Source organism: Pedococcus sp. P2_E2 (genome assembly GCF_056403955.1).
This window is the reverse complement of sequence record NZ_JBFUEM010000002.1, coordinates 57,672-172,123: the sequence shown is the minus strand read 5'-3', so window position 1 is coordinate 172,123 and position 114,452 is coordinate 57,672. Positions and strand designations below refer to the sequence as shown.

Annotated in this window: 102 protein-coding genes, 1 tRNA gene and 4 pseudogenes (2 of these 107 cut by a window edge); 40 read left to right on the top strand and 67 right to left on the bottom strand. The window is 66.4% G+C overall.

The window, feature by feature from the left end; translation table 11 throughout:
• Positions 1-366, top strand: partial view of a respiratory nitrate reductase subunit gamma gene (narI, locus tag AC1DWR_RS06340; protein ID WP_477623943.1) — the 3' portion only. Its footprint begins 363 nt before the window's first position; the window shows 366 of its 729 coding nt (coding positions 364-729); its start codon lies beyond the left edge, outside the window; the stop codon is at positions 364-366.
• Between the two features lie 40 nt (positions 367-406).
• Complete coding sequence (locus AC1DWR_RS06335; protein WP_477613617.1) at positions 407-751, top strand: cupin domain-containing protein; 345 nt, start codon at positions 407-409, stop codon at positions 749-751.
• Between the two features lie 59 nt (positions 752-810).
• Here AC1DWR_RS06335 and AC1DWR_RS06330 read toward each other — a convergent pair whose 3' ends face one another.
• The 3 genes from AC1DWR_RS06330 to AC1DWR_RS06320 form a co-directional block, all read right to left on the bottom strand.
• On the bottom strand, positions 811-1,254 hold the full coding sequence (locus AC1DWR_RS06330; RefSeq protein ID WP_477613618.1) for a hemerythrin domain-containing protein: 444 nt from the start codon (positions 1,252-1,254) through the stop codon (positions 811-813).
• Between the two features lie 401 nt (positions 1,255-1,655).
• Positions 1,656-2,006 carry a J domain-containing protein gene (locus tag AC1DWR_RS06325; protein WP_477623942.1) on the bottom strand — a complete coding sequence of 117 codons (351 nt, stop codon included), beginning with the start codon at positions 2,004-2,006 and terminating at the stop codon, positions 1,656-1,658.
• 604 nt (positions 2,007-2,610) lie between these two features.
• Positions 2,611-3,033: an Hsp20/alpha crystallin family protein gene (locus tag AC1DWR_RS06320; RefSeq protein WP_477613905.1), complete on the bottom strand. Its 423-nt coding sequence runs from the start codon at positions 3,031-3,033 to the stop codon at positions 2,611-2,613.
• A gap of 183 nt (positions 3,034-3,216) precedes the next feature.
• Between AC1DWR_RS06320 and AC1DWR_RS06315 the strand changes: the two genes are divergently transcribed.
• Complete coding sequence (locus AC1DWR_RS06315; RefSeq protein ID WP_477623941.1) at positions 3,217-3,738, top strand: MerR family transcriptional regulator; 522 nt, start codon at positions 3,217-3,219, stop codon at positions 3,736-3,738.
• Here AC1DWR_RS06315 and AC1DWR_RS06310 read toward each other — a convergent pair.
• The 6 genes from AC1DWR_RS06310 to AC1DWR_RS06285 form a co-directional block, all read right to left on the bottom strand.
• Positions 3,638-4,612 carry a glycosyl hydrolase family 32 gene (locus AC1DWR_RS06310; protein WP_477624231.1) on the bottom strand — a complete coding sequence of 325 codons (975 nt, stop codon included), beginning with the start codon at positions 4,610-4,612 and terminating at the stop codon, positions 3,638-3,640. The two genes, AC1DWR_RS06315 and AC1DWR_RS06310, sit on opposite strands and share 101 nt — an antisense overlap.
• 104 nt (positions 4,613-4,716) lie before the next feature.
• A complete protein-coding gene (locus AC1DWR_RS06305; protein ID WP_477623940.1) occupies positions 4,717-4,878 on the bottom strand; it encodes a LacI family DNA-binding transcriptional regulator in 162 nt (53 codons plus the stop codon).
• 122 nt (positions 4,879-5,000) lie between these two features.
• Positions 5,001-6,230, bottom strand: coding sequence for a glycoside hydrolase family 32 protein (locus AC1DWR_RS06300; protein ID WP_477623939.1), 1,230 nt, complete (start codon positions 6,228-6,230; stop codon positions 5,001-5,003).
• A gap of 159 nt (positions 6,231-6,389) precedes the next feature.
• Positions 6,390-7,310, bottom strand: a complete 921-nt coding sequence (locus AC1DWR_RS06295) for a carbohydrate ABC transporter permease (RefSeq protein WP_477623938.1) — start codon at positions 7,308-7,310, stop codon at positions 6,390-6,392.
• Positions 7,311-7,312: 2 nt separating this feature from the next.
• On the bottom strand, positions 7,313-8,269 hold the full coding sequence (locus AC1DWR_RS06290; RefSeq protein WP_477623937.1) for a carbohydrate ABC transporter permease: 957 nt from the start codon (positions 8,267-8,269) through the stop codon (positions 7,313-7,315).
• A gap of 136 nt (positions 8,270-8,405) precedes the next feature.
• Positions 8,406-9,695: an ABC transporter substrate-binding protein gene (locus AC1DWR_RS06285; RefSeq protein ID WP_477623936.1), complete on the bottom strand. Its 1,290-nt coding sequence runs from the start codon at positions 9,693-9,695 to the stop codon at positions 8,406-8,408.
• Between the two features lie 391 nt (positions 9,696-10,086).
• Between AC1DWR_RS06285 and AC1DWR_RS06280 the strand changes: the two genes are divergently transcribed.
• Positions 10,087-11,112, top strand: coding sequence for a LacI family DNA-binding transcriptional regulator (locus tag AC1DWR_RS06280; RefSeq protein WP_477613627.1), 1,026 nt, complete (start codon positions 10,087-10,089; stop codon positions 11,110-11,112).
• A 773-nt stretch (positions 11,113-11,885) separates the two neighbouring features.
• On the opposite strand, the gene AC1DWR_RS06275 is transcribed toward AC1DWR_RS06280, so the two are convergent.
• Together AC1DWR_RS06275 and AC1DWR_RS06270 are read right to left on the bottom strand one after the other, a co-directional pair.
• Positions 11,886-12,854: a zinc-binding alcohol dehydrogenase family protein gene (locus AC1DWR_RS06275; protein WP_477624230.1), complete on the bottom strand. Its 969-nt coding sequence runs from the start codon at positions 12,852-12,854 to the stop codon at positions 11,886-11,888.
• A gap of 17 nt (positions 12,855-12,871) precedes the next feature.
• Positions 12,872-13,315: a MarR family winged helix-turn-helix transcriptional regulator gene (locus tag AC1DWR_RS06270; protein WP_477623935.1), complete on the bottom strand. Its 444-nt coding sequence runs from the start codon at positions 13,313-13,315 to the stop codon at positions 12,872-12,874.
• Positions 13,316-13,588: 273 nt separating this feature from the next.
• Between AC1DWR_RS06270 and AC1DWR_RS06265 the strand changes: the two genes are divergently transcribed.
• From AC1DWR_RS06265 to AC1DWR_RS06240, 6 genes and pseudogenes are all read left to right on the top strand, one after another.
• On the top strand, positions 13,589-14,857 hold the full coding sequence (locus AC1DWR_RS06265; RefSeq protein WP_477623934.1) for an MFS transporter: 1,269 nt from the start codon (positions 13,589-13,591) through the stop codon (positions 14,855-14,857).
• A gap of 39 nt (positions 14,858-14,896) precedes the next feature.
• Complete coding sequence (gene mhpA, locus AC1DWR_RS06260; protein WP_477623933.1) at positions 14,897-16,444, top strand: bifunctional 3-(3-hydroxy-phenyl)propionate/3-hydroxycinnamic acid hydroxylase MhpA; 1,548 nt, start codon at positions 14,897-14,899, stop codon at positions 16,442-16,444.
• A 25-nt stretch (positions 16,445-16,469) separates the two neighbouring features.
• Complete coding sequence (gene tsdA / locus AC1DWR_RS06255; protein ID WP_477623932.1) at positions 16,470-17,459, top strand: gamma-resorcylate decarboxylase; 990 nt, start codon at positions 16,470-16,472, stop codon at positions 17,457-17,459.
• Positions 17,456-18,568, top strand: coding sequence for a maleylacetate reductase (locus AC1DWR_RS06250; RefSeq protein WP_477623931.1), 1,113 nt, complete (start codon positions 17,456-17,458; stop codon positions 18,566-18,568). The genes tsdA and AC1DWR_RS06250 overlap by 4 nt, the downstream gene beginning before the upstream one ends.
• Positions 18,565-19,436 (top strand): annotated as a pseudogene (locus AC1DWR_RS06245) (dioxygenase family protein). Before AC1DWR_RS06250 ends, AC1DWR_RS06245 begins: the two are co-directional and overlap by 4 nt.
• 11 nt (positions 19,437-19,447) lie before the next feature.
• Entirely contained in the window at positions 19,448-20,257 is an 810-nt protein-coding gene (locus AC1DWR_RS06240; protein WP_477623930.1) for an IclR family transcriptional regulator, read from the top strand.
• A gap of 95 nt (positions 20,258-20,352) precedes the next feature.
• Here the strand turns inward: AC1DWR_RS06240 and AC1DWR_RS06235 are convergent, their stop codons facing one another.
• On the bottom strand, positions 20,353-21,249 hold the full coding sequence (locus AC1DWR_RS06235) for a LysR substrate-binding domain-containing protein (RefSeq protein WP_477623929.1): 897 nt from the start codon (positions 21,247-21,249) through the stop codon (positions 20,353-20,355).
• A 78-nt stretch (positions 21,250-21,327) separates the two neighbouring features.
• Here AC1DWR_RS06235 and AC1DWR_RS06230 point away from each other — a divergent pair, with 78 nt between their 5' ends.
• From AC1DWR_RS06230 to AC1DWR_RS06220, 3 genes are read left to right on the top strand one after another with little or no spacing between them, the layout of a single operon-like run.
• Positions 21,328-22,545: an acetyl-CoA C-acetyltransferase gene (locus AC1DWR_RS06230; protein ID WP_477623928.1), complete on the top strand. Its 1,218-nt coding sequence runs from the start codon at positions 21,328-21,330 to the stop codon at positions 22,543-22,545.
• 2 nt (positions 22,546-22,547) lie between these two features.
• Positions 22,548-23,330 (top strand): CoA transferase subunit A, encoded by a 783-nt coding sequence (locus tag AC1DWR_RS06225; protein WP_477613907.1) that lies wholly within the window; start codon positions 22,548-22,550, stop codon positions 23,328-23,330.
• A 1-nt stretch (position 23,331) separates the two neighbouring features.
• A complete protein-coding gene (locus AC1DWR_RS06220) occupies positions 23,332-24,009 on the top strand; it encodes a 3-oxoacid CoA-transferase subunit B (RefSeq protein WP_477623927.1) in 678 nt (225 codons plus the stop codon).
• A 111-nt stretch (positions 24,010-24,120) separates the two neighbouring features.
• Here the strand turns inward: AC1DWR_RS06220 and AC1DWR_RS06215 are convergent, their stop codons facing one another.
• From AC1DWR_RS06215 to AC1DWR_RS06190, 6 genes are all read right to left on the bottom strand, one after another.
• Positions 24,121-24,855, bottom strand: coding sequence for a beta-phosphoglucomutase family hydrolase (locus AC1DWR_RS06215; RefSeq protein WP_477623926.1), 735 nt, complete (start codon positions 24,853-24,855; stop codon positions 24,121-24,123).
• 17 nt (positions 24,856-24,872) lie between these two features.
• The gene (locus tag AC1DWR_RS06210) at positions 24,873-26,567 is read right to left on the bottom strand and encodes a glycoside hydrolase family 3 protein (protein ID WP_477623925.1); all 1,695 of its coding nucleotides are present in this window, start codon (positions 26,565-26,567) and stop codon (positions 24,873-24,875) included.
• A 168-nt stretch (positions 26,568-26,735) separates the two neighbouring features.
• Entirely contained in the window at positions 26,736-27,374 is a 639-nt protein-coding gene (locus AC1DWR_RS06205) for a cyclase family protein (protein WP_477623924.1), read from the bottom strand.
• Between the two features lie 340 nt (positions 27,375-27,714).
• The gene (locus tag AC1DWR_RS06200) at positions 27,715-28,725 is read right to left on the bottom strand and encodes a sugar ABC transporter substrate-binding protein (RefSeq protein ID WP_477623923.1); all 1,011 of its coding nucleotides are present in this window, start codon (positions 28,723-28,725) and stop codon (positions 27,715-27,717) included.
• 36 nt (positions 28,726-28,761) lie between these two features.
• Positions 28,762-29,826, bottom strand: a complete 1,065-nt coding sequence (locus AC1DWR_RS06195; RefSeq protein WP_477623922.1) for an ABC transporter permease — start codon at positions 29,824-29,826, stop codon at positions 28,762-28,764.
• Positions 29,823-30,578 carry an ATP-binding cassette domain-containing protein gene (locus AC1DWR_RS06190; protein WP_477623921.1) on the bottom strand — a complete coding sequence of 252 codons (756 nt, stop codon included), beginning with the start codon at positions 30,576-30,578 and terminating at the stop codon, positions 29,823-29,825. Before AC1DWR_RS06190 ends, AC1DWR_RS06195 begins: the two co-directional genes overlap by 4 nt.
• Positions 30,579-30,777: 199 nt before the next feature.
• Here AC1DWR_RS06190 and AC1DWR_RS06185 point away from each other — a divergent pair, with 199 nt between their 5' ends.
• Positions 30,778-31,413, top strand: coding sequence for a TetR/AcrR family transcriptional regulator (locus tag AC1DWR_RS06185; protein WP_477623920.1), 636 nt, complete (start codon positions 30,778-30,780; stop codon positions 31,411-31,413).
• 887 nt (positions 31,414-32,300) lie between these two features.
• Here the strand turns inward: AC1DWR_RS06185 and AC1DWR_RS06180 are convergent.
• Positions 32,301-32,768, bottom strand: coding sequence for an ester cyclase (locus tag AC1DWR_RS06180; protein WP_477623919.1), 468 nt, complete (start codon positions 32,766-32,768; stop codon positions 32,301-32,303).
• A 1,226-nt stretch (positions 32,769-33,994) separates the two neighbouring features.
• Here AC1DWR_RS06180 and AC1DWR_RS06175 point away from each other — a divergent pair.
• Positions 33,995-34,201, top strand: a complete 207-nt coding sequence (locus AC1DWR_RS06175; RefSeq protein ID WP_477623918.1) for a hypothetical protein — start codon at positions 33,995-33,997, stop codon at positions 34,199-34,201.
• Positions 34,202-34,872: 671 nt separating this feature from the next.
• Here AC1DWR_RS06175 and AC1DWR_RS06170 read toward each other — a convergent pair.
• The 8 genes from AC1DWR_RS06170 to AC1DWR_RS06135 all read right to left on the bottom strand — a co-directional run bounded on the left by AC1DWR_RS06170 (position 34,873) and on the right by AC1DWR_RS06135 (position 45,966).
• Entirely contained in the window at positions 34,873-35,943 is a 1,071-nt protein-coding gene (locus AC1DWR_RS06170) for a response regulator transcription factor (RefSeq protein ID WP_477623917.1), read from the bottom strand.
• A 139-nt stretch (positions 35,944-36,082) separates the two neighbouring features.
• On the bottom strand, positions 36,083-37,231 hold the full coding sequence (locus tag AC1DWR_RS06165) for a serine hydrolase domain-containing protein (RefSeq protein WP_477623916.1): 1,149 nt from the start codon (positions 37,229-37,231) through the stop codon (positions 36,083-36,085).
• Between the two features lie 100 nt (positions 37,232-37,331).
• The gene (locus AC1DWR_RS06160; protein ID WP_477623915.1) at positions 37,332-39,014 is read right to left on the bottom strand and encodes a biotin carboxylase; all 1,683 of its coding nucleotides are present in this window, start codon (positions 39,012-39,014) and stop codon (positions 37,332-37,334) included.
• Between the two features lie 14 nt (positions 39,015-39,028).
• Positions 39,029-40,381: an NAD-dependent succinate-semialdehyde dehydrogenase gene (locus tag AC1DWR_RS06155; protein WP_477624229.1), complete on the bottom strand. Its 1,353-nt coding sequence runs from the start codon at positions 40,379-40,381 to the stop codon at positions 39,029-39,031.
• A 210-nt stretch (positions 40,382-40,591) separates the two neighbouring features.
• Positions 40,592-42,892, bottom strand: a complete 2,301-nt coding sequence (locus AC1DWR_RS06150; RefSeq protein ID WP_477623914.1) for a N,N-dimethylformamidase beta subunit family domain-containing protein — start codon at positions 42,890-42,892, stop codon at positions 40,592-40,594.
• Positions 42,889-43,281 (bottom strand): N,N-dimethylformamidase alpha subunit family protein, encoded by a 393-nt coding sequence (locus AC1DWR_RS06145; protein ID WP_057378300.1) that lies wholly within the window; start codon positions 43,279-43,281, stop codon positions 42,889-42,891. The genes AC1DWR_RS06150 and AC1DWR_RS06145 overlap by 4 nt, the downstream gene beginning before the upstream one ends.
• A gap of 193 nt (positions 43,282-43,474) precedes the next feature.
• On the bottom strand, positions 43,475-44,830 hold the full coding sequence (locus tag AC1DWR_RS06140) for an APC family permease (protein ID WP_477623913.1): 1,356 nt from the start codon (positions 44,828-44,830) through the stop codon (positions 43,475-43,477).
• A gap of 212 nt (positions 44,831-45,042) precedes the next feature.
• The gene (locus tag AC1DWR_RS06135; RefSeq protein WP_477623912.1) at positions 45,043-45,966 is read right to left on the bottom strand and encodes a LysR family transcriptional regulator; all 924 of its coding nucleotides are present in this window, start codon (positions 45,964-45,966) and stop codon (positions 45,043-45,045) included.
• A gap of 124 nt (positions 45,967-46,090) precedes the next feature.
• Between AC1DWR_RS06135 and gabT the strand changes: the two genes are divergently transcribed.
• The 4 genes from gabT (at position 46,091) to acs (ending at position 51,727) form a co-directional block, all read left to right on the top strand.
• A complete protein-coding gene (gabT, locus tag AC1DWR_RS06130) occupies positions 46,091-47,431 on the top strand; it encodes a 4-aminobutyrate--2-oxoglutarate transaminase (RefSeq protein WP_477623911.1) in 1,341 nt (446 codons plus the stop codon).
• Positions 47,432-47,461: 30 nt separating this feature from the next.
• Positions 47,462-48,925, top strand: a complete 1,464-nt coding sequence (locus AC1DWR_RS06125; RefSeq protein WP_477623910.1) for an NAD-dependent succinate-semialdehyde dehydrogenase — start codon at positions 47,462-47,464, stop codon at positions 48,923-48,925.
• 148 nt (positions 48,926-49,073) lie between these two features.
• On the top strand, positions 49,074-49,661 hold the full coding sequence (locus AC1DWR_RS06120; protein WP_477623909.1) for an adenylate kinase: 588 nt from the start codon (positions 49,074-49,076) through the stop codon (positions 49,659-49,661).
• 95 nt (positions 49,662-49,756) lie between these two features.
• Positions 49,757-51,727, top strand: coding sequence for an acetate--CoA ligase (gene acs / locus AC1DWR_RS06115; protein WP_477623908.1), 1,971 nt, complete (start codon positions 49,757-49,759; stop codon positions 51,725-51,727).
• Positions 51,728-51,779: 52 nt separating this feature from the next.
• Here the strand turns inward: acs and AC1DWR_RS06110 are convergent, their stop codons facing one another.
• The 13 genes and pseudogenes from AC1DWR_RS06110 to AC1DWR_RS06050 all read right to left on the bottom strand — a co-directional run bounded on the left by AC1DWR_RS06110 (position 51,780) and on the right by AC1DWR_RS06050 (position 66,771).
• Entirely contained in the window at positions 51,780-52,046 is a 267-nt protein-coding gene (locus tag AC1DWR_RS06110) for an aldehyde dehydrogenase family protein (RefSeq protein ID WP_477623907.1), read from the bottom strand.
• A 47-nt stretch (positions 52,047-52,093) separates the two neighbouring features.
• Positions 52,094-53,359 (bottom strand): MFS transporter, encoded by a 1,266-nt coding sequence (locus AC1DWR_RS06105; protein ID WP_477623906.1) that lies wholly within the window; start codon positions 53,357-53,359, stop codon positions 52,094-52,096.
• A gap of 400 nt (positions 53,360-53,759) precedes the next feature.
• Entirely contained in the window at positions 53,760-54,518 is a 759-nt protein-coding gene (locus AC1DWR_RS06100; RefSeq protein WP_477623905.1) for an SDR family NAD(P)-dependent oxidoreductase, read from the bottom strand.
• A gap of 13 nt (positions 54,519-54,531) precedes the next feature.
• Positions 54,532-55,707, bottom strand: coding sequence for an acyl-CoA dehydrogenase family protein (locus AC1DWR_RS06095; protein ID WP_477623904.1), 1,176 nt, complete (start codon positions 55,705-55,707; stop codon positions 54,532-54,534).
• A 126-nt stretch (positions 55,708-55,833) separates the two neighbouring features.
• A pseudogene (locus AC1DWR_RS06090) lies at positions 55,834-56,289 on the bottom strand (FAD-dependent oxidoreductase); the annotation flags it as partial.
• Positions 56,289-57,668, bottom strand: coding sequence for a dihydrolipoamide acetyltransferase family protein (locus AC1DWR_RS06085; RefSeq protein ID WP_477623903.1), 1,380 nt, complete (start codon positions 57,666-57,668; stop codon positions 56,289-56,291). The gene AC1DWR_RS06085 and the pseudogene AC1DWR_RS06090, both read right to left, overlap by 1 nt.
• A 40-nt stretch (positions 57,669-57,708) precedes the next feature.
• Positions 57,709-58,668, bottom strand: coding sequence for an alpha-ketoacid dehydrogenase subunit beta (locus AC1DWR_RS06080; protein WP_477623902.1), 960 nt, complete (start codon positions 58,666-58,668; stop codon positions 57,709-57,711).
• A gap of 8 nt (positions 58,669-58,676) precedes the next feature.
• Positions 58,677-59,792, bottom strand: coding sequence for a thiamine pyrophosphate-dependent enzyme (locus tag AC1DWR_RS06075; RefSeq protein ID WP_477623901.1), 1,116 nt, complete (start codon positions 59,790-59,792; stop codon positions 58,677-58,679).
• An 83-nt stretch (positions 59,793-59,875) separates the two neighbouring features.
• On the bottom strand, positions 59,876-60,229 hold the full coding sequence (locus tag AC1DWR_RS06070; RefSeq protein ID WP_477623900.1) for a nuclear transport factor 2 family protein: 354 nt from the start codon (positions 60,227-60,229) through the stop codon (positions 59,876-59,878).
• A complete protein-coding gene (locus tag AC1DWR_RS06065; RefSeq protein WP_477623899.1) occupies positions 60,226-61,290 on the bottom strand; it encodes a Leu/Phe/Val dehydrogenase in 1,065 nt (354 codons plus the stop codon). The genes AC1DWR_RS06070 and AC1DWR_RS06065 overlap by 4 nt, the downstream gene beginning before the upstream one ends.
• A gap of 65 nt (positions 61,291-61,355) precedes the next feature.
• Complete coding sequence (locus tag AC1DWR_RS06060; protein WP_477623898.1) at positions 61,356-63,113, bottom strand: hydantoinase B/oxoprolinase family protein; 1,758 nt, start codon at positions 63,111-63,113, stop codon at positions 61,356-61,358.
• Complete coding sequence (locus AC1DWR_RS06055; protein ID WP_477623897.1) at positions 63,110-65,173, bottom strand: hydantoinase/oxoprolinase family protein; 2,064 nt, start codon at positions 65,171-65,173, stop codon at positions 63,110-63,112. Before AC1DWR_RS06055 ends, AC1DWR_RS06060 begins: the two co-directional genes overlap by 4 nt.
• A gap of 608 nt (positions 65,174-65,781) precedes the next feature.
• On the bottom strand, positions 65,782-66,771 hold the full coding sequence (locus AC1DWR_RS06050; protein ID WP_477624228.1) for a LacI family DNA-binding transcriptional regulator: 990 nt from the start codon (positions 66,769-66,771) through the stop codon (positions 65,782-65,784).
• A gap of 88 nt (positions 66,772-66,859) precedes the next feature.
• Here AC1DWR_RS06050 and hisD point away from each other — a divergent pair, with 88 nt between their 5' ends.
• From hisD to AC1DWR_RS06035, 3 genes are all read left to right on the top strand, one after another.
• Entirely contained in the window at positions 66,860-68,161 is a 1,302-nt protein-coding gene (gene hisD / locus AC1DWR_RS06045; protein ID WP_477623896.1) for a histidinol dehydrogenase, read from the top strand.
• 14 nt (positions 68,162-68,175) lie between these two features.
• Complete coding sequence (locus AC1DWR_RS06040) at positions 68,176-68,937, top strand: SDR family NAD(P)-dependent oxidoreductase (RefSeq protein WP_477623895.1); 762 nt, start codon at positions 68,176-68,178, stop codon at positions 68,935-68,937.
• Between the two features lie 95 nt (positions 68,938-69,032).
• Complete coding sequence (locus tag AC1DWR_RS06035) at positions 69,033-69,764, top strand: GntR family transcriptional regulator (protein WP_477623894.1); 732 nt, start codon at positions 69,033-69,035, stop codon at positions 69,762-69,764.
• A 95-nt stretch (positions 69,765-69,859) separates the two neighbouring features.
• Here the strand turns inward: AC1DWR_RS06035 and AC1DWR_RS06030 are convergent, their stop codons facing one another.
• The 8 genes and pseudogenes from AC1DWR_RS06030 to mobF form a co-directional block, all read right to left on the bottom strand.
• Positions 69,860-70,771 carry an ABC transporter ATP-binding protein gene (locus AC1DWR_RS06030; protein WP_477623893.1) on the bottom strand — a complete coding sequence of 304 codons (912 nt, stop codon included), beginning with the start codon at positions 70,769-70,771 and terminating at the stop codon, positions 69,860-69,862.
• Positions 70,768-72,540 carry a dipeptide/oligopeptide/nickel ABC transporter permease/ATP-binding protein gene (locus tag AC1DWR_RS06025; protein ID WP_477623892.1) on the bottom strand — a complete coding sequence of 591 codons (1,773 nt, stop codon included), beginning with the start codon at positions 72,538-72,540 and terminating at the stop codon, positions 70,768-70,770. Before AC1DWR_RS06025 ends, AC1DWR_RS06030 begins: the two co-directional genes overlap by 4 nt.
• A gap of 32 nt (positions 72,541-72,572) precedes the next feature.
• Entirely contained in the window at positions 72,573-73,250 is a 678-nt protein-coding gene (locus tag AC1DWR_RS06020) for an ABC transporter permease (RefSeq protein ID WP_477624227.1), read from the bottom strand.
• 39 nt (positions 73,251-73,289) lie between these two features.
• Positions 73,290-73,505: pseudogene (locus AC1DWR_RS06015) on the bottom strand (ABC transporter permease); the annotation flags it as partial.
• A gap of 24 nt (positions 73,506-73,529) precedes the next feature.
• Positions 73,530-75,089 carry an ABC transporter substrate-binding protein gene (locus AC1DWR_RS06010; protein WP_477623891.1) on the bottom strand — a complete coding sequence of 520 codons (1,560 nt, stop codon included), beginning with the start codon at positions 75,087-75,089 and terminating at the stop codon, positions 73,530-73,532.
• A 304-nt stretch (positions 75,090-75,393) separates the two neighbouring features.
• On the bottom strand, positions 75,394-76,521 hold the full coding sequence (locus AC1DWR_RS06005) for an alanine racemase (RefSeq protein WP_477623890.1): 1,128 nt from the start codon (positions 76,519-76,521) through the stop codon (positions 75,394-75,396).
• Between the two features lie 79 nt (positions 76,522-76,600).
• Positions 76,601-77,560, bottom strand: coding sequence for a carbon-nitrogen hydrolase family protein (locus AC1DWR_RS06000; protein WP_477623889.1), 960 nt, complete (start codon positions 77,558-77,560; stop codon positions 76,601-76,603).
• 380 nt (positions 77,561-77,940) lie between these two features.
• On the bottom strand, positions 77,941-81,153 hold the full coding sequence (gene mobF, locus AC1DWR_RS05995) for a MobF family relaxase (RefSeq protein WP_477624226.1): 3,213 nt from the start codon (positions 81,151-81,153) through the stop codon (positions 77,941-77,943).
• Between the two features lie 526 nt (positions 81,154-81,679).
• Here mobF and AC1DWR_RS05990 point away from each other — a divergent pair.
• The 5 genes from AC1DWR_RS05990 to AC1DWR_RS05970 all read left to right on the top strand — a co-directional run bounded on the left by AC1DWR_RS05990 (position 81,680) and on the right by AC1DWR_RS05970 (position 85,156).
• Positions 81,680-82,444, top strand: coding sequence for a helix-turn-helix domain-containing protein (locus AC1DWR_RS05990; protein WP_477623888.1), 765 nt, complete (start codon positions 81,680-81,682; stop codon positions 82,442-82,444).
• Positions 82,437-83,039: a hypothetical protein gene (locus AC1DWR_RS05985; RefSeq protein WP_477623887.1), complete on the top strand. Its 603-nt coding sequence runs from the start codon at positions 82,437-82,439 to the stop codon at positions 83,037-83,039. The genes AC1DWR_RS05990 and AC1DWR_RS05985 overlap by 8 nt, the downstream gene beginning before the upstream one ends.
• Positions 83,040-83,043: 4 nt before the next feature.
• Positions 83,044-83,172, top strand: a complete 129-nt coding sequence (locus AC1DWR_RS05980) for a hypothetical protein (protein ID WP_477623886.1) — start codon at positions 83,044-83,046, stop codon at positions 83,170-83,172.
• A gap of 307 nt (positions 83,173-83,479) precedes the next feature.
• Positions 83,480-83,680, top strand: coding sequence for a helix-turn-helix transcriptional regulator (locus tag AC1DWR_RS05975; protein WP_477623885.1), 201 nt, complete (start codon positions 83,480-83,482; stop codon positions 83,678-83,680).
• Between the two features lie 3 nt (positions 83,681-83,683).
• The gene (locus tag AC1DWR_RS05970; protein ID WP_477623884.1) at positions 83,684-85,156 is read left to right on the top strand and encodes a tyrosine-type recombinase/integrase; all 1,473 of its coding nucleotides are present in this window, start codon (positions 83,684-83,686) and stop codon (positions 85,154-85,156) included.
• Between the two features lie 106 nt (positions 85,157-85,262).
• Here the strand turns inward: AC1DWR_RS05970 and AC1DWR_RS05965 are convergent.
• Positions 85,263-85,346: transfer RNA gene (locus tag AC1DWR_RS05965), tRNA-Tyr, on the bottom strand.
• Positions 85,347-85,447: 101 nt separating this feature from the next.
• Here AC1DWR_RS05965 and AC1DWR_RS05960 point away from each other — a divergent pair.
• Positions 85,448-85,948 (top strand): YajQ family cyclic di-GMP-binding protein, encoded by a 501-nt coding sequence (locus AC1DWR_RS05960; RefSeq protein ID WP_477613910.1) that lies wholly within the window; start codon positions 85,448-85,450, stop codon positions 85,946-85,948.
• 108 nt (positions 85,949-86,056) lie between these two features.
• On the opposite strand, the gene AC1DWR_RS05955 is transcribed toward AC1DWR_RS05960, so the two are convergent.
• From AC1DWR_RS05955 to pepN, 3 genes are all read right to left on the bottom strand, one after another.
• Positions 86,057-87,019 (bottom strand): serine/threonine-protein kinase, encoded by a 963-nt coding sequence (locus AC1DWR_RS05955; protein WP_477613663.1) that lies wholly within the window; start codon positions 87,017-87,019, stop codon positions 86,057-86,059.
• Positions 87,020-87,293: 274 nt separating this feature from the next.
• Positions 87,294-89,459 carry an MSCRAMM family protein gene (locus AC1DWR_RS05950; RefSeq protein WP_477623883.1) on the bottom strand — a complete coding sequence of 722 codons (2,166 nt, stop codon included), beginning with the start codon at positions 89,457-89,459 and terminating at the stop codon, positions 87,294-87,296.
• Between the two features lie 218 nt (positions 89,460-89,677).
• Entirely contained in the window at positions 89,678-92,146 is a 2,469-nt protein-coding gene (pepN, locus tag AC1DWR_RS05945; protein ID WP_477623882.1) for an aminopeptidase N, read from the bottom strand.
• Positions 92,147-92,248: 102 nt separating this feature from the next.
• Between pepN and AC1DWR_RS05940 the strand changes: the two genes are divergently transcribed.
• Positions 92,249-93,121 (top strand): SGNH/GDSL hydrolase family protein, encoded by an 873-nt coding sequence (locus AC1DWR_RS05940; RefSeq protein WP_477623881.1) that lies wholly within the window; start codon positions 92,249-92,251, stop codon positions 93,119-93,121.
• Between the two features lie 68 nt (positions 93,122-93,189).
• Here the strand turns inward: AC1DWR_RS05940 and AC1DWR_RS05935 are convergent, their stop codons facing one another.
• From AC1DWR_RS05935 to AC1DWR_RS05880, 12 genes are all read right to left on the bottom strand, one after another.
• Positions 93,190-93,393, bottom strand: a complete 204-nt coding sequence (locus AC1DWR_RS05935; protein ID WP_056924211.1) for a cold-shock protein — start codon at positions 93,391-93,393, stop codon at positions 93,190-93,192.
• A 241-nt stretch (positions 93,394-93,634) separates the two neighbouring features.
• Entirely contained in the window at positions 93,635-94,522 is an 888-nt protein-coding gene (gene htpX / locus AC1DWR_RS05930) for a zinc metalloprotease HtpX (protein ID WP_477613667.1), read from the bottom strand.
• A gap of 117 nt (positions 94,523-94,639) precedes the next feature.
• Complete coding sequence (locus tag AC1DWR_RS05925; RefSeq protein WP_477623880.1) at positions 94,640-96,208, bottom strand: proton-conducting transporter transmembrane domain-containing protein; 1,569 nt, start codon at positions 96,206-96,208, stop codon at positions 94,640-94,642.
• Complete coding sequence (locus AC1DWR_RS05920) at positions 96,205-97,677, bottom strand: complex I subunit 4 family protein (protein ID WP_477613669.1); 1,473 nt, start codon at positions 97,675-97,677, stop codon at positions 96,205-96,207. Before AC1DWR_RS05920 ends, AC1DWR_RS05925 begins: the two co-directional genes overlap by 4 nt.
• A gap of 46 nt (positions 97,678-97,723) precedes the next feature.
• On the bottom strand, positions 97,724-99,598 hold the full coding sequence (locus AC1DWR_RS05915; protein ID WP_477623879.1) for an NADH-quinone oxidoreductase subunit 5 family protein: 1,875 nt from the start codon (positions 99,596-99,598) through the stop codon (positions 97,724-97,726).
• Complete coding sequence (nuoK, locus tag AC1DWR_RS05910; RefSeq protein ID WP_477623878.1) at positions 99,595-99,939, bottom strand: NADH-quinone oxidoreductase subunit NuoK; 345 nt, start codon at positions 99,937-99,939, stop codon at positions 99,595-99,597. The genes AC1DWR_RS05915 and nuoK overlap by 4 nt, the downstream gene beginning before the upstream one ends.
• Positions 99,936-100,484, bottom strand: coding sequence for an NADH-quinone oxidoreductase subunit J family protein (locus AC1DWR_RS05905; protein WP_477623877.1), 549 nt, complete (start codon positions 100,482-100,484; stop codon positions 99,936-99,938). The genes nuoK and AC1DWR_RS05905 overlap by 4 nt, the downstream gene beginning before the upstream one ends.
• On the bottom strand, positions 100,481-101,146 hold the full coding sequence (locus AC1DWR_RS05900) for a NuoI/complex I 23 kDa subunit family protein (protein ID WP_477623876.1): 666 nt from the start codon (positions 101,144-101,146) through the stop codon (positions 100,481-100,483). The genes AC1DWR_RS05905 and AC1DWR_RS05900 overlap by 4 nt, the downstream gene beginning before the upstream one ends.
• Entirely contained in the window at positions 101,143-102,102 is a 960-nt protein-coding gene (gene nuoH, locus AC1DWR_RS05895; protein ID WP_477623875.1) for an NADH-quinone oxidoreductase subunit NuoH, read from the bottom strand. The genes AC1DWR_RS05900 and nuoH overlap by 4 nt, the downstream gene beginning before the upstream one ends.
• Positions 102,099-102,665 (bottom strand): NADH-quinone oxidoreductase subunit C, encoded by a 567-nt coding sequence (locus AC1DWR_RS05890; RefSeq protein WP_477623874.1) that lies wholly within the window; start codon positions 102,663-102,665, stop codon positions 102,099-102,101. Before AC1DWR_RS05890 ends, nuoH begins: the two co-directional genes overlap by 4 nt.
• Complete coding sequence (locus AC1DWR_RS05885; protein WP_477613676.1) at positions 102,662-103,258, bottom strand: NADH-quinone oxidoreductase subunit B; 597 nt, start codon at positions 103,256-103,258, stop codon at positions 102,662-102,664. Before AC1DWR_RS05885 ends, AC1DWR_RS05890 begins: the two co-directional genes overlap by 4 nt.
• Positions 103,258-103,614, bottom strand: a complete 357-nt coding sequence (locus tag AC1DWR_RS05880) for an NADH-quinone oxidoreductase subunit A (protein WP_477623873.1) — start codon at positions 103,612-103,614, stop codon at positions 103,258-103,260. The genes AC1DWR_RS05885 and AC1DWR_RS05880 overlap by 1 nt, the downstream gene beginning before the upstream one ends.
• Before the next feature lie 70 nt (positions 103,615-103,684).
• On the opposite strand from AC1DWR_RS05880, the pseudogene AC1DWR_RS05875 reads away from it, so the two are divergent.
• The 3 genes and pseudogenes from AC1DWR_RS05875 to AC1DWR_RS05865 all read left to right on the top strand — a co-directional run.
• Positions 103,685-103,972 (top strand): annotated as a pseudogene (locus tag AC1DWR_RS05875) (LON peptidase substrate-binding domain-containing protein); the annotation flags it as partial.
• A 52-nt stretch (positions 103,973-104,024) separates the two neighbouring features.
• Entirely contained in the window at positions 104,025-104,330 is a 306-nt protein-coding gene (locus AC1DWR_RS05870; RefSeq protein ID WP_477624237.1) for a hypothetical protein, read from the top strand.
• Between the two features lie 40 nt (positions 104,331-104,370).
• Positions 104,371-104,874, top strand: coding sequence for a DinB family protein (locus AC1DWR_RS05865; protein WP_477623872.1), 504 nt, complete (start codon positions 104,371-104,373; stop codon positions 104,872-104,874).
• 46 nt (positions 104,875-104,920) lie between these two features.
• Here AC1DWR_RS05865 and AC1DWR_RS05860 read toward each other — a convergent pair whose 3' ends face one another.
• Together AC1DWR_RS05860 and AC1DWR_RS05855 are read right to left on the bottom strand one after the other, a co-directional pair.
• Positions 104,921-105,904, bottom strand: a complete 984-nt coding sequence (locus AC1DWR_RS05860; RefSeq protein WP_477623871.1) for a glycosyl hydrolase — start codon at positions 105,902-105,904, stop codon at positions 104,921-104,923.
• 101 nt (positions 105,905-106,005) lie between these two features.
• Positions 106,006-106,317, bottom strand: a complete 312-nt coding sequence (locus AC1DWR_RS05855; RefSeq protein WP_477623870.1) for a DUF2087 domain-containing protein — start codon at positions 106,315-106,317, stop codon at positions 106,006-106,008.
• A 122-nt stretch (positions 106,318-106,439) separates the two neighbouring features.
• Between AC1DWR_RS05855 and AC1DWR_RS05850 the strand changes: the two genes are divergently transcribed.
• A complete protein-coding gene (locus tag AC1DWR_RS05850) occupies positions 106,440-107,987 on the top strand; it encodes an HNH endonuclease signature motif containing protein (protein WP_477623869.1) in 1,548 nt (515 codons plus the stop codon).
• Between the two features lie 29 nt (positions 107,988-108,016).
• Here AC1DWR_RS05850 and AC1DWR_RS05845 read toward each other — a convergent pair whose 3' ends face one another.
• Positions 108,017-108,700 carry an alpha/beta hydrolase gene (locus AC1DWR_RS05845; protein WP_477623868.1) on the bottom strand — a complete coding sequence of 228 codons (684 nt, stop codon included), beginning with the start codon at positions 108,698-108,700 and terminating at the stop codon, positions 108,017-108,019.
• Between the two features lie 136 nt (positions 108,701-108,836).
• Here AC1DWR_RS05845 and AC1DWR_RS05840 point away from each other — a divergent pair, with 136 nt between their 5' ends.
• From AC1DWR_RS05840 to AC1DWR_RS05810, 7 genes are all read left to right on the top strand, one after another.
• The gene (locus AC1DWR_RS05840; RefSeq protein ID WP_477613684.1) at positions 108,837-109,139 is read left to right on the top strand and encodes an urease subunit gamma; all 303 of its coding nucleotides are present in this window, start codon (positions 108,837-108,839) and stop codon (positions 109,137-109,139) included.
• 66 nt (positions 109,140-109,205) lie between these two features.
• Complete coding sequence (gene ureB, locus AC1DWR_RS05835) at positions 109,206-109,514, top strand: urease subunit beta (RefSeq protein ID WP_477623867.1); 309 nt, start codon at positions 109,206-109,208, stop codon at positions 109,512-109,514.
• Positions 109,507-111,216: an urease subunit alpha gene (locus AC1DWR_RS05830; RefSeq protein ID WP_477623866.1), complete on the top strand. Its 1,710-nt coding sequence runs from the start codon at positions 109,507-109,509 to the stop codon at positions 111,214-111,216. The genes ureB and AC1DWR_RS05830 overlap by 8 nt, the downstream gene beginning before the upstream one ends.
• Positions 111,217-111,229: 13 nt before the next feature.
• Positions 111,230-111,898, top strand: a complete 669-nt coding sequence (locus AC1DWR_RS05825) for an urease accessory protein UreF (RefSeq protein ID WP_477623865.1) — start codon at positions 111,230-111,232, stop codon at positions 111,896-111,898.
• Positions 111,891-112,628, top strand: a complete 738-nt coding sequence (gene ureG, locus AC1DWR_RS05820) for an urease accessory protein UreG (RefSeq protein WP_477623864.1) — start codon at positions 111,891-111,893, stop codon at positions 112,626-112,628. Before AC1DWR_RS05825 ends, ureG begins: the two co-directional genes overlap by 8 nt.
• Positions 112,612-113,322, top strand: coding sequence for an urease accessory protein UreD (locus AC1DWR_RS05815; protein ID WP_477623863.1), 711 nt, complete (start codon positions 112,612-112,614; stop codon positions 113,320-113,322). The genes ureG and AC1DWR_RS05815 overlap by 17 nt, the downstream gene beginning before the upstream one ends.
• A gap of 159 nt (positions 113,323-113,481) precedes the next feature.
• A protein-coding gene (locus tag AC1DWR_RS05810) for a 2-oxoacid:acceptor oxidoreductase subunit alpha (RefSeq protein WP_477623862.1) crosses the window boundary here: on the top strand, positions 113,482-114,452 show its 5' portion. The gene runs 958 nt beyond the window's last position; the window shows 971 of its 1,929 coding nt (coding positions 1-971); its start codon is at positions 113,482-113,484; the stop codon falls past the right edge of the window.

Here is a 114,452-nt window from a genome sequence, read left to right as displayed (position 1 = left end):
CGCATGGACAAGGTCATGTACGCCTTCCTCGGCGTCGTGATCATGCTGGGCATGTGGAACACCATCGCCGGCTCGATCATGACGATCGGCGGCGAGTACAACTACCGCGAGGGCGTATCCGTCTGGTACCGCTCGTTCCTCGCGTTCCACCCCGAGGCCTCCCTCATGGCGGGCGCGCCGCTGGGATTCCAGCTGCACGCGCTCGTCGCCTTCGGGCTGTTCGCCCTGTGGCCCTTCACCAGGCTGGTGCACGTGTTCAGCGCGCCGGTCGGCTACCTGACCCGCCCCTACATCGTCTACCGCAGTCGCGACGACACCCAGCTCGGCAGCCACCGGCCTCGTCGCGGCTGGGACCGTGTCGGCTGAGGCGCTCCGCCCCGGCCAGACCTGAACCACAACCCTGGAGATGAGCCCGATGCAGAACGAGTCCCTCAACGACCTGACGCGACACCACCTCGAGCTCGCCCGGACGGCGACCAGCGGACGGAGTGCGCAAACCGTGTTCGGAGGTCACGACCATGTCCTTCGCCAGACCCTCATCGCACTCCGCGCCGGCAGCGCCCTCGACGAGCACGAGAATCCGGGCAACGCGACGGTCCAGGTCCTGCACGGGCACGTCAGGCTCATCTCCGGGGACACTTCGTGGAGCGGGTCAACGGGGGACCTGCTGGTCGTGCCCGATGCCAGACACGCCCTCGAGGCCGACGAAGACTCCGCGATCCTCCTGAGCGTCGGCAAGAAGAACGGCTGACACCTGACCGCCTGCCTGCGCACTGCCCGAAGGTCGGCTGGCCCTTCACCAACCCGGCATCACTGCCCGATCATGCTCTGACCCGGGTGAGCCTCCTGCCACGCCAGCATCGAGGCGTCCCACTCGGCGCCTCCCAGCGCGATGAGTGACGCAGGGAAGAGGCCATCCTCTTCCTTCGCGATGTGTTCGTGCAGTTCGGAGACCGCAGTCCGGATGCGTTCCTGGTCGGCCGGGTCAGCCAGGTCCACGGTGACAAGCAGGTCCGCCAGCTCGCGGTGCTCCCGCACCAATGGACCGATGTGCTCCGCCGCCAGGGGGTCGCGACCCATCACCGCGAACAGGCCGTTCTCCTCGCCCTGCCAGTGGGACCGCAGCTCGGCGCCCATCACGCGTAGAAGCTCACTCGCCACGGCCAGCTCACCGCGGTCGATGGCGCGCACCGCATCGCCACCGAGGTTGGTCGCCCGCTCGTGCTCGGCGATGTAGTCCCGGATCAGAGGCATCTCTCGACACCCGCAGTAGTGGCACATGGCTCCATCCCTCTACGGGGTCGGACCCGTTTCCCCGACCCTAGGCGACGTTGCCCTGGTTGACGCCGCGACAAGGCCGTAGGTCTCCTGCACGACATACCCCTAGCGGGTACAGACAGAGGGCGCCAGGCTCGCGTTTCCGCGGGTCAGGCGCCCTGGGCACGTGGTGGCAGGTGAAAGGATTCGAACCTTCGAAGCTTTCGCGATGGATATTCAGACCGACGTATGCCGCCCGCCCACGTGCCGCTTCACCGCACCGGGCCCGACACGTTCCTGTCGGGCGCGGGAGGCTGTTCTGGTCCGCCGTCCTTCGCCCGCGACGACGACGGACTGGGCGGCGCGGGCTGGGCCGCGGGCCTTGCTCGAATGCCCACCTATCGGCGGCGATCATGCCAGCGCACGGGACCGGCCTGGATGGGTGGCTGGTCAGGTGCGCTGCGTGCGAAGGGCATTCCGCGGCGAACCCGGGTTGCGGTGCTGGTCTGGGGCGGGCTTGGGGGGTGGTCGAGGTCGGCTCGGCGGGCCGGGTCGCCCAGGATCGCGTATGCGGCGTTGGCCTGCTGCAGTGTCCTGTCTGAGGCTGCGTTGTCGGCGGGGTTGCCCCGCACGCGGGTGTCGGGGTGATGCCGGCGCAAGAGGGTGAGGTACGCGCGCCGGATCTGGCCTTGGGTGGCCTTCGGGGTCAGGCCCAAGACGGCGTAGGGGTCGGTGCGGTCAACGGTCATGGCTGCGCCGGAAGGTTCAGATCATTGATGGGCGGTCCCATCGCTGTGGCACGGTTGGCGACACCATCGTGGGGTTGTGGGTGTCGCTGATGGGCCTCGCCTGGGCCGCGAACGGGTACGCCGTCAAGGCGTGGGCGTCGCGCAGCCTGCGTCGGGCGCGATGGCACGAACGCGGCCCAGGCGAGAGTCTGTTCGCATGCTTCATCCTGTGGGGTGCTGGGTGTCGGGCGATCACCTACCTTCGTCGATCCTTTTCGTTCGGTCTCAGATCGTGGTTGCGGCTGAGCCGCGGGGGCGAGCGTTGCCGGCTCCACCCGTCGGCACCGGGGTGGTGTGGTCGACGCGGGGACGCCACGCCACCGGCCGGCGGCCGATGCCGCCGCGGTCCAGGGCCGGGTCCAGGTGACGCGGCGGGTGGGTCAGCCGGAGGGGGACGGCTCAACCATTCTTGGTCGATGATCGCGTCGAACTCGGCCCGCAGCAGCTCTTCGTCCGCGCAGATCAGCTCGAGGAACTCCTCGTCCACACCGCGCACGGCGCTTTGCATGGCGGAGGCGTCGGCCTGGGCAGCAACAACGGCGAGCATGTGCCTCACCACCCAGGGTCAGGCGGTGATGGCCTGCTGGCCTTCGTTCCGGCTGCTGATCTCGATCTTGCGCGGCTTGGCCTGCTCAGCAACCGGAATCTTCAACGTGAGCACTCCGGCGTCATAGCTGGCCTCGATGCGCTCAGTCTCCAGGGTGTCCCCCAGGACCAGTTGCCGGCTGAACACCCCTCGGGGACGTTCCGCGGCGATCAGCTCTGCGTCACTGGCCCGCGCCGGCCGTTCGGCCCTGACGGTGACCACGTTTCGCTCAACGTCGATGTCGATCGAGTCGTGACTGACGCCTGGCAGGTCGAACTCGACATGGAAGACGTCTCCGTCCCGCCATGCGTCCAGCGGCATCGCCGAGGGCCGCGCCATCGTGCCCAGCGCCTGTTGGGTGAGCCGGTCGAGCTCACGGAAAGGGTCGGTGCGCATCAGCATCGTCTTCACCTCCGTCGTTCTTGCCTGATGCTGCGAGCGTCGCCACAGAAATCGCGGATCTATGGCATTCGCTATAGGTTTTATGTAGCACCAAGGCCATACTGATGCAAGGGGGAACTCCATGAATTCTCGAGGAAGGAGGCGCAACCCGTCACCTTGCCCGCTCCCGACAGTGGCCGCGGCGTGTTCGGCATCTCCGTAGCCGCCGAGCTGGTCGGCCTGGGTGTGCAGACCCTTCACCTCTACGAGGCGCGCGGGCTTCTCCGACCGGAACGCACCAAAGGCCGCACCCGCCGGTACAGCGCGAACGACGTGGACCGGCTGCGCCGGATCGCGGACCTGCTGGACGCCGGTCTCAACCTGGCCGGCATCGGCATGGTCCTCGACCTGGAGGACGAGAACGCCACCCAAACCCCACCTGTCCGTGCAAGTCACTGGCGCAGGAGTCACTGTCACACCATCCGAATCGGCCAACGTTGGATCGAAGACCAGACGGGCGCGTGCCATGGGTCCCCTGTGACTCCCTGGGCCCGGCGGGTCGCCACGAACGGTCTTGGCACATTCGCCCCATCGGCGTGCGGCATTCCGCCGCCAGGGCTGTTGGCTAGGAGCCAGTTGGCGGTGGGTGCTTCTCGTGATGGGCGCCGTAGCTGTCGACGAACCAAATGCGTCCGTCCTTCAGCACGCACTTCATCGGGTCAGTGACGGTGCCGATGAAGACATCGTCGACTCGGTTGATGAACGCGAGGAACATCATGTCGCCGGAGGTTCGGTCGCGAATGAACCGGCCGACGTACAGCTCATCGGTGGTCAGCAACTGTGCACCTTCGATGTCGTACGGACCCAACGGTGTTTCGGCCCTTGCTGCCCACACTCCCCCCGTGGTGCCCGTCGCGCGGCGCCACTGTGCGGCGTCCTGTGCCAAGCAGCTGAACGTGACGAAGTGAGCGCCATCGAAGTCCAGGAGGTTGAGGACTTCTAGTTGGCCGAAGCCCTGGCCCGGCTCTGTGAGCGGGCCACGCAGCTCCCACCCTGTGAGGTCCGCGGACCAACCGTGGCCGATGACGCCTCGATCGAAGTTGTCCGGCGGACCGGAGACCGCCCGAGCCGTGATCAGCATGTGCCATCCGCAACCCTCCGGGTCCGGAAACACCCAGGGGTCGCGGAATGCCTCGTCGTGCCAACGCCCGGCGGCAAGCTTCTCGTACCATCGGTCATCTGTTGCCAGGACGGGACCCGTGCCCTTGTCCCAGTGGATCAGATCGGTACTGGTGGCGAAGCCGATGGTTTGGATGTTGCTGCTGGCGGGGGCGCGGGTGGCGCCGGTGTAGAACATGAACCACCGACCGTCTGGATGCCTGACGACCGACCCGGTCCAGGTGGCGAGGTCATCGAATGCTGGTGCGTCGCTGCGCACGAGCGCATCCTCAACTCGTATCCAGCTGCGGAGGTCCTCCGACACTGCATGCCCGATGGAGGCTCGGTCATGCCTGGCGTCTGGATCCTGCAACGCCCTCGAGGCGAAGAGGAAGAACATGTGGTACTTCTGGCCGTCGTCGACGAGCCAGAAGTCCCACACCCATGAGTCCGGGAGTCGAAACACCAGTGGTCTCCTTCGTTCTTCGCTGCCGGCGAACGAACATCCCCATGCACAGAGCCGAGTTCGCGGCGGACTGGGAGTCGCTAGGCACGGGTGCGCCGGATCGACGCTGCCGCCTCGTTGCGTTCGTACCCGAGCGCCGTGATCGCGTGAAGCACAGCGGTCCGGGCGGCTTCGCTGACGTGGGTGTTTTGATTCACGACCCGCGAGACCGTCGCAGTGCTGACTCCAGCGATTCGCGCCACATCCTTGACCGTCGGCGGGCCCGGCGCCTGGCGGTCTTCGGGCCGCGCTCGCGCCACGGCGCAGCCCTCGTCCGAGGTTGGCTGTAGTGGCTCGGTACCAGCCTGAGGGTCTATCTGCGGCTTCACGACATGCCGCCAGGGTTGGTCGCGGACACGGGCACGGCTGCCGGCACGGGCAGTTGCGCTCCGGCGATTGAGGTTCCCGTGCAGACCTCCAGAACAGGACCGTCGACGATGACGGTCAGGGTCTCGGCAGGCCTGCCGCGCACTGATGGGATGCGCAGGTGTGTCGAGCCGATGCTGACCACGAGCTCGTCGCGACCGGACGTCACGTCGATGCCGTTGTGGTGGAAGCCGTCGATCTCGTCAACCTCGAGCAGCTGGACGTTCGGGTCGGCGCCGTTGGTTGGGAATGCGTTCATCGCGTTGGGGTGCGGTCGAAGGTGCAGCGCACCGTCGACGACCGAGAGCCGGTAGGGGATGCTGAGGGCGCCCGACCAGCCGGCGTCCAGGTCGGCTACTCCCCGGATCCAGAAGATGGCGCACGGGAGGTTGTCGGCGTCGAGGAACGCTGTCGCGGCGTAGTGGCCTCCCCCGTGCGTAATCTGCGTCCATTCGGTGCTCTCGAACCGGCCGTCCTGAAGCTCTCCGACGGCAGCGAGTACTTCGCCGGTGATGCCGTCCTTCCAGGAGCCGACGAAGAGGACGTCATGCCCGTCCACCCTGACCAGGTGGGGACATTCCCACGCAGTGCCGAGCCAGGGTCCGTCGTTTCTGAGGACTCCGACCGCGAGCTCGCCATCGAAGGCCCAGGTGGTCAGGTCCTTGGACACCCAGCTGAGGACTGCGGGGCGCCCGTCTTCATATCCAGCGCCCACCACCATTCGCCAACGATCATTCTCTCGCCGCACTGACGGGTCACGGAAGACGGTGATCCGCTTGCGCGTCTTCACATCGAGAGGAAGGGCGACGCGTTCCCCGTTCGTCCACGTTTGCCACGTGGAGTCTGCGGGAGATGCGGCTCGCACGTCCGCAAGATCAAGATGTGGTTCCCGGGCCGAGGTGTACAGGATCAGCGGCTGCCCGTCCGGGCGGAGGCAGAGGGTTCCCGTCCAACATCCGGTCTCATCGGGGGCAGGCTCGAGCGCGGTCGCCTCCGGGACCCAGTTCATCAGGTCGAGGCTTGTGGCGTGCCCCCAGCTGATCTCGGGACTCCATGACACCCGCTCGGGAAGGGCTTGGTGGAACAGGTGGTATCTCCCGTCGTGGAACACGACTCCATGGGGGTCGTTGAGCCAACCGTGTCGGGGTGTGAAGTGAAAGGCTGGTCGCCCATTCTTTGCGTGGCTCATGGGCTGACTCCGCTGGATAGTGAGTTGGAACGGGCGCGAAAGAAGGTGTGGCTTGCGCAGCTGACGCGGGCGCTGAGGAAGGACGTGTGGTGCTTCTGGCCGTCGTCGTCGAGCCGGAAGCACCACACGCTTGTCCTGGGAAGTTGGAGCACCAAGCTCTCAGCCCTTGACGCCGGAGGATGCGATCGAGTTGATGAACGATCGCTGGAAGGCGATGAACAGGATCAGCACCGGGACGGTGATCATGGTCGCGTACGCCATGATCTGGCCCCAGGCGACGTTGAGCTGTTTGAAGTAGCCGATGCCGACCATCACCGGGCGAAGCTCCTCGGACTGAACGGACATCAGCGGCCACAGGTACTGGTTCCACATCGGCAGGAACGTCAGGATCGCGACAGTGGCGATGGCTGGGCCTGACAGCGGCATGATGATGCTGCGATAGATGCGGAACCAGCTCGCCCCATCGACCATGGCAGCCTCGTCCAGCTCTTTGGGGATGCTGTCGAAGTATTGGTAGAAGAGGAACATCGAGAAGGCGTTGGCGATGAACGGGACGATCTGCACCTGGTAGGTGTCCAACCACCCTTGGCTGAAGCCGCCCGGTCCGAAGAAGGGCAGCTTGTTGGACCACCACAGCAAGGGCAGGGCCAGGGTCTCGAACGGCACGATGAGGGTGGCGAGGATGATCCCGAGGACGAAGGATCCGCCGCGGAACTTGATCCGGGCCAGTGAGAAGGCCGCCATCGAGTTGACGATGAGCCCGAGCACCACGGTGACGACCGTGATGAGGATCGAGTTCATCATGAACTGAGCGAACGGGACCCTGTTGAAGACTCCCGTGTAGTTGTCCAAGGACAGGTCACCGACGGGCAGGAACGCCTTCGGGCCGGTGAGGTCGGCGAAGATCTGGGTGTCGGGTTTGAAGCTGGAGATGATCATGAACACCAGGGGCAAACCGAACACCAGGCACAGGGCCGCCCGAAGGAGGACGCCCAGGGCGACGCTGATCCGGCGGGGGCCCTGGTCGGGGCGGTGGGTTGCGGGGGCCGCCGTCTCGGCGACGTGGGGCAGGGTGGTCATGGTCAGGCCTTCTCACGAGTGAGGTAACGGTTGACAAGAGTGACTGCGAGGACGAGCACGAAGAAGGCCAGCGAGATCGCGGAGGCATAGCCCGTCTGTTGCTGCTGGAACCCGGTCCGGACCGCCATGAGCACGAGCGTGGAGGTCGAGTCCAGGGGTCCTCCTTCGGTCATGATGTTGACCTGGGTGAACAGCGAGAACGCCGAGATGGTGATGGTGATGAGGATGAAGGTCCGGGTCGCCCGGAGTCCCGGCCAGGTCACGTAACGGAACTTCTGCCACGTTCCGGCGCCGTCCAGGTCGGCGGCCTCGTACAGGTCGCCCGGGATCGTCTGGAGGCCGGAGAGCCAGATGACCATGTGGAAGCCCATGGCCTGCCAGGCGGACATGAGGATGATGGCGATGAGCGCGGTGTGCGGGTCGCCCAGCCAGTCCGGCCCGGCGATCCCGAAGTTCGACAGTGCTTGGTTGATGAGGCCGTTCTTCTGGTAGAGGAACAGCCACAGCATCGACACGACCACCATGGAGGTGACGACCGGAAGGAAGTACACGGTCCGGAAGAAGTTGACCCCGCGCATCTTGACGTTGACCAGCAAGGCCAGCCCGAGGGCGCAGGCGGACTGCAACGGCACGATGACGATGGCGAAGATGATCGTGTTGCGCAGCGACTTCCAGAAGGTCTCATCGCCGAAGAGCCGGGTGAGGTTGTCCAGACCGGTGAACTGGGCGGGCCTGGGAGAGATCAGTCTCGCGTCGGTGAAGGCGAGGATGAAGGTGAGGCCGATCGGGATCAGCAGGAAGGTGATCAACAGGACAGCAGCGGGCAGCAGCATGAGCACTGCGGTGCCGGTCGCCTGCCCGGGCCGTCGAGGCTTGCCGGTCGCCGTTGGCCTCCCGCGCTTGCCGGTCGCGTCCGGCTTCCCGCGATTGTCGGCTCGAGGCGTCGAGATGGTCGTCATTGTCCGTCTCCTTTGATGTGCACAACGGGTCACGCACGTTCGGTTTGATGTCAGGCCGAGGTTGTGAGGTCAGGTCGTCAGGTCGGTATGCCGCGGGTGGAACACTCGCCGCGGCATACCGGGTCCTGTCACGGCCTCACTTGAAGTAGCCGTTGCCCTTCTGGTTGGCGTCGATGTCCTTGACGGCCTGGTCGAGCGCCTTCTTGGGGTCGGCACCGGTCAGGATGTCCTGGGCAGTCTTGGTGAACTCCGTCGCGATGAACGGGTAGCCGGGGGTGATGGGACGCAGCACCGCGAACTTCTTGGCGTACTGACGGAAGACGTCGTTCTCACCACCAGCCTGGTAGCCGGGCACTGTGGCGGCGGCTGCATCCGTCGCCGGGATGTTCTTGGTTCCCGCCGCCACCGACGCGACGTACTTGTCCTGGGCGGCGAACTTCATGTAGTCCTGCGCGCCGGCCTTCTCGGCGCAGCCGGTCGAAACGCCCCACTGCCACGAGCCGCCCCCGATCTTGGGGCCGTTGCCGAGGTCCGGCGGCGGCAGGAACAGGGTGTCAGCGCCGAATGCCTTGCGGGTGTCCGTCGCTGTCCAGGTGCCGTTGTAGAGGATTGCGGTCTTGCCGTTGACGAAGTCCTTGGCCGGGTCGGCGCCTGACTTGAGGGGCACCAGTCCGTCGGTGACCAGGCCGCGGAACCACTTGGCCCACTCAACCGCCTTGTCACCGTTCAGGGTCCCGTCCGCCGACTTGTAGTCGGTCCGGTTGACGAGGTCACCGCCGAAGCTCTGCAGCATCGGCGAGTAGGCGTACGGCCACCACTCACCGGTGAAGCTGGTCGCGATGTCGAGGGGGTTCTGGTACTTCCCGGACGCCTTGAGCTTCTGAAGTGCGGCCGTGAACTCGTCCTTGGTCCAAGGCTGGTCGATGGTGGGGACCCGGATGCCGTTCTTCTCGAGGATCGTCTTGCGGGTGACCATCACGAGGGCCACGTCGTAGTACCCGTAGGAGTAGGTCTTGCCGTTGTACTTGCCGAGCACGCTGGGCAGGAACTTGGAGAGCGTGCTGTCCAGGCCTTCGAGGGGGGCGAGGTAGCCGGCCCATGCCCAGTTGGGGACGTTGGGGCCGTCGATGTCCAGGATGCAGGGCAGCTTCTTCGACGCGGCCGCGGCGACGACGGACTGGTTGTAGGAGTCCTGTGGGAAGGCCTGGATCTTCACCTTGTACTTGGTCTGGCTGGCGTTGTAGTCGTCGACGATCTTGGTGATCGCGGCGAGCTCTTCCTTGTTTCCGGCGTTGTGGGTCCACATGGCGAGTTCGCCGTTGCCGCCACCGCTGGAGCTGCCGCCCTTGGCGCAGGCGGTGAGTGACAGGGGTAGGGCGGCGACAAGCAGGCCGACGACGATGCGTTGGGTTGGGTTGAGCTTCACGGAAGTCCTCCGAGGGGTCCAGGTGCAGATGAGGATGTGCAGATAGGGATGTGCAGAGCCGGGATGACGGGCTCCGTTGGTTGTCTGGGTCAGTGCCCGTGCGCACGGTCGTGCCGACTCCATCGTGTGATGACCGACGTTTCAAGGCCGGGCCTCAGCGACGAAAGTGCGGGCCACGGCCTCGTCGTTGGGGCTGTCGAGGGACCCTTGGGGTGGGAGGGTCCTTCTAGTGCTAAATTGATTCAGCAGACTGCAGGCTAGCAGCGTCGAGATGACACCACAAGGGCTTGCTAAAACCTTTTCAAGTGCAACTTCGTGACTGAGTACTGGTCCCTGTGGATAGGATCAGCCCTACGTGGCCGAGCGCGTCACAGCCAGGAGGGAGTAGCGGATGACCAAGCGCGTCACCCTCGCTGATGTCGCAGCCAAGTCCGGGATGTCAAAAACCGCTGTCAGCCTGGTGCTCAACAACCGTCCCGGGTCGCGGCTGTCCGCGGATGCCATGGAGCGGATCCAGGCGGCGGCGCGCGAGCTGAACTACCGGCCCAACCCCGCCGCGCGGTCCCTGAGGATGGGCAAGACGCACACGGTCGGCTTCATCTCCGACGAGGTGACCATCACGCGGTTCGCCTCGGCCATGATCCGGGGGCTGCTCGACGTTGCCGACGAGCGCGACCACGGGGTGCTGATCGCGGAGACGGGAAACCACCCCCTCCAGCTGGAGAAGGCCCTGGAGTTCATGATCGACCGCCAGGTCGATGGAATCGTCTTCGGCTCGCTCACCGCACGGCTGCTTGAGCTGCCGGACCTTCCCGAAGGCCTCCGCGCGGTCACTGCAAACGCCACCAGCACCAGTGCTCACTCAGCCGTCCTACCGGCGGAGCAACAGGCGGGCTACCGGGTGACCCGGCAGCTGCTGGACGCCGGCCACCGCCACGGAATTGGGATCGTCGGATACGCCCCGAAGGCCATCGCCAGCCCCACCATCTCGGCCACCATCGGCAGCCGGTTCGCAGGCATCTACCAAGCACTCGACGAGGCAGGGGTTGCGCCTGCCGTCACGGCCGAATTCGAAGTGTGGGAGCCCTGGAATGGGTACGACGCCACCAGGAGCATCCTCGATTCGGGAGTGAAGGTCACCGCCCTGATCTGTCTCAATGATCGCGTCGCCTTCGGCGCGCACCAGGCGCTGACGGAAGATGGCGCGACCGTTCCCGACGATGTGTCCATCGCCTCTTTCGACGACGACGAACTCGCCTCCTACATGCGACCGGGCCTCACCACCGCAAAGCTCCCCTATGAAGAGATGGGTCGACGCGCGATGACACAGGTCCTGGATCCCGATGCCCCCCGGGGAATCCAGCTCATTGACATGCCGATTCAACTTCGCCAATCCATCACCGCCCCCCGCTCGTAGCCCTCGGGCATCCGAGTCCGCGGCGAGCAAGACAAGGACTGCGGCTCGCAATCGCAGCGGTCTGGGAGTCCACCTCGATTGGATACCCCTACCCCGCACAGAGGGCGCCTGATCCGCGTTTCCGCGGGTCAGGCGCCCTCTGGGCACGTGGTGGCAGGTGAAGGATTCGAACCTTCGAAGCTTTAGCGATGGATTTACAGACTGCCGTATACCGCCCGCCGACCTGCGGGTTCTCGGCTCACCCGCGAACTTTGCCGCGAATTCGCCACAGGCTCTCGACGCCGGCCGGCGTCTTTCGTGCACACCCGGACTGTTAGGGCACGGGCTTAGCCTGAGGCACTCCGCCCAGGATGGATGTCCCACACCGCCGCGAATGGCGGCTGACCCCTCAGGATTGCCGCAATACCGGAGTACGTCCGCCGGATCGGTTGGCCGACCTCGTCGCGGCCGATGGTGGGACAAGCTCTCCGGGCAGCTCCTGGCGGATCAGGTCTCCGGACTCGTCGTAGGCAGCGTGCTAAGGGCCATGGTTGGCGACTGACGGAAGGTACTGCAGCTCGCAGCGGTCGCGGATCGATGAGGTCATGATGGGCGTTCGAGATTCCGCGTGACGCACCGGCCTTCCGTCGCTTTGATTCCCTTGTGCGCAAGGCCTCCGGTGACCTGGCTTGAGTGCTCACGCTCAGTCGCGGCCAGAATCAGAATGCCGAGGTTGTCCCATGGGCCAGCCGTGAAGGTGAGGGCTTGCCATGTTCGTGGGTGATGGTGTGACCTCATGGGACCACGACGATCTTGCCTGTGGCGCGGTTCTGTTCCATGTGGGCATGGGCATCGCCGATCTGGTCGAGGGGGAACACTCGATCCAGTGGGATGAGGTGGTGGTCGTCGGCGGCTGCGGCGAGGAAGTCCTGCAGGACCTCTGGTGGGAGGTCGGCGGCTTCGCCTGAGTAGGCGGTGAGTCTGACGCCTGAAGGCAGGTAGTCGATCGGATAGAAACTCTCGACGACCCATGAGTTGCTCAGCATCCCGGTGAAGCACGCCACCCCGTGCACCTTCAGGGTCCGCAACGTGTCTCGAAGAGTGGGGGCGCCGACGAGCTCGAGGGCCGCGTCGACCCCGTCGGGCAGGAGCTGCCGCACCTGGGGGGCGATCTCTCCGTCGTCGATGACGACGTGGTCCACGCCGAGCTCGCGCAGGCGCTCCGCCTTCGACGGGGAACGGGTCGTCGACACGACGGTGAGCCCCATGCGCTTCGCGAGCACGGCGGCCGCCATCCCGACCGAGGAGGTGCCACCACGCACCAGCAGGGTTTGCCCGGGCTGGGCGTCCAGTCCAGTGGTCAGGCTCCCGTATGCCGTCTGGAGCATCTCCGGGACTGCCCCCAAGAGCTCCCAGGGAAGGTCGCTGCGGAAAGGGACCACCTGGCCGACCGGCACGCAGGTGTACTCGGCATATCCGCCGTCAAAGGTGCGGCCCATCCCGCCCATCATCGTCATCACCTGCTGCCCGACAGCAAACTCACCGTCGGGGCAGGCGACCACCTCACCGGTTGCCTCGATGCCGAGGACGCGCGGGAAGGTGACTCCTTCGGCGAGCCCGAGTCGGGTGTGCAGCTCGGAACGGTTGACTCCGACTGCTCGCACCCGGATGAGCACCCAACCAGCTCTTGGCTGTGGGACCGCAATGCGTAGCACGCGCAGGGCGTCGACACCCCCTGGAGCTGAGAGGACCACTGCACGCATGGTGTCCGGGGCGGCGTTCACGCGGCACCATGCTGCGCCGCACCGATCGAACCGAAAGACCCGAGCAGGACTGCGAGCTCCTCGGCTCCCTGCGACCCGATGGCTTGCCCGAACCGCTCCGACAGCCACTCCTCGCTCATCGTGGAGCCCTCCTTCACGGCTCGGCGTCCGCCCTTCGTGAGGCGCAGACGGCTCACTCTTCGATCGGCGTCGTCCGCGGTCCGCTCCACGAGCTCTGCGGAGACCAGGCGATCAACGAGCTTGCTCGCTCCACCGGGGGAGATGTCGATCTCGTCGGCAAGATCTTGGACCCGGCTGCCCGGCGCGGCCTGCAGCACGCGCAACGTGAGCAGCGAGGCAAGGGAGAGTCCGTGTCTGTCGCTCAGGGACCTGTCGAGCTGGTTCCACAAGCGCGTCTCGACCCGCACGAGGGCTTCGAAGAGGGGCAGGTTCTCTCTCATGGGGAGGGCAACTCTCTTCCGGGGAAGACTATTCCCTGGAATGGAGATCGCGACTCGAATCGCTCGTCCGCACAACCAAGATTTGGCGCCCACTGGCTCCGTCCGGCTGCGCCCAGAGTCCTGTAGGTGCCGGGTCGGACTGCAAGCGTGCGTCCAAGTTTTTCACTATTGTGCATTGACTTCTGTATAGGTGAAATCTATCTTGATTGCCAGCACCAAACTCGAGCGCCCTCAACACCCACACAGCCCACTCTCTTCGCCAGGAGAATCACCATGTCTCTCACCGTGTCCGGCAATGGCGCCGGATCCCGCCGCGAGCTCCCCGTTCTGCTCATAGCCGGCGCGTTTGCTGCCCTGGAGGGCTATGACCTCGCCTCATACGGCGTCACCATCCCCTCCCTTCTCAGGTCCGATCTGAACGTCACCAAGCAGTCAGCCGGCCATGTCGGATCCCTACTCGCCATCGGCATGCTCATCGGGGCCGCCCTCTGCGCCCTGCTGATCCGCAGGGTAGGAAGCCGACGGCTCCTGCTCTGCGGAGCCGGACTCTTTTCGGTCGGCATGCTGGCCTGCGCCCTCGCACACACCTTCGGCCTTTTCGGCCTCGCCCGAACCGTCGTCGGCCTCGGCGTCGGCATTGTCCTGCCCACCCTGACCGCATACATCGCAGACCTCTCCGCCCCCGAACGACGCACCCGAAACGTGGGCGCGATGATGGCCGGCTATGCAGGAGGTGCCCTCCTGTCAGCCCTGCTCGCAAGCTTCCTGCTGCCCGACGCGTCCTGGCGGTGGATCTACGCTGCCGGCGCCCTTCCCGCCATCGTCCTTCTTCCTCTGGCGGTGCGAGCACTTCCCGAAAGCCCCTACACCCCATCCACCACAGTGCTCCCGACCCAGCGCGGTGACCTCGGCGGTCTGCGCTCGCTGTTCGGCAGCGGTGTATGGCTGCCGACGCTGCTCTTCTGGGCCATCTCCTTCTGCGGTCTGTTGCTCGTATTCGGCATCAGCACGTGGCTGCCCACCATCATGCAAGCGGCCGGCTACTCCCTTGGCTCCTCCCTGCTCCAAGCCGCAGCGATGTGGGTTGGCGCCGCCGTCGGCATGGTCGCCGGGGGACGCCTCGCTGGACGGCTTGGCATCAAGCCCGTCGTCGTGACCTCATTCCTCGCCGGCGCCGCCGCCCTCCTCCTGATGACCCTGAAACCGCCGCTCCCCTTGCTCTTCGTCCTCATGTTCGTCAGCGGCCTGGGCTTCATCGGTTCACAGGTCCTCACCAACGCCTTCATCGTCACTCGCTACCCCGACCACCTTCGCGGTCCCGGCATCGGGTGGGCCCTGTCCATCGGCCGTGTCGGCGCCATAACGGGCCCAACCATGGGCGGCGCCATCCTGACCTCATCCCTTGATGTGTCGTGGAACTTCTACCTGTTTGCCATCCCCGGCGTCATCGGAGCCGTCCTGGCAGCATGCGTCCCCCAAATCACCAGATCGAACGGCGCGACCCGACGGCACGAAGCGAAGGAAGCAGGGCTCAAGGCATGACCCTTCACGCCCTCGTGAGCAAAGACCAGGAGACCTGAAATGACCATCACCGCAGAAGGCGTCGATGTTGTCGTCGTCGGATATGGCCCCACCGGAATGAGCCTCTCAGCCCTGCTTGGGCAACAAGGCATCAGCGTCCTGGCCATGGAGAGGTATGAGGGCCTCTACAACCTGCCGCGGGCCGCGGCCTTTGACGACGAGACCATGCGGACATTCCAGAAACTGGGCGTAGCCGAGAAGATGCTGGCTGGCACGAACGTGCAGCGGGGCTACGTCTGGGTCAACGGCCGTGAAGATGTACTGCTCGACATCGAATTCGACAACCCCGGCCGCTGTGGCTGGCCCGCTCAGTACATGATGTACCAACCGCACATCGAGACCGTGCTGCACGAACTCGTTGAGACCCTCCCCACCGTCGAGGTCCGCCGTGGCACTCAGGTGACTGGCATCGACCAGCATCCCGATTACGTCACCGTGACGAGCCGTGACGCACACGGAAACGAACAAGAGGTCCGCGCCCGTTACGTGATCGGATGCGACGGCGGCAACAGCACAGTGCGCAACGTGATTGGCGTTGGCCTCGACGACTACGGGTTCTTCGAAAACTGGCTCGTGTGCGACTTCCAGCTCCGGCACGACGTCCCCGGGCTGCCCACTTTCCGTCAGGTCTGCAACCCCGCCGAACCAATCGCCATCGTGAACATCGGGCCCGGCCACCATCGGTTCTCGTTCCGGCTGGAGGCCGACACCTCGGCCGAGGAGGCGATCCGGACCGACCGGGTCTGGGAGCGCGTCGGGGACTACCTCACCCCCGCCGACGCCAACTTGATTCGCACCGCGAACTACACCTTCCGCTCCAGCATTGCTCAGCAGTGGCGGCAACGCAGGGTCCTGCTCGCCGGAGACGCGGCCCACCAGATGCCCCCCTTCCTCGCACAGGGAATGGTGTCTGGCATTCGCGACGCCAGAAACCTGGCCTGGAAGCTTCAGATGGTCGTGGCCGGCGGCGGACCCGACGACCTGCTCGACACATACCAGGTGGAACGCGAACCGCACGTCCGCTTCATCACTGAAAAGGCCATCGAGCTCGGTCGGGTCCAGACGATGCGGGACGTCGAACAAGCCGAACTTCGCGACGCCCAGATGATCGCCGCACGCCAAGCGAACATGAAGCCGGACAAGCTCGTGTACCCGGCCCTGCGCGGCGGACTCATAGTCAGTGGCGGAGACATGCTCCCCCAGGGCATTGTCTCGTCAGCCGAACGCACCGCCCTGTTCGACGACGTGGTTGGCACAGGGTGGCTTGTTGTTGCCAACAGCGCCGTCTCTCTGGCAGCCATCCCCGACGACCTTCGCGCGGCCTTCGGCTCGCTCGGTGGGCGCGAAGTCACCTTCGGGATCGAGTCCATGTTCGAACCCGCCGACCTGTCCGACACCGGCGGCACCTACACCCGCTGGTTTGCCAGCACAGGCTGCGTCGCGGCAATTGTGCGTCCGGACAGCTACATCTACGCCCTGGCAGGTAACGCAGAGGAGCTAGGCGCGCTGATCAAAGAGCTGCTCGGCCAGCTCCGCGCCTCCGCCTGACACCCCCGCAGACAAGGAGAACATCATGAAAGGCAAAATCGCGCTCGAAGAGCACTGGGCGATTCCCGAGACACTCCAGGACTCCGCCGGCTTCGTACCCGGCACCTACTGGGACGAACTGCAGAACCGACTCCTGGACGTCCAGGGACGTCGCCTGGAACTCATGGACGAACATGGCATCGAGACGATGATCCTGTCCCTGAACGCACCTGCCGTCCAAGCGATCCCAGACCGCCGGCGCGCCATCGAGATCGCGAAACGCGCGAACGACGCCCTCGCCGAGGAGTGCGCCAAGCGTCCGGATCGGTTCCGAGCCTTCGCCGCGCTGCCCCTCCAGGACCCCGACGCGGCAGCCCAGGAGTTGCAGAGGTGCGTCACCGATCTCGGTTTCGTCGGCGCCCTCGTCAACGGGTTCTCCCAAGACGAGCAGCATGGCAACGGACAGGAGCCGCTGTACTACGACCTACCCCAGTACCGCCCATTCTGGGCCGAGGTTGCACGGCTCGACGTCCCGTTCTACCTCCACCCACGCAACCCGCTCGCACAGGACGCCCGAATCTACGACAACCATCCCTGGCTGCTCGGCCCCACCTGGGCTTTCGCGCAGGAGACGGCCGTCCATGCGCTGCGACTCATGGCCAGTGGCCTGTTCGACGACCACCCCTCGCTTCAAATCGTCATTGGCCACATGGGCGAGGGCATCCCGGCAATGCTGTGGCGCATGGACAACCGCAATGCCTGGGTCGACCTTCCACCCACCTACCCGGCCAAGCGACGCTTCGTCGACTACTTCACCGAGAACTTCCACATCACCACTTCGGGCAACTTCCGCACCCAGTCGCTCATCGACGCGATCCTCGAGCTCGGTGCCGACCGCATCATGTTCTCGACCGACTGGCCCTTCGAGAACATCGACCACGCAGCCAACTGGTTCGACGCAGCCTCACTTTCAGAGGCGGACCGCACCAAGATCGGGCGGACCAACGCAGCCTCGCTCTTCGGCCTCGACCGATGAACGCCGAACCGGCACCCCAATCCGCACTCCACGGGTTCACCCACACGACAGGGCCGGCCCGCATCGTGTTCGGGCGCGGCTCCCTGGCACAGATCCCCGAGGAGGTCGCACGAGCCGGGGTACACCGCGCGCTGGTTCTCACGACCCCCGAACAGGCCGAGCACGGCGCCGCGCTGGCTGCCTCCCTGGGCGACCTGTCTGCAGGCGTCTTCAGCAACGCGACCATGCACACTCCAGTCGCCGTGACCGACGAGGCCGTCACCACATTGCGCGCATCCGGCGCAGACGGAATCGTTGCCCTAGGCGGGGGATCCACCACAGGGCTTGGGAAGGCAATCGCCAGCCGTACGGGAGTGCCCCAGATCGTGGTCCCCACCACCTATGCGGGCTCAGAGGTCACCCCGGTTCTCGGCGAGACCGAACATGGGGTGAAGACCACTCGCAGCGGCCCGGAGATCCTGCCCGAGGTCGTCATATACGACCCATCCCTGACCGACACCCTGCCCGAAGCCCTCACGGTGACCAGCGGCCTGAACGCGATGGCGCACGCTCTCGAGGGTCTTTATGCACGCGACGGTAGTCCACTGTTCGCCGTGCTAGCCAGGGAGGGTCTCCGGGCCTTCCGGGAAGCACTGCCTGCACTCCACCGCGATCCGAGCGACCAGCACGCCCGCGATACGGCCCTTTACGGGGCGTGGCTGTGCGGCACCGTGCTCGGAGGCGTAGGCATGTCCATCCACCACAAGCTGTGCCACACCCTCGGTGGAAGTCTCGACCTGCCCCATGCCCCCACCCATGCAATCCTCTTGCCGCACACCATGGCTTTTGTCGCTGAGGCAGCCGCGGAACAACTCGCCCCGGCACGTGAACTTTTCGGAAGCCCGCTCGGGGCGAGCCTCTATGACTTCTCCAGCGTCGTCGGTGCCCCGCAACGGCTTGCTGACCTGGGCGTGACGGAAGCCGACCTCGACCGTGTGGCAGACCTTGCCCTCACCTCCCCGTACTGGACTCCCCGACCCCTGGAACGTCACGGCATTCGCTCCTTACTTCAAGATGCGTGGGCGGGGCACCGGCCCGGCTCAAGCGCCTCGGACGCAGGCAGGTCATGACGTTCTTCACCGAGGAGGGCTCAGCCGAGGAAGTCCTGGGACGCACGGGCCCCGACGCCAACCCACGCGTGGCACAGATCATGACAAGCCTCATCCAGCACCTTCACGCGTTCGCGAAGGAGGTGGCCTTGACCGAGGCTGAGTGGGAGCACGCCATCGCATTCCTCACCAGAACGGGACAGTTGTGCAACCAAGAAAGGCAGGAGTTCATCTTGCTCTCCGATGTGCTCGGACTGTCGATGCTCGTGGACGCGATCAACCACCACCGCCCTAAGGGCGCGACCGACAGCACCGTGTTCGGCCCGTTCCATGTCACCGGCGCACCCATCCGCAGCATGGGTGAGAACATCACCTTCGACGGCAAGGGTGAGAGCTGCCTGTTCACCGGACGCGTCCTGGACCTCACGGGCTCCCCTATCGCAGGCGCATGTGTGGACGTGTGGTCAGACAACGCTGACGGCTACTACGACGTCCAACAGCCCGACATCCAGCCGCAGTGGAACAACCGCGGCAGGTTCATCACCGGTGCCGACGGCGCGTACTCCTTCCGCGGAATCAAGCCAACGTCATACCCCATCCCGACGATGGCCCCGTCGGTCAACTCCTCGGTGCGCTCGGCCGCCACCCGTACCGGCCAGCGCACGTGCACTTCCTCATCACCGCCGTGAACTACGAACGACTCGTCACGCATACATTCGCAGCAGGTGACGACTACCTCCGCTCCGACGCTGTCTTCGGGGTCAAGGAGTCCTTGGTGACCAACTACGAGCGCGCGGACCACGACACCACTTGGCGGTGCAATTTTGACTTCGTGCTCACCCCGGACCCCCCTGACAACCTCGCTTCCCCGCACCCGACCCACCGATAGACTCGTCCACTGTGCAACCGAACGACGTGCCTCAGCCGCAAGAGGCACCTCCAAAAGGCCAGCAGCAGGGCATCCAGTCCGTCGAACTGGCCATGTCGATCGTTGAGACCATTGAAGCTGGCCTCGGTCCAATGAGCCTCACCCAGATTGCCCATGCCGCCAACATGGGCGCGAGCAAGGTCCACCGCTACCTCGTGAGCCTGGTTCGCACGGGCATGGTCGTGCAGTCCCACAGATCCGGGCTGTACGACCTTGGTCCAGCGATGCGCCGAATCGGTGTCGAGTCTCTGCGTCGCCTCGACGAGGTCGGCCTCGTGTCTGAACATCTCCCTGACCTGCGCGACCGAACCTCCCACGCCGTCAACCTCGCCGTGTGGGGTGACCACGGACCGATTCTGGTTCGCTGGGACTATGGGTCCTACGCTCTGCCGATCACGGTACGCGTCGGCGCAACACTGCCACTCTTGACGTCCTCGGTCGGCCGCGTCTACTTGGCCTACCTGCCCGACTCCCTCACGCGGCCAGTCCTGGAAAGTCAGATGTCGACAGACACGGGACGCCCACCGAACGCGGCAGAACTCGACCGGATCCGGGCCGAAGTCAAGCGTCGCGGTGTCGCCGTCACGTCCGGCGGGGTTATCCCCGGCGTGGCGTCCATCGCCGCCCCGGTATTCCCCCCGGGAGAGTCCATCCCGCTGGTCATCGCAGTGGCGCTACCCGCCCGCATCGCTGACAATTCGGAACTGGCACGCATCGAGTCCGAACTGCAGCAGACCATCGACCGTATTCGTCTCGACCTGGGCTCGTCGCGTGGAGCCTGACCACCGTCACCCTGGCCGCCCTCGACCCAGACCCATCGGCAATGGCTTCCATGGCACGGCCAGACTAGGGGACAAGAACGCAGCAAGAAGTGCCGCTACGGCTCGAGCGCGCCGCCCGTCATCTGCGTGAGGACTTCGGCGGCCCGCGCCACATGCGGGGCGCGCTCACCTGCTCGCGTCGCCATACAGAGCTCAACCGCAGACCGTGGTGTCAGCGGCCTGAACGTCGCCCCGGGCACGCCGAGAGCAGACACTGGCTCGGGGACGATGGCAACCCCCAGCCCGGCAGCGACAAACGTGACCATCGTTGAGGTCTCGGCCACCTCCTGCCTCACGCGGGGCACGAAGCCGGCATCCTGACACAGGCTTGCGACCACACCGCTCATCACTGAACGTCCCTGGCCCGCGTGTATGATGAAGTCCTCATCCCTGAGGTCACTGACTTTGACACGCTTGCGCCCGCTGAGCCGATGCCCCTCCGGCAGCGCCACGATCAGTTTGTCGTGGCGCAGCGTCCGCAGCTCGATCTCTGTGCTGTCAACTGGTGGTCTCAGAAGGGCTAGGTCGATGTTCCTTGCGACCAGCGCCTCAACCTGCGCGGGTGCGAGCATCTCGCCGCGAAAGCTGAAGTCAACGCGCGGCAGCTCCTCTCGCAGCTTGCGCGCCAGGGCTGGCAACAGGCTGTATGTCGCGGACCCCACGCAACCCACGACCAACCTGCCCTCCGTGCCGGCCGCCACTCGCCGCACCTCCCTCGCGGCGTCGTCGACCTCCCACAGCACAGAACGCACCCGGTCCAGGTAGGCCAGTCCTGCAGTAGTCAGCTCAACCTTGCGCGTCGTACGCCTGAAGAGCTCCACCCCGAGGTCCGCCTCCAGCAGCCGGATTTGCTGCGATAGCGGAGGTTGCGCCATGTGCAGCCGAGCCGCAGCCCGGCCGAAATGCAATTCCTCAGCAACCGCAACGAAGTAGCGCATCAGACGAAGTTCCATCTACTCATACTCGCACAGTTCTAATAACGCTCGAATAGGTACTTCTGTCTTCTGAGCCGACTGCGTACCTTCGAAGGCATGGACATTGTGATCTGCCACCCGATGCGCACTCCGGTGGGCCGGTTTGGAGGCAGGCTGGCGTCACTGACCGCGGCCGACCTCGTGGCCGGGCTCCTGCGAGAACTGGCGCACCGCGCGAACCTGTCCGATGGCGACGTCGACGACGTCATCCTCGGGCAGGGCTACCCCAACGGCGAAGCGCCCGCGATCGGACGCGTGGCTGCACTCGACGCCGGCCTGGGCACGTCCGTGCCGGGAGTGCAGGTGGACCGTCGATGCGGATCTGGCCTGCAAGCGGTCCTCTACGCCGCTGGCATGGTGTCCACCGGAGCGGCCCGACTTGTTGTCGCCGGAGGCGTCGAGTCGATGTCCCAGGTGGAGCATTACGCCCTCGGACTACGCACCGGGATCCGCAGCGGCAACGTCCAGCTCGCCGATCGCCTGGCACGGGCCCGCGAGACCGCGGGCGGGCAGCACCACCCCATACGCGATGGAATGATCGAGACCGCAGAGAACCTACGTCGCGAAAATGCGATCAGCCGTCGCGCACAGGACGCGGTCGCCCACCGTTCCCATCAGCGAGCCATCGCGGCCCACGCCGCCGGCCGATTCGCCGACGAGATCGTCCCCGTCGTGGTGGCCGGCACCCGCGGCAAGCCCGACCTGGTCATCGACCGGGACGAGCATCCAAGGGCCGACACGACGATGGACACCCTTGCAGCCCTGCAGCCCGTGCGCCGCAAGGTTGATCCCGACTCCACTGTCACAGCAGGAAACGCCAGCGGCCAGAACGACGGAGCCGCCCTTTGCATCGTCACCACCCGCACCGAGGCCAAACGCCGGGCACTTCAACCCATCCTCGCGCTGCGCTCGTGGGCTGTCGCCGGGGTCGCACCGGAGACGATGGGTGTCGGCCCAGTGCCGGCAACTGCAGCGGCCCTGACCCGGGCGGGCCTGAGCCTCGCCGAGATGGATCTGATCGAGCTCAACGAAGCATTCGCAGCCCAAGTGCTGGCCTGTCTGGGCGAGTGGAGAATCGACGCGCAAGACAGCCGGCTCAACCCGAACGGGTCCGGAATCTCCTTAGGACACCCGGTCGGTGCCACGGGAGCACGCATCCTGGCGACGCTGGCATACGAACTGCGGCGCCGCGGCGGACGATTCGCACTCGAGACGATGTGCATAGGCGGCGGTCAAGGGATTGCCGCCGTCTTCGAGAATGTGGACGCCGCATGAGCCTGGACAAGGTTGTCAGTTCTGCAGCGGACGCAGTATCCGACATCCCCGACGCTTCCAGTCTCGCCGTCGGGGGGTTTGGCCTGGCCGGCATTCCTTGGTTTCTCATCGAGGCGCTCGTGCACGGAAACGTCACCGATCTGACCGTCGTCTCCAACAACTGCGGTGTCGATGGTGCGGGGCTGGGGCTCCTGCTAGAACGCGGCCGGATCTCACGCGTTATCGCTTCATACGTCGGTGAGAACAAGGAGTTCGCTCGCCAGTTCCTCGCCGGAGAGCTGCACGTCGAACTCACCCCACAAGGAACGCTGGCCGAACGACTCCGGGCTGGTGGTGCTGGCCTGGGCGCCTTCTACACGCCCACGGGGGTGGGCACCTTGGTCGCCGACGGGGGCCTTCCTTGGCGCTACGGACCGGACGGCTCGGTCGCCGTCGCGTCCCCGCCCAAGGAGGTGCGCACGTTCCACGGCAGACCCATGGTCCTGGAGGAATCCATCGTTACCGACTTCGCCCTCGTGCGTGCGGCCGTGGCAGACCGGGCCGGCAACTGCGTCTTCCACGCGTCGGCACGCAACTTCAACCCCAACGCCGCCATGGCCGGACGAGTCACCATCGTCGAAGCCGAGCGAGTGGTAGAGGTCGGCGAGCTCGACCCCGACAACGTTCATCTACCAGGGGTTTTCGTGCAACGTGTCGTTGCCCTCACCGCCGAGCAGGCCGCGCGCAAGGAGATCGAGAAGCGCACCACCCGCCACCGTCCATCACCCATGACGCAGGAGAGCTGATATGCCGTGGTCCCGTGACGAAATGGCAGCGCGCGCGGCAGTCGAGCTGGGCGACGGTGAATACGTCAACCTCGGCATCGGTCTACCCACACTGATACCGGCTCACCTGCCCGAAGACTCAACGGCGACCCTGCACGCAGAAAACGGCATCTTGGGCGTCGGACCCTTCCCGTACGACGAGGACGTCGACCCAGACCTGATCAACGCCGGCAAGCAGACCGTCACCGTCCGGCCAGGCGCCGCCTACTTCGACTCCGCGCTCAGCTTCGCAATGATTCGAGGAGGCCACATTGATGTGGCTGTTCTTGGCGGCATGCAGGTAGCCAGCAACGGGGACCTAGCAAACTGGATGGTGCCCGGCGCAACGGTCAAAGGCATGGGCGGAGCCATGGACCTGGTGAGCGGCGCTGGACGAGTGATCGTGTTGATGGAGCACTCCACTCGCACCGGCCAGGCGAAACTGGTGGCACGCTGCACCCTGCCGTTGACCGGTCGGAATGTGGTGAAACGCGTCGTCACTGACCTGGCTGTTCTCGACGTGATCGACGACAGGTTCGAACTGGTCGAGCTTGCTCCCGGCGTCACCGTGGACCAGGTTGTGCTCGCCACATCGGCGACGGTCGTCGACCGCAGCGGAAGTGGTGCGAACCAGCCCGGAGGCGCACCGGCCAACGCCTGAGCACGACAGACAGACGCAGGAACGCGCCCCGCTCGCACGGACTACTTCAGCGTGTCCACCCTGCGGATCGCGCCATGGCCGATGCGCTTGGCCTGGGGCGTCGTGCGCCAGTCAGGGCGATGGAGCTGAACGGAGGGAGTCGAGGAGCTGGTCCAGTTCGGTCACGACAGTGTCAGCGCCTTCGGCAGCCAAGGTGGCGGCTCCGACGCCGCGGTCCAGCCCGACGATGAGCCCGAACAGGCCGGCACGACCAGCGCGCACTCCGGATGCGGCGTCCTCCACCACCGCTGCCTGACCTGGGAGGAGCCCAAGAAGCGAAGCCGCTCTGATGAACGTGTCCGGGGCGGGCTTGCCCGGCAGCCGCTCACTCGCGGCGTATCCTCCGTCGACGACGACTTCAAACCGGTCCGCAAGGCCCGCAGCTGCGAGCACCTCGGGGGCGTTCTTCGAGCTGGAAACGACAGCAACCTGGCAGCCTCGTTTCACCACTGCGTCTAGGAAGGCGACACTGCCCGGATAGGGAACGACGCCGCCGCTGCGCAGAACGAGATGGAACGCGTCATTCTTGCGGTTCCCCAAGCCGCACACGGTCTCCACGTTGCTCGCGTCCGATGGGTCCCCCTCGGGAATGTGTATGCCGCGACTCTCCAGTAGGGCGCGTACGCCGTCGTATCTGGGCCTGCCGTCGATGAACGAGTAGTAGTCGGCGTCCGTGTACTCGGCCACGCCCGCAGCGGCCAGGTACGGATCGAAGACTGCTGCCCACGCCCGCATGTGGACGTCGGCCGTGGGAGTCAGGACTCCGTCGAGGTCGAACAACCATCCACGGATCTCCGCCGCCGTCACCGGTATCCGATCGCCGCTCACAGTGCTGCGTCCCAGTGTCCGACGAATGGATCCACCGGGCTTTGCCCTTGCGCGGGCTGTTCACCGAAGAGCACGGCTAGGGCCGCATCGACCGTGGAAGGGGTCGGGGTGTACCCGTTGATTGCCGTGCGAATCATGGGCACGTCCTGCAAGACGTACGGGTCGGCGATCGAGACGAGCGCCGTGGGAAGGCTGGCAACATGTCGCGGCGCGTCGTGGCCCTGCCACGGAGTCCAGGCGATTCTGAGGCTGTTGCTGTTGCCAGTGAATCGAAGATTCGCGAAGTACAGGCACAGGTCATAGCGCTCGTGGAGGTGCTCAGCTGCAGCCGGGTCCCCATGCTCTGACGGCACCTTCACCACATCCACCGTGAGGCCACGCTCGCGCAGGCCCTCGACGAACCGCGGCGCGAATGGGCCGCTGGGGTCGTAGAACCTGGGTTCGTCACCGAGAACGAACACCAAGACCCGGCGGTGCAAGGCGGGGTTGAGGGGCAACAGTTCCTGCGTGTCCTTGACCAAGGTGACGGATCGGCGCGCGACATCATCTCGCGCGACGGCATCGACCTCGCTCGAGCCCAGATGGCCTGGGTCACGCGTCGCTGGCCGGTGGAGACCGGCGGACGCCTTCGTGGCCAGTACTCGCCGCACCGAGTCGTCGAGGCGTTCGGCCGGCACAGCGCCCGAGCGGGCGGCGTGGAGGAGGATCTCGAAATCCTCGACCACTGACAGGTTCCCCAACAGCATGTCGATGCCGGCATTCAGGGCGGTGGGCAGCGCCTCTCGGCGCGTCATGACCGAAGTGAATCCGGTCATCACGGTGTTGTCGGACACGATCAGCCCGTTGAACCCCAGTTGGTCGCGCAGCACGTCGCCCAGCAGTTCCGGCGCCAGCGAGGCGGGCATGAGCTGGTGCGGCTCTATGCCGGGTCGCAGGGACCGGCTCAGTGCCGGCTGGCGGATGTGCCCGACCATGATCGTGCGGGCTCCGGCGGCGATCACGGCACGGTACACGTCACCGAAAGTCGCCTGCCAGGCATCGACGTCCAGATCGTTGTTGGACGTGACGAGGTGCTGATCACGTCCGTCGACACCGTCGCCGGGAAAGTGCTTGGGCGACGTCACGATCGAACGCTGCTCCAACGCTCGGATGTAGGCGGAGCCGAACGTCGCAACCGTCTCAACGTCCTCACCGAAGGTGCGAGTGTTGGTTATGGGGTTGGCCGGGTTGACCGCAACATCAACCACAGGCGCAAAGGCCCAGTTGATGCCCACGTCGTAGGCGATGCGGGCGCAGTGCGTGGCCAAGAGCTCAACGGCGGTGACGTCGCCGGTGGCCGCGAGCTGCATGGGGTTCGCGAACGCTTCAGCGTCGGTGAGGAAGTTGACGGCACCGGACTCGAGGTTGGCTGCCACGAGTAACGGGATCGGGCTACGCACCTGCAAGCTACTGACGTCGTCACGCGCCTTGTCTGTCGTACGCGGCAGCATCAGCACACCACCGGGTTCGATCCCTTCGGCCTGCAGCTGTCCCCACCAGGTCGGAACGTCGTCCGTGCGCAGGTAAAGGCACAGCAGTTGACCGACCTTCTGCTCGAGTGTCATCCCGTCGAGGGTCTGCTCGACCCAGAAACGGTCATCGACGTCGAGGTTGAAGGGTGCTTCACCAACGTCGACGGGGCGGTGCGTCATGGAGGAAGAAGTGCGAGCAGTCATGTCGTGTGATCGACCAATCGGGAGAGGGGCGGAACAGTGGGTCCCACCGGGTGGTTGTGTGGCGGTGTTGGCGCGGCGGCCGGTTCCCAGCCCGGGCGTTCGCCTGTGACGTGTCTTGGTGAAGGTCGTTTCGCGGTGTGGGAGCTAGAAGATCGCGATCGGGTTGACGGGTGAGCCGGTAGCCCCAGGAAGCGGAAGGGGGGCAACGACGGACATGAACTCCCACGTTGACTGGGTCTCACATGCTTGGGCGATCGGGGTGAGGTTCGCCATGTCCACCAAGGGCACTCGCAGACTCGTCAAGAGGAGCAGATGCCACGGCACTGGGATCCCTTCGACCTCTGAAGGTGTTCCGTCCATGCCGAAGTCGGTGACAACTACCGCGGGCTCGACGCTGGCCAACCACGTCGCGCAGGCGATGCTGAGCCCGGCCTCGGGCTCCTGGCCCAGACTGTCGTCGGAGAACCGCTGTCGTGTCCGCCCGAACCGCAACCACAGAGCGTCACCGCGCTGGACCTGGACGTTCTGCCGTTCTAGCGCACCGGCGATGTCGAGGGGTGTCACGACGTGCCCTGGTGGCACTGCTGAGCCGATCAGTCCAGGCACGTCCACCAGCACGCCGCGCGCAACGATGGTTCCGTGAGTCGGGACCTGACCGGCATCGGTGGGCGCGGCGTTGGCGGCCTCCGAGGTTGAGGGCGCCAACCCTTTGCCCTCCTCGCCATCCTTGGCATCGCCGTCGGCGAGCCAGGCGAAATGCGAAAAGGCGTCGATGTGAGTCATTGACGCGGAGCCATGGAGGTCGAGCTCGATTCGGTCATTGACCGCGTGCCACGCATCAGCCTCGTCGACCCATTGGACCAATCGGTAGGGTCCGCCCGGGCCGTCCGATGTCTTCCCGGGGGCGGCTGGTCCTTCGCCTGCAGCCACGACCAGGCCATGACGGACCAAACCGGCGGCGGCAGCGATGTTCGAGGGCTCGGGCCGCCGGGCCGTGGAGACCCGCAAGCTGCTGCGCAAGCGGTCGAATTCGTCCCTCGAGAGCAGGGTGCGAGCGGGCTCGGGCATTGCGGGTCCCTTCGTCAAGCTGGGGCGGCGGCGCGGTCGCGCCGCCGCCCTGCGATCAGCAGCCGGCGCGGTAGAGGAAGGGCTTTGTAGCCGGGTCGTCTACGTTCTTGGACGTGATCACCTTGTTCGCGACGGCCTCCTTGCCGGCTGGGGTGACCGGACCGCCGTTCGGGTGTGCCTTGAGGTAGTCAACGAGGGCCTGAACGGACTTGGCTCCGATGTCGGTGGGGTTTTGCGCCACCAGTGCGGTGATCGTGCCAGCGCGCAGCGCGTCAACCTCACCCGGGACTGCATCGAAGGCGATGAGGGCGATCTTGCCGGCCTTGTCGGCTTGCTTGATGGCGGCTGCGGCCCCCAGGGCATCCGGGCCGTCCGCGGCGATGACGAGCTTGAGGTCCGAGTGAGCAAGGATCAGAGAAGAGACGGTGGTCGTCGTCTTGTTGACGTCGAAGCCGCTGTAGTCGGTGGGGAGTGCCTTCAGGTCCGAACGCTGCTTGGCCACAGCTTCCACGAAAGGCTTCGTGCGCTGTTCCAAGGGCGGGATGCCGGGGGCCCCTCCCAGGAAGACCATGCTGCCAGCGCCCTGCGGGATCAGGTCAGCAACGTCCGCGGCCAGTGGGGCAGTGTCGGTGTCGCTGAAGATCGCCTTGAACTCGCTCTGCGGGTCCGTGCTGGACTGAGTGACGACCGGCACGCCCTTGGCCATCTGCTGCTTGTACTGGGCGATGAACTGGTTGTTGTTGAACGGGCTCACGAGCACGCCGTTGGGCGACCCAAGGAGCGCGGTCTGGAAGTTGGACGACATGGTGTTGGCGTCTGGGGTCGTCGAGTTGTACGTCTTCAGCTCGACGCCGAGCTCCTTCGCCTTGTCCAGCGCCCCGCACGAGATCGATGCGAAGAACGGGTCTGAGGTATTGGGCAGAACGGCCGCCAAGCGAATGCTCTTGGCGGCGCTGGTGGATCCGGATCCTGCGTCGTCGCTGCCGGCGCAGGCACTGACGGTGAGCCCGAGGGTCGCGACGGCCGCAACGACCCCGGCACGCCGCCAGGTGTGAAGGTTGTTCATGAGAGTCTCCAAAATGTGTGTGGAAGGGTGGGGCAATCAGACAGCGGAGCGGTTACGTCGGAGCGTGGCGACGCGGTCGAGGAGAACGGCAAGGAGTAGGACGGTGCCGACGACGATCAGCTGCCAGAAGGCAGAGACGCCGAGGATGACCAGGCCGGCCTGCAGGATCACGGCCAAAGCGGCGCCCCACAAGGTTCCAACGACCGAGATGTGTCCGCCCTCAAGCAGCGTCCCGCCAATGACGGCAGCGGTAACTGCGCCGAGCGCGTCGTTGCTGTGTCCGGCGATCGACGTGGAGCCGAATCTGGACAGGTCGATGAAGCCGGCGATTCCCGCGAGGCCCCCGCCGAGAACAGTCAGTGTGATCAGGTACCCGCGGACACGGATCCCCGCGCGCTCGGCTGAGGTTCGGGCCGATCCGATGGCGCGGACGCGCATTCCGAAGCGAGTGAATCGGACAACGGCCCACAGGGCCGCGAGCGTCAGGATGGCTGCGATGGCAGGCACGGGCACCGGGCCTAGGGTGCGCAGTCCGATATCGGTCTGCAGCGCGACGGGCAGGGCGCCGATGTCGGTACCTCCGCTGAGCAGCAGGGCCGTTCCGGTGCCGATGCCCAGCGTTCCCAGTGTCGCGATCAGGGAGTTGATCCCGCCGACAGCGATGAGCAAACCGTTGATCAGCCCGAAGAGCATGCCGGTGACGACTGCCGCTGCTAGGCCCACGAGGATGGCCACCCAGGGGGAGTCGTAGGACGATGCCGCGCCAGGAGTGCTTTGAAAGTTGTGCATCACCTGAGCGCCGATCACCGACGACAGCACGAGGTTCGCGCCCAAGGACAGGTCGAAGATCCCGGCACCGAGCATCATGGCCAAGCCGAGCGCTAGCAGGAGTGTCTGGGAGATGCTGAGCATGAGTGCTTCGGCGTTCGCTTGCGACCAGAACACGTTGTCAGGGGACAATGCCGTGAAGGTCGCCACGAGCGCGACGTCGAGCAGCAGGATCCAGGCTGCGCGGGTGCGCAGCCAGGTGGTAACGCGGGATGTCTGCGCTCGTGCGCGGTCATCTGCCGTGGTCGCAGCGGGGGCGGGGATTACGCTCATGCGACGTCCTCTTTTCGGTAGCCGACCATGGTGGCGACCAGGTCGGGCACGGTGAGTCCGTCGGCTGGCGCGTCGAGGACGGTCTCCCCGCGCCAAAGCACGGTGATGGTGTCGGCGGCCTTGAGGATGCGCGGCAAGTCGTGGGAGATCACCAGCACTCCGAGGCCCCGGGCGGCTACCGTCCGCATGAGCTCGGCGATGATTTCGGACTGGCGTGCGCCCAGCGCGGCGGTGGGCTCGTCCATCAGCACGGCGACACGAGCCCACATGACTGCGCGGGCTACGGCGACGGCTTGCCGCTGTCCACCCGAGACCTCACGCACCGAGACGGTCAGCGACGGTAGCTTGATGCCCAGCTCGGACAGGGCGACATCGGCACGTTCTGTCATCTCGCGTCTGGAGAGTGTGCCAAAGGCCGGCCCGGTCAGTTCGTGTCCGAGGAACATGTTTTCCACGACCGACAGGTGAGGCGCGAGCGCGAGGTCCTGATGAACCGCCTCGAGGCCGAGGGCCTGTGCGTCTCGAATGCTGTGTAGTCGCACCGGTTCGTTGTTGATGATGACGTCGCCGTGATCGGGCTTGTTGATGCCGAGCAGCGTCTTCATCAGCGTTGACTTTCCTGCGCCGTTGTCGCCGACGAGGGCGACAACCTTGCCCGCGGGGACGATCACGTTGGCGTTGCGCAACGCCTCGACGTGACCGAAGCGCTTGGCCACGTTCTGGCATCCGACTACGCAGTCGTCGGCTGCCATGGAAGTCCTTGTGAAGAGGTGAACATCGTTGGTCTCCATTTCACGCACCGCTTCAGTGCGATGCCCGTACGCTAACATGAAAACTAACATATGTGTAGGTTTTCATTTTGAGAATCTGTCAGCCACCGCGCAAGGGGCCGCGGCCGCACGGCGTGAAAGGATCACGGCGCACGGGAAGACCAGAAACCTGGGAGGTCGGATGGGCAGCGGACGGCCCCGGCATTACGCACCAGGCATCGCGCGGCGCGAGGCGATCATGGTGGCTGCCTTCGAAGCCTTCGGGAAGATCGGCTACTGGAACACGACCATCGCCCAGATCGCGGAGGACTGCGGTGTGACTCGCGCGGGGCTGCTACACCACTTCCAGACCAAGGAAGCCTTGCTCGAGGCTGTGCTGCAACGTCGCGACGAGCTGAACCGTGGGCAGATCTTCCACGGCACCCTCGACCCGCGTGGGAATCCGCGCGACTTCTTGCAACGAATGGTTCGCTTGGTCGAGCGCAACGCGTCACAGCCGGGAATCGTCAACCTCTTCGCTGTCCTCGCGGCGGAGGCCACACACCCAGAGCACCCAGCGCATGCCTACTTCGTCGCCCGGTACTCCACTGTCCGCGGGTGGCTTCGAGATGCCCTCGAAGCCCTTCAGTCCAGCAACCAGATGCGCGAAGAGGTTGACGTCGAGCGCGTCGCGATAGAGCTGACAGCCCTGCTGGACGGACTGCAGGTTCAGTGGCTGTACTCCCCCGACCTCGTCGATATGCCGTCTCAGTTTCGAGTCAGGGTCGATGAACTCCTCAGGGAACCGCTGAACATGGCGCTTCCGCATCGTGGCTAGGTGTACTGACCGTGCGCATTGGTTCGGTCGGCACAGATCGTGGCTTCTCCCTGCGGACTCACAAGACGCTGGTCAGCGTCCCAGCTGGAGTAACCAGTGAACGGCTGACCATCGCGTGCCAATGGAGGTAGCCCGGCTGAGTCCAAATATTGGGTCCGACAGGCGCTGATTGTGCGGGTCGCCCGCTTGGCGTGGTCTCGGCTGGTCAGGAGGGTGTTCCAGGGGGTGTGCCGAGCCGCCTGGAAGGTCTCGCGCGCAAGTGGCAATACCCAGAGTGTTACCGGCCAGGGAGCGCATGCCCTGCAGTGCCCGTCGGAGGCTGCCGATCTCTCTTCTCGCGGATCCGCCGCAAGCACCTACCTGATGAAGTGCCGGCGCAGGACGAACGCCTTGCCACCGATTAGGAGCGCGCCTCGCCGTCAGGGAGGCGACGAGCGGCGGGCTCTCGCCGTCGGTGAGGCCGACGAGTCAGACTCGGCGAGTAGATCTCCGCCTTCTCCGCCGATCCAGACCAGATGTTGGACCCGATTGCGGGACCACCAAAACGAGCCACCCATCCCATGGGGGAGCCGGTAGGGCAGCCGGAGAGACTCCCCAACCCTGGGTCCTCCTCATGGTCATGCGGCGGTGCACGGAGTGTGCACCCGGACCGGGCAGGCTGACGGGCTTGCCCGACTGGGTCACGTCGGCGGTGACAAGGTGTGAAGCTCTCGCCGCAACAGGCGCTATCTGCGCGACAACGCTGGATCAAGAGGAAGACCGGCCTCTTGCGGTGTACCCGCGCCGGCCGGCCCCAGTCGGGTGAAGGCCCTCGCCCTCTGCCACCGCGAGGAACGGCACCCCGGCAGCGGCAATCCCGCGCGGCAGAAGGCTCGGCGCTACGAGGGTCAGGGCGCCGGCAGGGCACCGATCTGCTGCATCACCCCAAGGAGATCGGGCTGGCCCCGTTCGCCGACGATCCGACCGTCGGCCAGGTAGTAGAAGTTCATGGCCTGCACCGAGATCTTGTTGCCGCTCGGCGGGATCCCGAAGCATTCACCCTCGTGGGTTCCCCGCATGGTGAACCGCGCGGCCACGGTGTCGCCTTCGGTGACCGTCTCCTCCAGCGTCCACTGGATGTCGGGGAAGGCGCTGCGCATCATCCCGAGGACTTCCATGTACCCATCGGGCCCCTGCAGTGGTTCCGGGTGACTGGGCGCGTGGAACACCGCGTCCGCAGAAATGACCTCGCGGGCGAGATCCTCGTTCCCCGTGTTGATGCACTCGACGAAGCGGCCTGCTCGCCAGCGAACTTCGCCGCGAATTCGCCACAGATTCTCGACGCCCACCGGCGTCTGCCAGCGCCCGCCGGACACGGCGAGTGGTCAGGCGGCCAGCTGCCGTTGAAGCCTCGGGGCGAGAACTTGGGGGCACAACTGGAGCAGACGCGCTATCTATCGAACGACCCCTTGAACCTCGCGAGCCGCCTTGGAAGCGGCGCCTACTCGCCAGCTGACCCGCTCCTTGCGAAGGGTTCAAGAAGCCAGCGCACTTCATGACGACGTGCTGGGGGCGCGCGACATGGATGCAAGAGTGCAGCGCGAAAGGACCCCGGAGCAGAATCGGGGCACAAGCCAGATGCTCACTCGCCTCCTCCGCTTCGAGTTCTGGCCCCTGAGGATTCGGCGCAGTCCGGGAAGAGAATCTGCGCTCAGAGATGCAGGCGGAGGCCCTTGCCCGATGGCTGGCGCCGGTAGAGGCACTGATAGCAGTGAGGGCCGCCCACGGATGAAGGATCGGCGATGTCCAGACTGCCCGTGTCCAGTGCTGCCGTTTGTCCCCTGGCGTCGGGGGTATGGGACAAGGCGCGGCCCGGGAGGCTGCGTCCGGGGGGACACGGAAACCCGGGCCGCGTCCAGATCGGGCGGCTGATGAGCGGGGACGGCGCTTTGGTCATTCCATGTGGATGCGATCCGGGACCCCAGACTGCGCAGCACCCGCGCCCAATACCCCTGAAAGCCCCCGGCGCGGGTGACAGCACATCCCTTATAGGTAGACGCTGCTCCTGTCACCGGAGAACAGCCATAGCCCGCATTAGCCATATGCCCCGCTGCCTGTCGGTGTCATGATCGATGGTTGCGGCTCCTCGGCCTTCATCCCTGCAGTGCCGAGGGGTCGCACTCTTCTGTCCGATCGAGTCGGCGCTGCATGGTGCGCAACGCCGAGCAACGCGGCGCCAGCTGCCCTTGGTGAACCCCTGTCACCAGGGGCAGCGCTGCGCAGCGACCCGATGGGCCCGCCGCCAAGCAGGCTTCTGCCGGCGATCCTAGGTCGAATGCGTCGACAGCCTCGGGCCGTGGATGAACAATCGGCCGGCCTGCCGCCGACCCGGCTCCACGACCTCCGCAACACTCACGCCACGCTCGCCCTCAAGGCCGGGGCGCACCCGGCGCTCAAGGCCGGGGTGCACCCGCGCATCGTTCAGGAGCGGTTGGGCCACGCGAAATGTGGGTATCACTCTGGGCACCTACTCGCACGTCGACTTGGACATGCAGGCCGCGGCCGCACTGCGAGTCTCGGCGCTAGTCACTGGAGGAGCAACATGAGCATTCGTCCGGAAGTCGTCGAGGCATTGATCGCGGCGCACGCGAACACTTCTGAACCGCTGTACGCCCTGGCGGCCGCGGAGTTCCAATTCCAGCCGCCGCCGACTGCCGCCGAGAAGGGCGAGGCGCGAGCGCGCGTGGTTCATGCCCGCAATGAGAGGCTCGAGCGACTAGCGAAAGGCGAAACCGATGAGCGCGCGTGACCAGTCGGTGACCAATTCGGCCCGGGAGACGGCTTGGCGTCACCCGCACAAGTCGCTGACCTGCACGAATGCCGCCGAGGGCTGGCGATGGCGGCGGGATTTGAACCCGCGTGGAGCCTCACACACACGCGATTTCGAGAACTGCGAAGCCCAGTTCATGGTGGGTCAGGCAAGCCCTGATGTGCTCAGCCGCTGCGGCGGACTACAGGCCACGAACCGCGATAAACGCCGACGAAAGAGACGAGATTGGAGACCACGAGGCTCGAGCCTCGAAACCACGTGAGTTGCTAGGCTGCGCCGGTCGACGTCGAACCAGTCATTCAGCTTAGGGAACTCGGGAGCACAAATGAGGCACACGGTCGTTCACCCTTCGGCGGCGTAGCAGACTTCGTGGCACCTGGGGGCGGCCCTCGGTTGTGCCGCTGACCTTCTCATTGCGAAGGCTTCCAAAGGTTCGAGCATGGAGTGACGACGTGCTCAAGCCGTGACTTGTGGATGCATGCAGTGCGGGGTGCCGCGGCCCGGGGGCACAACGGGGGCACAAGCCGACACGGCGCCACCTCCCTCTCGCCCGCCATGAACCGCAATGGAATTAGAGACCGACCGGGGCGCCTAGCCGCACCTGAAACTCCTACGTTGCGCCACTCCCCTCCTCTCACACCGGTCCGGGATCAGGCTTGGCCGCCGAGGAGCCCCGGCTCCCGCGACACCGGAAGCGTCGCCATTAGGTCGAGACGCAGGAATCCTTCGCGAGTTGCCTTGGCGGCCGCTCCTGCACGCGACTCTTGTCCGAGCTTCACGAGGATGCGCTCGACGTGAGTGGTGACAGTGCGTACTGAGATGGAGCGCTCGGATGCAATGCGTTGGTTGGACGCCCCTTGAGCCATTCCATTCAGAACGTCGAGCTCACGCGCGGAGAGTCCATACGGCGCCTGCCACGGCGACTCGATGACCAGAAGTGCGGGGTGGCCTTCGAAGAGCGGGTCCTGTACGTGTTCGATTGTGAGCGCGAGCCAACTTGGATATGAGGGCCAGACCCCCGACACGGCATGCGATGGATAGCTTTGCAGGCGCTCCGCGAACCTGATGAAGTCGGGGTCCTCGACGCAGCTTGCCGGTTCGTACTCATCGACACACCTCGCCTTACCAGTGTGGTCGAGCAGGCTGGCACGCGCGAACTCGCCGGCGAGAAGCGGGGCCGGCCTGAGACGCCGCAGGTTGCAGAGCTGTCCCAGGCTTGAGGTGAGCGCCGAGATCATCTGCACATGCCTCGACGCGAAGGCAGTCCGTGACCCTGCGGACATATGCAACATCCCCGCATAAGCGCCGTCCACAGCAAAGAGGCACGAGGTCATTCCGTCTGCAAAACCCGCCGGACGGAGAACCTCCTGAAAGAGCTCCGTTTGCCTGTAGTCATAGGGCAGATCACTGATCCGTAGCGGTCGATGCTGTTCGAGCATCCTCCGATGAGGCTCAGTCTGCACGTACCGCTCGCCCAGCCCGACCAGAGTTGCTTCGTCGTAGGCTGAGCTGCCGAGCACCATGTGCTTGCCCGTCACGGGGTCCCAGGCCAGGAGCGCGCCTGCGTCCTGGTGGACGACTCTCTGCAACTGGTCCAGGATCTCGACCGCCGCCTCTTTGGCGCGGCCCGACCCCGCGGCATAGGCGCAGTCGAGCAGGACTTGCGTCTCGCCGACAGTGAAGGCGGCGCCTTGGGCGTCTGGGGGGACGATGTCCATCATGCGACGCCCTTCTTGGCCCCATTCGAGTGCTTCAGTGTACCGCTGCCCCGACGCGAAGGGGCCAACTGATGACTTCACCCACCCCGCGGCGTTCGAGGAAGTCCGTGCGCGCCTCTGCATACGTGGGATCCGTCCGGCGTCAGACCAGTTGCCGCGATATTTCGTCGAAGGCGCGCAGCGTCGCGAAGAGTTTCCAAGCGTTCTGAGGCTCGGCCCAGCTGGACAATTTCGCGGCGACGACACCCGTGGTCGGGTTGACGTAGATCATCTGTCCGTGAATGCCGAGGCACAGGAGCACGTCGCGGTCGGCGTAGGGAAGCCAGAACTGGTTGCGGTACATACCGCCCGGCATCAGCGTCTGGGTTGGACTTGTGGCGAAGGCGGCGCGGGAGTCGGGCTCGCCCCGGAAGGTCTCCTCGATCCAAGAAGCGGGCAGTATCTGGTTGCCAGAGAGCGAGGTCCCTCCTTGTGCCAGCATGCTGCCGAACCGGGTGAGGTCGCGAAGCGTTGCGCAGATGCCCCCGTCATACATGCCGGAGCCGGTCGAGTCCACGGCGATTGCGGCGTCGTTCTCGGCCCCGAGCCGCGACCAGAGCAGTTGCGACATCAGCTCGGGCATCCGGAGTCCGGAGGCCACCTCGCAGACCCAACCGAGGACGTCTGTCTCGCAACTGCGGTATTCAAAGGGTCCGCCGTGGGCTGCCTTCTGCTGCAGCGTCACGAGGAAGTCGTACATCGTGTGAGGGACTAGGGGATGTTGGCGGGGAGCCCAGCCGATTGCCTGTTCCAGGACGCGCACCTCGGCCTGTGGGTCGAGGTAGTCCTCGGAGAAGTGGATGCCCGATCGCATGTCGAGCAGGTGGCGTACGACGGCGCCGGAGTAGCCGCTTGATGCCAGCTCCGGCACGTACGAGGTGAGCGGTCGAAGGGGATCGAGCGTACCGCCCGCGACCAGCGCGCCGGCCACGACACCGACCAGGGACTTGCTGACGGACATGAGCAGGTGCCGCGTGTTGGGGTCCATCCCTCCGGGGTAATGCTCGGCGATTATCCGTCCGTATCGGCAAACCATCCACCCGTTGGTGTTGGTGGCCGCCATGGTCTCGGCCACAGTCAGGGTGGACCCGTCGGGCTGGGGGACCGCGAGGTCGCCGACGGCCGAGCGCCTAGGAGGTAGCTCGGCCGAGGGGTCGGTGCCACGGGCGATGATGGCGGTCGGGAACAGGTCCTCGATGTGCTGGAACGACCAGTGCAGCTGCGGAGCGACCTGCCAGTTGTCCAGGGTCACAGCTCCTGGTGGACGGCTTGCCTTCTCCCCTAGTACCACCGCATTTTCAGCCCTTCCCCTATTGAGGGCTCTACGTGCGTCATCCTGATCTCGGCTGAGCCTAGCTCTGAGCAACGGCGCTCCACTGGGTATCTTCGACTGCTGGCTGCTGGATCTGGGGTGGCATCACCGGGGTGCCGGTGTAGTGGGCTCGGATGGAGTCGATGAGGTGCTTGGCCCGAATCGTCAGGCTCCCCGCCCTCCCCGGCACTTGGGTCTGCAGCCTTCCCTTGGTGACCACAACACCGAGGTCGGCGCCCTTCCATCTGTAGTCGCCCGGACCATAGATCCGCAGGAAGAACGCTTCGGACTCGTTCTGCAGCTGATGCCAGTCGAGGGCAGCCCGCCGGTACACGAGCGCACCGGCACCATCGACGCTGTACGCCCCGGTGGGTGCCGCGGTGTCGATCCGCTCCACTCCCGGCCCCGTCTCCTTGATGATCATCTGCGACCAAAGATCGACTGTCGCGAGCTCCTGCCAGCGTCCGTTGATCTCCTCGACATCGAGGTCGAAGTCGATATCGAGGTACTCCAACAGATGGAACAGGAAGAGCGGGACGTCTGCATACGCACCGGCAGTGACGTTGGTGATCGAGGACGCGCCGCTGATGCGCGGGTTGATCTCACCGAGGTAGACCTCATCGGTGTCGACATCGATCAGAACATCGACCTCAAAGAAGCCGCGGTAGCCCTCCGCGCCGAGCCGCTCACCCAGCCGGCGTACCAGTGCAGAGGCGCGTGCGCGCAGGTCTCCGGTAAGCACCTCGGGAAACATCTCGTTGCCGCACCATCCACCCCGGTACGGGGTGAGCTTCGTGTGACCGGTCAGTTCGGACATGAACGGACCTACCACGGTGCCGCACTTGGTCAGCACCGCTTCCACCGCCACCGGGCGGTTGTTGATTCGCTTCATGACCTTGACCTCGTTGCCCACGACGTCCTTGCTGTGCTTCCTCCAGTCCGCCTCGGAGGCGATGAAGAACGTCGTTTTGCCCGAGTCGCCGTATGCCGTCTGGACGACCAGGTCGGTCCCAAGTCCCGCGTCCTCGGCTGCCTTCATGAGGCCGTCGAAGTCCTCGACCATCGCCACCACGTTGGGCACGCTCGGCACTCCCACCTCGTTGCCGAGGCGAGTAGTGACGAGCTTGGAGTCCAAGTGCGTCCGCAGCTCGGCCTTCGGCAGGATCAGGTCGTAGCCGAGCTCATCGCAGATGCGTTCGGTCTCGTCATCGAAGAACACCATCGCGATCTTGGGACGGACCCCGAGTCTGGCCCGGCTGGCAATGAAGGCCCGTACCTCCGAGTTCTCCAGCAGCCAGTTGTTTATGTGCTCGCCGCTCTCGAAGTCGACGAACGGCCTATTTCCAGGCGTGAACACTCGCGGATGCGCGCCGTCCCACGCGTCGTAGTAGGCGATGTAGGTGAAGTTGCGCACCCAGCGGTCGAGCCCCAACAGGTTGAAAGGAGTCGCACCCACGAAGTAGATCGGCACATCGTTGGTACGGAAGAAGTGGCGCACCTCGGACATGTTCCTAAGCGGCCGCCGAGAACTCTCGGCAAGCGCCGCCGGCCCGAACGCCGCGTCGGTCGCCATGGTCGCCACGGGTTCGGGGCCGATGGGGAGAGCCACTGGAACGGCAACCGGCGCAGACGCCGCCCGACGAGCCCGAGGCTTGGTGGCCCTTTTCGTGGTCGCACTTGCCTTTCGGTTTGCTTTTCCAGCACCTGCGGGTTGGGTGGTCATGCTGTCCCCTTCGGTCAACGGTTGGCCTGGGTGCGGATGAGCTTTTTGTTGACGAATTCGTCTATGCCGAAATGGCCAAGCTCTCGGCCGAAACCGGAGCGCTTCACGCCACCGAAGGGAAGCTCTGCTGCGTCGAGCATGACGCCGTTGACGAAGACCATTCCGGCGTCGATCTGGTCCGCCACGCGCTCGGCCTGCTCGGGGTCAGTCGTGAACACGTAGGCTCCCAAGCCGTATGGAGTGTCGTTGGCCAAGGCGACTGCCTCCGCCTCCGAGGAGACCCGGAAGACCATCGCGACTGGGCCGAATAGTTCTTGGGCAAACACGTCCTGGTCCGGAGCGACGCCGGTCAGCACGGCGGGTGGGAAGAACGCCCCCGAGCGCTGCCCCACGGTGTGCAGGGTGGCTCCTTGCGCCACGGCGCGGTCGACCTGTCCTTGCAGTCCTTCGGCGGCCCGCAGCGAAGACATTGGGGCTCCGCCGTCGGCCGCCGCAAGCATCGACGTCGTGAACCGATCGAGGAACGGCTCGTAGAGCTCCTCGGCGACGATGAAGCGCTTTGGTGCATTGCAGACCTGACCGGCGTTGTCCATGCGAGCCGCCACGGCTGCCGACACCACGGCCTCGAGGTCGTCGGTACTGAGCAGCACGAAAGGGTCAGAGCCCCCCAACTCAAGCACTACCTTCTTGAGGTTGCGCCCAGCGATCTCAGCGACCGCTGATCCAGCCCGCTCGGACCCGGTCAGCGACACCCCGGCAATGCGGGGGTCGGCGATCATCTCTGCGACCTGGTTCACGGTGGCATTGACAGCGACGTAGGCCCCATCAGGGAACCCGGCGTCGGCGAAGATCTCTTGCAGCGCCGCAGCCGACTCCGGACACTGCGGCGCGTGCTTGAGCACGATGGTGTTGCCGATAGCGAGGTTGGGTGCAGCGAACCGGGCCACCTGGTAGTAGGGAAAGTTCCACGGCATGATGCCGAGCAATGCGCCCACCGGGCTGCGACGGATGACGGCCGTGCCACTTCCTTGCAGGAGCGGCACCTGCTCGTCCGCGAGGAACCCCGCCGCGTTGTCAGCGTAGAACTCGTATATCTCGCGGCAAAAGTCGACCTCCACGAGCCCTTGATCCAGCGGCTTTCCCATCTCACGCCCGATGACGGATGCGAGGTGTTCACGCCGTTCACCATGGAGCTCTCCCACTCGCCGGAGCAGTGCAGCGCGGTCTGTTGCCATCGTCGTCCGGCCCCAGGTCACACACGCCGATGCGGCTTGGTCCAGTGCGGCATCCATCTCGGCCTGCGATGCCTGCGGGAACGTTCGCAGCCGCTCGCCGGTCGCTGGGTCAATGACGGCATAGTCATCGATGACCGCATACTCCTCCATGGCATTGCCTCCTTCGTGTTGGTTGTGATCGCGCGTCGAGCGGCCGGCGGGAAAATCCCACCCGGTCAGGGCTCTGCCGTCGTGTTCGGCATGGGCACTGTCGTTAGCTGCGCCCCGGCAGACCATGGAGATACCTGTGTTATCTGGAGCGGGATCCGACCGCCTTGACCGGACGGGGCATCCTTCTCAGGCCTACTTGAGTGGTTCCGGGTCTCTGAATCGCGTCAACACGTTCGAGGTCAAACGGGCGATGTTGTTGTCGTATCCGTTGTATGAGAGCGATCCAGTCCACGCGATTGAACCGACCGAAAAGATGCCTCCGCCACCGTCGAGGGCCGCGTAGACGACGTCAGAGCGGACCGAGGGTTGCTCTGTTCCTCCCAGACCTGGGAGTTGCTCGAACAGCTCCTCGGTGACTAGGAGGTAGGCGTCTGACAGCGGTCCGGATGTGGCCAGCACGAGGGTGTCCGGAGGCGATCCGAGGCTCGGGTTGTAGAAGTCGATCTCGGATCCCGCCGCGCCTCCGCCGATGATGCCGAAGTCTCCGAGGAGTTCCTCGGCTCCGATCCCTTCGAAGATGAAGGCAGCACGCGCGTCGAAGCTGTCTTCGAGTCGCTGATAGTAAGTACAGCGATCGAAACCCTGGGCGGACATCCCGACTCCAACCAGCCGCTCCGGCGCCTTTCCCTTGTTGCGCCAAAGGCCGGCGGACTCGCCTGAGGTCGTGTGGCGCCGCTCCGCGAACGGGGTTTGGTGCGGTCGCGTGCCTCCGTCGGCGCGACGGACCTCGAGTACATGTCGGTTATCGGGGTCAAACGACGCCGTGGCGTAGAACCCGTTGCCGCCGAGGTACATCAGGCGGCCGCCGGCCGCGGTGTACTCCGCCAGCGCATCGAGCTCAGCTCGGGTCATGTACTCCGGGTGACTGCCCGTGATGACAACGCGATACTTCGAGATGAGGTCATAGCCCTCGAGGTCCAGGGTTTCATCGGTGAGTGCGTCGAACTCACAGCCGACCTCCTCCAACCAGTGGGTGAGGCATAGGTCGGCGGGGAGGCCCCACGGTCCTTCGCTCATGAAAGACGCGCGATACCGGGGCTGCATGGTGATGAGTGGGCGGTGTGCAGTGCTGAATATGACGCCGGAACCGTCGTTATGGATCTCGTAGCAGGAGCGCCCGAACTCTGGGTGGTCTTGCATGACCAGGTCTTCGGAGTGAACGATCGGTGTGTGTCCGAGCAGCATCTCCATGCCGTCGGCCTCAAAGGCGATTCGGTCGTTCGCGTATGCGAGGTATGACCCCGTGGGAAACAGGACGGCCACGTCGCGCGAGCGTTGGCCAGGTCCCACGAAGAACGGCACATGATGGTCCCTGTCGTCTGCCTTCAGGCGGAACGCGTACACCCCGCTGGGCATGTCCTCTGGGATGTCGAATGTCAGGGCAACGGGCCATTCGGCGTCCGAGATGTCGTCGTCGTGAAAGTGGATGGCATCGAACTGGTCCGGGGCAAGGCGAAAATCCTCCACTTGACCCTGGAATGTAGGCCCGGTCACGCCACGCACTGGTCCATTCACACAGTGGGCGGTTAGGCCGTTGGGTGACTCGTCTACGACAGTGGAGAGCAGCAGACCATCGTCACGGTCGCTTCGACCGAAGTGCCATCTGGCCACCGTACGGTTGCCACCGCCGTCCTGCCGTCGAATCGTGACGCCTCCGATCTTTCCGTTGAAGGCTGATGCAGCGACGAGCCGCGTGTCCGCACGAGCAGCAAGCGCGCCGATGCGGAAAGGCATCTGGGAGGCGACCCATGCGCTCGTCGTCTGCAAGGTCGCGGACTCCGATGCGAGTCGTGCTGAGGCTGGTGCGACCAGATCCGACGCATGCTTCAAGGGCGTGCAGTGCAGGGTCACATCTCCGCCATTGGGCGGTACGTCGACAACGAGTTCGTACCAATGATGTGCAATGAGGGCGGTGTCGAGCTGAAGGGTGCAGGGCTGTCCCCACTCACTCCACATGAACGTGGGTCGACCCTCTTCGATGGTGAGGGCCCAACCCGTCGTCGTTTCGGCGTCCCATGTGCCCAACACAGTCTGATGCTCGCCGCGAAACGCGACGGAACTGTGGCTGACCCGATAGGCGCCCAGACTCCCCGCACGATCGTCACGCGGCAGCGTGGGGAAGACGGCTGCACGTATTTGGAAGCCTGCCGGATCCTTGAGGGCTCCGGCTGGGTCGGAAACCTCAACGAAGGATCCTGGCCGGCAGACGTATCGCTGTCCTGGATAGGTACCTTCGACCGCTGTAGGGACATGCGATTCTTGGAACCCCGGGCCTGAGGAACCGTCGAAACCGTGGTGTAGCCGGACGACGCTTGCGACGTACGTGTCGGCGTCCTCACAGCTGACGTGGAGCTGGATCTGCTCACCGGGCCGGGCCGACAAGCGATCGGTGTAGCCGAACACCTTCTGGCTGTTGCTGATTGGCGAGTTCATGATCCTGTTCCAATTCTTTGGGTCTCTGCAGGAACGGCGTTGGCCTCGAGGTACTTCGCCCTTCGCTCGTGGAAGACAGCCCTCATCGCGTCCTCGTAGTCCTGGTACGTACCGGGCTGGAGTACCAGGTTCCCGGGAACTCCGTGCGTTACCAGGCCGAGGGACCAAGGCCCGTCAGGACCATTTGCGTAGATGAGGTGCTTGCCCTGGATCGGTTGACTACGCAATATCCTCAGCACTCGGTTGGCGCCGTCCTGCAAGATCCAGAGTGGGTCGGCGTCATGTTGCGCAACGACTTCCTCGGTGAACTCGGCGCGGAGGCGCGTCAGGCTTCGCTGGGTGAAGACCTCGAGCAGTTCTGCGACTCTGTCTGCCGCCGTACGCGTCATTGGTTCTCTCCTGTGATCAGCTGACGGTCAGATGTTGCGTGAGGGTCAAACCCGACCGACGACTCGCTTGTCGGGTTCAGCAGCTTCGATGCGGTCGCCTGCCCCGTCACGAGGTACTGGCCAGGGATGACGGTGCGGAGCACGTGGCACAAGGGGATCTCTTGAGTTCGCACGATGGCCGACTGGAGTCGCGTCAGAGGTCCGATTGCTGCATGGAACGACCAGAGGCCTTCAAGTACGCGGCCACTCCGAGCCCGACGACGACCCAGCTGATGCCCAAGATCTTCGCGTGCGGATTTGCACTCCAGAGGGCGAAGAGCAGGATCGCGGTTCCCACAACCGGGGAGATCACGTGTAGGAAGAAGCGGCGGCTCTTTCCCCGAATGACGAAGTGATTAACCACCGCAACGTTCAACAGGATGTAGGCCGTCAGGGCGCCAAACGTGACCAGGGTGATCAACAGGCCAGCCTGCTCGACGCCCAGCACGCCGACTCCGACCGACAGCACCGCAATAAAGAGCATCGCGTTCCTCGGCACCATGCGGTCGCTGACTCGCGAGAGAAACCGGGGCAGTTGGCCATCCCTGGCCATGCTGAACACGAGGCGTGACGAAGTGGCGTTGGACGCGATCGCGTTGGCAAAAAGGGCGATGAGGGCGTTGGTCAGGAGCACGACGGTGCCGAACCACGACGACATGGAATGGCTCACGATGTCGTAGAAGGCATTGTTGGTGTCATCGCCTTCAGCGAAGGTGGTGCCGGTGGGAACGAGCACGGCGGCCAGGCAGACTTGAAGAACGAACAGCACGCCGACACACCACATCACCAAGATCGTGGCGCGTGCCACGGTGGCTCCCCCGTGCTCAGCCTCCTCGTTCAGCGTCGAAATCGCATCGAAACCGACGAAGCTCAAAGCCGCGATTGGGACCGCCGACGCCACCAGAGCCCAAGAGGAATTCGAGGAGGGAATGAGAACGTCGAGCGAAAGATGCGCGTCGCCGGAGGCGATGAGCACGATCGCCCATCCGACGAAGACAGTGAGAACAGCAAGCTGAATGCACAGGAAGATCTTGTTCATCCGCGCCGTCACTGAGACACCCAAAATGTTGATGAGCGCCGTTGCCGCAACGAACAGGATCACCCACACCCAGCCAGGCACGAAGGTGACCAGGGAGGCCATGGCGAGGGAGGCAAAGACGCAGAGCAATGCAGGGAGCAGCAGATAGTCCAGGAGTATCGCCCACCCTGAAATGAAGCCGACGAAGGTCGAGGTGCCCAGGCGGACGTAGGAGTACACCGAGCCGGCAACAGGGAACTGCAGTGCCATCTCCCGGTAGCTGAGGGCGCTGAATGTCATGACCAGGGCGGTAATGAGGTACACCGCACCAGCTGCCCCCACCGAGAGGTTGTAGACGACACCGAAGACCGAGATCGGCGCAATCGGCACCATGTAGATGAGGCCGTAGATGACCACATCGGCCAGGCTGAGAGATCGGGAGAGTTCGGGCTTGTAGCCCAACTCATTCAGCCTCGCGTTCTCAGTGTCCATATGCTCTCCTGCGACCACTTTCGCATCAGTTCGCTCAGTCATGGCGTGTACCTTTCGGAGCCAGGGGGGCTCGATGTCTGCAGCCGTTCGTGCCAACAATGGGACGAGTACCTAGGGCTGGAGTGCCTTGGTTTCCGAGTGTCGGCGGTGTCCAAGGCGCCATCAATACGTACTTGTACGGATGGTGCGTCGAAGGAAGGCGTTCTGAGCGGTCAGGGGGCAGGTGTCTGCCGCTGCGCGCCGCGCCTTGGTGGCGTCACCTGTTCGCCGTAGCGGGTCACGCAGAAGGCGGCCAGTCGCTCGGCCAGCAGCTCGATGGTCGCCGCACCGTGGTGGTCAGGGTGCCACGCGGCATACAGGCTGATCCCCAACGGGCCGGTGGGGCCATCGATCCCAAGCGGTTGCAGGCCGAAGCGCGGGTCGTCCGAGACCACCGCGACCCCGCGGCCTGCGGCGGCAACCGCCTGCGCTACTTCCGGAGAGCCAAACTCGTGGAGCTGCGTGTAGCCGAGGTGTGCCGTCGCCATCGCGCTGTCGAGGGCGCGACGCGGGTGGTAGTCGCGGTTCTGGGTCAGGAGGGGGCGCTCGACCAGCTCTGCGAGAGGGACCTTGCCGCGACCAGCCCAGTCGTGGGTTGGCGGGACGTAGGCCCACACGGGCAGGTCGGCGAGGGCCATTCCGGCGAACTGCGGTGGGGGCGGTGTCGTTCCGATCGCCAGGTCTGCCCCCAGGGTGAGGGTCGTGTAGACCGACCCCGGTACCTCCTCCAGCACGGCGGGCATCGGGTCATCCGCCTCCAGGGTGGCGAGGAAGGGAGCCACGACGTCGGTGAGGGTGGTGCCCGGCGCAGCGATCGTGACCTGCTGCAGTCGACCGGCGGCTATCGCCGCCGCGATGTCGAGTGCTGTGTCGGCCTGGGCGACGAGCGACCGGGCGACAGGGAGGAACTCCACACCGGCGGCGCTCAGCCGCAGCCGACCCTCATCACGTAGGAAGAGGTCGACCCCCAGCTGACGCTCCAGCTGGCGCAGCTGGCGCGACAACGAGGGCTGGGTGACGTGCACAGCGGCGGCGGCCGCCGTCACCGATCCGTTGTCGGCCACGGCGACGAGGTATCGCAGGGTGCGAATCTCCATGACATGCCTCCAAGGCATCGGACTAAGGCCCAATAGGTATTGGACAGCATGGCATGCGGGGCTGAGGCTGGAAGGCGACCACCCGTCATGCCTCGGGCCTTCGCCTGTCCCCCAAGGAGATTCCATGTCCGCAGTCGTCGAGCAGCGTCGTCGCCTCGTCACGGCCATCCCCGGTCCGCGGTCCCAGGCGTTGCAGGCGCGGAAGGTGGCGACTGTGGCCGCTGGGGTGGGCACGGGTCTGCCGGTCTACATCGAGCGGGCGGCCGGGGGGGTGCTCGTCGACGTCGACGGAAACCACCTCATCGACTTCGGCTCCGGCATCGCCGTGACCACCGTGGGGAGCTCGGCGCCGCGGGTCGTGGACCGCGTCCAGAAGCAGGTGGAGGAGTTCACCCACACCTGCTTCATGGTGACGCCATACGAGGAGTACCTCGCGGTCTGCGAGAAGCTCGCTGGCCTGACGCCGGGGGCGCACGAGAAGCGCTCGGCGCTGTTCAACTCCGGTGCCGAGGCCGTCGAGAACGCCGTGAAGATCGCGCGGGTGTTTACCGGCCGTACAGCGGTCGTGGCCTTCGACCACGCCTACCACGGTCGCACGAACCTCACCATGGCCCTGACCGCGAAGAACATGCCCTACAAGCAGGGGTTTGGGCCGTTCGCCTCCGAGGTCTACCGGGTCCCGATGGCCTATCCATACCGCTGGGCGGGTGACCGCACGCGGGTGGCGGACGAGGCCTTCGACGCCTTCACCTCGCAGGTGCACGCCCAGGTCGGCGAGGACAACGTCGCGGCCGTCATCATCGAGCCGATCCAGGGGGAGGGCGGCTTCATCGTGCCCCCCGACGGCTGGCTGCGCCGAGTGGCCGACTGGTGCCGCGAGCACGGCATCGTGTTCATCGCCGACGAGATCCAGACCGGCTTCTGCCGCACCGGTGACTGGTTCGCCTGCGACCACGAAGGTGTGGTCCCGGACCTCATCACCACGGCCAAGGGCATTGCCGGTGGTCTGCCCCTGGCCGCGGTCACCGGGCGAGCGGAGATCATGGACGCCGTGCACGCGGGCGGCCTCGGCGGCACCTACGGAGGCAACCCCGTGGCATGCGCCGCGGCGCTCGGCGCCATCGAGACCATGGAGGCAGAGGACCTGTGCGGACGGGCCCGCCAGGTCGAGGCGCTGTTCACGGAACGGCTCCGTCAGCTCGCCGACAAGTTCGACGTCGTCGGGGAGATCCGCGGCCGCGGCGCCATGCTGGCCGTCGAGCTCGTCACCGGGGGTGGCGACGTCACCCCCAACCCCGGTCTCACCGCACGCATCAACGCCTCTTGTCACCAGCAGGGGCTGGTCACCCTGACGGCAGGGACCTACGGCAACGTGCTCCGCTTCCTGCCGCCACTGGCCATCTCCGACGAGCTGCTACACGAAGGACTCGACATCCTCGAGCAGGCCTTCGCAGCCCACGCCTGACAACCACTGCAGGACAAGGAGATTCACCCAGTGATACTGACGTCGGCCCAGAACACGCTCGTCGCCTCGATCCAGACCGGCCTGTTCATCAACGGCACCTGGCGTGAGGCCTCCGATGGCGCTCGTGTGCAGGTGCAAGACCCCTCTACCGGCGTGGCCTTCGCTACCGTCGCCGACGCCACCGTGACCGACGGAGGCGACGCGCTCTCCGCCGCCTCCGCGGCTCAGGCGAGCTGGGCCGCCACAGCACCGCGCGAACGCGCCGAGTTGCTGCGCGCGGCATACGAGCTCCTCACCGAACGAGCCGAGGACTTCGCAACCCTGATCAGCCTCGAGATGGGCAAACCCCTCGCCGACGCACGTAGCGAGGTGGCATACGGCGCCGAGTTCTTCCGGTGGTTCTCCGAGGAAGCCGTACGTATTTCCGGACGGTGGATGACTGCACCCAACGGAGCCACCCGACTGCTCACTCTGAAGAAGCCGGTCGGGCCCACCCTGATGATCACGCCGTGGAACTTCCCGCTGGCGATGGGTACCCGAAAGATCGGGCCAGCCATCGCCGCCGGGTGCACCATGGTGGTCAAGCCGGCGACGCAGACACCTCTAACGATGCTCGCCCTGGCCGCGCTTCTCGACGAGGTCGGTCTGCCGGCAGGGGTGCTCAACGTCATCACGACGACCCGGACCGTGCAGGTGGTGGAGCCGCTCGTCCGGGACCCGCGCACCCGCAAGCTCACCTTCACCGGGTCGACGCCCGTCGGTCGAAAGCTGGTCGAGCAGTCCGCCACCCAGCTGCTGCGGGTCTCCATGGAGCTGGGCGGCAACGCGCCGTTCGTCGTGTTCGACGATGCCGACCTCGACGCGGCAGTGGACGGCGCGATGCTCGCCAAGATGCGCAATATGGGCGAGGCGTGCACGGCAGCCAACCGGTTCCTCGTGCAGTCAGGTGTGGCCGACGAGTTCGCCGCCCGACTCACGGCGCGGATGGAGCAGCTGTCCATCGGACGCGGCACCGAGCCCGGCGTCGACGTCGGGCCACTGATCGATGCGTCGGCCCAGGCGAAGGTCGAAGAGCTTGTGGATGAGGCGGTCCTGCGTGGCGCCCGAATCGCTTGTGGAGGCAAACCTCTTGGGGAGAAGGGCTACTTCTACGCACCCACCGTCCTCACCGATGTCCCGCCCGATGCCCGGCTCCTGCGCGAGGAGATCTTCGGACCTGTCGCGCCGATCGCCACCTTCGACACCGAGGACGAGGCCATCGCGCGAGCCAACGACACCCAGTACGGTCTCGCTGCCTACGTCTTCACCCGTGACCTGTCCAGAGTCCTGCGGCTCGCCGAGCGCCTGGAGTTCGGAATGGTCGGCGTCAACCAGGGCATCGTGTCCAACGCCGCCGCGCCCTTCGGCGGGATGAAGGCCTCAGGGTTCGGGCGAGAGGGCGGGTTCGACGGCATCTCGGAGTACCTCGAGACGACCTACGTGGGGATCGCATGACAAGTCAGGCGACAGCTGAATGTCCAGCCAGCAGCAACAACTTCGGCCCCAGAGACCCGCAACTGCGTCGATCTGGTGGGCGGGCAAGATCGTGGCATCGGTCACCCATTGGTAATGACGAGGGTTGTGTTGACTGGGTGGGTATGCCATGAGAATCCTTCTGATGGGACCCCCCGGAGCAGGCAAGGGCACCCAGGCAGTCCGACTCGCGGAGCGACTCGGCGTCCCCGCCATCTCTACCGGTGACATCTTCCGTGCCAACGTCGCGGCGCTCACGGGCCTGGGACGAGAGGCCAAGCGGTACATCGATGTGGACGATTACGTGCCTGACCGGGTGACTAACGACATGGTTCGGGATCGTTTGGCCCAGAACGATGCACGCCACGGCTGGCTGCTTGATGGCTATCCGAGGACGCCATCCCAGGTCAACGAACTGGACAGGTTCTGCCAGGACTGCGGCCACACGTTGGACTTGGCCATTGTTCTGGGTGTGCCCGAGCGAGAACTCGTGCGACGGCTGCTCGAGCGTGCCTCGTCTGAAGGTCGTGTGGACGACACGGAGGCCGTGATCTCACACCGACAGCAAGTGTTCCGCGAACAGACTGAGCCACTTATGGAGATCTATCATGCTCGCGGCATCCTCAAGATCGTCGATGGTCGCGGGGACGTGGCCGATGTAGCTGCCAGGTGCCTTCTCGCAGCCGGTCGCCACCGAGACACAGTTCCGACCACGTGACCGGGCAGGAGTCCGGAATCGTATTGCGGCCCATCCAGCTGTCGATTGACGGCGTCTCGCAGCAAACGCGGCATGCCAACCAAGGAGGAATCACCGTGTCCGAGTCGTCCGAGAGCCAGTCCACGAGCCAGACCGAGGTCCGGGACCTGTCCCCCACCCCCGAGTTCGCCGCGCAGGCCAACGGTCAGGCGGACCTCTACGACGCGGCCGCCGCAGACTTCGAGGGCTTCTGGGCCGACCAGGCCCGCCAGCGCCTCACCTGGGCCAAGGACTTCGACCAGACCCTCGACTGGAGTGGGGCGCCCTTCGCCAAGTGGTACGTCGGCGGTGAGCTCAACGCGGCATACAACTGCGTCGACCGTCACGTCGAGGCGGGCAACGGCGACCGCGTCGCCATCCACTTCGAGGGCGAGGGCGGCGACAGCCGCACGATCACGTATGCCGACCTGCAGCGTGACGTGGCAAAGGCCGCCAATGCGCTGGAGTCCCTTGGGGTCTCGAAGGGTGACCGGGTGGCGATCTACCTGCCGATGATCCCGGAGGCCGTGGCCGCGATGCTCGCCTGCGCCCGGATCGGCGCGCCCCACTCGGTGGTGTTCGGGGGCTTCTCCGCGGACGCCCTGCGCACCCGCATCGCCGACGCCGAGGCCAAGGTCGTCATCACCGCCGACGGCCAGTTCCGTCGCGGCAAGACTGCCCCGCTCAAGGCGGCCGTCGACGCGGCCGTCAAGGGCGAGACGACCGTCGAGAAGGTCCTGGTCGTGCAGCGCACCAAGGACCCGGTGGACTGGAACGACGACCGCGACGTCTGGTGGCACGACCTCGTCGACTCGGCGAGCGACCAGCACGAGGCGGTCGCCCACGACAGCGAGCACCCGCTCTTCATCCTCTATACGTCGGGGACCACCGGGAAGCCCAAGGGCATCTTCCACACGACGGCGGGCTACCTGACGCAGGCGGCCTATACGAACTCGGTCGTCCACGACGTGCACCCGGAGTCCGACGTCTACTGGTGCACCGCCGACATCGGCTGGGTGACCGGCCACTCCTACATCGTCTACGGGCCGCTCGCAAACGGCGCCACCCAGGTCATCTACGAGGGCACGCCCGACACCCCGCACCAGGGCCGCTGGTGGGAGATCGTGCAGAAGTACGGCGTGACGATCCTCTACACGGCGCCGACGGCGATCCGCACGTTCATGAAGTGGGGAGACGACATCCCTGCGAAGTTCGACCTGTCGTCGCTGCGGCTGCTCGGCTCGGTCGGTGAGCCGATCAACCCCGAGGCGTGGCTCTGGTATCGCAAGAACATCGGTGGCGGCAGCGCCCCGATCGTCGACACCTGGTGGCAGACCGAGACCGGCGGCATCATGATCAGCCCGCTGCCCGGCGTCACCGACCTCGAGCCCGGCTCGGCTCAGCGGCCGATCCCCGGTATCAGCGCCGAGATCCTCGACGACGAAGGCAACCCGCTGCACGACCCGGAGGCCGTCGGCTACCTCGTCCTCACCAAGCCGTGGCCGGGCATGCTCCGCGGCATCTGGGGCGACGAGGAGCGCTACAAGGAGACCTACTGGTCGCGGTTCGGGCCCAAGTACTACTTCGCCGGCGACGGCGCGAAGTACGACGAGAAGGGCAACATCTGGCTGCTCGGCCGCGTCGACGACGTGATGAACGTGTCGGGCCACCGGCTGTCCACCGCCGAGATCGAGTCGGCCCTCGTCTCGCACCCGTCGGTGGCCGAGGCCGCCGTCGTGGGCGCGACCGACGAGACGACCGGCCAGGCCGTGGTGGCCTTCGTCATCCTGCGTGGCGGGTTCGAGGACCACGGCGACGAGACCGTGCAGGAGCTGCGCAACCACGTGGCCAAGGAGATCGGCCCGATCGCGAAGCCGCGCTCGATCATGGTGGTGTCCGAGCTGCCCAAGACGCGGTCCGGGAAGATCATGCGCCGCCTGCTGCGCGACGTGGCCGAGAACCGCGAGGTCGGCGACGTCACGACGCTGGCCGACTCCTCGGTCATGGGCCTGATCAAGGAAGGCATGTCCACCGGCAAGGAGGACTAGGCCACTCCCTCGACGAATGGCACTCTTTTATCGTCGATATGGCTCACTTCCCTCACGCAGTCTCTCGGCGTGCAACGTTGTACAACCGCGTCTCTTGGTACTCTTCCAAACCTTCGCCGCTCCCCTCTCGCCCCATCCCGGACTGCTTCAACCCACCGAAGGGCGCGGCCGCGTTCGATGGCACGCCTTGGTTGATGCCGACGAGGCCGGTCTGTAGTGAATCAGCGACGTTGAGCGCCCTGTCCAGGTTCTCCGTGAACCCATAGCCCGCGAGCCCGAACTCTGTCGCGTTCGGGCTGGGTGGCCTCGGGTGCTTCACCGAGGGCTGTCCGAATAGCGGCGGGGTTCCAGCCGTGCCCTCGCGGGTCAAACTGCGATGCCGCGCAGTGAACGAGCAATGAATGTGATCAGAATGCAGGCTGCGATCAGAGCCGTGGCTGCAATCATCCAAGCAGTCGAAAACGAGTAGTGCGCCGCGATGAACCCGAAGCTTAGCGGGCCGAATACTGCACCTGAGTGCTGGCCGAACTGCATTTTGCCGGCAGCACTCGCCGCGAGTGACTGGTGCGTCGCAAGGGTTGCGAACATCAACAGACCTGGCCAGGCGAGCCCGATGCCGAATGCCGTCAGCGTTGCCCCCACGAGCAAGGAGGCGCCATGCCCTAGTGCGAGCATGACCATGCTCGCAGCGAGCACGACCTGGAGCGCCGCCGACAACCGCAAGTGCACCAGCGGATTCGGAATGCGGTCGGAAATCGCACCGACGAGGACGCGTGACACGATCCCGAACCAGCCGGCCAGCGCTAGCACGCTTGTCGCGACCTCCGGCGACTGCCCTTGCGCGATGAGGCCCTCGACGAGGAACGGTGTCACTACGGCTGCACCGCATGATCCGAGCAGGCCGGCGAGGCCCAACAGCCAAAGGGTCCCTCGGCTGCCCGGTCTGGTCGGTCGCTGCCACGGCTCTTCGACTAGGCGCTCGACACTGACCACCGACGCCCCTCGAATCGACAGGCCGGCAGCGATGGAGATACCGGCGATCACCCACAGAACGTGGCGCCAACCCAGGTAGTCACCGGCGACGAGGTAGGCACCGAGTCCTGCGAGAGCGGCTGCACTCGGCAGTCCCGCCGTCCGCAACCCGAAGGCGAGCCCCCTTCGGCGCGGCGTCACCGTCGACATGATCGTCAAACTGATGGCAACCGCCGTGATGCCATTCAATGTCCCGCCAGCCAGAGTTGCCGCGTACACGGTATTCCGTGACTGGCTCATGGCGAGACCAACAGCCACCAGGGCGGTGCCAAACAGGCCGTAACGTACCACTGGGGGGGCCCCGAATCGCCGCACTACTGCACCACTCAGACCAGAGACGAGCGCGGAGGAGAGGAAGAATGCCGCGAACGCGGTTCCGATATCAGACTGGGACAACGCGAAGTCATCGCGGATCGCGAAGGCCAGCGGCCCCAAGATGACTGGCGGGAGCACCATCACCAGCGCCACGGTTCCCGGGAAGTGGATTAGACCGAACAGTTCACCGGTCGCGCTGCGCATCGTGCCGGTGCCGGCCGTTGGAGACGGTACGCCGGCGCCGCCCTGACCCTGGTCGCGGTGCGCGTCACCGGGCCAACTCATGTGAACGCCAATCGGTCCAGGCGCCGTAGCAGTCGTGCGCGCAGCCCGCCGGCCTCGAGCCGAACGTGTGCCTCGCCTACGTCTGCCATCGTCAACGCCTTCGCGACCCGCGGCGTCAGCTCGCGCTTTGCCGCACGGTCCGGTAGCCACGGCAACGCGGCCGTGCAGCGGGGGTGCTGGACCACTGACACCGCGGGTGCGACGTACGCCACACAATGCCGGACGACACCCTGGACCTCGGTTCCGATGAGCGCCGTGTCGACCGCCTCGGCCACCCCGAACGAGAATTTGCTCCTCCCCGCCGCGGACAGGTCGCAACCACGCCGGGTGACAGCATCGGCACCGAGCCGGCGTACGAGACGTCCATCGTGTCCGCTGCGACCACAAACACGCAGGTGCGTCACTTCGGTGCCATCCGCAGTGCGCCGTCTATGCGGACGACTTCACCGTTAATGTAGTCGTGTTCGACGAGGAAGGCCGCCAGGTGGGCGTACTCGTCGGGGCGGCCCAGGCGACGGGGAAAGGTGACGCCAGCGGCGAGTGCGTCGCGGTATTCGTCGGAGACCGTTGCGAGCATCGGCGTTTCCATGACACCGGGCGCGATGGTGTTGACCCGAATGCCACGTTGGGCGAGGTCGCGGGCGGCGGCGATGGTGAGCCCGATGATTCCGGCCTTGGATGAGGCATAGGCTGCCTGCCCGATTTGGCCCTCGTACCCGGCGATGCTGGCAGTGTTGATGATGACGCCCCGCTGGCCATCAGCTGTTGGTGCAGTGGCGGCGATTCGTCCAGCCGCAAGTGTCATGACGTTGAAGGTGCCAATGAGATTGATCTGCACGACCTTGGCGTACAGTTCCAAATCGTGCGGCCCTCGGCTGGACAGGATTCGTGCCGAGGGAGCGACTCCGGCGCAGTTCACCACGATGCGCAGCGGTGGGGCGTCTGCCGTTGCCTCGCCGAGTGCCCGCGAGATGACTTCGGGGTCGGTCACGTCAACAGTCGCGAAGGTGAAGCCTCCACCGGAGCGCTCCTCGGGGAGGGGAGGTGCAAGATCGAATCCGACGACGTGAGCTCCTCTGGACGCAAGGTGAGCGGCTGTCGCGGCGCCCAGGCCAGACGCGGCACCAGTGACGACGGCGGTTGTTCCGCAAATCTCCACGGGATCCCCTTTCTCAGATCGTGACGATGGGACCGCTGTTGTCGCGGTCGAGATGGCGGCCGATGACCAAGCGCTGAATCTGGTTGGTACCTTCGAAGATCTGCATCACCTTGGCTTCGCGCATGTAGCGCTCGACGGAGAACTCCTTGGTGTAGCCCGCGCCGCCGAGAACCTGGACCGCGTCGGTGGTGACCTTCATGGCGGTGTCGGTGGCGACGAGCTTGGCGATCGATGCTTCGCGGCTGTAGGGGAGTCCGGCGTCCTTGAGTCGGGCGGCATGGTGAAGGGCCGCGCGCGCCGCGACGGTGCCCGCTTCCATGTCGGCGATGATGAAGCTCAGCCCCTGGTGGTCGATGATCCGCTTCCCGAAGGTGTATCGCTGCTGGGCATAGGAGAGGGCGGCATCCAGTGCTCGTTGAGCAAGACCGGTGGCGACCGCGGCGATGCCGAGGCGCCCGGCGTCGAGTCCGGCCAAGGCGATCGTGAGACCGTCGCCCTCGGCGCCGAGGCGACGTTCAACTGGGACTCGGACCCCCTCCAGGCGCAGCCCTGAGGTGGTGGATCCGGTGAGACCCATCTTCTTCTCGGGTGCGTCTGCGATCAGCCCCGGGGTGTCGGCCGGCAGGAGGAAGCAGGAGATCCCGCTGCTGTCGCCGGGGATTCCGCTGGTGCGGGCCATGACCTTATAAAAGTCGGCCCTACCGCCGTGGGTTACCCAGGCCTTCGAACCGTTGAGGACGTAGTCGTCGCCGTCGAGGCGGGCGGTGGCTGCCATGGCGGCGGGGTCGGAGCCAGCGTGTGTCTCGGACAAACTGTACGCGCCGAGGAGGTCACCACCAAGCATGTCGGGCAGCCACCGCTGCTGCTGCTCCTCGGTGCCCCGCGTGACGAGGCCGAAGCACGAGAGTGCGTGAACGGATACCCCGACGCCCACTGAGGCCCAGACGGAACCGATCTCTTCCAGCACCTGGACGTAGATCTCGTATGGCAGGCCGGAGCCGCCGACCTCTTCGGGGTACGGCAGGCCGAGGATCCCGGTCTTGCCAAGCATCCGGAACACATCGCGTGGGAATGCCTCGTCGGCCTCGGCCTGGGCGGCGCGAGGGGCGAGCTCGTTCGTGGCGATGGTGCGGACCAGCTTCACGAAGTCCGCGTGCTCACGTGAGCGAAAGGTTCGACGGGCAGGCATAGTTGGCCTCCTGATAGCGGGCGGCAAGGGCTGGATGTTTCGTGGTGCAGGGTGCGGGCCCGACTCAGAGATTGATCATGTGACCTTCGATTCCGTGGAAGGCTTCCTGCAGTGACTCGCGGCCAGATCGAAGGTGATCCCCCTCTCCGAGTCCCCTGTGGTCACCCGGAGTTCATGCGGGCCGGTGAACGTGGCGCGTCCGTCTACTTCGGTGATCCTGTTCTTGCGCATCAGGAAGTGGACGCCTTTGGCCCGACCACCGGCGACGTCGCGGCTTCGTTGATGGGCGATGCCGTATTCGAAGGTGACGTCTCCACCGATGCCGAAGATGAAAGCCTGGTGGCGGTAAATGTGGGCGAGTTCGGCGTTGCGCAGCAGGGCCTTGCAGGGGATACACCCGACGTTGAGGCAGACGCCACCCCAGTACTTCTCCTCGATGAGAGCCACCGTCTTGCCAAGCTGGGATGCCCGGATGGCGGCGACGTGGCCGCCGGGTCCGGCGCCAATGACCACGATGCCGAACCGGTTCTTCTCACCTGCGCCGGTCGTGTCGGTGGAGTGTCTCGTGGTGGGTTTGGTCATCACAGCACCGACAGCCCTGGCTCGGCGAGGACTGCTGCCGTGTCGGCGAGCACCTGGGAACCCTCGGCGCCATCGAGCACGCGGTGGTCGAAAGACAGGGCGAGTTGGAGGATCGAGCGAGGCTCGATCCTCTCTCCGTCGGCGTCCTCGACGACCCAAGGCCGTCGACGGATGGCTCCGACAGCTAGGATCGCGGTCTCGCCGGGGTTCAAAATTGGTGTTCCGGTGTCGACGCCGAACACCCCGACGTTGGTGATGGTACTGCTTCCGCCAGCCATCGCTTCGGGCGGCGTCTTTCCCTCGCGCGCCGCTACTGCCAGATCGTTGATGGCAGTGGCCAATTCGCAGAGGCCCATCGAGTCGGCAGACCGGATGTTGGGCACCATGAGTCCTCGCGGAGTCGCCGCGGCGATGCCAAGGTTGATGCCGGCCGGGACGACGATCTCCTGGGCGGCTTCGTCCCAACGCGCCGTGGCCATCGGGACCCTGGCCAGGGCGCGGAGGTAGGAGAATGCGACGAACGCCAGCGGCGTGAGCTTGATGTCGCGGAACTCGCGACGCCGTTGGATCGTCTCGCGAAGCTCGAGGGTCTTGGTCAGGTCGACGGTGACGAACTCGGTCACGTGAGGCGCAGTGAACGCAGAGGCCACCATGGCCGCCGCAGTGTGCTTGCGCACACCCTTGATCGGGATGCGGGTCTCTGTTGCGGTCGTAGTGACCGCTGAACCGGCTACGCCCAATCCGACCACGGCCTGGATTGGTGAAGATCCGGTTTCGGAGGCGGCGATTACGTCAGCTCGAACGACGATCCCGTCGGCGCCGGTAGGAACGACGGCGGCTAGGTCGACCCCGAGGACCTTGGCGAGCTTGCGCACCGGAGGTTTGGCCTTGGGCTGTGACCGCTGCGACTCAGCGGTAACCGTGGCGGCGAGGCGATCAGGTGCGGCAGGCCTAGCTGCGCTGTGGTCTGCCGGCGACGCAGCTGGTTCGCCACGGCGACGCCGGCTTTTGCCCGAGTCCTTTGCGCCATACCCGACCAGCAGCTTCGGCTCGTCCTTGGCCCGCCCGGCCGAGGGCTCGGCAGTGACCTCCGGCTTGGGTCCAATTCGGTCAGCCCCCCCTGCCGTGCGGATCGCAATGATCGCCGATCCCACTTGCACGGTCTCCCCGACACTTGCGACGAGCTCGACCACCTCGCCGGCGTAAGGGGAGGGGAGCTCGACGACCGACTTTGCGGTCTCGATGTCGACGATGATCTGGTTGACGGTAACTGTGTCGCCGACAGCGACGTGCCAGGCGACGATATCGGCTTCGGTGAGGCCTTCGCCGACATCGGGCAGTGGGAACGTCTGCAGGTTCGTGGCGGTGCTCGTGGTCACGGTGTGCTCCAGGGAGAGGCGAGGGGCGGCACGGGGAGGGTCAGTAGGTGAGGCTCCGGTCGCAAGCTTCGAGGAGCCGGTCGACGTTCGGCAGCCAGTCCTCTTCGAGCCGGCTCGGCGGGTACGGGGTGTCGTACCCGGTGACCCGGAGGATTGGCGCCTCGAGCTCGTAGAACGCCTGTGCCTGGATGCGCGTTGCCAGTTCTCCGCCAATGCCACCGGTCTGCGAAGCCTCGTGGGCGATCACCAGGCGGCCGGTGCGGCGAACCGACTCGACCACCGTGCCGTCGTCGATGGGCGACAAGGACCGCAGGTCGATGACCTCGATCTCACGGCCTTCCTCCGCTAGGGTGGCGGCGGTCTTCAGAGCGATCGGCACGAGGGCTCCGTAGGTCACCAGTGTGAGGTCCTTGCCGGCACGGACAATCCGCGCCTTGTCCATGTCGAACGAGGCGGCGGTGAGATCCACCTCAGCCTTGGACCAGTAGGAACGCTTCGGCTCGAGGAAGATCACGGGATCCTCCGACCGGATTGCCTGACCGAGCATGTCGTAGGCGTCATGGGAGTTCGACGGGCACAGGACCCGCAGGCCTGGAGTGTGGGCGAAATAGGCCTCCGGGGACTCGCTGTGGTGCTCGATGGCTCCGATACCGCCACCGACTGGGATGCGGATGACGACCGGGAGCGAGACCCGACCCTCGGAACGGTGACGGTATTTCGCCAACTGTGTGATGATCTGGTTCATCGCCGGAAACACGAAGCCGTCGAACTGGATCTCGCACACGGGCCGGTAGCCAGCCAGGGCGAGGCCGACCGCGCTGCCGACGATGCCGGCCTCGCCCAACGGGGAGGTCACGACACGCTCCTCGCCGAAGTCCTTCTGGAGGCCGTCGGTGATACGGAAGACACCGCCGAGCTGGCCGATGTCCTCGCCGATCAGCAGAACCTTGTCGTCCGCCTCCAACGCATTACGCAGGCTCGCGTTCAGAGCATGGGCCATCGCCGTGCTCATCCGTGCTCCGCTTCTCCGGTGGCCACGAAGGCCAAGTGCTCGTCCATCTGCCGCGCGAGGTCGCGCGGCATGCTGGCGAGGGTGTTCACGAAGGGGTCGCCGGGTGCGGGGACGGGGAGTGCCCGACATCCGGTGCGCAGCCTATCGGCGAGGCGCTCCTCTTCCTGGGTGAGGGCGTCCATGAAGGACTCGTCGAGCTGCAGGGCCGCGCCTGAGGTGAGCAGGGTGCGGAGGCGATCGATCGGATCGCAAGACGCCCATTCGTCGTTCTCCGATCCGCTGCGGTAGCGCAGGTCGTCGTCCGAGGTAGTGTGCGGGTTGCGGCGGTAGGTAACGGCCTCGATCAGGGTGGGACCGTTGCCGGCGCGTGCGTTGGCCAACGCTTGATGGGTGGCGGCGTGGCAGGCGATTACGTCATTTCCGTCGACGCGGACGCCGGGGAAGCCGAAGCCGCGGGAGCGCTCGGCGGCTGGGATCCGGCTCTGGACCGAGAAGGGAGCTGAGATCGCCCACTGGTTGTTCTGGCAGAAGAACACGACGGGCAGGTTCTGCGCGGCCGCCCAGACGAAGGCCTCGTTGGTCTCACCCTCGCTGAGCGCCCCGTCGCCGAGGAACACCAGCACCGCGCGGTCACGGGTCGGGTCGCCTGTGCCCACGTCACCGTCGCGGATGATACCCATGGCGTATCCGACCGCGTGTAGGGTCTGGGCTCCGATCACGAGCGAATAAAGGTTGAAATTGCGCTCGTGAGGGTCCCAGCCGCCCATCGTAGTGCCGCGGAACAAGCCCAGCAGTTGCACCGGGTCGACGCCAAAGCACCATGCGACGGCGTGCTCGCGGTAGGTGGGGAAGACTACATCCTGGGGCCTCAGCGCGGACCCGGCGCCAACCTGTGCGCCCTCCTGACCGAGCATCGAGGGCCACAGGCCGAGCTCGCCCTGGCGTTGTAGCGCGATCGCTTCGGTGTCGATGCGGCGCGCCAGCACCATGTCGCGGTATGCCGCCCGCAGATTCAGTGCGGCCTCGCCGGTGGGCACACGGTCGTCGGTTCGCAAAATGCCCGCGCTGTCGAGTACCGACCACGGCCCGGTGGCTGGCAGCTGGTTCGTCACGGTGTTGGGCTCCTTCGTCGATGGGCCATGAGAATCCTTCGCAATCGGGGACCGCGACCGACGGCCACCACCAGTCGACATCACTACACCGCGGGCACATCGAAGTAGGTGCGACGTTCCACGATGAGCTCATTCCTGAACTCGAAGAAGTCAGAGAACCCGATCGACACCGACGTCCCATCCTTGAGGTTGCCGGTGAACACGCCTTGTACGGCGACCCTCTCGCCGGAGCAGATCATGCTGTTGATTCGATGGGCCCCTGTAGCGATCACGCGTTCTTGGCGGTAGAAGTTGAGAATGCTTTCTCGACCGACGAGTGACCGATAGCCCGGTCGGCTGTACACGGCGTCCTCCGCAAAGAGACTCGCAACGTCGGTGGCGCCTCGGCTATCCACGATCTCGTAGTAGGTCGTGGCGAGCGTCTTGGAACCCGTCATGACGCGAAGACTTTGTGCCCAATGGGCCGCTTCGAGAGCCGCGCCTGCTCAAGCAGTTCTCTCGCTTCCGCATGTGCGGCGCTCACGGGCGTGATCGAATTGCGTCTTGCCCGTTCGAGGAGCCGTTCCACCCGCTGGCCGATAGCAAATACGGCATCGGTCGTGGTGAGGTGGTCCCAGCCCTCGGCCAAAGCATGAACGTGAATGACACCTCCAGAGTTGGCCACAAAATCTGGGACGAACAGGATTCCCCGCTCCGCCAGAAGCTCCGCATCGCTCGCAGCATTGAGAGTGTCATTGGCGCCACCGGCAACGACCTTGCACTGCAGACGTGGGATGTTCTCCTCGTTGAGCACCCGTGCTATCGCGCATGGTGCGAAGACGTCGCAGTCATGGTCGATCACGGCATCAGGTGTCACAGCCGTGCCGCCCAACTCCCGCGCAAGATCCTGCGCTCGCGCAGGATCCACGTCGGAGACGTCCACGTGTGCGCCCGCGGCTTTCAGCTGGCGCGCCAGGGAGGCTCCAACATGTCCTACGCCCTGGACCAGAACGCTGATGCCCTCCAGACTCGACGCTCCTAGGTGGACGCGAGCGGCACCTTCAATCGCCGCGAAGACTCCGAGAGCAGTCCACGGCGAGGGGTCCTCATCGGCACACCGAGTGCTAGCGCCGACCGCTGCCATGGCACGCATGTCGGCTGGATTGGTTCCCATGTCAACGCCGGGCACGTAGCACCCGCCGAGGTCGGCAACGAATTCACCGAATCTCGTGATGAGTTGGGCCCTGTTGTCAGCTTCGCTGCTCGAGATGATGACAGACTTGCCCCCGCCATATGGGATACCGGCCAGAGCGTTCTTCAGCGTCATCGCCGCGGCCAAACGCTGGGCCTCTTCGATGGCGCTGCCGAGAGACCGATACTCCTTCATCCGAACACCACCGAAGCCCGGCCCAAGAGTGGTGTCATCGATCGCGATCACCGCTCTCAAGCCGATGCGATCGTCTATACAGATGACGGTTCGCTCGGCCGTCAGTTCTTTCGGGGGATCATCAAGTCGCATTTGGTGTGCCTCCAGCACGTCAACGGCCCGTCCCGGCCGCGAATTCTCGAACCTGTTTGATGCGTCTAGTGAGCAGAAAGTCCTGCACGCATGGTTGCTTCCGATGCTTGACGGCGGACGTGCTGCGTTTCGTCCTCATTCACAAGGTCGCCGTCGATCGCAACCCCGTAGACAGCGCGCGCGTGCTGGGTCGATACCTTGCCATCCAGCACGTCCTCCAAGACCGCCCCTGGATCACGCTCGTAGGGATCGCCGAAACCTCCGCCCCCGGCGGTGGCATGCCAGAGCACAGTCCCTCCGGGGATCAGTTCGAACGGTTTGGTGTCCAGTATTCGTTCCGCAGCCGAGCCCGGGTTGAGAACGTTGACGGAGGTAGACCCGGGGTGACCACCCTCTAGGCCATAGGGCGACGAGAACTTGCGGTCGGACCGGATCTGCATGGTGGCCTCAGGGCAGAGGAGCGTGAGCTGGCGTCCTACGGCGAGTCCGCCACGGTAAGTACCCGCACCCCCGGTGTCGGGTACGTACTCGTAGGAGTTGACGCGCACATGTCCCGATTGCTCCAGCTCTTCGACTGGGATGTTGGCCATGTTGGCCCCGAGCGGACTGATGCCGTCGTTGCCGTCGCCCGATCGGGTTGCTCCCCATGAGCCCATGAAGAAGTCCCAGAGGATTACTTGTGAGCCGTCGCGTTCCGTCACCCCGAAGGCCACGGAGCCTGGCCCGCCGTCGCCGGCTGCCGGCACCCGATCGGGCATCGCTGTCGCCAGTGCTCCGAGTACAAGGTCGACCAGGCGATAGGCAACCAGCCCGCGAGCCCCCCTGGCCGAGGGCCGATTCGCATTGAGGATGGACCCGTCAGGAATGGTGAACATAAACGGTCGATAGAAGCCACTATTGGCAGGGATGTCAGATCCGAGGGCGCCTTGCAGGGCGGCGTAGGAGCCGGATCGAGTGAATGAGCTCGTGGCATTGAGCGCGGACGCTACTTGCGGCGAGGAACCCGTGTAGTCAAAGTGGATACTCGTCCCCTCAATAGTGATGCGGACCTTGAGTGGGATCGGGCCACCACCGACGCCGTCCTCGTCGATCTGATCACTGAACTCGTAAACACCATCGGTCACGCGTGACAACGCGTCCCTGACCAGGGCTTCGGAGTAGTCGAGCAGCTGCTCGCACAGCTCGTCGAACTTCGTTCGCCCGTACCTCAGTGCGAGTGCCTGCATGCCGGCGGCTCCCGAATGGCAGGCCGAGAGCTGCGCGTCAAGGTCACCGGTGAAGAGCTCAGGCTCGCGCACGTTGCGACGGATCACGCTATAGAGCGCTTCGTTCATGATGCCCCCAGCGACGATGCGCAGGGGGGGAATTTGAATTCCCTCGGCAAAGATGCTCGTGGACTGCGAAGCCATGGAACCGGGCGACCACCCCCCCACGTCGCTGTGATTGACAACGGTGACGGCGTACCCCAACAGGGCGTTCTCGTAGAACACTGGGGCTAGCACGAAGATGTCCGGCAGGTGCATCCCTCCCTTGCTCGGGTCATTCAGGATGAAGACGTCGCCTTCTGTCATGTCGTCGCCGAATTCGTCCAGGACAGCACTCAATGCGTCTGGAATGGATCCCAGATGGACGGGACAGGTGTTCGCCTGTGCCAGCGTGCGACCTTGGCTGTCGCACAAGGCCGCGGAGAAGTCCATGCTCGTGGCGACGATCTGGGAGTGCGCTGTGCGTAGGATGGTGATGGCGAGCTCGTCCGCGAGACCCGAGATCGCATTTCGGAAGACCTCGAAGGTAGCCGGGTCCTTGATCATCTGATGCGTCATGCTGATGGCTCCTGTCCCTCGCCCCACGTGATGACCAGGTTGTTCAGTTCGTCCAGGGCAACGGTGGCGCCTGGAGGGACCAATGTCGTGGCGTCCATGTCCTCGATGATCAAGGGGCCTAAAGTTCCGGTACGAGAGAGATGACCCCGGCGCATTACTGGCGTCTCGTAGACCCGGTCGAACTGACACGGTCTCGTTCGTACTGCATCCGGCTCGTCGAGAGCCGAGGACAGCACGCTCGCCATGGCGACGGCGTTCTCAACGAAGCCTCGCACTCTCAGGTTGACCACTTCGACGAGGTCGTCGCCGCCGCGACGCCCGTACGTCTTCTCATGTTCGGCATGGAATGCCCGTACGGAATCCGCAAGCGTCCGAGCGCTGATCGGGCCGCCGGCAACGGGGATCCTCAATTCGAACCTCTGACCGCGATACCGCATGTCGAAGAATCGCTCGACGTCGGTATTGGCGCCCTCTGCCGGGAGGCGGTCACGAACCACGGCCTCGAGCTCGATGAATGCCCGTTCGATGTCAGCCGCGTTCGAGAAACTCACACCCCAAGAGCGCGCAGCCTGGTACTCGGTGTCTGCGACCAACAGTCCGARACTGCTGAAAAGGCCGGTATGTCTTGGTACCAACACCCGTCGCACACCCAGTTCACGCGCAAGGCTCGCCGCATAAAGCGGCCCGGCCCCACCGAAAGCGACGATAGTGGCCTCGCGGGGATCACGTCCGCGCTCGCTGGTAACGGCCTTGACAGCCGAGGTCATGTTCGACACAGCGATGTCGTACGCGCCCCGGGCGACATCAACCACCTCAGTGTTGATTGCCTCGCCAACCTGTCGCAGAGCCTCACCTGCTAGGCCGCGATCGATGGCAACTCGGCCCCCGGCGATGGCTTCTGGGTTGATGTAGCCGAGCACGACGTTGGCATCAGTCAGTGTTGGGAGTTGCCCGCCTCGCCCGTAGCAGGCCGGTCCCGGCGAGGAGCCTGCGCTTTCAGGGCCGACGTGCATGACGCCGGCCGCATCGGCGCTGATGATGCTTCCACCACCCGCGCCGACCTCGGCGATGTCGATCGATGGGACACGGATTGTGTACCCGGCGCCCTTGCCCATGGAGCGAGTGATGTTCATCCCGGCGCCGACTTCGTAGTCACTCGCGACGAACGGGGTGCCATTCTCAATCAGCGATGCCTTCGCCGTCGTTCCACCCATATCGAATGCGATCACGTTGTCGAGGCCCATGATCCGCGCCAGCTTCTGTACGGCGATCACCCCAGCCGCCGGCCCGGACTCGATGATCTGTACGGGGCTCTCGACCACGCTGGCAGCATCGAGAAGTCCTCCCGATGATTGCATGATCGAGAAGGGCGCGTTGATCCCTTCCGTGATCAGATCCGACTCGAGGTCGTTCACATACTTGCGAACGACAGAGCCGACATAGGAGTTCACAACGACGGTGCTCGTTCGCTCGAACTCGCCCTGTTCAGGCGAAATGTCCACGGAGGCACTCACGTACACGTCAGGCAGCAGGCGCCGCAGCTCGCCGGCCACGAGTCGCTCCTCGTCCGGGAGAACGTGTGAGTTGATAAGGCACACAGCCACGGCTTCGATGCAGTCCTCCTGCATTCGCTTGGCCAGTTGCCCGAGTTCAGCCAAATCGATCGGCGTCAGAACCCGGCCCTCATGGTCAATGCGTTGGGCAAGCTCGTGGCGGTCACGGCGTCGCACCAAAGGTGTGGGCTTCCGCCACGACAGGTCGTAGAGCAGCGGCCGACGAAGGCGGCCCAGTTCCAGGACATCTCTGAAGCCCTTCGTCGTGATGAGAGCGGTCTTGCCGCCTCTCCGTTCCAGAATGGCGTTCGTCGCCACCGTTGTGGCGTGCAGCACGGCCGTCACATTGTTGGGATCCGCACTCGCTTCCGAGAGCGAATCAAGTACCCCTGAGATGACTCCCTTCCCGAAGTTTGGGGGGGTGGACAGGACCTTCATAGGAGTCAGTCCGCCGTCATCCCTCAGTAGGAGCACATCCGTAAAAGTTCCGCCGATGTCGGCGGCCACGAGGTACGAGTCCTCGGCACCAGCAGTTGCGGGGCCGGCGGTTTCGTCAGTCATGAGGCTCCAAAGTGACGTGATCGAGTGGCGAAGAGGGAGCGGGTGCGTAGCCCGTCGTCCCGTTAGTACATGTTGCGGCAGGTCTAAGATATTGTCAACACGTCGTTGAGATATCTCGGTGGTTTGGGGGGACACAGACTGCCTCTCCGCCGCCGAGGGCCACAGGACCGCGATAAGGGCGACCGAGGCGTCTCCTATTGCGGGCACCGTGGTACCTCGACTTCGCCGGGCCCAGGACGACGGGACTCGCAACCGACTGACACTCACAAGGAGCGCTCGTAAGTGCTGCCTCGTTCGCCGCTCGAGGGCCCTATCGGCATTCCCCGCCTCCGAACGGGATGGGCTCTCCTCTGGCCCGATCCAAAGCTCTCGTCCAACTCGGCACCCGGCATGTCGGGGACCAACAGCCTGGGGGCGACCACCGCACTGTCGCAGGCAGACCTAAGACCCCCGGGACGTTTCTTGGCGTCCGCAGACTCAATTTTTAGGTCGATACCTGGCTAGGCGCTGAAGCGAGAGCCTCGCAGGTCAACGAGTTTTCCCACTCGCCATCGTCAGGATGGCTTTGCGTGGGTACTGCGGTGTACCAACGTTGTTGGGATGACCACATGCCTTGCCGGATCCCCATTGAGTGTCTCGAGCAGCAGATCCGTCGCTGCGTGCGCGAGTGCGCCGAGATCACACCGAATGGTTGTGAGATCAATCAGACCCCAGGACGCCATACTGATGTCGTCGAAACCCACTATGGTCAAATTGTCTGGCACCCGTATTCGAAGTTGGTCCGCAGCCGCGAGGGCTCCGATCGCCAGTACGTCGTTGCCGCATACGAGGGCGGTCGGGCGTCGCGGCCCGCTCAACAGGTCAAGAGCCGCCGTCATACCGGCCGCATAGGTGTAGTCCACGCGTCGCACGTGCTCACGCCGGATGTGCGCGCCCGTCTGCCGCAGGCCGGTCCTTATACCCAGGCTCCGCTGGCGGCCAGTGGAGAACTGAGTGGGACCTTGGATCGCTCCCACTTGACGATGACCGAGATCGCCGATGAAGCGGCCGAGAGCGCGGCTCCCTCCAAAGTTGTCGAAGCTGCAGCTGCTCGAGTTCGGTAGATCCATCGTGCGATTCACCAGGACGTGAGGCACACCCGCCTCGTCCAGATCTCTGCTGAGGGTGGATCGGCGAGACACCGTACAAAGGAGCGCTCCGTCATAGGACCCGTCTGACAGAGTGGCCAACATCCACGAATCCGCCTGCCGATCCGTTATCAGGACCATCTGATACCCGCGGCTGCTGAGGTGTTGTCGCAAGGGTTCAACAAGCTCTGGATAGAACGGATTGGTCAACTCCTCGACCACCACGGCAATTCGTCGCGTCTTGCGAGTGGCTAGCGTGCGACCCGAGGCGCTGGGGACATACGCGAGTTCGTCTGCAGCGGCCCGAACTCGCTGACGCACCTCGACGGAAGTGCCCGGCAGGTTTCTAAGTGCCCGGGATACGGTGGGCTGCGAGACGCCCGCGAGGCGGGCGACATCGTGACCAGTTACTCGCACCACAGCGGCACCTCCTATTGCAAGGTATACGTATGCAACGCAGACTCACAAGTGTCATTCAAAGAGGTGGACTAGAGAGAAGGCGGCCGTGGAGTATCTGAAGAGACCAGCGCAAGAACAGCCTCAAGGGTCTGGAGCGACTTCCGTCGCGCAAGCTGTAGCGGACATCATCGCGGACATCCGTGAGCGTGGCGACGAAGCTGTGCGTGCTTACTCCGAGCGCTTTGACAACTGGAGTCCCGAGTCCTTCAGGCTTGAGCGGGACCAGGTGGAAGAGTTGGTCGCATCAGTCCCGCGGCAGACGATCGACGACATCATCGCTGTCCAAGCGCGGGTCCGGCGTTTCGCCCAGTTCCAGAGAGAGTCTTTGAAGGACTTCGAAGTCGAAACGGAACCCGGCGTCCTGCTCGGTCAGCGGAACCTGCCCGTGGCAGCTGCCGGGGCGTATGTCCCCGGTGGACGGTATCCCCTCGTTGCTTCGGCCCATATGACAATCGTGACCGCGAAGGTTGCTGGCGTTCCGCACGTCACTGCTTGCACCCCTCCGTTGCGCGGAGAGATTCCCGCCGCCACTGTCGCGGCCATGCACTTGGCAGGTGCAGACGACATTTTCATCCTGGGCGGCACTCAGGCCATCGCGGCCATGGCCATCGGCACTCAGCACATTCAGAAGGTCGACATGCTGGCGGGCCCAGGAAACGCATATGTTGCGGAAGCAAAGCGGCAACTCTTCGGAGAAGTGGGCATTGATCTCTTCGCGGGTCCGACCGAGACACTAGTTATCGCCGACGAAACGGCCGACCCGTTCGTTGTGGCGGTGGATCTCCTTTCGCAGGCCGAGCACGGACCTGACTCGCCAGCGGTCCTCATCACGACGTCAACGGACGTTGCCGAGCGTGCCCTGTCATTCGTCGACACCATTCTGGAGACAATGCCCACTCGTGACTATGCACTCCCCGCTTGGAGAGATCATGGCGCGGTCATTGTGGTACCGACACTGAAGGACGCGTACGCCCTCGCCGACGATTACGCGTCTGAGCACGTTCAGATTCTGACGTCCAAGCCTCGAGAAGCGCTTGAATCGATGAACAATTACGGTGCGATGTTCTTGGGCGAGGGGACCTGTGTCTCCTACGGCGACAAGGTCATCGGAACCAACCACACCCTGCCAACTCGCGGCGCTGCTCGCTACACGGGCGGACTCTGGGTCGGCAAGTATCTGAGGACAGTCACGTATCAGGAAGTACTCGATCGCGGCGTGAGCGCTGAGCTCGGACGGCTGTGCGGCCGAGCGTCCCGCGTTGAGTTCTTCGAGGGTCACGCGCGATCTGGCGATGTGCGTGCCCACAAGTACGCCGGTGATGAGCTTCCCTGGGCACCTGTCCAGTGACACCAACAAAAGGAATGCAGACCCCCGCGGGCCAGACGGCCCTGATCACGGGAGCGGGCGATGGGCTTGGCCGAGCCATTGCGCGCCGGCTAAACGAGGCCGGAATGCGAGTAGTCCTGGTAGGCCGGACGATGGAGAAGCTCGAGGAATCAGCTTCCTCGATGGAAGGGAGCGTCCGCGTGGAGCGTTGCGACACGTCTGATCCCGGATCGGTGGAGGAACTCGCCGCGCAACTTGGCCAGGAGAAAATTTCCGTCCTCGTCAACAACGCTGGAGTGGCCGGTCCAGTGTCCCCCTTGGTCGACATCGACCCCACGGCGTGGGACGAAGTGTTCGCAGTCAATGTCCGGGGGGTCTTCCTGATGTGCAAGTCGTTCATTCCACCGATGGTCGCCCGTGGGCACGGTCAAGTGATCAACCTCGCGTCCGTCAGCGGAAAGAGGCCGTTGGCCAACAGAACCCCTTACACGGCGTCAAAGATGGCTGTTATCGGACTGACGGCCACGCTCGCATTTGAAGTTGGGCCTCTTGGAGTGATGGTCAATTCATTGTCTCCGGGGCCCGTGGACGGCCCACGCATGAAGCGAAACTTCACGCTCGAGGCTGAGCGCTCTGGGCAAACAATCGAAGAGGTCGCGAAGAGCTTCACCTCCCGCGCCGCCCTAGGCAGGATGGTTACCGAGCAAGAGGTGGCCGAAGCCGCGCTTGCCATGCTGAGCATGTCCGGCCTGTGTGGAGCAGACGTTGATCTCTCAGCAGGAATGGTTGCTCGGTAGCAAACAGACCCCAAGTGAGTCGCGGCACCTTGCCTCGCAACCGTGTCAATCGAGCGTCTTGGCACACCAGTCCGCCGGTCTGTCATACTAGACCCGTGATTCTGCCTGCGATCCTCGCCCGCCCAGCCGCGCTCGCCAACCAGACCGAGACGGTGTACTGGACGATCAAGCGGCGCATCATCGAAATGGATCTGCCACCAGGGGGACAGTTCACTGAGTCAACGTTGGCGAACCAATTCGGGACGAGCAAGACCCCCGTCCGAGAGGCTCTCGTTAGGTTGCATCGAGATGGGCTTGTCCAAGCCGTCCCTCGCTCTGGGTACCTGGTGACGCCGATAACCCTGCGCTCCACGCGTGAACTCGGCGAGTTCAGATCCATCCTCCAACCGAAGGCCGCTGAGATGGCGGCTTTGGGCGGTCTTCCCGCAGAGAGCATTGCACGCTTGCGTGAACTGGCTGAAGGCCCCCTATCCCAGCCGTTCGGATCCGAAGATGAGCTTGAGAGATACCTTCGCGCCCACTTCGAGTTCGACTCGATCATCATCAATGGCGCTGGAAACTCGCGACTCGCCGCGGTCGCGGTCGCGGTGCTTGACGACTTGGAAAGAGTCATGAGGTTGGTCTTGCGACTCATCCCCTGGTCGACCACTCGAGTCGCGGAGCGCGGAGCAATCGTTGACGCGATCGAAAGGCGAGATCCGGAGGCAGCCTTCACTGCAATGCAGACTCGAACGGCGAATTCCCTCACGGAGAATATGTCCGTTCTGATGAACAGTGCCGACATTAGCGATGCGACGATCAGTCTCCCCGCGGAGCAAGCACTCTAGGAGGGATTACGCTCAAGGAGAAGCGCATAGTCATAAGCGGACTCGTCGCCGCGGCGATCTGAACGCGCATCGCAGCGGCCGTCCCTGTCAGGAGATCAACCGACGTCGAGCGACCTGGCAAAGTGGCAGGCGGCTCGGTGCCGTCGCTGTGTTGCGTTGATTGCTGGATCCATCTCCTCGCAAATTGAGCGATCATCGAACGCGATGGGACCGACAGGGCAGCGGCGGTGGAAGCGACAACCAGACGGCGGATCTCGCGGGTCCGTCGGCTCTCCGATGGCCCGGAACCCTTCGCGCTTGTTCCCAGGGATAGCCGCGAGCAGCGCTCGCGTGTACGGATGCTGGGGGTCAGCAAAAAGGCTACTGGTCTCCGCGACCTCCACCACCTGGCCGAGATACATGACCGCAGTGAGGTCGCACACCCGTCTGACGACCGCGAGGTCGTGAGAGATGAAGAGGCCGGCAAACTCAATCTCGTCCTGCACTTGGAGCAGGGTCCGCAAGATTTCGGCTTGGATGGATACGTCGAGAGCCGCAGTCACCTCGTCGAGAACAAGGACCGACGGTCGCACGGCCAAGGCACGACCTATTGCGACGCGCTGACGCTGCCCACCAGAGAGTTCGTGCGGATAGCGACCCACCAAACGGGTGTCCAAGTGCACCAGCTGGGCTAGATCGTTGACCGCCATCGGCGCTGGAGAGAGTCGCAGTGCCTCCCTGAACATCTCGAGGACCGTCATCCGAGGATTAAGGGATGAGTATGGGTCCTGGAAGACCATCTGGATGCCATTCTTGCGACTCAGCGCATCACCCGTGATCGTGCCGGCTACGGGAGTGACAAGGCCGCTAATCGCTCGGGCGACTGTTGATTTGCCGGAGCCAGATTCGCCCACCAACCCCAGTGTGCGCCCCTTCTCGAGAACAAACGACACGTCACTGACAGCAGTGAACCGTGACTGTCTCTGCCCATACTCGACCTTCAATCCGTCAGCGACGAGTGCGCTCATCGAGATGCACCTGAACTCTCTTCGCACTTGTAGCCCAGGTCATCAACAATCAACCTTTTCCGCCGATCCACGACCGGTCCATCGATGTCTGGCACCGCCTTAAGCAAACTTCGCGTGTAAGGATGTTCGGCAGACTCCAGTTCGGCCACAGACAGTTCCTCCACGATCTCCCCGTCCCGCATAACAATGACACGGTCGCAAATCTCCCGGATCACCCCGAAGTCATGGGAAATGAAGAGTATCCCCATCTGGTGCTGAGCTTGTAGCCGGCGGAGCAGTGCGAGGACTTCGGCTTGAATGGTGACGTCCAGAGCCGTCGTCGGCTCATCGGCGATGAGTAGGGATGGCTTAGTCATGAGCCCCATCGCGATAACCACTCGCTGTCGCATGCCTCCCGACAATTGGTTCGGGTACATCCGTAGGATCCGTGGCCCGCCCGTCAGCTGCACTTCTCTCAGCGCTGCCAACGCTACCCCTCGGGCCTCTCGTTTTGACAGGCCGAGATGTAGACGCGATGCCTCCGTCATCTGACGACCCAGACGCATCGACGGCGTTAGAGCCGCCATCGGATTCTGGAAGACGGTCGCGATTTCTGTCCCTTTGAACTTGCGCACGTCTGCGTTGGATGAACCAAGTAGATTTACGCCTGCCATCTGAAGCCGGTCAGCGGTAACCGCGCCCGGAGCAGGGACCAAACCCGCTATGGCGGACGCGGTCATACTCTTCCCGCTCCCGGATTCACCTACAACGCCGACGACCTCGCCGGCATTTACGTGAAAACTGATCCCGCGGAGGACTCGTTGCTCCGCGAAGGTGACCTCGAGATTCCGCACCTGTAGCAGGGGCTGCTCCCGATCCCCAGGCCATACTTCACTTTCGACGCTTGTCCGTGCTGGACCGTACGTCGGCGTAGCAGACTCGGACTCAGAGGCGACGGCGGGGCGGCCCATGCTTGAGGTCCATCGCCGTGGGTCCATGCTACGCGCCCCACTTTCGCCGATGAAGGCGAACATGATTCCGACGAGGGTGATTGCGCCTGCGGGTCCCATGATCACAACCGGGTCGGTGAAGATTCGATCGAGGTACTCCGCGAGGAGACTTCCCCAGTCGTAGCCGGGCGGTCGGACGCCCAGGCCTAGGAAGCTCAGTGCCGAAAGCGCGACCATCGCGTCGCCTACCCCAGTGGTTGTCTGGATCCACAGGGGGCCGGAAACGTTGGGTATGATGTGTCGCCGCAGGCGGCGTCCTCGGCTTAGGCCCAGTAGCCTTGTTACGTGTATGTAGTCCGACTCGACGACCGAACTGGCGAGATTGAGCATGGTTCGCGCATAGAGAGGGACGAAGGCTAATCCGACTGCGATGACGGCGCTTGCGGTTGTTCGGTATAGAGCGCTGACGAAGAGTGCGACGACGATGGGGGGGAAGGCCAGCCACAAGTTGAGACAAGCCGTGACCACTGTGCGCGTCCGCCCTCCCGTCATCGCGGCAATCAAACCGATTGCATACCCGACCACTGCGGAGAATGCGATGGCGAGCGTCGAGAGGACGATTGTTAGTCGCGTAGCAGCGATTAGGCGCGCGAGTACGTCCCGACCGAGATCGTCTGTGCCCAGAAGGTGGTGTGCGCTCGGACCTTGCCGAGCGGCGATCGGGTCGAAACGGTTAGCTGCTTCGCCGGCCACAAGGGGTCCGGCTACGGCGGCAACCACGATGATGAGCACGAAAAGCGCCGCGAGTTGCCCAGACCTGGTCGACAGGACTGCCTTCAAAGGACTTCTTGCCGGCGGAGAATTCGTTGGAGTCATCGTGAAACCCTCAATCGTGGATTCAAGGCGACCAGAATTAGGTCAACGACGGTGTTCACGAGCAAGACGCCGATGCCAACCAAGATGATTGTCGCTTGCAGGACGGGGTAGTCGCGCGTGTCGGTCGCACTGACCAGTGCCGTTCCGAGACCCGGCCACTGGAACACGTTCTCGACGATGACGCTTCCTCCCAGCATGTAGCCGAACCAGACGCCGCCTATCGTCAGGGCCCCGGTGATGACGTTTGGCAGGACGTGTCGAAAGTAGATGGACACGGGCGGCAATTGTTTGCTGCGCGCAGTTTTGACGTATTCACTTTGGAGCGCGCTAAGCGCTTCGACCCTGACGATGCGTGACAGGATCGCAACGGCGGGCACCGAGAGGGCCGCGACTGGGAGAACCAGGCCGCTGGGGGAGCCAGGGTCGGAGACCGGAAAGATCGGGAATCTGACAGACAGAAGTGCCACTAAGCCCATGGCCAGGACATAGGACGGGATTGCTGAGAGCAGACCGGTAAGCGTCGTGAAGATGGACGCGAGAGACGACCGCGATTCATTTTTGGTTGCTGCCGCCATGACCAGGCCAATCACGACACTAAGGATCGCTGTGACAAGGACGCTGCAGGCAGCGAGCTCGGCGGTTTTCAATGTTCGATCCGCCAGGATCGAGCTCACGGACTGCCCCGTGAAGGAGTCGCCGAACCTGAGGGTGAAGACACCACCCAGTAAGTCTCGGTACCGCTCCAGTATGGGGTGGTTCAGACCAAGAGCTTGCCGGGCTCTTGTGACGTCAACTTGCGATGCTCCGGGGCCCAGCAATCTTGCCACCGGGTCCCCAGGCATTGCTTGCACCAAGATAAAGGCCCCGGTCGCAAGCAAGAGGACTCCCCCGACGAGTCTGGCCAGCAACTTGCTGACCAGACTCGCCATCGTGCGAAACGACATTCGGTTGCCTCAGTCGACGCGTAGCGACGCGGGATCGATGTACTGGCGGTACGGCTTGACCGTGACTCCCTCTCGGGTGACCACCTTCGTGGCGTCGTAGTAGAGCGGGACCATCGAAACCCCTTCGTTGATCGCCTGCTGAGCCTCTGCCCACACCGCGCAGGAGTCTTCGGGATTCATGTTGAAGGCCTGCTTGGCGAGCGCTGCGTATTTGTCATTCTTCATGTACCCAGCGTTCGGAGACTTGGGGGACGTGAGGAACGGCGCGATCACTCCGGGATTGTAGACACCAGTCCAAGCACCGACCCAAATGTCGTAGTCGCCCTCCATTCGACGATCCAGGCCCGTCTTCTGGTCCACGTTCTCCATGTTGACCTTGATCCCGAGATCCGTCCATGCCTTCAGTGCGTAGTCTCCGATGGGCTTGTTGGGTGCCGCGGCCCCTGTGACCAACACGTTGAGAGCGAGCTTGCGGCCGTCCTTGGTCCAACCATCTCCGCTCCGCGTCCATCCCGCTTGCTCGAGGTACTTGGTCGCGGCAGACGTGTCGTACGGAAGCAGTCCATTCGAACTGATGGAAGATTGACAAGATGCCTGCGGCAGCGCAGTGCTGTTGTGCGTCTGATCCGGGGATCCGGTCGCGATCTGACTCATGCCCTTGGCGTCAAGTGACGACGCAAGAGCCCTTCGAACATTGATGTCCTGCGCCGGATTTGCGGCCTTCAGAAAGTTGAACTGAAGATAGGTGGCGGAAGAAGGTACATTCATGATTTTGAACTTGTCGGTCTGGAATCGGTCCGTCGCTCCCTGGGAGTTGAAGAAGCCGACCGCAATGTTTCCGCTTAGCATCAGGTTCGCCGCCGTAGTCTCGTTGTCGATAACCCGCACCTCGAGCGAGCTTGGGGAGCCGGCGCCACCAGAAGTCTCGCCATTCGGGCCCCATGAATAGCCACTGCGAGACTTAAATTGGTAGGACTGGCCGGGCTGCGCCTTGGTGAGGACAAACGGACCAGTCCCGAAGCTGTTGGTGGCAAGCTGACTGGGATTGTCTAGGCCCTTCTGGCAGATGATCCCGGGATAGAAGGCCAGGTTCGACAGCAACGGGCTGAACGGCTCCGGCAGGTCGAGCGTAACCGTGTTCTCGGCCTTGTCTGTGCTGACCTTGTAATCAACTGATCCGATAAATGCGCCGGTCAGAGGGATCTTCGCGTTTGGATCCTTGAGGCGCTCGAAGTTCGCGGCGACAGTTTCAGCTGTCAGTTTGGCGCCGTCCGCGCATGTGATCCCGTCGCGGATCTTGAACGTGGCCTGAGTCGGGGTGACGTGCCATGACTCAGCGAGTTCCGAAACGACCTTTCCATCCTGCTCTGCCACCAACGTGTCGTATGCGAGGCGCATCATGGGCCGTCCCCAGGCACCGGTGCTGGCCTGAGGGTCCAAGGAACCCGGGTCTGTCGGGACCTGGATAACGAGAGATGAACTCTTGTTACCGGCGCCCGATCCACTGCCACCGCATGCGCTGACAGTTAGCAGGACAACTGCCATCAAGAGCAGCGTGACTCGCTTCATGTTCTCTCCTCGTAGATATGTGTGAACGGGGCCCTGTCGGCTTGGGCGCCTCATGCCCTGCAGCACCGAGATTTGAGTACGCTAGCACGCAGGTTTGGTATCTCGCTAGAGGCATTTGAGATCTTATAGCTCGCACTCGGTGGGTTAGCTGATCAACCGACCCAGGCGGGGACGCGTTCGGCCGGTTGCATGCCAGGCCCGTACCCGTCTACCAGCCACTCTCGTCGGCAGGGGCCGTTATTAGGGCTGCACAAGCAAGCGCATCTCAGGGAAGCGCGTTCGCGGCGAGCAGCCACCGACCCGGTCAGCGCCGAGAGACGGCGCTTCCGGCCAAGAATTGGAACTGGGTTGTCGAAAGTCCGTGCATCTCGGCCGCTTCGACGAGCGAGATGGCAGATTCGCCGCGACCTCCGACGAGCGCCAAGGCATCGCCGACGGACGCGCTGGACTTGAGCCCAGACAAGTCGACCAAGGAGTTGAGCAACGTTCGGGCGATGACAGGAGCCCGCTCGCCCTGCGTGACAACAGATTCGCTGGCTGATGGGCGAGGAGACAGGCCATCTAGCCACCCCAAAGGAAAGACCCCATAGGTGCCGGACGCCGGGACCATTACCCGCTCGCCGTAACCGAGTGCCAACTCCGTGGGCGCGCGTACTCGGGTGACTTGGATCAAGTGACTGCGCAATTCAGCGAGGACTGGCTTGGTCGGCACCTCGTGCGTGGAGTACAAGCCGTAGAGCAAGCTTCCGGGATCCACAGCGTCATACGGAAGGTTAGGTCGCATAAGCATCGGCGCCGAGCTCGCGACCATGCTCAATACAGGTCCCGGCAACGCATCTCGAACCTGACGTAGGAGCTCGTCGAAGCGCAAGAGGCCCGCGTCAAGCACCGTGGGCTTCGGCTTACCGAAGTGCGTGTATACCCCCATGCACGTCAGACGATCTTGTCCCTGGACGGCACGAAGGACCCGTTCCAGTTGTGGCGCCACTAGGCCGAACCGCCCGCCCCCGAAGTCCACCTCGACGAAGAATCGGCCCTCCGCCCGACTCTGCAGCAGCACTGCCAGCGACTCTTCGCTGTTTACGGTGACTATGACGCCGCTGGAGACCAAGCCCGGCAGGAGCGAGGGTGGCGCGGACGAGAAGAGAAGCACTTCAGCGTTTGGCGCGAACCTCCGTGCGAAAAGAGCCTCGGACGGCGTGCCGGCGCAGAACGAATCAATGCCGGCCGCCGCCCCTAACCGCAGTGCGGTCTCGATGCCCAGCCCGTAACCCGATCCCTTGATGACCTGAAAGATGCGCGTAGAGGGCCTCAGAATCTTTCGAGCCTCATGGACGTTGTGAAGAAACGCCGAGAGGTCGGCCGTGCAGACGTTGTCGCGGTCATCGCAGGTTTGGATTGAAGACTGCTTCTGGTCAGCCTGCATTGTCATCACCGGCAACCTTGGCTGATCGTCGCCTCGGATCCCCTTCCCGGCGGCGAGGAGGCCCAAGCGGCTTCCAGCATGCTGATCACGGGTACGGTCGCGGATCAGTGATGGCGCCGTAGATCTCCGGCTGACGCACATGGAACATGTGCATGTCGGATCGCTGGCGAAACTGTCGATCAAGGTTCACGTCCACAACAAGCACGCCCTCTTCGTCGAAGGGCAACTGAGCGACGACCTCGCCATCTGGCGCGATCGCACGCGTCCCACCAACGTAGCCCCGCTCTGGATTGGAGCCGATCCCACTCACCATCAGGTACCAAGACATGTTCTCGACGGCTCTAGCCCACATCATGTGCTTCCAGTAGGCCTGGAAACCGTCGGCCGCGGCAGCGAGATTCAGCAGGTAGCTAGCGCCCATCAGCGTCTGGGCGCGAGCGACCTCCGGGAACGAGATGTCGTAGCAAATGTGCAGACCCACGGGGCCGTCCTTGGTCATCACCGGCGTCAGATCGCGACCTGGTGAGTACCTGGAGTGCTCGTCCGCAATGCCATTCAGGTACGGCCAGTTCGCGAGGTGTGTCTTGCGGTAGATGCCCGTAAGGCCGTCGTCGGGGTCGATGACGAGAGCAGCGTTGTACACGTCGCCAGGCATGCGATTGCCGCGCGCCACACAACCAAAAGCAATTGTCACGTTGAGTTCGCTCGCAAGTGTGATCATCTCTGCAACATGCGGATCAGACGCGTCGGGCGTCGTCGGGTACAGGGTCGCGAAGGGGCGATCCAGTGAAGTCCTCGTCTTGTCCACGACCCCGTAGCCCTGCAGAAAGACTTCCCCCAGGGCAACCAGGGTGGCGCCATCGGCGGCTGCTTGCTTAATGCCCTGGATCGCGCGCTCAAGATTCGTGTCCCTAGGGTCGAACGTGGCGGTTGCAGATTCGAAGGCTGCCTGCACAAGCCCCACGCGCACGTTGCGATCGGACTCGAACGTGGACATGGCAGTCGGGTCGCTCGGAAGCACCTGTATGTCGTCCAGCTTCCCCATTTGCACTCCTTCAGGTAGAGGCGTATGCCATCGCTCGTTTGTAATATACTAACTCGCCACTTTGATGTCGTCAACGTTAGGGGCCTTCAAATACACAGGCCGTTGCCCAAGCGACCAGTTTCTGCTCCGAACCTGCGAGACCGGAGCTGGCCGCCTCTTGTGACAGAAGCACTGACAGCAACGCGCCCACGCACAACCAGCTGGAACCGCACTTGAGGTACCAAAGGCGGCACCTTGTAGCGCTCCTACAGACCCACTGCGGCCGGCTGCCGACATCTGAAAGGCGGAAAGTCGGCGGTTCGGCCCGGTCGCCGAAATCGGGTGACACCCACGGCTCGTCCTGATCGGTCACGGCCGACGATGGTCCGGTCCGGATGGCGTCACGACAGCCGAGGACCCTGCTCGTGCGTGACAGTCGGCTCGTACTGCGTCCATGGGTCGCACGCTTGGCGTGTGTCGTGGCCGGCAGCCCACGCTGCGAGGCCGGCGTCTACTCGAGCCAGCAGCGGCCTGCCGCGGTCCTCCGGGTGGCGAACGGCCTGCAGGGCCTCGTGCAGGTCCAGGCCAGACTGTTCGGCGTGGCGCATGCGTTCCAGCAGAGGGCGCCAGTGGTCGGCGGTCGTGGCTGCTTGGATCTGCTCGGGCCCGACTCCCGCGGCGAGCAGTAGGTCGGTGTAGCGCTGGTGGCGGCGGTGGTGCTGGATGGCGGCGCCTTCGGCGTCGAGCCGGGCAGGGCTGCCCGCCGCGACGGCCTCGTGGTCGCGGGTCTGTGTCGCTGATAGCTCGGCACCGGACGTGGCGAGGACCTTCTTGAGCACCTCTTCGGCCGGGACCGGGTCGCCGAGGTCGTGGGCGGTGTCGGTGTCGGCGTCGTGACTGGTGTCGACGTAGAGCCGGTTGGCCTCGCGGCCACGGGTGGCCATCACGTAGAGCGGTTCTCGGACGGTGGCGGCGCTGACGTAGGCGTGGCAGGTGTCGACGGTGCGGCCTTGGGCTCGGTGGGCGGTGGTGGCGTACCCGAGCTCGACGTGGTCGCCCACGTAGTCAGCCGGTAGTCGGGTGGCCGTTCCGGCTTTGTTGGTGCGGTGGACGGTGAGCGACCCGTCCTGGTGGACTGCGGTGACGGTCCACTGGTCGCCGTTCTTGACCCACCCGCCGGTGGCGTGCAGGTCGCGCTGGTTGAGCCGGGTGACCACGACGTCACCGGTCCCGATGGTGGTCCCGTCCGCGACCGACACACCATGGCCGATGACTTGGCCCGTGGCGACGAGGTCAGCGCGGGCGCGGGCGTTGAGCTCGGCCACAGTGGCGGTGTCAGCGGCCACCATCAGAGAGGTTCGGCCGGAGCGAGTATCTGTCCGCCACGCTTGGTAGATGGCCTCGATCATGGTGTCCCGGTCGCCGTCCTGGACGCGCCCATGGTGCAGATAAGGCTGTGCGGCGGTGGGTTCGCCGTCGCGCACGGCCAGGCTCGCGGCGGCTTCCCATTCGTGCCGGAACCGGCGCACGTCAACCAGCTCCGGCGCATCGTCGCGGTCGGTGACCAGGAGCCGGAAGGCGCCGCCCGCGGCGACCGGGGACAGCTGTGCCGGGTCCCCGACCAGCAGCACCTTCGCCCCTACCTGACGGGCTTGGGTGGTGAGGGTGTCGAGTTCGAGGGTTCCTGCCATGGAGGCTTCGTCGACGATGACCAGCTGACCAATGCGCAGCCGCCACCGGTCCAGTTCCGCCTTGACCTGGCGGGCGCGGCGGGTCAGGGCGCGGGTCCGCAGGGAGGGGCTGGCACCGCGGAGCTTGCCTTGGAGGGAGGCCAGTTCGGCAAGGCGCTGGTCCTGCCGGCGCTGTTCGCTGAGCCACTTGGCGGTGTTCTCCGTCGGCACCCCGACCGCGTCCGCGAGAACCTCAGCCGCGGCTGCGGAGGGGGCGAGCCCGACCACGCTCCCCCGCCCGAACGCCGCCTCCCATGCCGCCCGCACCCCGGCCATGGTGGTCGACTTCCCTGTCCCGGCCGCACCGACCAGGACGTCGAGGGCGCGGCCGGAGGTGACGACCCGGCATACCGCGTGGGTCTGTTCGGCGGTGAGCCGGCGGCCATCTGCCCGCTCCGGCAACGGGGCACCGGCCGCCACGGCGGCCACCTCTGCCGGCACCTGGGGTCCGTCGGTGGCGCGGCCCGTGGCGAGGAGGCGTTGCTCCGCCTGGAGCACGCCGGTCGTGGTGTAGATGGTGGCGTCCCGGGCCCGCAGACGGGTGGAACCATCGGGACGCTGCAGCGACGCAGGGACGCGGGTCGTCGGCTCCGGTGGGGTGAGCTGTACGGAGGCATCCAGCGCCAGGGCGGTGACGCGTTCGGCCGCGTGGGCGCGCTCGTTCGGGGTGGTGAACCGGACCCCGTGCAGCTGCCGCAGCGCCTCGGCCAGCACGTTGGAGCGGGTGAACGTCGCCCGCCGGGCGGCGACCGCATCCACCACGACGGTGGCCGCATCCTTGAGCATCCCGTCCTCAAGGTCGGCCGCGCTCAGGGCGGGCAGGTCGCACCTGTTCGCCAGCGTGGCCACCCATGCTCGCGAATCGGGACCCAGGTGCGGCTGCGCCCGGTGTCGCCAGTCGCGGACCAGGTCGGCCAGCGGTCGCAGCTCCTTGGCTGGGCGTGTTTGCAGGGTTGCCTGCTGCCGCAGCCGGATCACGTCGGCCACGGTGGGCTGCCGCCCATGGGAGGCGGCGAAGCCCCCGATGAGGTCCTGGGCAGCGGCGTTGATCGCGGCCGAGCGCTGCGAGAACTCCTCCCGCAGCCCCTTGCCGACCCCGGTCACCTCCCACGTCGGCGACGTGGACCGTGCCCGGCGCTGGGCTTCCCACCCCCACCCCAGATCCGCTGTGAGCAGGTCCATCAGGGCGCCGTTGTACAGCTCCGACAACGCCACGTTCGCCTTGAACAACGCCCTCGAGTCCAAGGTGCGCCAGCCACCATCCGAGGCCGCCTGCACTCGGTTCAGCACCACCACGTGGGTGTGCAGCTGCGGGTCACCCGCGCGGGAGTCCCAGTGGTCAAACCCGGCCGCGACCACACCACGGACAGGTTCGCTGACCACGCCACCACGCCCGGTCCGGGTGGTGAACACCTCCCGCTCCGCGTAGCCGATGACGAACTCCAACGCCCAGTGGTGCGCCGCGTAGATCCGCGCCCGGGTCGGCCCATCGGCCAGCGCCCACGCCACCGACACGCTCTTCGGAGCCGAGAAGGTCAGGTCGAAACCGGCCACCGTCCGCGACGCCGGTCGAGGCCTCCCGGCGTCGCGGTAAGTGGGGCGGTCCGCCGCAGGGGCACGGCCCAGCCGTTGACCTGTGACCGGGTCCTGCAGCATCCCGAGCATTCGCCACAGGTGTTCTTCGGTCACGACCGACCCAGGTGCGACACCCCCTCCACCGTCCAGGCCGGCCAGGCCGGACCCGAGGAACCGGCCCGCCGGGGTGCCCTCCTGGGTGTAGTACGCCGTCAACGGATCCGCTGTGGGGCCTTCCCGATCGGCACGCGCGACCGACGACATCAGGTACCGAAACCCGGCCCCCAACGTCATCCGCCGTATCGACATCGTCACGCCAAGGCAACGACCAGGACGGGGCACTATCGGGCTACGGCCCACCTTGGTGCCTGACGTGTGGCACGAGAATGAGGGCTGGACCGAGATGGTCGGGTGAGCCTGGCTGCGGGGCGAGTGGGGTGGGGCGGGCATGACGGGAGACAGGCGGGGCATGGAGTCTGGGCGGCGGGACGTGAGGCAGCGCCGGAAGGGCGTATCGATGGGTCACAGGTGAGGATCGGGATTGGCCAGCTTGGGCCGAGGGGCGAGTCGAGGGAGGCGCTCCGGCTGCCCGGGGTACGGACCACCCACACTTTCTCGGGCTTCGAGTTGGGCTGTCGTGTCAGAGCCGGGTCCTCAATTTCGGCCTACCCGGGTCATGCTGGTCGCACGGCGCCTCGGTTCGGTCCGGTGGCGAGGCGCCCATTGTCGACGGACGTACGGCCCCGCGGCTCATTGCTCCTCGATGCTTGCAGGAAACCTATAAATCCTTATACGATTGCTGCAAACCTCTAAGAACTTATAGGGAAGTGGCGACATGTCCGATGTGCACCTGAGTGTGGCCGAAGCCGCCGAGGTGCTCGGCGTCCACCCGCAGCGCATCCATCAGCGAATCCGGGAAGGCTCCCTGCCTGCAGAAAAGGTTGGGAACCAGTGGGCCGTCGAGATGAACGACCTGCGTCGCATCAGGCACCACGCCGGGCCTGGGCGTCCCCTGTCGTCGAAGTCCGCATGGGACCTGCTCGCCGTGGCTGCCGGTGGCCAGGCCGCCTCAAAACTAAGCCCCTCGGCCAGGTCCCGCGCCCGGTCGCGGCTAGCGCGCCTGCTCGCCCTTGCCTCCTCCGCCGAGCTCGAGGACGCCGCAGCCCATCTCGTACACGCGCTGCGTAACCGGGCAGAGCGCGCTCTCTTCGTGGCTTCCCCGCACGACCTGCCGGACGTCCGAGACGACGAGCGTGTCCACCTGTCCGGTGTCTCACTTCCCGACTCGAACATGTCTGTCGGTGCTGTGACCGAAGGTTACGTGTCCGCCGACGACGTCGACGCCCTGGTCGACGACTACCTTCTCTCCCCCGCTCCCCGCTCCCGAGCCAACGTAATTTTCCATGTCGTGCATGCCGACGCCATGAACCCGGCACTCGTCGCCCTCGACGACGTCGCCCGCTCGCCGCTCGCGCTCGCTGCCGACCTGGCCGAGCACGACGGAGTCCGCGAGAAGAGCGAAGCCGTCCGCTCGGTCGCCGACCTGCATGCCTGGATCGTCGCCGGAGGAGCCCACGTCGTCGGAGCAGACCGTGGCTGACCCCGTCGAGCTGCCTGCCATGAACGAAGCCCAGACGCAGTCTTGGCATGCCCTCATGGATCTCTACGAGCGCCTTGACTCCGACTGGGCCCTCATCGGCGGTCAACTGGTGCACTTGCACTGTGCCGAACGCGGTGTCTCGCCAACGCGTCCGACCAACGACGTCGACACGGTCGTCAACATCAGGGCCTCCCCAACGATGCTCGTGACCTTCACTGGCGCTCTGCGCGATATGGGCTTCACCCCTGACATCTCCGGTGACGGCATCCAGCACCGCTGGCGCCGCGACCAGGCCCAGATCGATGTACTCATCCCCGAAGGTGTCGGCGAACGCGCAGCGTCCCGTATCGGCGCCGGAGGAGCCCCGACCATCTCAGCGCCCGGCACGACGCAAGCCCTAGATCGCAGCGAGCCAGTCATCGTTGTGGCCATGGGCCGCACTGGCACTGTCCTGCGCCCGAACCTTGTCGGAGCCCTCGTCGGCAAGGCCGCGGCCCGTACCGAGATCGCCTCGGACCGGGCCAGCACGCGCCACTGCACCGACTTTCGTTGTCCTGGCCAACCTCGTCTCGGCTCGCGACTTCCGGGAGACTGAGTTGGTGAAGAAGGACCGCTCACGGCTGCGCAAGATGCTCACCTTTTGCCGCAAGGACGACTCCGCGATGTCTGTCGAGAACGCCGTCGAGGCCCTCGACCGACTGGAGCGGGCAGCGAAGTTGAACGGCTAAGCGGCTACTGCTGCCTCTTCGTCCACATTCGCTTCTTCATCACTATCGCTTTCATCACGCTGATGATGAAGATGCTTCATGTCTTCCCCAGGATCTGATCTGCGACAGGTCTCACCCTGTCGACTCTTCCCCAGGATCTGATCTGCGACAGGTCTCACCCTGTCGACGCACCGCACCTCAGCAGTCCCGTTGCACCTCTCGGCCGGCGCGCTGACGTTGACGAGACCCATTGGGTCGGCCCCGGCTGCGTATGGTGCCCCGGTCGCCGCGTTGTCTATTCAAAGCCGGTAGCTGAGAAGGGGCAGCCATGTCTGAGACGAAGCGTGTGGAGCGGATCCATCTGACGGTCAGGGACGTCTGCGCCGAGTTGGGTGTCGCCCGTTCGACCTTCTATGACTGGCGGGCCGCCCACAAGGCGCCACCGTGTCTGAAGCTCCCGAACGGCGACCTGCGAATCAAGCGGAGCGACTTCGACCGCTGGCTCGAGTCGCTAGAGCAGTCGGCCTGACCCATGAACTCTACGAAGACCTTCGAGGTTCAGGTGTGGGGCGTTCGCACCTACAAGGGCAAACTCAAGACGACTCACACGGTTCGCTGGCACGTCCACGGGAAAACTTTCCAGCAGACCTTCGGCACGGTGAAGTCGGCACAGTCGTTCAGGGCCACCCTGTTGGTCGCCCTGCGCAACGCGGAAGCCTTCGACCGGAACACGGGCCTTCCGGTCAGCGCAGAAGAGGCGTCCGCCAGCCCCAATTGGTTTGAACACGCGTGCGCCTTCGTAGACACGAAGTGGGCACACGCTTCTCCCCAACACCGGCGTGGGCTGGCGGACGGCCTCGTCACAGCCACCTGTGCCGCGCTTCCTGCCGGTGGACCTGACAGGGCACTTCTGCGAAAGGCCCTGTTCAGTTGGGCCTTCAACTCCGGAACACGACGGCAGCACGCCGCCACCGCTTCCCCGCCGGAGGCCTTCGCCGAGGCGATCGCCTGGGCTCGGCGCCGATCGCCCACCCTCGAGGAGCTCGCCGAACCTTCGCGACTGAGGCCCGTGCTGGATGCTCTTGCACTCAGGCTGGATGGCACCGCGGCGTCGTCCAGCACAGTCGCACGAAAACGTTCGGCGCTCTACAGCGCTCTCGAGTTCGGCGTTGAAATCGGTGCTCTGACGGGGAATCCCATGGACAAGGTGAAGTGGAAGGCGCCAGCCCACACCGACGTCATCGACCGCCGCGTCGTCGTCAATCCGGACCAGGCACGCGCCCTGCTCGCAGAAGTGAGGCGCCTCTATCCCTCGCTGGAAGCATTCTTCGCATGCATCTACTACGCCGCGCTCAGGCCCGCGGAGGTCCGGCATCTCACGCTGAAGAACCTGGATCTCAAGGGCAGCCCAACTGGCTGGGGCACGCTCCACCTCGTCGGCTCGACGCAGACGACGGGGGCCGAGTGGACCGATAGCGGGCGGCCCACGGAGGACCGGGAGCTCAAGCACAGGGCCCGGCGCGCGACCCGGCCCGTTCCAGCAGTGCCCGAGCTCGTCGAGATCCTGGGTCGACACGTCGAGCAGTTCCCGCCTGGACCTGCGGGTCGCCTCTTCGTCAACCGAACGGGCAGGGCCGGAGTTCCAGTGGCACCGCCATTCTCGAGTCCGCAGTCGATGGGCGTCGTCTACCGGGTCTGGGACCGAGCCCGTCGGACGGTGCTGGCGGACGATGATTACGACTCACCCCTCGCCAGACGCCCCTATGACCTGCGCCACGCAGCAGTTTCCCTTTGGCTGAACGCCGGCGTGCCGGCAACTCAGGTCGCGGAGTGGGCAGGCCACAGCGTGAACGTGCTTCTCCGCGTCTATGCCTCCTGCATCTCCGGACAGGACGAGTCTTCGCGCCGACGAATCGCGTCGGCCCTCGAGCCGCCGGAGAACCAGTCAACGCCAAGGGCTAGGCCACGGGGCCAGGGCCGAATTTCCCCACCAGTTCCCCACTGACACCCGTAGATCGCCGGTTTCGGCCGGCCACAGCCGTACATCGTCGTGGGCAAGTAGAAGGGCCCCTATCCAGCGTTTCCGCTGGTCAGGGGCCCTCTTGTGCACGTGGTGGCAGGTGAAGGATTCGAACCTTCGAAGCTTTCGCGATGGATTTACAGTCCACTCCCATTGGCCGCTCGGGCAACCTGCCGTGGTGCGCGTGGAAGGATAGCAAGGACACCCACGAATGCCGAAACCGGTAGCCGCCCAAGCCCGCGGCCGCCGCGTGACGCCCAGGAAGGACACGCCACCATGGCCGACAGCTCGTTCGACATCGTCAGCAAGATCGACCACCAGGAGGTCGCCAACGCCCTCAACAGCGCCTCGCGTGAGGTGGCGACGCGCTACGACTTCAAGAACGTCGGCGCCTCCATCGAGGCCAGCGGCGAGGACAAGGTGATCATCAAGGCGAACACCGAGGAGCGCGCCAACGCCGTGCTCGACGTCTTCCAGACGTGGCTGGTCAAGCGCAAGGTCTCGCTCAAGCACCTCGACGTCCCGGAGCGCGGCCCCCAGCTCTCCGGCAAGGAGTACCGACTCGAGCTCGGCCTGCAGGAAGGCATCTCGCAGGAGAACGCCAAGAAGGTCGGCAAGATCATCCGCGACGAGGGCCCCAAGTCGGTCAAGTCCCAGATCCAGGGCGACGAGCTGCGCGTCACCAGCAAGTCTCGCGACGACCTCCAGGCCGTGCAGGCCCTGCTCAAGAGCAAGGACGACCTGGACTTCGCGATCCAGTTCACCAACTACCGCTAAGCCCGCTGAGCTCGCGGTGGGTCACCCGCCGCCAGGCAGAGGTATGCCGCCGTCCCCGAGGCGGGGACGGCGGCATACCTGTCTGCTGTGGGCGCTTCTGTGCGGGAGCTAGGCGCTGCCGGGCTCGGCCTGCAGGGCCATCGTCGGACCACCGAGGTCGGGGAACCGGATGACCGAGCCGTCGGTGTCGGGCGAGTCGTCCTCGGTCCAGCTGTCGAGGGCGCTGGCCAGGCCCAGCGCCAGCCCGGCCATCTCGTGGTCGCCGATGCCGACCCGGGAGGCGACCTCACGAGCGTTCGCGGGACGCTCCGCGGGATTCTTCGCCAGGCAGTCCCTCACGAGTGACGCGAGGTCCTCGGGGACACCGTCGGGCAGCGGCGGGGGTGGTTCGTTGACGTGGCTGAGGGCCGTCGCCACCGGGGTCCCCCTGTCGAACGGCCTACTCCCCGAAAGCATCTCGTGCGCGACCACCCCAAGGGCATAGAGGTCGCTGGCCCCGGTCGCGGCCTCGCCCATTGCCTGCTCCGGGCTGAGGTAGTCCGGGGTGCCGAGCATCTCCCCAGCCCGGGTGTGGCCCGCGGCGTCGAGGGCTCGGGCGATGCCGAAGTCCGTCAGCTTCACGAGTCCGTCGGGACGCACGAGGATGTTGGCCGGCTTCACGTCGCGGTGGATCACCCGGGCCTCGTGGGCCACGCCGAGGGCGAGGGCAGCCTGTCCGACCAGGGAGCGCACCTCTGCCGGGTCGAGGGGTGCGCGGCGCTTCAGGAGCAGGGAAAGGGGCTCACCCTTGACGAGCTCCATGACGAGGAAGGCCAGGCCGTCGTCCTCGCCGTAGTCGAACAGGGTCGCGATGTTGGTGTGCAGCAAAGCCGCCGAGTGCACGGCCTCGTCGCGGAACCGGAGGGCGAAGAGTTCCTCGTGCCCGGTGTCCGGACGCATGACCTTCACGGCCACGGTGCGCTGCAGCACGGTGTCGGTGCCGGCCCAGACGTCCGCCATGCCACCGGAGGCGATCCGTGCACCGAGCACGTAGCGACCGCCGAGCGTGTCACCCTCTTCGAGTCGGTTCATCCTGGCGTGTCCATTCATACCTCCGCAGACGGAGGTGAACGTCAACTGACATCGCAAAAGCCCTCGCCACCTCTGATGGTAGCCCCGAAACAGCCGCGGTGCGCCCTTGCGCCTCGGGCAATCAACCCTCTGACCTGCACCGACGCACCGGGATCCCTTATTCGTGCGTGGATCTGCGCGACGGGATCCGTGCGGCCGGCCCACCGGCCCCACGCAGAGGTATGCCGCCGTCCCCGAGCCGGGGACGGCGGCATACCTGCCACGGGCGGTGACGTCAGGGGAGGTGGATCGTGATCTCCCGCTGCTCGCCGCGGCCGAGTGACACCCTGGTGGCATCGGCCTCGGAGGTGGCCGAGTCGTACCAGACCGTCTCGCCCTGGCCTTCCTCGGTGTAGCGGGTCAACGCCAGGGTGAAGTCGCCCGGAGGCAGGGACGTCGAGCTGAACGTGTTCCCGTTGTAGACGTCGAAGTCACCGATGTAGTCGCCCGACGTGGTGCGGATGATGCCCACCCAGTAGTCGGTCGTGGGCTGGCCGTTCGCCGTGACGACGCTGCCGTTGATCCGGGCGCCGGGCTGCAGGACGGCGTCGTAGGACGACGTCCGGGTCGCCTTGACCCGCAGCGGGACTGCGTCCTCGCGGCGGTCGGCGTTGCCGGACCACAGGGGCGCGAGCCCACCCCACTGGCTGGGCTCCACGAAGACCGTGTGGTCGCCCGCAGGGACGCCGTAGATCGTGTAGCTGCCGTCAGCATCGGTCTGGGCGTACGTCGGTCCGTTCGGCCCTCCGGCCCGACCGCTGTAGCCGCCGTCGATGCTGACGTACGCACCCTCGACCGGCTGCCCCTGGTAGTCGGTGATCCGGCCCGAGATGCGCCCGCCCGGCTTGAGTTGGACGTTGCGGACCTTCTTGACCTGGCCCGCGCCGACCGTGATGAGGTCGGCCGTTGCCTGCGAGGTCGCCTTGAAGGCCCACGTGTCGCTGTAGGTGCGTGGCTGGGTGTACACGCTCAGGACCACGGCGAAGTCACCCGCCGGGAGACCCTTGATGGTCCAGCGGCCGTCGGCGCCACTGCACACCGGGACGGAGAACTGGACGTGCCTTCCCGCATGGCCGGAGTACGCACCCGGGCAGGCGTCGCGGACTGGAGCGCCGGACTTGGCGTCGACCGCGAGGCCACTGAGGACAGCGCCCTTCGCGAGCGAGGCGTTGACGGTCGCCGGGGCACCCCTGTCCACGGCAAAGGTCTGCGCGGAGCCGATGGCCTGGGTGTTGCCGCTGTACTCGCCCGCGTACCGCCCCTCGGGGTCGGAGACGGCGGCGATGTACTCGCCCGGCTCCGAGATGTCGATCGAGTACGTGCCATCGGGTCCCGTGCAGCCCTCGCCCGCCTGCATCGTGTTGTCCGGGTCCTGGGTCGGCGTGAGCACCGCGACACACGCGCCCTCCACGGGGCCACCCGTCGCGTCGCTGGTCACTGTGCCCTGGACCGTGGCCGCGGCGAGGAACTGGTCATCGACCCGCACGGAGTCGCCCGCCGCGACGGTGAAGCGCGCCGCGTCGTCGCGGGACGTCTTCCCGAAGGCGTACTGGTTCGCGGGCCACGCGTCGAAGTTGACGACGTACTCGCCGGGCCGCACCAGCGCGCTCCAGGCGCCGTCCTGGTCGGTCGAGGCGAACGCAGCGATGGTTCCGTCGTCGGTGGAGCTCGAGATGCCCACGCTCGCCCCCTCTGCGGGCTGCCCGTCCGCCCGGGTGAGCGTCCCCAGCAGGTGCCCGCCGGTGGCCAGGGCTGCATCCACGGTGGCTGGCGCGGTGATGAGGTCCGCGTCCGCGTAGGACGTGGCGTCGTTAGCCCACTCGCCCACGTGCACGTCGTCATAGGCCTCGAACTCGACCTTGTAGCCGGCGCCGGCGACCAGGCCGCCCACCGCCCAGGTGCCGTCCTCCCCCGCGCACGTGGAGGCGACGTAGCCGTCGGCCTCGTCGGCCAGCGTCACACACGCCTGGAGCGGGGCGCCGGTGTCCTCGGCGGTGATCGTCCCGGACAGGGTCGAGTCGCCGACCTCGCGGGAGTACTCGAGCGGGAAGTCGAGGTGGGTGGGAGCCTCGACGACGGCGGCGTCCTCGAACGTGCTCGCCCCGCCGCTCCACTGTCCCTTGTAGAGCGAGTCGAACGCGTAGGCCTCGACCTTGTAGCCGACCCCCGTCTCCACTCCCTCGGCGGTCCACTGACCGCTGTCGTCGGTGCAGCCCGAGGCGATGAAGGAGTAGCCGAGGTCGTAGACGCTCACGCACCCCTGCAGGTTCTCCCCCGTGGCTGCCGCGGTGATGGTCCCCGTGATGGTCGATGGTTCTGCTTGCGCGGGTGCGGCAAGGACCCCGGTGGCCAGCGCAGCCGCCAGCACGATCCCCCCGACCCGCCCGAATGCTGCGCGCATGAGCCGCTTGCCTTCCGCCGGTGTGTGACTGCCAATCCGGCGGAACATAGCAGCGACCGAGATCAGTGCGAGGGCTTCTAGACCAACTTCTTACCTGCCCACCGCCCGGCCGGTCGGGGCCGGCGGCATACCTGCTCGTGGGTCGAGAGCGCACGACACGCTGGGCCGACGACGAGTCGGTCAGCGTGTCGTGCACTCTCGATGGCGCGCGGCCGAGCTCAGAACGTGGCCCGCGACCGCAGCGCCTCGCGGAGCTCGGACTCGGCGTCCACCACACTGCGCCGCACCCCGACGCTGAGGCCGCCGCTCGCCACCGCCGCAGCACTCAGCTCGGCCGTCGCCTCCTCCACGATCCGCGCGGGGTAGGCCAGCGTCGCGACCCGGGCGATCGCGTCCTCCCCCACCCACGCGGTCATGGCTGGGACCTCGGTGAAGTAGCGCTCCGCATAGGGCCGCACGAGGTCGAGGTCGTCGGCGAGCCAGAACCCCTGCGCCAGCGCGTTGAGCTCGTAGTTCGAGCGCGACCGGTTGGTCGTCAGCTCCTCCCAGGCCCAGGCCTTCGCGTCGGCCCACGGCATCGAGGCGCTGGCGAACAGCGCGTTGAGCCGACCCTGGAGGGTGTCGTCGTCGGCGTGCCGGGCTTCGACGAAGGCGCGGTCGACCAGGCCACGGGAGGCGAGGTTGCGCACCGCGATCCAGCCGAAGTCCGAGTCCTCCTCCAGGCCCGCAGGTCGGTCCTTGCCCGCGGCCCAGGCGCGCAGGAGGGACTCGTCGGCCGAGGACCGCGCCACCGTCCGGGCCGCCACCAGGGCACGGGTGGACCCCGCCTCGGCCGACCGCAGCAGCTGCCCGGCCGCCTCGGCAACCACCTGCTCGGCCCAGGCGTGCTCCTCGGGCGGCAGGAAGGTCGGGATGAAGCGGGCCGACAGCGCGAGCGACGTCCGGCTCAGCACCGAGTCGTTGTCCTCGGCCGGCCAGGCGTTGCCGAAGGTCCGGACGAGCACCCGTGGGTCGACGGTGCCGAGGCAGACCCCGTCGAGGAGGGCGATCCAGACGACGGCCCGGGCCTGGGTGTCGGGCACCGACGCCAGGGCGGTCGGCACGGCGGCAACCGAAGCCGGGTCGAGGGTCACCGTGGCCCACGTGAGGTCGGAGGCATTCGGCACGACCAGGTCCGCGGCCGGCACCTCGCGCAGCGCCTCGACACTGGTGCGGTCCTGGGTCACCGTCACCGGGACCCGGAACACCTCGGCGCCCTCGGTGAACCCTGCGACGTCCAGCGTGTGCGGTCGGTCCGCCGGAAACCGTGGTGGCACGTCCCTGTCGACGACCCCGGTCACCGGGTCCACCGAGATCACGTCGAGGCCGGCCGTGAGCAGCCAGGCCTTCGTCCAGGCGGTGAGCGACTGACCGGACGCCCGCTCCATGAAGCCCAGGAAGTCGGCGAGCGTCCCGTTGCCGAACGAGTGCTCGCGCAGGTAGGCCGACACCCCGGCGATGAAGGCGTCGTCACCGATGTGGGCGATCAGCTGGCGCAGCGTGGCTGCTCCCTTGGCGTACGAKATCCCGTCGAAGTCCTGCAGCGCCGCCTGGGTGTCCAACGCGGCAGACCCGGCGACGGGGTGCGTCGAGGGGGTGCGCTCCGCGGCATACCCCCACCCCTTGCGGGCCATCGTCGAGTCGATCCAGGCATCGGTGAACTCCGTGGCGTCCACGCAGGTGCGGTGCGACATGTACTCGGCGAACGACTCGTTGAGCCAGAGGTCGTCCCACCACCGCATGGTGACGAGGTCGCCGAACCACATGTGTGCCATCTCGTGCGTGATGGTGTTGGTGCGGGACAGCACCTCGTCGCGCGCGGCAGCCCCCCTGAAGATCATCGTGTCGCGGAACGTCACGCAGCCCGGGTTCTCCATGGCTCCGGCGTTGAACTCCGGCACGAACACCTGGTGGTACTCCCCGAAGGGATAGCGGATCCCGAACAACGAGTGGTAGTAGTCGAAGCTCGCCCTGGTCACCTCGAGCATCTGCGGCGCCTCTCGCTCCAAGTGCTCCTTGAGCGAGGCCCGCGCATGGACCCCGAGCGGTATGCCGTCGTGCTCGTCGCGCACGGAGGCGTAGGGACCGGCGCAGATCGTCACGAAATACGTTGCCAGTGGCTGGGTTTCGGCCAGCTCCCACCTCCCCGGCCTCACCCGCGTAGCCGCGCCGTTGCCCAGCACGATCCACTCCTCGGGAGCGCTGACCTTGACGACATAGGGCGCCTTCAGGTCGGGCTGGTCGAAGCAGGCAAACACCCGCGGACCAGCGTCGAGGAAGAGGTGACCGTAGACGTAGTGCTCCCCGTCGGCAGGGTCGACGGCACGGTGCAGCCCCTGACCGTCACGGCTGTAGGCCATCAGCGTCTCTACCTCGAGGACGTTCTCGGCCGCGAGACCCGCGAGCTCGATGCGCCCGTCCCGGAGGCCTTCACCATCGACAGGGGTGCCGTTGAGCGTCAGCGACCGCAGCTCCGAGGGATGGACGTCGAGGAAGGTGGAGCGCCCGGGGGTGTTGCAGGAGAACGAGATCCGAACTCGCGACCCGAAGCTTTCCTCACCGCGGTCGAGGTCTAGATCGACCTCCATCCGCGTCACGTCGATGAGGGCAGAACGCTCTCGGGCATCGGCCCGGGTGAGGGAAGGCATGGGACCGATTCAACCAGCCGCACTGCTTGCCGGTTTGCGCGGCGTCGCCAGGGCCCTACCCAAAAGTAACCTACCAACAGTAACAACAAAGGAGTTGTCTCGATGCGTCCTACCTTGAGCCGGGGACTGGCAGGGGCTGCCGCTCTTGCCACCGCTCTCACCGTCGTCGCCACCGCCACACCAGCGAGCGCGGCCACCTCCAGCATCACCGACCCACTGCACTACGTAGCTCTCGGGGACAGCTACTCCGCCGGGGCCGGCATCTTGCCCAAGGACCTCTCGGCGTCGCCGCTGTGCCTCCGCACGACCAAGAACTATCCGCGCCTCATCGCGTCGGCGACGGGAGCATCCCTCAGGGACGTCACCTGCTCGGCTGCCGAGACCCGGCACTTCTACACCTCGCAGTACCTCGGCGTGCCGGCGCAGCTCAACGCCCTGAGGTCCGACACCGACCTGGTCACCCTCACCATCGGTGGCAACGACAGCCAGGTCTTCCTCGGCGCGATCGTGTCCTGCGGGACCAAGGGCATGTTGACCCTCGGCTTCGGCAGCCCGTGCAAGAACTGGTTCGGCAGCTACTATGACGACCTGATCGAGACCAGGACCTACCCGGCTGTGAAGAAGGCCCTGCGGGACATCCACGCCAAGTCCCCGAACGCCGAGGTCGCGATCCTGGGCTACCCCACGATCCTTCCGCCCACCCGGGGGTGCTTCGCCCAGATGCCGATCGCCTACGGCGACGTTCCCTACGTCTACAACATCCAGGCGCACGTGAACGCGGTGGTCAAGCGAGCCGCCGCCGAGACCGGCACCACCTTCGTCGACATGTCGGCGTCCGGCCGCGACGCGTGCCAGCCGATCGGCACGCGGTGGGTCGAGCCGATCCTGTTCGGGACCAACACCGTGCCGGTGCACCCGAACGCCCTCGGCGAGGCGGCGATGGCCAAGCGCGCGATGGTGGCCCTCGGCCTCTGACCCCGGCACGCCGAAGCCCCCGGCCGAGATGGCCGGGGGCTTCGATCTTGTTCAGAGGGTGGGGCAGGTCAGATGACCGTGACCTTCTCCGCCTGGGGACCCTTCGGGCCCTGCGTGATGTCGAACTCCACGCGCTGCGCCTCGTCGAGCGAGCGGTAGCCGCCGGACTCGATCGCGCTGTAGTGCACGAAGACGTCGGCGCCGCCGCCGTCCTGCTCGATGAAGCCGAAGCCCTTCTCAGCGTTGAACCACTTCACTGTTCCCTGTGCCATGGGATAACTCTTTTCCTAATTGGCCGATGTGGCCGCGGATGCGGACCACCAGCTGCGACATCACCACGACACGGAATACACCGCTTACGGAAAAGGCCCGCGCTTGGCGGGCCCACTCACACGAGGAACTGCAACTGCTGACCATCGTAACGCCTATCGCGCCGACTTTCATTCCCAGCCCTCCGCGAGTCTCGGGAGGAGGTCGTCCAGACCCCGTTCCCGAGCACGCGGAGGGCCCGTCTCAGCGTTGGCGGAAGCCGTAGGCCTGGGCCTCGAGCCGGGCGATCCGCTCGGTCATCGGGGGGTGGGTCGAGAAGAAGCGCGACACGTCCTGGGGGCGGAACGGGTTGGCGATCATCATGTGGCTCGAGTTCTGGATGGCCGGGGTCGGCTGCAGCGGGGCTTTGGCCACCCCGGTCTCGAGCTTGCGCAGGGCCGATGCGAGCGCCAGTGGGTCGCCGGTGAGCTTGGCGCCGTCCTCGTCCGCGTCGTACTCGCGGGTGCGGCTGATCGCCATCTGGATCATCGCCGCGGCGAACGGCGCGAGCAGGGCCATGGCCAGCATGGCGATCGGGTTGGGACGGTCCTCGTCGTTGCCGCCACCGCCGAACATGCCTGCGAACATGAGCATCTGGGCCACCGACGTGATGACACCGGCGACCGCGGCAGCCACCGAGCCGGTGAGGATGTCGCGGTTGTACACGTGCATGAGCTCGTGTCCGAGGACCCCGCGCAGCTCACGCTCGTCGAGCAGCCCGAGGATGCCCTCGGTGCAGCACACGGCGGCGTTCTCGGGGTTGCGGCCGGTTGCGAAGGCGTTGGGCGCCGCGGTGGGGCTGATGTAGAGCTTGGGCATCGGCTTGCCGGCGGCGGTGGAGAGCTCGCGCACGATCCGGTACATCGCGGGCGCCTGGGCCTCACTGACCGGATAGGCGTGCATCGCCTTGATCGCGAGCTTGTCGGAGTTCCAGTAGCCGTAGGCGGTCATGCCGACGCCCAAGAGGGCGAACAGCCAGATGAAGGCGGGGCTGCCGGTGGAGCTGGCGATGACGCCGCCGATGGCCAGGAGGAGGGCGAAGATGCCGCCGAAGAGGGCTGCCGTCTTGAGCCCGTTGAAATGGTTGTGCATGCCTGCCTCAACGCTCCCTTCCGTGCTCGCGTTCCCGATCCAGCGCCGTCCGGCCCGTCAGCCAGCGTGTCAGCCGGCCCGTCGTCCTGCCCGTCAGTCAGCCAGTCATCCAGCCGCTCAGCCGAGCAGGCCGAACAGCAGCTGGGGCATCACGCTGGTGGCCACGAGCGCGAGTCCGGCCAGCACCAGGGCGGCGAGCGCGGGACGCGGGATGGTGCGGATGACGGGCCGTGCGGGACCCTCCTCGGGGTCGCGCAGCAGCACGGCGAACCAGCGCAGGTAGACCGCGACGCCGATCACCGCGTTGAGCACGGCGACCACGGCCAGCGCCCACTGCCCCGCCCCGACCACGGGGCGCAGGGCGACCACCTTGGCGATGAGCCCGACCACGCCCGGCGGGAGCCCGGCGAGAGAGAGCAGGGCCAGTCCCAGCGCCCCGCCCAGCAGCGGGTGGGCCCGCAACAAGCCGGTGTATGCCGTGAGCGTGCGTCCGAGGTCCGCGGCGCCACGAAGGCGCGGGGTCGACGTCACGACGTGCACCACGACGAAGGCGACGAGAGTGGCGATGACGTAGGCCAGCAGATAGCCACCTGAGGCGGCCGTGGCCCTGCCGTTGAGGGCCGACAGTGGCAGCACCACCCACCCTGCCTGGGCGACCGTGGACCAGGCCAGCAGCCGCACCGGGTCGTCCTGCACGAGGGCGAGGACGTTGCCGAGCGTCATGGACACCGCTGCGAGGAGACCGATGCCCACGATGACGGGGGCTCCGGCCCCCACCAGCGCCTGGACGACGACGAGCAGGGCGGCCAGCGCCGCCACCTTGGAGGTGGCAGCGAGGAAGGCCGCGACCGGTTCGGTGGCGCCGGCATAGGCCTGCGGTGTCCAGACGTGGAAGGGCACGAGGCTGAGCTTGAAGCCCACCCCTGAGAGCAGCAGGAGGGCCGCGAGGAGCAGCACCACTCGCCGGTCCGGCTCGGACAGCGCATCGGCGGCGGCACCAGGGGCGAACACCGCCTCGCCGGTCGACACCAGCCACAGGGCGGCGCCGAGCACCACCATCGCGAACGACACCAGGGACGTGGTGAGCAGCGCGAGCGCGCCGCGGCCCGCGGGGGCGTCGCCACGAAGGGCGACCAGGGCGATGGCGGGCAAGGTGGCGAGCTCGAGGCAGACCAGCCAGGATCCGAGGTCGTGGGCCGCGGCGACCCCTGCGGCGCCCGCCGTGGCCGCCAGGACGAGGGACACGAGGACAGCCGGACCACCCCGCAGGTCCTCTCGAGGATCGGTGCCCGGCCAGCTCAGCAGCAGCACCACGAGCGCCGCCCCGAGGGCGCCGAGCTGCAGGGCACTGGCGAGGGGACCGGCTTCGAAGAGGCAGGCACCGTCGGGCGCCGGCAGGCAGAGCGATCGGAGCGGGTCGTCGCCGGAACGCAGGGCGCCCGGGACGGCCAGGGCGAAGCCGGCGGCGAGGGCGAACACGCCCATCGCGGCGTGCAACCGGACCAGGCGCGGGGCGATGACGTCCAGGACCAGCACGGCCAACGCACCGATGGCGGGGACGAGCACCGGCCCGAGGACTGCCCAGTCGAAGCTCACCAGGCCGGTCGTGGCCAGCACCGTCGCGGGGACCACCGTGGGCACCACCGTGGGCAGAGCCGCCGCCGTGTGCGCGATCGCGGCGATCATGGTGCGGCCCCGATGATCGTGGAGACCGCACCGCTGGTCATGGCCAACAGGGGTCCGGGTGCGATGCCGAGCAGCAACACCCCGAGGACGAGGACGGCGATGACGTCCCACTCGCTGTCGCGGCTGTCCTCGATGGGGGGCGTCGTGCGCTCCCCCGCCCAGACGGCGCGGGCCACCCGCAGCGCGTAGGCGGCAGCCAGGACGGTGCCGACGGCGGCGACGACGGCCAGGGTGCGGAACAGCCCTTCGGGACGGTCGGCGGCCGGGGACCACGCGGCATACACACTGAGGAACTCGCCCCAGAAACCTGCCAGGCCAGGCAGGCCGAGGGATGCGGCGAGGCCCACGATGAGGGCGAACCCGAGCCGCGGGGTGACCTCGCGCAAGGCGGCCCGGGCGGTCTCGAGGTCGGCGTTGCCCCACCGCTCCTTGAGCCCGCCGACGACGACGAACAGCAGGGCCGAGATGACACCGTGGGCGACGTTGGCGAACAACGCCGCCTGGAGTCCGGTGCGCGTGCCGCTGGACAGGCCGAGGACGACGAAACCCATGTGCGCGACCGAGGAGTAGGCGATCAGCCGTTTGAGGTCGCGCTCGACGAGGCAGGCCAAGCCTCCCCAGATGATGCCGACGGCGCCGAGGACGGCCAGCACCGGCGCCACCCTCGCGAATCCGTCGGGGACCGAGGCGAGCGGCAGCCGCACCAGGCCGTAGGTGCCCATCTTCAGCAGCACCGCCGCCAGCAGGACCGACCCGGCCGTGGGAGCCGTGGTGTGTGCCGGTGGGAGCCAGGTGTGGACCGGGAAGACCGGCACCTTCACCGCGAGCCCCGCCACGAGCAGCGCCGCGACCAGGGTCTGGGTGCCGACGGGTATGCCGTGGCCGCCACCCTGGGCGATGACGTCGAGGTCGGACGTGCCCGCCTTGGCGACGAGCGCCAGGATCCCGACGAGCATCAGCGTCGAGCCGAAGGCGGTGTAGAGGACGAACCGGCCGCCAGCGTCGGCGCGGGCGTCAGCATCGTGGGGGTCGCCGAACCTGGTGATCAGCACCCACATAGGCACGAGGACCAGTTCGAAGGCGACGAAGAACAGGACCGCGTCGCGGGCGTAGAACGTCGCCAGGGCGCCGAACTCGACGAGGAGCAGGCAGGCGTGGAAGGCGGCGGTGGTCCCGCCCAGCGGAGGTCGGTCGAGGGTGTGCAGCACCACGCCCACCCCCAGGACAGCGGTGAGCAGCAGCAGCGGCGCGCTGATCCCGTCGACAGCGAGCTGCCAGCGCAGTCCGAGTGAGGGCACCCACGCGCGGTCGACCGTCGGACGCGCGATCACGGCCACGATGACGGCGGCCAGCGTGACCACGCTCGCGGCGCTGGCGAGCAGGTTGGCTGAGCGGTGGGAGACGGCGCGGCCACCGGTGAGCAGCCAGACGGCCACCGCCGCCGGGACCACGAGGCTCAACAGGATCACCACGGTCTCGCCCCCACCGCGGTCTTGCCTCCACCACGCCTTCCGGTCACCACAGCGCCACCCCCGCGAGGGCGACGACGACGACACCGGCCACGGCCCAGGCCAGTCCGGACGCCGCGCGTTCGGCGCTGTGGGCCCGCTGGCCACCCGCGCCACCGAACCGGGTTGCGGCTGCCGCGCCGCGCACGTAGGCGTCGACGACCTCGCGGTCGAGGAAGACGACGAGGTGCGCGAGGGCGACGACCGGTCGCGCCACGTAGTCGACGTAGAGGCGATCGACCCCGAAACCGTTGTCGAACGACGGGATCCGGGCCCCGACGATCCGCACAGCGGGATCCGCACCGTGGGCCAGTGAACGCACGGCCAGGCCGGCGCCGACGATCAGCAGGATGCTCAGCAGCGCCACCAACCACCCGATGTGGCCGCCGAGGTCGATCAGAGGGGTGAAGGCGACCAGCCCGCCGGCAACGGTCAGGATGGCCAGGACCGTCACCGCCGCAGTCACGGGGAAGCCGGCGGTGTCGGCCTCGTGACGTTCGATGTCCGCGGCGGCCAGGTCGTCGAGGACGATCCACGCGCGCATGCAGTAGGCAGCGGTGAGGACGACGGTCAGCAGGCCTGCGAGCAGGACGATCCAGGCCCGCGCCTGGCCGTCGGCCGCGCCCGCCTCGGCTGCGGCGAGCACGTGCTCCTTGGAGACGAAGCCGACGAGCGGAGGCACCCCGGCCAGCGCCAGCAGCCCGACGAACATCGCCGGCCTGATGAACAGGTGTCCTCGCAGGCCACCGCGCATCGTCGCGGCCGCGGTGCCGCCGACCGTCACGCTCAGCCAGCCGATCGCGAGGAAGAGCAGCGCCTTGAAGAACGCGTGCGAGTAGAGGTGAAGCACTCCGGCGCCCGGTCCCTCGTCGACGGGGGCGACCGCCAGCGCCGAGAGCATGAGGGCGACCTGGCTGAGGGTCGAGTAGGCGAGCAGCCGCTTGAGGTCGCTCTGCCCGAACGCCAGCCCCGCGGCATACACCATCGTCACGGCGGTGCTCAGCGCGAGGACCCAGCGAGCACCGTCACTGGCCGCGAGGATGTCGAACAGCTGCGCGAGGACGAACGTGCCGGCCGCGACCATGGTCGCCGCGTGGATCAGGGCGGACGCGGGCGTCGGGCCCTCCATCGCGTCCGGGAGCCAGTCGTGGAACGGGACCATGCCGGACTTGCCGAGGATCCCGATGACCAGCAGCACCATGGCGGCCGTGCGCAGGGTCGCGTTGGGCGCTGCACATGCGGCGGCGTCCGGGCAGTCCGTGGCGGCCCAGGCCTGGAGCACCTGCGGGTATGCCGTGGAGCCGGCCCCCGCGGCGAGGATCACCACCCCGAGCACGAAGCCGACATCTGCGAGGCGGGTGACGAGGAAGGCCTTGATGGCGGCCCGGCGGGCGGACTCCTTGCGGCTCCAGTGACCGATGAGCAGGTAGGAGCACCAGCCCATCACCTCCCAGCCCACGAGGGTGAGCACGAGGTCGGCGGACTGCACGACGAGGAGCATGCCTGCTGTGAACAGCGAGACGGTGGCGGCGAAGATGCCGTAGCGGTCGTCCTCGCGCAGGTACCAGCCGGCGAAGGCCTGCACCGCCCAGCCGACGATCGCGACCACCAGGGCGATGAGGGCAGTCGCGGTAGTCGCCTGCAGCTGCAAGGGAATTCGCAGCTCGCCCGCGTCGAGGGCGGGGATGGTGCGGGCGATGGTCACCCTCGACGAGCCGTGCACGGCGACGACCTGGAGGAGGGCCGCGAGGACCGCGAGCAGGGAGGTGCCGACGGCGACGACGCGGGCCGGCCGTGGGTCGGTGCGACGGGCCAGCAGGAGCCCGAGGAATGCGGCGACGGCAGGGATGAGGACGACGAACCGGGCGGCAGCGGCGCTCATCGGGGAGCCTCGCTCACCGTGGGGTCGCTGACCGTGGCGTCGCTGAGCGTGGCGTCGCTCAGGTCGACGTCGCCCCGCAGCCGGTAGACCGCGAGGACCACCGCGAGCGCCACGACGACCTCCGCGGCAGCGATCGTGATGACGAACAGCGTGAGCACGTTGCCTGCGGCCCAGCGGTCAGCACCCGCGGCGGCGACCGAGACGAGCAGCACGTTGGCCGCGTTGAGGATGAGCTCGACCCCGATCAGGACGAGCACGGCGTTCCGTCGCGCCAGCACGCCGTAGGCCCCGATGCCGGCGAGCACGGCGCAGAGCAGGTACGGCCCGGCGAGATGGATCATGCCGACTCCCTGGCCGCGAGGTCGGAGCCGAGCGGGTCAGCGGCAGGGTCGGGGCGGGTCATCCGCGACACCGCCATGGCCGCGATGAGGGCGACGAGGAGCAGCAGTGAGAGGACTTCGAAGGGCCAGACCCAGGTACCGAAAAGCTGTTCTGCGACCCGCGTGGTCGAGGTTTCGTGCCGTTCCACCGCGGGGCCCGCGATGGGGAGGAGGGCGGCGGCCAGCAGCGCCGTGACGCCAGCCCCCAGCACCGCCGCGAGCACCCGGTGCAGGCGGCTGGTGCTGATCTCGCTGTTGGGCCCGATCGGCGCGCGGGTGAGCATGAGGGCGAACAGCACGAGCACGACGATCGCGCCGACATAGACCAGGAGCTGCACCAGTGCCACCAGCTCCGCCCCCAGGACCAGGTAGCAGCCGGCCACGGCTCCGAGGCAGACCACCAGCCACAGGGCGGCATGGACGACGTGGCGCGTCGTCACGGCGAGCAAACCGCTGGCCGCCGTGATCAGTCCGACCGCGGCGAAGGCCACGTCCAGAGCCGTCATTCCCCGGTCTCCGGTGCCGTCTCGGGGGCTGGCTCCGGACTTGGCTCCGGGCTTGGCTTCGGGGCTGGCTGCGCCTCCTGCCCGGTCGGCGTGACCCGCGCGGGAGCGGGACGCGCCGGCGCCGTGCGCACCAGCCGTCCGGGTCGGGTCGTGGCTCCGATCTCGGCCGGTTCGGCCGAGTGCTCGTCGAGCGCCGACGGGGGCGGCACCGTGGGCATCCACTGGCCGAGCCGGTCCTTCTCGTGCAGCAGGTCGCGGATGTCCAGCTCGGCGTACTCGAACTCGGGACTCCAGTGCAGCGCGTCGAACGGACACACCTCGATGCAGATGCCGCAGTACATGCAGAGGCTGAAGTCGATGGCGAACCGGTCGAGAACGTTCCGCTGGCGCTCGCGCCCACCAGGCGTGGTGGCCGGAATCGTCTCCTTGTGCGAGTCGATGTAGATGCACCAGTCGGGGCACTCGCGGGCGCACAGCATGCAGGAGGTGCAGTTCTCCTCCAGCAGCGCGATGACGCCACGGCTCCGGGGCGGCAGGTGCGGCTGCGCGTCGGGGTACTCGGCGGTGTGGGTCGGCCTCGACATGGTGCGAGCGGTGGTGGCCAACCCCTTGAGGATGCCCGGTATGCCGATGCCTCCCGGCTTCTTCTCCTGCTCGCTCATGCGGTGGCCACCACCCAGACACCGGTGAGGGCCAGCTGGGCCAGGGCAAGGGGCACCAGGACCAGCCACGCGAGTCGCTGCAGCTGGTCCTCACGGAGGCGGGGCCAGGCGACCCGGAGCCAGATGACGACGACCGCGATGCAGAACCCCTTGAGCAAGGTCCACAGCCACCCGAGCTGGTCGCTGAACAGCCCTTGCCAGCCACCGAGGTAGAGCACGGCGAAGAGGAGTGACATGACGACGATCCCGGCGTACTCGCTCAGCAGGAAGAACGCGAACCGCAGCCCGGTGTACTCGGTGTAGGCGCCGAAGACGATCTCGGAGTCGGCCACCGGCATGTCGAACGGCGGTCGCTGGAGCTCCGCGACGGCCGACACGAGGAACACGATGGCTCCCGGCAGCTGGAAGACCAGCCACCAGGGAGACCAGGCCGCAGCGATCCCGGAGAGGGACAACGAGCCGGCCGCCAGGCAGACGCTCGCGACCGCTAGCACCATCGGCAGCTCGTAGGAGAGCAGCTGCGCCGCGGCACGCATCGCACCGAGCAGCGAGTACTTGTTGGCGCTGGCCCAGCCGGCCATGAGCGTGCCGAGGATGCCCACCGCGGTCACCGCCAGGACGAACACGGCCGACGCGGGGAGGTCCGCGGCGACCAGGTCGGGGCTGAGCGGAATCGCTGCCAGCGCAACGAGATAGGGCACCAGCGCCACCGCGGGGGCGAACCGGAAGATCCTCTTGTCGGCAGCTGCAGGGGTGATGTCCTCTTTCTGCACGAACTTGACCCCGTCGGCCACCAGCTGCGCCCACCCGTGGAACCCACCGGCATACATCGGGCCGAGGCGGCCCTGCATGTGCGCCATCACCTTGTGTTCGGTCTGGCCCACCAGGAGGGGCAGCACGAGGAAGGCAGCCAGCACCCCCACCGCCCGCAGGGTCACCTCGACGGCGTCGTTCATCGCGGCCCCCACTCGGGGTCCGGCACACCGGGCGCTGACACCCGGCGTCGCCCGGTCGGCCTGGCGTGCTCGGACTCGCCCGGCTCCTTGGCTCCGGGCCACGGCTTGGAGGCTCGAGCCGCGAGCACGAAGGACTTGCGCAGCGGCGTGCCCTCGAACCCGTCGGGGAGCAAGAGCGGGCGCAGCCCCAGACCGGTGCCGTCGTCGAACCCCTCGAAGTCGAGGCCGAACATCTCGTGCGTCTCGCGCTCGTGCCACGCGACCCCGCGGAACACTGCCGTCAGGCTCTCGAGGCTGGCACCGCTGGGGACGCGGGTGCGGAACAGCTTGCGCCGCAACGCCCTTGGCGTGGACCCGTCCATGAGGTGGCACACCACGTCGAGACCGGGTGCCGCCTCGTCGTCGCTCTGGTCGACCGCGGTGAGCCAGTCGAAGAAGGTGTAGCCAGCGTCGCGGGCCGCCGTGATCGTCGCCACCCAGTCAGGCGGGTCGACCTCGGCGCGCTCGAGGGCGCTCGGATCCACCACACCGGTCAGGTCGCTCACGCCGCGAGGGCCGCTCATGAGACGTCCTTGGTCGGGGGCTGCACCAACGGCCGCTTGACCTCGCCTGCGGACGCGAGGCGGTGCCCGGCATACTTCGCGCGAATTCCCTTGGTGGACAACGTCTCGGCTGCGATCTTCTCCTGCAGCTTGAGAATGCCCTGGAGGAGAGCCTCTGGCCGGGGCGGGCAGCCAGGGACGTAGACGTCCACCGGGATGATGGTGTCGACGCCCTTGGTCACTGAATAGGAGTCCCAGTAGGGACCGCCGGAGTTGGAGCAGGCTCCGAACGAGATGACGTACTTGGGTTCGGGCATCTGGTCGTAGAGCCGTCGCACGGCCGGAGCCATCTTGTCGGTCACGGTGCCCGACACGACCATCAGGTCGGCCTGTCGCGGGCCGGGGGCGAACGGGATCACCCCGAGCCGGATGAAGTCGTGCCGGGCCATCGAGGCGGCGATGAACTCGATCGCACAGCACGCGAGGCCGAAGTTGAAGACCCACAGCGAGTAGCGGCGGCCCCAGTTGAGGACCACGCGGATCGGCTGGGGTGCCAGGTCGGTGGCGGGACCGACCCGGGGCATCGGCAGGGGGACGGGCTGCGTCGTCGTCATCAGAGCCACCTCAGCAGACCGCGCCGCGCTGCGTGGACGAGTCCGACCAGCAGGACCCCGATGAACACCGCGATCTCGAGCAGGGACACCGCGCCGAGGTTGCTGCGGACGACGAGGGCCCAGGGGAACAGGTAGACGGCGTCGACGGCGAAGATGACGTAGAGGAACGCGTAGACGAAGTAGCGCACCTGCGTCTGGGCCCAGTCCCGACCCACTGGATCGACTCCGGACTCGTAGGTCGTCAGCTTGGCCCGGGTCGGCGCCTTCGGAGCCAGCAGCGCCCGGGCGCCCATCGCGGCCACGAACAGCAGCAGGCCGACAGCGACCACCGCGGCGATGACGACGTAGGGCGACACGGTTGGCAGCCTAGTGGCCCACCTCCATGAGGGGGTGTTGCGCCGGGTCGTGGGCACCTACCGTGACGACATGGCGCGGGTCCCGCTCTTTCCGCTCGGCACGGTCCTGGTGCCGGGCGCCGCGCTGCCGCTCCAGGTCTTCGAGCCGCGCTACCTCGAGCTGCTCAGCGACCTGGTGAACTCCCTGGAGGTACCGGAGTTCGGCGTCGTGGCGATCCGCCAGGGCCACGAGGTCGGGCCCGACTCGGTGCACGACCTGCACGAGGTGGGCTGCCTGGCCCGGCTGACGAACGCCGCCCCGGTCGGAGACGGTCGCTACCTCGTCCTCAGCACTGGCATCCAGCGCTTCCACCTGGAGGCGCTCGTGCCAGGTGCCGGCACGGCATACCTGATGGGCGAGGTGACCATGCTTGAGGAACACCGGCGACGTCGAGGAGGTCGCAGGGCTCGCCGCGCGGCTGCGGCAGGCGCTCCACGAGTACGCCCACACCGTGGGCGCCGACGAGCCCACGTGGCCCTCCGACGCCGCCGACCTCTCGTATGCCGTGGGCGGCGCGGTGGGGCTCGACCTCGGGGAACGGCAGCAGCTCCTCGCCGCCGACGACACCGAGACGCGGCTGCGACTCGGCCTCCAGCTGGTCCGGCGCGAACGGCAGCTGGCCGCGATGCTCGGGGTCGTGCCGCCGTCACCGGAGCACGGGTTCAACCTGAACTAAGCGGTGGCGCGCGACCGGCCGGTGCGACAGGGTTCGGACCATGACGCGAACCGACACCCCCAACGCCTGGGACGAGCGCTCGACGCTGCTGGCGATGCTCCAGTACACCCGGGAAACCGCAGCCGAGAAGTGCCACGGCCTCGCCGACGAGCACGTCGGGAGCGCGCCACTGCCGACCTCACCGCTGATGACGCTGGGCGGGGTCGTCAACCACATGCGCTGGGTGGAGCACTCGTGGATCGAGAACAGGTTCGTCGGTGGACCGGACCTCGGGCCCTGGACCGACGAGGAGCCGGACAGGGAGTTCAGCCTCGGCGCCACCACCCCCCTCGCGCAGACGTTGGAGGAGTATGCCGCGCAGGCAGTCCGCACCGATGCGATAGTCGCCGGGCTCGACCTCGACGACCTGTCGGCCACACCGTTCAGGAGCGGCGAGCGCCCGACCCTGCGCTGGGTGCTGCTGCACCTCGTCGAGGAGAACGCCCGGCACAACGGACACCTGGACATCCTCCGCGAGCTCGCCGACGGCCGCACCGGAGACTGACCCGCCCCACGTTCCGGCACCACGGCGGTGGAGGTCGGAGGGTGCGTCAGCGGGCGACGAGGTAGCCGTCGGCGTCGAGGGTGACCGGGATGGGGTCGCTGATCTCGAACCCGTCGAGCCCTTGCGGTTCGAGGTTGTGGAACCCGACGAGCACCCACGAACCGTCGCGCTGCTGCACCAGTGGCGCGGCGAACAGGTCTGGCTCCGCCGTGAACGGACGGGCGGCGTCGATGTCCCACGGGCCGAGCGGTCCGGGACCGGGCACCGACCAGGTGCAGTAGCTGCCGGTCCGCTCGATCCGCTCGGGCGTCATCTCCTGCGGGTGGCAGGTGAAGACGAGCACCCACCGGCCGTCGATCTGCTTGTTCTGCAGCACTTCCAGCTGTCCGAAGCCGGCTCCGGGCGCGCACAGCGGCTCGCCGAGGGTCCAGGTCTCGAGGTCGGGGCTGGTGGCGTGGGCGATGACCCCGTCGTCGTTGCGCGCCGCTTCCCTGGCCCGGGCGGTGACCAGCATGTGCCAGCCGTCGCCTGCAGGGTCGGCGAAGACGAGCGGGTCGCGCCAGGTCTCGCTCGCCCCCTCCAGATCGGGCCCTTCGGTGGGGGCCGGCGTGTTGGCCAGCGTCTTGTACCAGCGACCGTCCACGCGCACGACGGGGTCGGGGCCGCCCCGTTGCCAGTGCTGCAGGTCGTCGGACACGGCCGAGCCGATCCGCTGGTCGTAGACGTGGTGGCCGGTCGTCGACACCGCGGTGTAGAACATCCGCCACCGCTCCCCGTCGTGGAGCACGGAGCCGGTCCAGATGGCGAGGTCGTCGAACCGACCCGCGCCGCTCTGGTCGGGTCCGAAGCACTCCCCGAGGTCGGTCCAGCTCACGAGGTCCGCGGAGGTGGCGTGCCCCACCCGCGCCGAGGTATGCCGCTTGCCCGGGTCCCCCAGCGCGCGCGGCGCCTGGAGGAAGAACAGGTGGTAGAGGTCGCCGTCGTCAGCGATCCAGGAGTCCCAGACCCACAGGTCATCCAGCCTCAGCATGACCAGAGTGTGGCAGGGCGGAGGCGGTGGCACCCGGCGAAACCAGAGGGTGGTCAGGGGCTGGACAGCGGCCACTGGACGGCCGGGGAGGATGGCCGCTGCTAGGTCCCGACGACTTCTCCGACCGTCCCACCGGCACGCCAGTAGAGACCGTCGCGGCGCTCGAGGAAGCCCTCCTCGACGAGGTAGCGACGCAGGGCGGCGACGTCGTCGTGCCAGCTGCGCAGGATGTTGTTGACCTGGGTTTCGTCATAGGTCTTACCGATCTCGAACTGCTGGGCCAGCTCGTTGAGCACCACCAGCCGTTTGCGGATCTTCGTGGGGATCCTCGACAGCCTCTCGTCCGCCGTGAGGAACGCTCGCAGAATGGCCTCTCGGTCCTTCAGCGCGTCGTCGAGCACGGGTCGATCCATCCACCGACCGTAACCCTCACAGCCTGAAACCCGCAGTCCTTCGAAACCCTCCCTGGCTTCCCGCGAATGGGGAACGCGCGCACGTCCAGCCGTTGTCAGTGGCTTCCCATAGGATCGAACACATGTTCGAAGATGCCCGCACCGTGGAGGCGACCGACCCGGCCGTCCTCGCGAGCGCGCTCTTCACCCTCACCGACGATGAGATCGAGGGCATGTCTCTGGCGCAGGCCGAGGCGTTGACGGTCGCCACCCAGCGCGTCGTGAGCGCCGCGACGGCGCGACAGCGTTCGGCCATGGAGACGGTCGCCCGACGGTGCGACGAGCAGTCCGAGCGCGACGTGGCCGATGGCGTGGCCGTGGGGATGCGCCCCCACCACCTGTCGGGCCACGCGGTCGCCGCTGGCTCGCTGGCCGCCCTCCTCCATGTCTCACCGCGCACCATGTCGACCCGCATCAGCCACGCACGTCGCGTCGTCTGCTCCCTGCCCCAGATCCAGGCACTGGCGTGGTCCGGCGACCTCGAGCCCTACCGCGTGGATGCGGTCGCGTCGGAGTCCCTTGCCGCACCGACCGACCGGTTGCACGAGTTCGAGGCCCGAGTGCTGGAGGGTGGTGCGACCCAGCTCTCCTGCGCCGCTCTCAGGCGTCGAGCGCGTCGCAGCGCCGAGCGGTGCAACCGAGAGGAGGCGGCACAAGCAGCCGAGCGGGCCAGGGCTCGGCGTGACGTCAGCATCCGTCCGGGTGAATGTGCCGGCATGACCCGACTGGTGGTCGACCTGCCGACCCCGACCGCCCTCCGGCTGTGGAGTGCTGTGGACGGGCTCGCCGCGGAGTACGCACGGGCTGAACCGGGTCTGCGGATGGGCGCCGCTCGCGCCGACGCACTGTCCGACCTCATCGAGGCCAACGCGACGATCAGCACCACGATCGAACTGGTCGCACCGATTGACTGCGAGCGGCCGGCCTTCGTCGCGCCTCCCGTATCGACGGCGTGCTTGGGCGTCCGCGACGACGCCCCCGACACAACCGGGATCCACGCCACAGACATCCAGCCGCCGATCCCCAACGCTGCGGACCGCGTCGCCGACGGTCGCGACCCGGCCGAGCCCGGCTCCGCGGGCACCGACGCAGCAGTCGAGCTCACCCCGGTGTCCGGCTGGTACCACGACCTTGGCGGCTGCGAGCAGCTCGACGACGGCGTCCTGCACGACCACGAGGACCGCCTGTGGTTCGTGTCCTCGCACACGGAGGTACCAGTGCTCGGCTCGCTGCTCCCGTCCGACGTGGTCGCCCTGCTGAGCGACCCAGACGTCGTCCTGCGCCTGGCCCGCAGCGACTCTGTCACCGGAGCCGTTCGATGGCAGGACCCGACCATCTACAGACCCGGCGCGGCGACGGCGCGCGCTGTCCGCTCACGGGACGGCACCTGCCGCTTCCCTGGCTGCGCCACCGCGGCCAAGCGGTGCCAGCTCGACCACGTCATCCGTCACCCCGACGGCCCCACCTCCGTCCCCAACCTGCAGTCCCTCTGTGCCACCCATCACGGGTTCAAGCACCATGCCGGGTGGCGGGTCGAGATGGACCCGCTCGGCGTCTGCAAGTGGACCGCCCCGGATGGCCGCACCCACACGACGTGGCCGCTGGACCGCCACGGCTTTAGCGCGGCCTGACCCACCACACCCCTTCTTCTGGCACCCGCTCAGGTGCCGACGTGCAGCGCGGCGCAGAGCTCGACGACGACGTCGGCGACGCGGTCGGGCTCGGCGAGGTGCGTCAGGTGGTGACCAGCCCCCTGACGGACCAGCCAGCCCGCGCTGCGCGCGAAGGCCAGCTCGGCGGCATACGTGTCACCGAAGGCGAGGTATGCCGCCGGCCGCACCGCCCAGCCGCGTGGCACCTGGAGGGGCGTCGTGAAGTAGGCGGGCGACAGGCGTGGCGCCTCGCGGACCACCAGGTCGAGCCAGTCGTCGTCGGGGAAGAGCGCAGCGACGTCGGCGCGGTCCCACCAGAGGGGCCACGGCGGCAGCAGTCCGTCGCACAGCGGCAGGGAGCCGATGAACTCGGCAAAGGCCGGAGGCGCCAGGCGGGTCTCGGACTCACCCACGGCAGGCAGGCCAGCATCCATGAAGATGGTCGGCACGCCAAGATCCAACGCCGCGGCCGGCGCGTAGTACCCGGCATTGCTGTGCGCGACGACCACCGTCGCGCCCTGGTCCGCGACCTGCGACCGGAAGCAGGACAGCACCTCTGACGGGGAGAAGTCGCGGTCCGGTAGCTCGGCGACGGTGGTCGCCATCGCGCCAGCCGTCAGTGCCGCAGCGAGGGGCGCATAGGTCGCCGGACCCAGCAGCGGGCTGGGCAGGACGACAAGACGGGGCGACATCCTCGGCACGCTAGTCCAGCGAAAGTGCTCGACGCGACGGGTCGGTGTGAGTCGGTGTGAGCCCCGGGTGGCGCTGATGAAACGCCCGCGAAACACTGCCTTGGTCTACTGGGCCAGCACCCGCCAAGGAGGCCGCATGCACCTGTCCCCCGCGGACACCGAGAAGCTCCTGCTCGCGGTGGCCGGGATGGTCGCCCGTGACCGGCTCTCGCGCGGCGTGAAGCTCAACCACCCCGAGGCCGTGGCGCTGCTGTCCACCTGGGTCATCGAGCGCGCTCGCGAAGGCTCGACCGTCGCCGACCTGATGGAGCAGGGTCGCGATGTCCTGCACCGCGACCAGGTCATGGAGGGAGTCGCCGAGATGGTCAGCGATGTGCAGGTCGAGGCGACCTTCCCCGATGGTCGCAAGCTCGTGACCCTCCACCACCCGATCGCCTGAGAGAACGGAACTCCGTTGAGCAGCAACAGTTCTGGACCCGGTGCGATCAGGGTCAAGCCAGGCACCGTGACCATCAACGCCGACCGCACCGACGCCGAGCGGCTCACCCTCGTCATCGTGAACACGGGCGACCGTCCCGTGCAGATCGGCTCGCACCTGCACCTGCCCGACAGCAACACGGCGCTGGAGTTCGACCGGGCGGCAGCGTACGGCTTCCGGCTCGACATCCCGAGCGGGACGTCCGTCCGGTTCGAGCCGGGCGTCAGCCGAGAGGTCGCCGCGGTGGCGCTCCGTGGACGACGCCGCGTCCCGGGCCTGCAGGTGCCAGGACAGCGGGTCGGCGAGCGCGGGCCGGACGGTGAGCTCGATGGCTGACCTCGACCGGGAGCGCTACGCGGCGATCTACGGCCCCACCACCGGCGACCAGGTGCGCCTCGGCGACACCGACCTGTGGGTCGAGATCGAGGACGACCTCACGTTCGGGGGCGAAGAAGCAGTCTTCGGTGGGGGCAAGTCCATCCGGGAGTCGATGGCCCAGGGCACCCGCACCAGCGCCGGCGGCGCGCTGGACACCGTCATCACCAACGCGGTCGTGCTCGACCACTGGGGAGTCATCCGCGCCGACGTCGGCATCCGCCACGGCCGCATCGTCGCGCTCGGCCGCAGTGGCAACCCCGACATCGCCGACGGAGTGCACCCCGACCTCGAGATCTGCCCCGGCACCGACGTGATCTCCGGCGAGGGCCGGATCCTCACGGCCGGCGGGGTCGACCTGCACGTCCACTTCCTGTCGACCAGCCAGGTGCACGAGGCGCTCGCCGCGGGGATCACCACCCTCGGCGGCGGCGGCACGGGACCCTCCGAGGGTTCCAAGGCCACGACCGTCACGCCCGGACCGTGGCACCTCCAGTCAGTCCTGCGGGGGCTCGACCACCTCCCGGTCAACCTGCTCCTCATGGGCAAGGGCAACACCGTCAGCGCCGAGGGGCTGCGCGAGCAGGCGCTTGGCGGAGCGGCGGCATACAAGGTGCACGAGGACTGGGGCAGCACCCCGGCCGCCATCGACGCGGCCCTGCGCGCGGCGGACGAGTACGGCCTCCAGGTGGCGCTGCACAGCGACAGCCTCAACGAGGCTGGCTTCGTCGAGTCGACCTTGCGAGCGATCAGTGGGCGGAGCATCCACGCGTTCCACACCGAGGGCGCCGGCGGTGGCCACGCCCCCGACATCATCACCATCGCCGGTCACGCCAACGTGCTACCCGGCTCGACCAACCCGACGCTCCCCCACACCGTCAACACCGTCGCCGAGCACCTCGACATGTTGATGGTCTGTCACCACCTCAACCCGTCCGTGCCGGAGGACCTCGCCTTCGCAGAGAGCAGGATCCGGGCCAGCACCATTGCGGCAGAAGACATCCTGCACGACCTCGGCGCGCTGTCGATGACGAGCTCGGATGCCCAGGCCATGGGGAGGATCGGCGAGGTCGTCACCCGCACGTGGCAGGTGGCCCACGTCATGAAGGCACGCCTCGGCCCCCTGGGCGGCACCATGCCCGCCGACAACGAGCGGGCCCGTCGCTACGTGGCCAAGTACACGATCAACCCGGCCATCGCCCACGGCATCGACCACGAGGTCGGCTCGATCGAAGCGGGCAAGCTCGCCGACCTCGTCCTCTGGGACCCGAAGTTCTTCGGGTGGCGCCCCGACGTCGTCCTCAAGGGAGGAGCGATCGTGTATGCCGCGCTCGGCGACCCGAACGCGTCGATCCCCACGCCCCAGCCGGTCCTCATGCGCCCCGCGCTGGTCGGCGAGGGAGGTGCCGGGGCTGACCACTCACTGGTGTTCGTCGCCCCCGCCGCGCTCCAGGACGGGCTGGGCCAGCGCCTCGGCCTGCGACGCACCCTCACCCCGGTGCGTCCCACCCGGGAGGTCACCAAGGCGGACATGATCAACAACGACACGCTCCCGGTCATCGAGGTCGACCCCGAGTCGTTTGCGATCCGCATCGACGGAGAGCTCGTCGAGCCCGCCCCCGCGACGGAGCTCCCACTCGCCCAACGCTATTCACTCTTCTGAGAGTCGACTGTCGATGCTCCCCCACCCCGAGTTCGCCGCGATGCTGCTGGCCGACGGACGCCTCCCTGTCGGCGCTCACACCCAGTCCTCCGGGCTCGAGCCCGCACTCCTCGGCGGCCTCGAGCCGCGCGACGTCCCCGGACTCATCTCCACCAGGCTGCGCACCGTCGTGCTCGTCGACGCGGCGACGGCCGTCGTGGCGCGCCACCACACCCTGGCCGGCCTGCCCCTCGACGACGTCCAGCTCGCCTGGGCCGCCCGCACCCCCAGCGAGGTGACGCGGGCCGCCTCGGTCTCCGTGGGCCGCGGACAACGCCGCCTGGCGCAGCGGCTCTGGCCCGGCACCGCGACCGCCTCCGCCCTGGCGACGATGCCTGCCCCCGCGCGACCTGTGGCCGTGGGCTCGATGGCTGCCGCCGCGGGCCTGGACGGCGCCCGGACGGCCCGGCTGGTCGCCTACGACGACGTGCAGTCGCTCTGCGCGGCCGCCCTCAAGCTCTGCCCGCTCGACCCCGTCGAGACGACGGAGTGGCTGCTGCACGCAGGGCCCGAGATCGAGGAGGTCGTCGGCGCGGTCGCGCACCTCACCGAGCCGGACGGCATACCCGCGCCGTCAGCGCCGCTCCTGGAGCAGTGGCAGCACGCCCACCCCACCCACCCACGGAGGCTGTTCAGTGCCTGACACCACGCGCTCGTTCCGACTGGGCGTCGCCGGGCCGGTCGGCACCGGCAAGTCCTCGCTCATCGCCATGGTCTGCCGCGAGCTCGGCTCAGAGCTCGAGCTGGGCGTCGTCACCAACGACATCTACACCGACGAGGACGCCCGGATGCTGCGCGCCGCCGGAGTCCTCGACCCCGACCGGATCCGCGCCGTCGAGACCGGCGCGTGCCCCCACACCGCGATCCGGGACGACGTGACGGCCAACCTCCTCGCCGTGGAGGACCTCGAAGCCGACTTCGCCCCGCTGGACCTCGTCCTGGTCGAGTCCGGCGGGGACAACCTCACGGCGACGTTCTCGCCCGCCCTGGTCGACGCCCAGATCTTCGTGCTCGACGTTGCCGGCGGCGGCGACGTCGTCCGCAAGGGCGGTCCCGGCATCTCGCGGGCCGACCTGCTCGTGGTCAACAAGACCGACCTGGCGCCGCACGTCGGAGTCGACGCCGACCTGATGCAGCGCGAGGGCCGGGACGCCCGCGACGGACGCCCCGTCATCGGCCTGTCCCGCACGGACGCGGCATCGGTGGCCGAGCTGCGCGCCTGGGTGCTGGCCATGCTCGCGTCCCACCGCGGCGGCCGCCATGTCCCCGTCGACCCCGGCCCCATGGCGCCCCACAGCCACCTCGAACAGGTGCACGGCGACGACGCCCACGCCCACCCCCACGACGGCGGTGAGGGTGTCCACGCACACTGAGGTCAACACCGCCAGGGTCGAGCTCTGGCCGGGTCAGGAGCGCAGCCGGCTGGTGCTGGCCGCCGGCCTGCTGACCCCCCGCGTCGTCCGGCACGACGCGTCCGGCGCCGAGGTCGCCCTCATCGCCACCACCGCCACCCTCCTCGGCGGCGACGCCCTGCGCCTCTGCGTCGACGTGGGCCCCGGCCTGCGGCTCGACCTGCGCGACGTCGCCGGCACCGTGGCCTACCACGGTCGTGGCCTGGGCTGCGTCATCGACGTCTCCCTGCGAGTCCACGCGGGAGGCACGCTCACCTGGGCCTGCCAACCGCTGGTCGTGGCGGATGGTGCCGAGGTCACGCGTAGCCTGCACGTGGACGTCGCCGAGGGAGGCCGGCTCCTGCTGCACGACCAGGTTTCACTGGGACGCAGCGGCCAGGAGGGTGGTCGCCTCGACTGCCACACCACCATGACGTATGCCGGCCGGCCGGCCCTCGTGGAGCACCTCGAGGTGCGAGCGGGGCTGGGCACCGGGGCGCTCGGCACAGCGCGGGTGGTCGACTCGGTGACCGCGATCGGGTGGCGACCCGAGACCCCGCCCGGCCACGCGGCATACCGGCTGCACGAACCGGGAGCGGTGAGCAGGCAGCTGCTGACCCAGGCGCACGACTCGACCCTGGCGGCCCTGTGGGCCGACTGGAACCGCCAGCTCTGACGCCCCGGCAGCTGCCGGCCGCCAATAACGACATGCCCGGGTGTCCGAAATGCGGGTTGCCCGCATGCGGCGACGGCGGCAGTCATACCATGGAAGAACGTCCGCAGGAGGAGCGCGACGCGCAAGAAACAGCAGATGAACAGGTGGCGGAAACACGTAGTGACGCAGACACAGTCGAGCAGCAAGTCGGTCAAGCGCCTCGATCGGGTCGTGATCCGGTTTGCGGGTGACTCGGGCGACGGCATGCAGCTCACGGGGGACCGCTTCACATCGGAGACCGCCGCGCTGGGCAACGACCTGTCCACCCTCCCCAACTTCCCGGCGGAGATCAGGGCGCCCCAGGGCACCCTTCCCGGCGTCTCCAGCTTCCAGCTGCACTTCGCCGACCACGACGTGCTCACCCCCGGCGACGCCCCTGACGTGCTCGTCGCCATGAACCCCGCGGCGCTCAAGGCCAACCTGCGCGACCTGCCCCGCGGCGCGACGATCATCGCCAACACCGACGAGTTCTCCAAGCGCAACCTCGCCAAGGTGGGTTACGCGGCCAACCCCCTCGAGGACGGCAGCCTCGAGTCCTGGCACGTGCACCCCGTGGCCCTGACGTCGATCACCGTGGAGGCCCTCGCGGCGTTCGAGACCCTGTCCCGCAAGGACAAGGAGCGCGCCAAGAACATGTTCGCGCTCGGGCTGCTGTCGTGGATGTACCACCGCCCGACCACCGGCACCGAGTCGTTCCTGGAGAAGAAGTTCGGCTCCAAGCCCGACATCCTGGCCGCCAACCTCGCTGCCCTGAGGGCCGGTCTGAACTATGGCGAGACCACCGAGGACTTCGTGGTGTCCTACGAGATCGCGCCGGCCAAGATGGCTCCCGGCACCTACCGCAACATCACCGGCAACGCCGCCCTCGCGCTCGGGCTGGTGACCGCCGCTCACCGCGCCGGCATCCCGCTCGTGCTCGGGTCCTACCCCATCACCCCCGCCTCCGACATCCTGCACACCCTGTCGGGGCTCAAGCGCTACGGTGTGACGACCCTGCAGGCCGAGGACGAGATCGCCGGCATCGGAGCCGCCCTCGGCGCCTCGTTCGGCGGCGCCATCGGCGTCACCACGACCTCGGGACCCGGCGTCGC

What these genes read in the sequence shown, in the direction of transcription:
- AC1DWR_RS06070 (WP_477623900.1), bottom strand. Translation starts at nt 60,229, where the DNA reads ATGACGGGTTCCAAGACGCTCGCCACGACCTACTACGAGATCGTGGAT.
- AC1DWR_RS06335 (WP_477613617.1), top strand. Translation starts at nt 407, where the DNA reads ATGAGCCCGATGCAGAACGAGTCCCTCAACGACCTGACGCGACACCAC.
- AC1DWR_RS05885 (WP_477613676.1), bottom strand. Translation starts at nt 103,258, where the DNA reads ATGACGACGACGCAGCCCGTCCCCCTGCCGATGCCCCGGGTCGGTCCC.
- AC1DWR_RS06275 (WP_477624230.1), bottom strand. Translation starts at nt 12,854, where the DNA reads ATGCGTGCAGTGGTCCTCTCAGCTCCAGGGGGTGTCGACGCCCTGCGC.
- AC1DWR_RS05955 (WP_477613663.1), bottom strand. Translation starts at nt 87,019, where the DNA reads ATGAACCGACTCGAAGAGGGTGACACGCTCGGCGGTCGCTACGTGCTC.
- gabT (WP_477623911.1), top strand. Translation starts at nt 46,091, where the DNA reads ATGTCCGCAGTCGTCGAGCAGCGTCGTCGCCTCGTCACGGCCATCCCC.
- AC1DWR_RS05940 (WP_477623881.1), top strand. Translation starts at nt 92,249, where the DNA reads ATGCGTCCTACCTTGAGCCGGGGACTGGCAGGGGCTGCCGCTCTTGCC.
- AC1DWR_RS05850 (WP_477623869.1), top strand. Translation starts at nt 106,440, where the DNA reads ATGTTCGAAGATGCCCGCACCGTGGAGGCGACCGACCCGGCCGTCCTC.
- AC1DWR_RS06145 (WP_057378300.1), bottom strand. Translation starts at nt 43,281, where the DNA reads ATGACGCGTACGGCGGCAGACAGAGTCGCAGAACTGCTCGAGGTCTTC.
- AC1DWR_RS06270 (WP_477623935.1), bottom strand. Translation starts at nt 13,315, where the DNA reads ATGAGAGAGAACCTGCCCCTCTTCGAAGCCCTCGTGCGGGTCGAGACG.
- nuoH (WP_477623875.1), bottom strand. Translation starts at nt 102,102, where the DNA reads ATGAACGACGCCGTCGAGGTGACCCTGCGGGCGGTGGGGGTGCTGGCT.
- AC1DWR_RS06320 (WP_477613905.1), bottom strand. Translation starts at nt 3,033, where the DNA reads ATGCTGATGCGCACCGACCCTTTCCGTGAGCTCGACCGGCTCACCCAA.
- AC1DWR_RS06040 (WP_477623895.1), top strand. Translation starts at nt 68,176, where the DNA reads ATGCAGACCCCCGCGGGCCAGACGGCCCTGATCACGGGAGCGGGCGAT.
- AC1DWR_RS06135 (WP_477623912.1), bottom strand. Translation starts at nt 45,966, where the DNA reads ATGGAGATTCGCACCCTGCGATACCTCGTCGCCGTGGCCGACAACGGA.
- AC1DWR_RS05890 (WP_477623874.1), bottom strand. Translation starts at nt 102,665, where the DNA reads ATGAGCGGCCCTCGCGGCGTGAGCGACCTGACCGGTGTGGTGGATCCG.
- AC1DWR_RS06060 (WP_477623898.1), bottom strand. Translation starts at nt 63,113, where the DNA reads ATGACGCATCAGATGATCAAGGACCCGGCTACCTTCGAGGTCTTCCGA.
- AC1DWR_RS06295 (WP_477623938.1), bottom strand. Translation starts at nt 7,310, where the DNA reads ATGACCACCCTGCCCCACGTCGCCGAGACGGCGGCCCCCGCAACCCAC.
- htpX (WP_477613667.1), bottom strand. Translation starts at nt 94,522, where the DNA reads ATGCACAACCATTTCAACGGGCTCAAGACGGCAGCCCTCTTCGGCGGC.
- nuoK (WP_477623878.1), bottom strand. Translation starts at nt 99,939, where the DNA reads ATGATCCATCTCGCCGGGCCGTACCTGCTCTGCGCCGTGCTCGCCGGC.
- AC1DWR_RS06160 (WP_477623915.1), bottom strand. Translation starts at nt 39,014, where the DNA reads ATGACCACCCAACCCGCAGGTGCTGGAAAAGCAAACCGAAAGGCAAGT.
- AC1DWR_RS06195 (WP_477623922.1), bottom strand. Translation starts at nt 29,826, where the DNA reads ATGAGCGTAATCCCCGCCCCCGCTGCGACCACGGCAGATGACCGCGCA.
- AC1DWR_RS05845 (WP_477623868.1), bottom strand. Translation starts at nt 108,700, where the DNA reads ATGTCGCCCCGTCTTGTCGTCCTGCCCAGCCCGCTGCTGGGTCCGGCG.
- AC1DWR_RS06330 (WP_477613618.1), bottom strand. Translation starts at nt 1,254, where the DNA reads ATGCCTCTGATCCGGGACTACATCGCCGAGCACGAGCGGGCGACCAAC.
- AC1DWR_RS05865 (WP_477623872.1), top strand. Translation starts at nt 104,371, where the DNA reads ATGACGCGAACCGACACCCCCAACGCCTGGGACGAGCGCTCGACGCTG.
- AC1DWR_RS06230 (WP_477623928.1), top strand. Translation starts at nt 21,328, where the DNA reads ATGGACATTGTGATCTGCCACCCGATGCGCACTCCGGTGGGCCGGTTT.
- AC1DWR_RS06250 (WP_477623931.1), top strand. Translation starts at nt 17,456, where the DNA reads ATGAACGCCGAACCGGCACCCCAATCCGCACTCCACGGGTTCACCCAC.
- AC1DWR_RS06000 (WP_477623889.1), bottom strand. Translation starts at nt 77,560, where the DNA reads ATGGGGAAGCTGGACGACATACAGGTGCTTCCGAGCGACCCGACTGCC.
- tsdA (WP_477623932.1), top strand. Translation starts at nt 16,470, where the DNA reads ATGAAAGGCAAAATCGCGCTCGAAGAGCACTGGGCGATTCCCGAGACA.
- AC1DWR_RS05860 (WP_477623871.1), bottom strand. Translation starts at nt 105,904, where the DNA reads ATGCTGAGGCTGGATGACCTGTGGGTCTGGGACTCCTGGATCGCTGAC.
- AC1DWR_RS05915 (WP_477623879.1), bottom strand. Translation starts at nt 99,598, where the DNA reads ATGAGCGCCGCTGCCGCCCGGTTCGTCGTCCTCATCCCTGCCGTCGCC.
- AC1DWR_RS05830 (WP_477623866.1), top strand. Translation starts at nt 109,507, where the DNA reads ATGGCTGACCTCGACCGGGAGCGCTACGCGGCGATCTACGGCCCCACC.
- AC1DWR_RS05905 (WP_477623877.1), bottom strand. Translation starts at nt 100,484, where the DNA reads ATGACGGCTCTGGACGTGGCCTTCGCCGCGGTCGGACTGATCACGGCG.
- AC1DWR_RS06175 (WP_477623918.1), top strand. Translation starts at nt 33,995, where the DNA reads ATGAGCATTCGTCCGGAAGTCGTCGAGGCATTGATCGCGGCGCACGCG.
- AC1DWR_RS06300 (WP_477623939.1), bottom strand. Translation starts at nt 6,230, where the DNA reads ATGAGCCACGCAAAGAATGGGCGACCAGCCTTTCACTTCACACCCCGA.
- AC1DWR_RS05935 (WP_056924211.1), bottom strand. Translation starts at nt 93,393, where the DNA reads ATGGCACAGGGAACAGTGAAGTGGTTCAACGCTGAGAAGGGCTTCGGC.
- AC1DWR_RS06080 (WP_477623902.1), bottom strand. Translation starts at nt 58,668, where the DNA reads ATGGCCCATGCTCTGAACGCGAGCCTGCGTAATGCGTTGGAGGCGGAC.
- AC1DWR_RS06325 (WP_477623942.1), bottom strand. Translation starts at nt 2,006, where the DNA reads ATGACCGTTGACCGCACCGACCCCTACGCCGTCTTGGGCCTGACCCCG.
- AC1DWR_RS06105 (WP_477623906.1), bottom strand. Translation starts at nt 53,359, where the DNA reads ATGAGTTGGCCCGGTGACGCGCACCGCGACCAGGGTCAGGGCGGCGCC.
- AC1DWR_RS05855 (WP_477623870.1), bottom strand. Translation starts at nt 106,317, where the DNA reads ATGGATCGACCCGTGCTCGACGACGCGCTGAAGGACCGAGAGGCCATT.
- AC1DWR_RS06185 (WP_477623920.1), top strand. Translation starts at nt 30,778, where the DNA reads ATGGGCAGCGGACGGCCCCGGCATTACGCACCAGGCATCGCGCGGCGC.
- AC1DWR_RS05950 (WP_477623883.1), bottom strand. Translation starts at nt 89,459, where the DNA reads ATGCGCGCAGCATTCGGGCGGGTCGGGGGGATCGTGCTGGCGGCTGCG.
- AC1DWR_RS06290 (WP_477623937.1), bottom strand. Translation starts at nt 8,269, where the DNA reads ATGACGACCATCTCGACGCCTCGAGCCGACAATCGCGGGAAGCCGGAC.
- AC1DWR_RS06200 (WP_477623923.1), bottom strand. Translation starts at nt 28,725, where the DNA reads ATGAACAACCTTCACACCTGGCGGCGTGCCGGGGTCGTTGCGGCCGTC.
- AC1DWR_RS05840 (WP_477613684.1), top strand. Translation starts at nt 108,837, where the DNA reads ATGCACCTGTCCCCCGCGGACACCGAGAAGCTCCTGCTCGCGGTGGCC.
- AC1DWR_RS05975 (WP_477623885.1), top strand. Translation starts at nt 83,480, where the DNA reads ATGTCTGAGACGAAGCGTGTGGAGCGGATCCATCTGACGGTCAGGGAC.
- AC1DWR_RS06265 (WP_477623934.1), top strand. Translation starts at nt 13,589, where the DNA reads ATGTCTCTCACCGTGTCCGGCAATGGCGCCGGATCCCGCCGCGAGCTC.
- AC1DWR_RS06120 (WP_477623909.1), top strand. Translation starts at nt 49,074, where the DNA reads ATGAGAATCCTTCTGATGGGACCCCCCGGAGCAGGCAAGGGCACCCAG.
- AC1DWR_RS06150 (WP_477623914.1), bottom strand. Translation starts at nt 42,892, where the DNA reads ATGAACTCGCCAATCAGCAACAGCCAGAAGGTGTTCGGCTACACCGAT.
- AC1DWR_RS06210 (WP_477623925.1), bottom strand. Translation starts at nt 26,567, where the DNA reads ATGACGCACCGCCCCGTCGACGTTGGTGAAGCACCCTTCAACCTCGAC.
- AC1DWR_RS06280 (WP_477613627.1), top strand. Translation starts at nt 10,087, where the DNA reads ATGACCAAGCGCGTCACCCTCGCTGATGTCGCAGCCAAGTCCGGGATG.
- AC1DWR_RS06140 (WP_477623913.1), bottom strand. Translation starts at nt 44,830, where the DNA reads ATGGACACTGAGAACGCGAGGCTGAATGAGTTGGGCTACAAGCCCGAA.
- AC1DWR_RS06220 (WP_477623927.1), top strand. Translation starts at nt 23,332, where the DNA reads ATGCCGTGGTCCCGTGACGAAATGGCAGCGCGCGCGGCAGTCGAGCTG.
- AC1DWR_RS06010 (WP_477623891.1), bottom strand. Translation starts at nt 75,089, where the DNA reads ATGAAGCGAGTCACGCTGCTCTTGATGGCAGTTGTCCTGCTAACTGTC.
- AC1DWR_RS06190 (WP_477623921.1), bottom strand. Translation starts at nt 30,578, where the DNA reads ATGGCAGCCGACGACTGCGTAGTCGGATGCCAGAACGTGGCCAAGCGC.
- AC1DWR_RS06030 (WP_477623893.1), bottom strand. Translation starts at nt 70,771, where the DNA reads ATGAGCGCACTCGTCGCTGACGGATTGAAGGTCGAGTATGGGCAGAGA.
- AC1DWR_RS06235 (WP_477623929.1), bottom strand. Translation starts at nt 21,249, where the DNA reads ATGGAACTTCGTCTGATGCGCTACTTCGTTGCGGTTGCTGAGGAATTG.
- AC1DWR_RS06005 (WP_477623890.1), bottom strand. Translation starts at nt 76,521, where the DNA reads ATGACAATGCAGGCTGACCAGAAGCAGTCTTCAATCCAAACCTGCGAT.
- mhpA (WP_477623933.1), top strand. Translation starts at nt 14,897, where the DNA reads ATGACCATCACCGCAGAAGGCGTCGATGTTGTCGTCGTCGGATATGGC.
- mobF (WP_477624226.1), bottom strand. Translation starts at nt 81,153, where the DNA reads ATGTCGATACGGCGGATGACGTTGGGGGCCGGGTTTCGGTACCTGATG.
- AC1DWR_RS05970 (WP_477623884.1), top strand. Translation starts at nt 83,684, where the DNA reads ATGAACTCTACGAAGACCTTCGAGGTTCAGGTGTGGGGCGTTCGCACC.
- AC1DWR_RS05960 (WP_477613910.1), top strand. Translation starts at nt 85,448, where the DNA reads ATGGCCGACAGCTCGTTCGACATCGTCAGCAAGATCGACCACCAGGAG.
- AC1DWR_RS05900 (WP_477623876.1), bottom strand. Translation starts at nt 101,146, where the DNA reads ATGAGCGAGCAGGAGAAGAAGCCGGGAGGCATCGGCATACCGGGCATC.
- AC1DWR_RS06170 (WP_477623917.1), bottom strand. Translation starts at nt 35,943, where the DNA reads ATGATGGACATCGTCCCCCCAGACGCCCAAGGCGCCGCCTTCACTGTC.
- AC1DWR_RS06095 (WP_477623904.1), bottom strand. Translation starts at nt 55,707, where the DNA reads ATGCCTGCCCGTCGAACCTTTCGCTCACGTGAGCACGCGGACTTCGTG.
- AC1DWR_RS06205 (WP_477623924.1), bottom strand. Translation starts at nt 27,374, where the DNA reads ATGACTCACATCGACGCCTTTTCGCATTTCGCCTGGCTCGCCGACGGC.
- AC1DWR_RS06065 (WP_477623899.1), bottom strand. Translation starts at nt 61,290, where the DNA reads ATGCGACTTGATGATCCCCCGAAAGAACTGACGGCCGAGCGAACCGTC.
- AC1DWR_RS05925 (WP_477623880.1), bottom strand. Translation starts at nt 96,208, where the DNA reads ATGATCGCCGCGATCGCGCACACGGCGGCGGCTCTGCCCACGGTGGTG.
- AC1DWR_RS05990 (WP_477623888.1), top strand. Translation starts at nt 81,680, where the DNA reads ATGTCCGATGTGCACCTGAGTGTGGCCGAAGCCGCCGAGGTGCTCGGC.
- AC1DWR_RS05825 (WP_477623865.1), top strand. Translation starts at nt 111,230, where the DNA reads ATGCTCCCCCACCCCGAGTTCGCCGCGATGCTGCTGGCCGACGGACGC.